The following is a 105673-nucleotide window of genomic DNA, read 5'->3' as shown; positions in this document are numbered from 1 at the left end:
GAGCGAAAACCCATCGGCATACGCCCCCGGCGCACCCCCTCACCTTGATCGGCTACACCACGTCAAGGGACGCCATCCGACCAATCGATCCAGGCCGGCAGCCAGGCCCTCGCCCTGGCTCGAGAGGCGAGACACCTGCGCACCGAAGCGGACAGCATCCTGGGGCTCTCCCTCACACACATGCGATTGGGCCAGCCCGACGAGGCCCGCCGCCATGCCGAGCAGGCGCTGAGCCTTGCACGCGATCATTCATTCGGCGTGGTGGAGGGCCAGGCTCTGACAGCCATGTGTGAGCTGGCGGAGTCCGAAGCGGCGTACGCCACGGCCGTCGTACTCGGCGAGGAGGCCCTGGCCATCCATCGCCGGACCGGCCACCGCCTCGGCGAAGCCCGCACCCTCGTGGCCCTCAGCCGCACCCTCCAGAAGACTGACGGCGCTGCCGCTGGAATCATGAGGCAGCAGGCGTCGGACATCTTCTCGGACGTGGGCGTGCCAGCCGAGGGGTGCGAAGACCTGGTGACGTCTGTGGACCCGTGACCGGAAACCTGCGGTGAAGGAGCCCGGTTCTTCTGAAGGGAACCCAGCAGACGCCCTGCCCAGCAGCACAGCAGCACGATTCTGATGCCGATGGTGTGTGCGCTGCCGGGCGTGACGATCGGCGATCATGTGATCGTGCGGCCGCACACCATGGGGGCAGCCGATGTCCTGATCCGCGAATACGGCACCGTCGCGGCCAAGGTGTTCCTCGGGCGGCATGCTGTGGTGGCGGAGGACGCGTACGTCGGTCCGGGGACGAAGGTCAGGGAGTACGCCTCAGTGGGGCCGTGGTCCGTCGTCGGCATGGGGCCGCTCGTCCTCGGTCGTGTTCCCCGGGCGGAGATCTGGGCGGGAAACCCCCTCAGACGCCTCGCCCCGGCCTCCCGGCTCACAGGCCGCGGTCCGACATTACCTTCTGCTCGGCCTGTTCCACGGCGAACCGGCCGGCCGGGTCACCGTCGGCGCGCTCCACGGCACCGCGTACCAGGGCGAGATAGAAGAGGGCCGGCGCGCAGGGTGTCCACCGCTCCTCCGGCTCGTCCGCGATGAAGCCGAGCACCGACTCCGGGTCCGCGTCCACGAACTCGAACCGGTCGTGCTCCCATTTGTCGATGACACCTCGCGTCCAGCGAAGACGCAGCGCCGGCTCGTCGAGCTCGGGCACCACCGCGCGGAAGAACGCCGCCCACTGGTGGTTGACCAGGTCCAGCCCGAACCCGAGCAACTCCACCCTGGTCTGGTCCCCGTCGTGCACGGCGAGTTCCTCGAAGAGGGCGCGGCGCGCCACCGCGTGCAGGCTGACCGGGCTGCCATCCCGGGGCAGGTCGTGCTGCTGGGCCAGGCCCTCGTTGGCGGAGGAGTTCCACCGCGCGCTGTTCGGCCCGGCGACCTGGGCGCTCCGCCGAGAGAACAGCATCTTGCCGTCCTTGCCGGTCTCCAGGGCCACGTTGATGCCGAAGCTGCAGTTCATCCAGGAGGGCGCGTCGGCCGGGTCGCCGCCCTCCAGATACTGCTCGCGGAGCGTGAGGCTGTTCTTCTGCCGCCGGTCCAGGTTGAGCGAGGTGGTGAGGAAGTCGAAGTAGTCTGCGTCCCGCATGGTGAGGGACACCACGGGCTCCTCGGCCAGATGCGTGCGGGTCACCACGACCCGCTCGACCGCGAAACGCGCGTTGTTCCACCGGTGCGGCAGCCCGCTGGCCTCCTTGCGCTCCTCCTCCGTCTCGATGGACCGCCGCCAGGCGGCGATCTCCTCCGGGAACTGCACACGCTTCGGCGTGTACTTGACGTGGACGTTCTCCTCGTCGATGGCCCGGGTCCCGTCACCCTCGAAGAGATGACAGCCCGTTGCCCGGCCAACCACGGTGAACCTGTCACGCATCTTCAACTCCACTGGTAAATAAGCTGAGGTGGACACTGTCGGGGGGGCTGTCGATCTCATGGTACGAAGCGACACGGACAACCGGCTGGCGTTACTGAAAGCCGAGCGGCGATCCTCTTCCCTGGTGGGCACTATCGCCGTACCGGAGTACCTCCACCCGGACCCGGAGGAGCGGCAGAGGCTGCGCCGCCCGCAGCTGGATGAGGTCCGTGACCGCTTCACCGAGACCGCGCGGGAGAAGTTGGGGTTCGGGGAGCCCCTCCGGGCGGACCGGGGCGGGGCGACCCGGCGGCAACTGTGGGCCGGGCTGGGGGAGTTCCTGGCCGCTGGTGCCCAGCGCAAGATCCTGTACTGGACGGGGCACGGCGTCCAGCGGGGTGACGAGGGCTATTTCCTCGCCTGCGCCGACTCCTGGCAGTCGGGCGAGTTCGACCCCTCCCGGGCCGTCTCCCTGCTCGAGCTGGTGGGTTTCCTGCTGCGGCCGGAGTACGAGACGGACACCCTGCTGATCATCGACGCCTGCTCCTCCCAGAGCTACAACTCCCTGGGCGAGGCGGTGCGGCACGCCGTGGAGCTGGAGCGGGACCCCGCGGTCATCCGGGCGCGGGAGAACCGGCGGAAGGGCTTCGCCGTCATCGGGACCTCGGGGGCGGACGCTCAGGTGCCGGCGGGTCGCTGGGTGACGTGGCTGGAGGAGGCGCTGGCGAAGCCGGACTTCGTAGCTGACGATCAGGCCCGCCCGTTCGAGCCGTCCGCGCTGTATCTGCCGCTGCCGTATCTCTGCCGTGCCGTGGACGCGCGGGCGGCGGACGACGGTCTCGACGACCCGGCACAGCGGCCGGACTGCCGGGAGGTCCAGGCACTTCCCAACAACTTCCTCGACAACCCCTACTACCGCCAGTCCGACCGGCCGGTGTACACGCCGGCCGTGCTGACTCGGCGGAAGCCGTGGATCGAGGCCGAGCAGTTCGGGCTCGAGGAAAACAGCCATCTCAGCCGCCACTTCGCGGGCCGGCGGGATGTGCTGAGCCGGATCGTGCGCTGGATGGACACCCACCCGAAGGGGCTGCTCGCGGTGACGGGCCTGGCGGGCACGGGGAAGACCGCGCTGCTCGGCCGGCTGGCCCATACCTCCCTGCCGAGCTGGCGGGAGACCCTCGGTCCGGACCTCGACCCCGCGACGCTGCCCCGGGCGGGGACCGTGCATGCGGCGCTGAGCTGCCGGGGGCAGTCCGCCCATTCGCTGGCCGCGCATCTGCGGGAGGTGCTGGCGGACGTCGACGGAGCACCGCCGCTGCCGGAGGAGCCGGTGACGTCGGAGAAGTTCCCCGACGCCTTCGAGGAGCTGGTCGGCCGGGCGGGTTCGGTGAACCTGCTCTTCGACGCACTCGACGAGGCCCTCCCGGACCAGGCCTACGCGATCGCCCGGCACGTCCTGAACCCCCTGGCGGCCACGCCCGGTGTCCGGGTGATCGTCGGTACCCGGACGCAGCCCCGCCGGCGTACCACCGCGCCCGCGGAAGAGGAGTCGCTCCTGGACACCCTGGAGCTCAGCGTCGAGCCCGTGGTCCTCGGGGACGACGAGGAGGCGCGCGCGAGCATCACCGGCATGGTGCTGTCCGTACTGGACACCGAGCACTCCCCGTACCGGGGTGACGCGCGGCGGGAGGACCGCGACTGGACGGCCGAGATCGTCGCGGCGCAGAGTCACGGCTCGTTCCTGGTGGCCCGGTTGGTCGCGACCGGGCTCGCCCGGCGGACCACGGTCGCCGCCGAGGCCGAACTGCTGGCGTGGCTGCGTGACGGCGGCATGGACCTGCGCACCCGCCTCGCGGAGGAGACGCGCTACCTGAGCGAGCAGCCCGGGGCACAGCGTGCCCACGAGGTGCTACGGGTGCTGGCGGTGATCCAGGGGCCCGGGCTGACCCCGGACGCGGCCTGGCTGACGCTCGCCAACGCGCTGCGCGAGGCCGGCTCGCCGGAGCTCACACCGGAGGATCTGCGACAGGTGTGCCGGAGCGCCGACGGCGGCATCGTCGCCACCCAGAAGGACGGCGCGCGGCAGACGGCCGGACGGATCCGCCATCAGCTGGCCCATCCGAGTTACGGCGAGTTCTTCCTCTCCGACGCCGGACTGACCACCCGGGAGGCGCACCGCAGGGTGCTCGACGCGCTGCGCGCACGCGCCGGCTGCGACTGGAGCCGCGCCGACGAGTACGCCCTCGAATACCAGGGCGCCCACGCCGCCCAGGTGGGGCCGGACGCCCTGCGGGAGCTCTTCGAGGACGTGGGCTTCCTGCTGCGTACGAACCCCGATGTCATGCTGCCGCTCGCGGCGGGCCTGGCCCGGGACTGTGACGGCGCCGCGTTGTACGGCAGGGTCGCGGGCTCGTTCCCCCGTGCGTCCGGCCCGCTGCCGGCGTCGGTTCTGCTGGAGCGCAAGGCCCTGTTCAGCGCCACCGCCTTCGTCAGCCACCGCGACGCGACGTACCGGACGCTGCGACGCACCGACGGCTTCCTACCCTGGCAGGAGTACTGGACCGATGTCCCGCCGGACCCCCCGGAGTGGCGGCGCGCGGCGCCTTCGGGCGGCGCGCGGGCGCTGAGCTGGCGCGCCGGGACCGGGGCGGGGCTGACCCACGCGGGCACCTTGACCGCCGGCGGACTGGGGGAGATCCAGGTCCTGCACCCGGAGTCGGGCGCCCGGCTGCTGACCCGTCGGCTGCCCCGGACCGGCGGGGAGCGCGGACGCCCGCTCAGCGAGATGCGTGAGGTGGGCTCGGGAGCCCGCTGGGCGACCGTCGCCCGGAACGACCAGGCCGTGTACTTCTGGCGCGCGGATGCCCGGATACCCGATCAGGAGTACCGGTGGGGCGGCAGTGTGCGCGCCCTGTCGGTGGCCGAGGTGGAGGGCGAGAGCGTGGCCCTGGCGGCGGACGGGAACCGGGTGTGGGTGTGGTCCTGGAAGATCGGCACGCATCTGGACACGCAGCTGAAGGAGGTCCGTACGGCCGATGTGCGGCAGCTCGCGGCCCTCACCCTGGGCCCGCGGATGTTCGTCCTGGCGGCGGGCGCGGAGCGGTTGGAGCTGTTCGAAGTGAGCCGCACCCGCAACGGGGTCGACGGTCTGCACGCCTGCCGGACCGATCTCGGTGTGACCCTGGCTGCACCCGCGATGGCCGCCGCGGCGTTCGCGGTCTCGCCCCGGGAGGGCCTCCTCGCCGTGGCCGACGGGACCGCTGTGTACGTCTGGCGGTGCGGGGCCGTAGCCGGCCCCATGCCGGTCGTGGAACGGGCGGCGACGTACCCCTCGAACGCACGCGGCCTGGCCTTCGGGTGGTACGGCGATGAACCGCTGCTCGCCGGATACGAGGAAGTGGCCGTCCGGATCTGGTCCGTCGGGCGGTCCGGACGCGAGGCCACGCTCGTTCTGAACGCCCCCCGCGAGGGCGCCATAGCGTTCGAACCGGGCGGTCAGGGACTGCTCGCGGTCGCCGACGGCCCGTACATCCGGGTGGTCGACGTGGTCCCCGCGCTGGAGGCCCGCTACGGAATCCAGCGGCGGCCGAGCAACGAGCGCCCGGTCCTTGACCTGGCCGGCGCACCGGAAGGTCCGCCGCTGCTGTGCCGCGCCTGGCACGACCGGATCCGGATCTCCCGGCCGAAGCAGGGGGATCCGGCCGCCCTTCCGGCTACGGAACTCGCCCACGAGGGGCGCACGGTGACGGCGGTGGCCGCGGTGCGGGCGGCGGACGGCTGGACGGTGGCCGCCGCGGCGGGCCGGATCGTACGGCTGTGGCGGCTCGACGACAGCCTGTCGGTCGTTGCCCACCGGGACATCCCGCTCGGCGGGGACGCCGGCCAGCCGGCCCGGGCGCTGAGCCTGGTCGGCGACCTGGACGTCGGCACGCTGCGGCTGAGCGTGGCCGACGGCCGGCGGCTGATACGCCACGAGATCCCGGCCGATGTCTCGTCCGCCGGGATCGCGGTGCGCGAGATCCGGACCGACCGCGGATTCTGCGGGATCGACACGAGGGTCCTGCGGGACGGTTCGTTCTGGATGGCCGGTGACATGAGTGACCAGCTGCGGGTCTGGACCGAGGGTGAGCACGGCGTCGAGCAGCGCGTCCTGCTCATGGCCGCCCCCGCCTGCCTCGCCCTCGGAGAGCTGTACGACGACGAGGACGACGCCTCGATGCCCATGCTGGCCTGGGCGGACCACGGCAGCGTGTACGTGAAGGACTGCTCCGGCGACGGGAGCATTCACCCCCCGGAGCGACTGCCGGGGGACTTCCCCGACGTGACGTCCCTGGTGTTCGCCGGTCCCGTGGAGCGGCCCGTGCTGCTGCTCTGTACGCCCGAGACGGTGTCACGCGCATGGGACGTCTGGTCCCGGGAATGGCTGGACGGGCCGGGGATTCCCACGCGGGGGTACGACGTGCACGCGGTCCGTACCGCGATGGACCCGGAGGGTCTGGTGATGGCGTTACAGGGGGAGGACCGTTGCGATCTGATCCGGCTGCCGCACACGTTCCTCGGCGCCGGGACATGGGGAGAGTGAATGGAACACGATCTGGTGGTGTTCGTCCCGGGGTTTCTGGGCACGCGGCTGTGCCGGAACGGCCAGGACGTCTGGGCACGATGCGGTGAGCAGCTGATCGGCTCGGCGGCTGCGGCGCTCACCGAGGTGGCCCTCCCGCCGGGGCTGCGGGACGCGCCACCCGAGGGCCCCTTCCGGCTGGACGCCGACACGCTGTTGCAGGTCCCGGACTCCGTGCCCGGGCTGCTGTCCTGCATGGGCTATCCCGATGTCCGTGCCGCCCTCGGCGACCCGCTCGACGCGCAGTTCGTGCCGTTCGGTTACGACTGGCGCCTGTCCCACCGGCTGGTGGCCCGGCAGCTGAAGGCGCGGGTGGCGTGCGAGCTCGACCGGTGGCGTGCGGAGGTCGATGCGTACTACCCGGACCGGACCGATGATCCGCGCGTCATTCTGGTCTGCCATGCGACGGGCGGTCTGATCGGGCGGCACTATCTGGAGTGCGAGGACGGCCGGGAGACCGCCCGGACCCTGGTGACCCTCGGCACCCCGCAGCAGGGGCTGGTCCAAGCCGCCCGGCTGCTGGCCGGTCATGCGGTCCCCGGCGACGCGGGCCCCGGCGCTGACGTGGCCGCCCGGCTGAACGAGGCGCTGCGTGACTGGGCGCTCACCCTGCCGGCGGTCGCCGAGATGCTGCCGGGGTACCCCGCCGTGCGGGTCGAGGGAAAGAGCCGCGAGCGGCAGATCACCGACAATCGCTACCCGGTCCCCGGGCTACCGGGCGACGCCGTCCGCGAGGCGGCGGCCTTCCGGGAGGAGTTCCGCTCGGCGTGCGACGAGCACCGGCGCGTCGGCCCGCTCCCGTACACCGTGCACTGCCTCGGCAGCGTCGACTTCCCGAGCCCCGAGGCGCTCGTGCTCTCCTCCGACGGGTCGCGGATCACCGACAGCCTGCCGGGGATCGGCGACGGGACGGTGCCGCGCCGGTCGGCCATCGCGGACTGGACCGGTACGGAGCCCATGCTGTGGACCGGGTTCCGGAACGCGGACCTGGCGAGCGGTCCCGCGCTCCGGGATGCGATGCTCGCGATCCGCGCGGGACGCCCGCCCGGCGGCACGCTCGCCGGTGTGGAGGGCATCGTCCTGCACTTCCCCCGGGACCCGGTCGCTGCCGGCCGTCCGTTCGTGATCGAGCTGATGGGGCACGACCTGCCACGGCGCAATCTGCGGACGTTCATGTGGCGTTCGGGCCGTCCCGACAAACAACCCGTCGTCTTCCGGCGGTACGAGCCCGACCGCTATCGGGCGGAACTGGAAGCCACCCCCGGACGCTGGGTGATCGAGGCGTTGGTCGACCGCCCGAAGGGGCATGACCGGAGGGACCTGACGGTCATGGCGCTATGAGAGGGGAGTTGGGATGACCGTAACCGACGCCCCCTCGTGGCCGCAGTGCGGACACCTCGACGCCGGGGAACGCTGCCGGGGGCGCAGAGTGGGCTCGTACACGGCCTGTCTGGCGCATCTGGACAGCGCCGAACGGGCCGCCCATCTGGCCTCGCTGGCCCCCGGCGCCGACCTCGACCACCGGGGCACACCCTTCACCCAGAGTCTGCTCGACGAACTCCTCGCACCGTTCAGGGATCCGGGGAGCGGGCGGGCGCGGGTGGGTGAGGCGTCGTTCGACGAGGTGCGGTTCACCGGTGACGCGGAGTTCGAGGGGATCGACTTCGGCGGCTTCTGCTCCTTCGCGTCGGCCGTGTTCGGCGGGGGTGTGTACGTCCGTGACGTGCAGGTGGGGGGCGATATCCGCCTCGGTGCGGCGCAGGTAGCGGGAGATGTATGGCTCGATGACACCGAAGTGGGCCGTGATGCCTGGTTCTACGAGGCGGGGATCAAGGGCACGCTGCGGTTCTGTGTCCGCGAGGTCGGCCGCGTTGCGATGTTCAAGGGCATGACATGCGGAGATGCCTACTTCTCGGGTGTCCGGGTGTGTGGCGTCGCCTCCTTCGACGGCGCGGTCATCGACGGGGAAGCCGCCTTCGACGGCGCGGTCTTCGAGGACGGTGCCAACTTCGAGAAGGTCCGGATCGCCGGCCGGGCCTGCTTCGACGGTACGCAAGTCCACCAGGGCAGAGCCTGCTTCAACGGGGCGGACATCGGCGGGGACATGCCGTTCGCCGAGGCTCTCTTCGCGGTAGAGGCCACATTCGACGGGGCCACGATCGGCGGTGACCTGTCGTTCTCCGGGGCACGGCTGGAGGCCGGCGTGGATTTCCGGCGGGCTGTGTTCCGGCGTACGGCCCGGATCGGCCCACTGGTGTGCCCGGGGACGGTGGACTTCTCCGATGCCGTGTTCGAGGCCGCGGTGACGTTGGAGGCCGCCGCGCGCAAGGTGCGCTTCCAGCGGACACGGTGGGCGTCCACCGCGGCACTGCGGTTGCGGCACGCCGAGGTGGATCTGACCGACGCCGTGGTGGAGTTCCCGGTGACCGTCGTCTGCCGGCCCCGCCAGTTCGTCTCGCCGGAGGGCGAGGTGATCGCCGAACCGGGGCTCACCGATGCCCGGGTGCGTGTCACCTCGGTCAAAGGCGTGGACGCTGCGTATTTGGTACTGGCCGACGTCGACCTGACCGACTGTCTCTTCGTGGAGACGGTCCACCTGGACCAGTTGCGGCTCGAAGGCCGCTGCGTCCTGTCGCCACCACCCGTCGGGCTGCGCTGGATACGCCGCCGGACCCTCGCCGAGGAGCACCACTGGCGGGCGACCCGGTACGGCGACGGCTGGACACCCGCGCCACCGGGCGTCGAGACGCATGAACCCGCCGTGCTCGCGCCGGTCTACCGGCAGCTCCGCAAGGCGCTCGAGGACGGCCGGAACGAGCCGGGCGCGGCCGACTTCTACTACGGCGAAATGGAAATGCGCCGCCACGACGCCACGGCGTCCCGTGGTGAGCGGGCGCTGCTGCGGCTGTACTGGGCACTCTCCGGATACGGCCTGCGCGCCACGCGTGCTCTGGCCTGGTTGGTCCTGGCGATGACGGCCACCGTGCTCGCGATGATGCTGTGGGGGCTGCCGCAGGCGGACCCGGACCCGGTCAGTGCGGGGACCACCGACGGCCGCCGAGTAACCCTGACGACCAGGAAGCCGGCACCCGTCAACCCGGAAGGGCCGTACACAAGGCGTCTGTCTACCGCGCGGTTTGAGAAGTCCGTGAGGGTGGTGGCCAACTCGGTGATCTTCCGGGCCTCCGGACAGGACCTGACCACTACCGGAACGTACGTCGAGATGACTGCCCGCCTCGTCGAGCCGGGCCTGCTCGGGCTTGCCATCCTCGCCGTGCGCAGCCGCGTGAAGCGATGACGTTCCCCGGCCCCGCCGGGCACTCCGTTGCGCCGGATCAGTGTGCGATCACCGCCTCGATGCCCATCCCCTGGCTCGGAGCTTGGTCATGGTCCGTGGTCCGTGGTCCGCTGAGCTGATGAGGCTTGGGCGGTGGCAGGCAGGACAGTGGTACAGGCTGCCGATCATGGAGGTCTTCAGGAGGGCCGGGACGCGGTCGACGCTGAGGCTGTGGCCTCGCCGCGTTAGGTGCAACCTTCATCGTCGCCAAGGCCCAGTGCTTGTTCCCTCCTGTCGGACCAGTACACGTCCGGACGGGACCGCCGAGAACGCTCCTCCGCAATTCAGGACGCTGCTGGACCCGAACCGAACCCCCGGATGAAGACTTGGAAAAGCATGTTGGGGCAACGCCTCACGAGTTCGAATCTCGTATCCTCCTCAGCCTCATGAACAAGCGAAACGAGGACCCCGGACGGCTGAGCGGCCGGGGTCTTCGGCGTTCCTGGGTCTATAGGGGCATGTTTTTATGGAGCCGTACTTCTATATCCAGCACGCGACGCAGGCGCGTCCCTCGGCGTGGTCTCCGGACGTCGCCGCCAGGGCAAGACGTTCTTGAGATTGATGGCGGCCGCCTCGGTGGCGCTGAAGCGGGTCACGATGCGGCCGTAGAGGTGCTGGCCGCGTACCGCCACCGGGCGGAGCTGCCACACCCTCTCGGCGGCCTTTCGTTCCACTCGCGGTCGCATACGCCGGGCAAAGGAACGGACGGTCACGTTCTGAGCTCCTCTACACGAACCCTCAGACATCCCTGCGCCAACCAGACACACGTACGGGACGGAAGGTTGTAGAAGAGTTCTCCGGGAGTTAACAAAGCATTTCTGATCTTGAAATGCGCGCGGGTTATTTCGGCGGCTTCGTCTCCGTCTCCCCCTGCGCGGCCTTCAGGTCGGCGAGCAGCTCTGCCTGGCCGGCCAGTACGCCGGAGAGGATGCTGCGGGCGACTCGCAGGAGCTCGGCCACGTGCGGGCTGGTCAGTGAGTAGTAGACGTTCGAGCCCTCCTTGCGGGTCGTGACCAGGTTGGCCCGTCGCAGGACCGCGAGCTGCTGGGAGAGGTGGGCGGGCTCGATGCCCACCTCGGGCAGCATCTCGGCGACCGCGTGCTCGCGCTCGCTCAGCAGTTCCAGGACCCGGATGCGGGCCGGGTGGCCGAGCGTCTTGAAGAACTCGGCCTTCAGTTGGTACAGCGGCGTGCTCATCGTGCCGTCCCCTCCGCGACACAACGGCACGGCCTCGCCGACCGCGCCTCGGCGCATCGCGTCCACCCACTCGTCGACAACATGTGGACCATCCTCGCCCGCGGCCCCGACAGCACCGAACCCGCGTCCGGCGGCACCGACGCGGACGTCGACGCCTTCGCCTTCGCCTGCGGTGATCCGGCGGGGGCGGTCGGCCGTCCGGCCTCGGTCAGCCATCCGGCCCCGGGCAGCCGTCAGGCCTCGGTCGGCTATCCGGCCTCGGTCGGCCATCTGACCCACGATCGACCGTCCGATGGTGGGCCGAGATCGGCGCGCCGTCTCAGGCCGGGGACATGGGGCCGTCGGCCGGGACTAGGGAGCCGGGGACCGGAATAGGGAGCCTGCGGCGTCCGTCGGCAGGGACGGGGGGCCAGGGAGCCATCGGCGAGGCCAGGGAGCCGGGGACGGAAATAGGGAGCCTGCGGCGTCCGTCGGCGGGAACGTGGGCTAGGGAGCCATCGGCGTCCGCCGGCCGGGGACCAGGGAGCTACCGGCGGGGATCGGCGGCCCGGCGAGGATGGCGACCGACTCCGGTCCGCGGCCCACCTCCGCCAATCCACGGCCACCCCACCAGTCAGCGGCCCAACCCCGCCACGGCCCGCCCCCACCAGTCCACGGCCCAACCCCACCACCGCCCGCCCCCACCAGTCCACGCCCCGCCCCCACCCATCGACGGCCCGTCCCCACCAGTCCACGGCCGCCTCAACCAATCCACGGCCCATCACCGGCAGTCCGCGCGCGACCTCAGTAATCGCCACCCGCCCCCGCTCGGCCGACCGCGCACCCCTCGAGCCCCGGGCAACCGCACCGCCGCCCCACCTGCCGGGGCGGCGCGCTCACACCAGTTCGGCTTGGGGTTCCGGGTGGGCGGTGGACGTGGGCTTCGGGTCCCACAGTCTCGTGGTGCGTATGTAGGCGTAGATGACCGAGAGCATCGCCAGGATCAGCAGCGGGCCGGCTATCCATGGACGCTGCGCCATCTCCTGGGGCAGGTAGCGGTACGACGCCAGCAGGGCGGCGAAGATCGCGGTGCCGTAGGCCACCAGTCGGGTCGCCGAGTGGTCCCAGCCACGGGCCTGTGCGCGCAGGGCCGTTTCTATCGTCAGGGTGAAGACCACGCCGGCCACGAGGTCGACGCCGTAGTGGTAGCCGAAGCCCAGGGTCGCAGCGAGGGTGGCGATCAGCCAGAACGTGCCTGCGTAGCGCAGGAGGCGCGGGCCCTTGCGGGAGTGGATGAAGATCGCGGTGGCCCATGCCGTGTGCAGGCTGGGCATGCAGTTCCGTGGGGTCCATTCGTCGAAGGGCATGGGGCGCGGAGGCGTCAGCTGTGGCGCCGTATGCGGCCAGATGTCGGGCGTCCCCCAGTGGAAGGCGCCCGGGGCGCCGTAGGCGAAGACCGGGCCGACCACCGGGAAGATCATGTAGATGCCGGGGCCGAGGAGGCCGATCACCAGGAAGGTGCGGACCAGGTGGTGGCTCGGGAAGCGGCGTTCGGCCGCGACGTGGCGCAGCTGGTAGAACGAGACGATGGCCGCGAACACGGCGAGTTGGACGTAGACGTAGTCGAGGATGTGGAGGCCGACCGGGCCGGTGGCCCCGACGAGTCGGCCTACCAGCCACGCCGGGTCGCCCAGGGCGTGGTCGGCGGTCGCCACGTACTGGTCGAGAACCTCCGGGCGGGTCCGCGCCGTTATCAGCAGCCAGGCATCGCCCGTCTTGCGGCCGGCCACCAGCAGCAGGCCCAGCCCGACGCCCTTCAGCAGCAGGACGCGCTCCCGGCCGGTGCGGCGGGTGAGGGCGATGACCGCGCAGGCCAGAACGACCCAGAGGGCGCCGTTGCCGAATTGGTGGCCCTCGTCGTCGAACACCTTCTTGCCGGCCGCTGAGCGCACGAGGTAGACGGCGACGTCGATACCTATCGCGGCGCCGAGCGCGATGAACCGTTGCCGCCAGGTGAGCACCACCATCATCAGCGCCAGGCCGGCGTACAGCAGGAACCCCGACTTCGGGCGGAACATCACCTCTCGCGCCTGGTTGGTGATCGGCCCGGGCTCGCCGTAGCGGCGCGCGGCGATCTCCAGCGCGACGAGGAATCCGAGGCCCACCACACCCGCCGTGATCCACAGCGCTCTGGGTCTTCTGGTTCTTATTCGCGAAGACAGCTCTGAATTTATGGGTATCAATTATTTTGGCCGATTTGTCAGATGTAAGAATGATGATCGTTAATCAGTTCGATCGATCATGTTATCTGAGTGGCGCAAGTGCTTTTCGGTGAAAAGTTGATGAGCCGCGATCGTCCGGGCGCACTCCAGGGACTCCTGGTGCACCACGTCCGCCTGCAGCGCGGCCATCCCCGGGACCCGCGACCGCGCGCTCGCACCTGACGCCGACCCACAGCACGGGCAGTCCGTCGAGAGCCTTCTGCCAGCGCCGCTGTGACGCCGCGCCGCCCAGGAAGACGTCGTCCACGATGACCCGGGCACCCGCGCGGGCCATCGCCGCGATGCCCGCCACCCAGGCCGCGTCCAGCGCCGTGAACTCCGCCCCGACGCTCACCCTGCCGTCCGCCTCGAAGACGATCCCCTCCGCCGACGACCGCATCCTCGCGGGCAGCGCCTCGACGAACGAGTCCACCCCGAACGCCAGCCACGGATCCGGCAGCACGGCCTGCAGGCACCGTACGATCCCGGACTTCCCCGAGCTGGAACCGCCGTTGAGAACGATCACCTGAGTCGACATGCCGGGTCACGGTAGGCCCGCCCCCGCACGGAACCAACCGAATTTCGGCACCCGCGGCACCCACGGCACCCCGACGCCGATCGCTCACGCGCCGCCCCCGCCCTGGCACTCCGGGCACCACACCGTCGTCCGCCCGGACACGCGGGACCGGCGAAGAGGGCCGCGGCAGCGTGGGCAGTGCGGGTCGGGGTCGTCCCGGTGGCCGGTCAGCCAGGAGTCCCGAGGTGGGACGTGGCCGGTGGGGACCGCGGCGCGCAGGGTGCGGCGCATCTGGGTGTGCAGGCCGCGGCGGTCGGACTCGGTCAGGTCGCTCACCCGGCAGGCGGGGCGCAGTCGCGCGCGCCAGAGGATCTCGTCGGCGAGCAGATTGCCGAGGCCGGCGAGCACGGACTGGTTGATGAGTACGCTCTTCACGCTGCCCCGGTGGGTGCGGAGCGCGGCCTCGAACTGCTCACGGTCCACCGTCAGGGCGTCCGGGCCCTGCCCCTCCAGCCGTCGTACGACATCGGATTCGTCGTACGCCAGCCACAGGCCCTGGAGCTTGCGCTGGTCGCGGTAGCGGAGCTGGCGGTCCCGGGCGAAGGTGAACAGGACGCGGTCGTGGGGCTCGGGGGCGTCGTCGGGGTGGGCGCAGAGCAGTTCGCCCGTCATGCCGAAGTGCAGCAGCAGGGTGGGGCCGCCGGTGCGGGCCAGCAGCCACTTGCCGTGCCGCTCGGCCGCGGTGACCCGCCGCCCCTCCAGCGCCTCCCTCAGCCGCCGCGCGCTCACCGCGTGCAGTACGCCCGAGTCGCGCACGTCGACGCGGCGGACGACCCTGCCCTGCGCACAGGACTGGAGCACCGTCCGGAAACCCTCGACATCGGGCAGCTCGGGCACATCTCCCGACTACCCCGATTCGCGCGCCCCATCAACGCGAGTGCTACCGCGGCTCCCGCACCACCGCCGTCTCCCCCGCCGCGACGCTGACCGAGCCCGGTACGGGCTTGCCGCTCAGCAGTTCCGTGGCGTCCGGGGCGACCGCGACATGGGCGGGCCGGTCGCTGTGGTTGATCAGGAAGAGGTAGTCGGCCTCCGCACCGCGCCGCAGGACCGCCTCGACGCCCCGCGGAGTGCTGCGCACCGGCTCCACCCCCGCCTCCTTGCGGATACGGCCCAGCAGCTCGGCCAGCGTCCGCGGATCCGGCAGCGTGGCCAGGTACCAGGCCGCGCCGGTGCCGAGGGCATGACGCGTCACCGCCGGTACACCGGTCAGCGGCCCGGTCGTGTACGACGCGACCGGCTCGGCGCCGGACAGGCGCACCCGCTCCGACCACAGCGTCCCCGTGCCGCCGCCGCTCAGGCCCACCGACTCGCCCGGCAGCAGCGGGAACAGCTCGTCCGTCCGCACCCCGAGCGCCTCCCGGAACGCCCCCGGGTAACCGCCCAGCCGGACATGGCAGTTCTCGTCCACCGCCCCGCTGTGGAAGCCCACCGCCAGGGTGCCGCCGTCCGACGCGAAGGACGCCAGGTTCGCCGCGCCCGCGTCGTCCACCAGGTAGAGCGAGGGAGCCAACACCACCCGGTAGCCCGACAGATCCGCGTCCGGCCGTACGAAGTCCACCGCGACGCCCGACCGCCACAGCGGCTCGTACCAGGCGCGGACCAGGTCCTGGAAGCGCAGCTCGCCGCTCGGCTGGGAGGGCAGTTCCATCGCCCAGCGGGAGTTCCAGTCCCAGACGATGGCGACCTCGGCCGTGCCGACGCTCCCGCGCACCTCCGCGAGAGCCTTCAGATCCGCGCCCAGTCGGACCACGTCACGCCAGATCTGGCTGTCCGTGCCCGCGTGCGGCAGCATTGCCGAGTGCCACTGTTCGGCCCCCGCCTTGGCCGCGCGCCACTGGAAGTACGCGATGCCGTCCGCGCCGCGCGCCACATGGGCGAGGGCGTTGCGCCGCAACTCCCCCGGTCCCTTCGCCCGGTTCACCGGCTGCCAGTTCACCGCGCCGGTCGAGTGCTCCATCAGCAGCCACGGCCCACCCGCCAGCGAACGCACCAGATCGCCGCTCAGCGCGATGTCGATCTCGGACTCGGGGTCGGCCGACTGCAGATAGTGGTCGTTGGAGACGACGTCCAGCTTCGGGGCCCAGCGCCAGTAGTCCAGCGCGTCGAAGTTGTACATCACCATGAAGTTGGTGGTGGCGGGGACGCTCGGGGCCGCCTCCAGCAGGACCTCGCGCTCCGCCTCGTACAGCGACAGCAGCTCGTCGCTGCAGAAGCGGCGCCAGTCCAGTTGGTGGGTGGGGTTCGGGACGGCGCCGGTGGGGCGGGGCGGGAGGATCTCGTCCCAGTCGTAGTACCACTGGCTCCAGAAGCGGGTGCCCCAGGCGTCGTTCAGGGCGGCCAGGTCGTCCGCGTACCGCGCCCGCAGCCAGCGCCGGAAGGCCGCCGCGCTCTCGTCGCAGTAGCACTCGGCGTTGTGGCAGCCGTACTCGTTGTGGACGTGCCACATCGCCACCGCCGGATGGTCCGCGTACCGCCGGGCGATCTCCCCCGCCATCCGCAGGGCCGCCGCACGGTACGCCGGGCTGCTCGGACAGAACGTCTGACGGCTGCCGTACGACAGCCCCCGGCCGCCCTTGTCCACGGGCAGTGCCTCGGGGCGGGCCTTGAAGAACCACGCCGGGGGCGCCGCCGTCGGGGTCGCGAGGTCGGCCGCGATGCCGTGGGCGTGCAGCAGGTCGAGGACCCGGTCCAGGAGGGTGAAGTCGTACCGGCCCTCGCTCGGCTCCAGCAGCGCCCAGGAGAAGATGCCGACGCTGACCATGGTCACCCCGGCCTCGCGCATCAGGCGCATGTCCTCGGCCCAGACCTCCTCGGGCCACTGCTCGGGGTTGTAGTCGCCGCCGTAGGCGATGCCGGGGACGGACAGTTCGCGCTTCATCGTGCGGCTCCGCCGAGGAGTCGGCGGGTGGTCGCCACACCCCACTCGTCGAGGGACAGCAGGCGGTCGCTGGAGGCCATCAGGCCGCCGGTCGCCTCGACGTGCGCGGCCCAGCGCTCACGCGTCTCCACCGCCGGGCGGGCCATCAGGCAGTCGGGGTCGTTGGTCCAGAGCCGGCCGTGCTGCCACTGGCGGCCGACGCCCGTGAACTCGGCGGGATCCTGGCCGGGTTGGCTGTAGTCGTCGGCCTCGGGGCGGCGGTGCGGGGCCGTGTCGGGGCTGACCCGCATCGCGTCGAACAGGCCGATGGAGGGCAGCAGGGGCGCCCCGCAGCCCAGCAGGTAGGCGTCCGCGCCGATCGCCTCGCGGATCAGCCGCACCCCGGAGCGGTACGCCGTCAGCGCGTCCACCGGCTCGTGCCGTACGCCGTCCAGCGCGCCCGCGTACAGGAAGTCGACCTTGAAGTAGTCGTAGCCCTCGGCGCGCAGCGTCCGGAAGACCTCCGTCAGATACGCCGCCGCCCCGGGGTGCGTGGTGTCCAGGACGTACAGGTCGTGGCCCCAGTTGCGGCCGGCGTGCGTGAAACCGCCGTCCGCGTCCCGGACCAGCCACTCGGGGTGCTCGGCGGCCAGGTCGCTCGCCGGGTCGACCAGGAAGGGGGCGGTCCAGATGCCGGCGCGGCGGCCCCTCGCCCTGATCGCGTCGGCGATGCCCGCGCGGGAGCGGAAGCGGCCGGAGAGCGTGAGCCAGTCGCCGAGGGCCTTCTGGTAGCCGTCGTCGATCTGGACGACGTCGATGGGCAGGTCGAGGGTGTCCATCGCACGGAGGTTCTCGTGGATGTCGTCCTCGGTGACGGCGGTGAAGTACTCGTACCAGGAGCACCAGACGGTGGGCGCCGGGCGCGGGGCCTCGCCCCCGAGGGCGGCGGCCCAGTCCGCCAGCACGGTCTGGATGTCCGGGCCCGTCCACTCCTTCACCGGGCCGTCGGCGCTCACCCGCGCCGTGTCGCCGTCGACGGCCAGGCGGATCGACGGCACCGCGCGCGTCGGCTCGGCAGCCGCCCACAGCCGGACCGGTGAGCCGTCCCCGGGGTCCAGGGCCAGCAGCCCCTCGCCCTGGAAGGCGCCGTCGGGCACGGTGACGCCAGGCCGGTAGCAGACCGTCGCCCAGTTGTCGTTCGTCGGGCGGTACGGCTTGTCGCCGAGGGCGTAGGCGCCGCTGGGGCTCCAGGACTGCCAGCCCTCCTCGTGGACGCGGGCGTTGGCCACGTCCACGGGCACGGCGGCGACGGGGGTGAAGGGGTGGTGCACGGGTGTCTCTTTCACGAAAGGGGCCGTCAGCCCTTGTTTGCGCCCAGCGTCAGGCCGCTGACGAACTGCCGCTGGAGCACGAAGTACACGATGAGCGTGGGGATCGCGGTGAGCAGGGCGCCGGCGGCGACCAGGTTGGGGTCGGTGAAGTACGCGCCGGAGAGGTTGTTCAGCGCCGAGGTGATCGGCATGTTCTCGCCGGTCGAGATCAGCACCAGGGCCCAGAAGAAGTCGTTGTAGATCCAGATGGACAGCAGCGTCGCCAGGGCCGCCATCGCCGGCTTGCACAGCGGCAGCACGATCTGCCAGTACTGCCGCCACACCGAGGCGCCGTCCACCAGCGCGGCCTCGGTCAGCTCGTGCGGCAGCGTGCGCATGTAGTTGCTCAGCACAAAGGCACAGAAGCCGGACTGGAAGGCGACGTGGATCAGCACCAGGCCGAGCGCGGAGTCGTAGAGCTTGCCGCTCATGGTGATGCCCGGCAGGTCGATCAGCAGGTACAGCCGGTACAGCGGGGTGATGATGACCTGCTGCGGCAGCAGGTTGCCCGCGGTGAAGACCAGCAGCAGCGCGAGGTTGAGGCGGAAGTCGAAGCGGCTGACGTAGAACGCGACCATCGAGGACAAGAACAGCGTCAACAGCACCGCCGGCACGGCGATGATCATCGTGTTGACGAAGTAGTGGCTCATGTCCGACTGCGTGAACGCGTTGGTGAAGTTGTCGAAGCTCAGCGTGTCCGGCCAGGACACGTATCCCTTCTCGCTCGTCTCGCTGTACGGGCGCAGCGCCGAGTAGATCGCCCAGGCCAGCGGCGCGATCCAGGCCAGCGCCGCGCCGACGAGGAAGAGGTGCAGCAGGATCCGGGCGGGGCGGACGGGCGTACGGGCCTTGGTCATGGCGGTGGTGCTCATGCGCGCCGCTCCTTCCGGAAGGTGGCCACCAGGTAGGGGATGATCACGACGAGGGAGATCAGCAGCAGGACCACCGCGATCGCGGAGCCGTATCCGATGCGGCTGGACTCGCCGATGATGTTGTTGGTGACCAGGATCGACAGCAACTCCGTGCCCTGGGCGCCCTTGTTGAAGACGAAGACCAGGTCGAAGGCGCGCAGGGCCTCGATGATGGTGACGACCAGGACGACGGTGTTGGTCGGGCGCAGGGTGGGGAAGATGACGTTCTTGAACGTCTGCCACTCATTGGCCCCGTCGAGCGCGGAGGCCTCCCGCAGCGAGGGGTCGACGCCCTTCAGGCCGGCCAGGTACAGGATCATCATGTAGCCGGTGTGCCGCCAGGACGCGGCGACGAGGATCGCCCAGAGGTTGAGGTCCGGGTCGCCGATCCAGTCGATGTACTTGCCCGGTTCGTTGGCCCCGATGAGGCTGTTGATCAGGCCGGTGTCGGGGTTGTAGATGAGCTGCCAGACGAAGCCGATGACCGCCATCGACAGCACGACGGGCAGGAAGAACGCCGTCTGGTACACCCTGCTGAAGCGGATCTTCTTGTCGAGCTGCACGGCCAGGAACAGGCCGAGCGGCGTCGGGATCACGATCAGGACGACGAACCAGATGACGTTGTGCTGGAGGGCGGGCCAGAACTGCGGGTTGTCGTTGAAGAGCTGCTTGAAGTTGTCCAGCCCGACCCATTTGATGGCGTCGAAGCCGATGCCGTCCCAGGTGGTGAAGGCCAGCGCGATCGAGGCGAGGGCCGTCACCCAGACGAGGGCGATGTGCAGGATGGTCGGCAGGCCCGCCATCAGACCGAGCGCGAGCCGGTCACGGCGGGTCAGCAGGCGGCGGTGCCCCTGGGGCACCTTGTCGGCGGGGGCAGCGCCCGGAGGCGGCTCGGTGGCCGCCTCCCGGGTCTCCTTGGTGGTCTGTGTGGTCATGGAAATCAGCCGGTTCAGCCGGACGCGAAGATCGTCTTCTTCTGGCGTTCGATCGAGGACAGCACGCTGTCGACGCCCTTGGGGTCACGGATGAACTTCTGCAGCGCGGGCTGCATCACCGTGGAGGTGAAGTCCGGGCGGCTGTCGCGGTCCATGAACTGGGTGAGGGACTTGGCGCCGGCGATCATGTCGTACGCCTTCTTCTGCAGGGGGGTGTACGACGAGGTGTCGGCGCCGGTGGCGGCGTGGACCACGCTCGGGTCGGACTTGAGGTAGATGTCCTCGGCCTCGGTGGTGCCGAGGTACTCAAGGAGCTTGACGGCCTCGGCCTTGTTCTTCGGGCTCTTGCTCATCATGAAGCCGTCGGTGGGCGCCTCGACGGTGTCCTGGCCGTACGCCGGGTCGATCTCCGGGAAGGCGAAGAAGTCGAGGTCCTCCAGCGCGGCCTTGTCGGTGAACTGCTGGGCCACGAAGGTGCCGAGGAGATACATGCCGGCCTTCTTGGAGGCCAGCGTCTGGGCCGCGTCCTGCCAGGTGCGGCCCATCGAGCCCTCCTGGTGGTACGGGAGGATCTCGGTCCACAGGTCGAAGACCTTGCGCACCTTGGCGTCGGTCCAGGAGGCCTTGCCCGCCATCAGCTCGACGTGGAAGTCGTAGCCGTTCTGGCGGAAGTTGATCTGGTCGAAGGTGCCGAGCGCGGGCCAGGCGTCCTTGTCCCCGAAGGCGATCGGGACGATGCCGTCCTTCTTCATCTGCTTGCACAGGGCGACGAAGTCGTCCCAGTTGGCGGGGACTTCGTACCCCTTCTCTTCAAAGACGCTCTTCCGGTAGAAGATCGCCCACGGGTAGGAGTACAGCGGCACGAAGTAGTACTTGCCGTCCTCGCCCTTGCTCAGCTTGTGCATCGCCTCGGGGAAGTTGCCCCCGATGGTCTTCCACACGTCGTCGATCGGCGTGGCCAGCCCCTTGGCCGCGAAGAACTGCATCCGGTAGCCGGCGAACCAGGTGAACACGTCGTCCGGCGTGCCCTGGAGGTAGGAGTTGATCTGCTCCTGGAAGGTGTTGGAGTCCTTGGTGTTCACGTCGACCGTGATGCCGGACTTCTTCTTGTAGGCCGCGTAGATGTCGGCGAACGCCTTCTTCGGCACGGCGTCGGACGCCTTGGAGCCGAGGGTGACGGTCTTCGGGTCGCTCGCGGTGCCGCTGCCGCCGCAGGCGCTCAGCAGCGGGATGCCGGCGCCGAGTACGGCGGCGCCACCTATGCCGCGCAGCATCGTGCGGCGGCTGGGTGAGGGCAGTGAGAGACCGGAGGGGGAGAAGTGCTGCATCTACGGCTCCTGGTGGCAGGGTTCGATCGTGAGGGTGGACGCGTCGAAGTCCGTCGTAACCGATCAGAAATCAACTTGACCGAACACGGTGGCGCAATAACAGCGGTATGTCAGGTCATGCGTCAAGAGATGACGAACGCCGTTTCGGAAACGTGACCGATATCTCGAACCCCATGGTCACCGCGTTGATGATCGAATCCGGGAACGTTCACGGCGCTGCCGGGCCCCGGCCGCGACGCGCACAGTCGCCTGACCTGCTATCGCACGACCACGGTCCTGGTCTCGCTCACCTGATCGACCTCCGACGTCCGCACGGTCACCTTCATCTCCCACTTGCCGGCGATGGGCAGATTGAGGAAGCCGTTGCCCCAGTAGCCGCCCTTGTCGGTGAGCTCGGCGTCGATGGGGCCGATGTCCTTGGCCGGAAGCGTGAAGGAGATCCGCAGCTCCGGGACGATCGACACACCGCCGTCGGGCCCGTAGACGAGGGCCTCGATCGAGTTGTCGCCGACCCGTCCAGGATCGATGGTGATCTGCACCTTGCCCTGGCCGCCGGGGGTGCCGACGTCGAAGGGCACGTTGGTGACGGAGGCGCCGACGACCGCGGGCGTCCCGGCCGCCGCCTCGGCTTCCGCCCGGCCGGGGAGCGTGCTGGTGAGCAGCGTGGTGATCGCCAGGACCGCCGCGCCGACGGCGACCTCGGCCAGGACGGAGCGGCGCAGGGCGCGGCGGTGCGGATCGGTGGGCGGCGGTACGTCGGCCTGCGGCGACTTGGGCGGTGGCGGTACGTCGGCCTGCGGCGACTTGGGCGGTGGCGGTACGTCGGCCTGCGGCGACTTGGGCGGTGGCGGCCCTCCGACCGTCTCCGGCGGCTCGGGCAGCGGCGGCGACCCGCCGACCGCCTGCGACACCTTCTCCCGTACGACCGCTTCCGCCTCCACCTTCGCCACCGCGCCCGCCGCCTCCGCGATTTCCGTCTCCGCGACTTCCGCCTCCGTGCCCTTCGCCGGCGCGCCCTCCGCCTCCGCCGCCACGTCGGCCGTGGCCAGCCGGGCCGTCCAGCGCCGGGAGAGGGCCGCCGCCGCGAGGAGCAGCACGACCGCGGCCAGCTTGAGGGTCAGGAGCCTGCCGTACGTCGTGCCGGTGAGCGCGTCCCAGGAGTCGAGGCCGCGCCAGGACTGGTAGACGCCGGTGACGACCAGGACGGTCACCGATGCGAAGGCGAGGCGCGAGAAGCGGGTGACCGCGGCCGGTGTCAGGTGGGCGCGGTACAGCGTGCCGAGCAGGGCCGTGAGGCCGCCCAGCCAGACCGCCGTGGCCAGCAGGTGCAGCGCCGAGGACAGCATCGCGACCGGCACCTGGATACCGGCGGAGGCGTGCTCACCGGCGGCCCAGGTCACCGCGAGGCCGACGGCGAGGGCGGCGCCCGCCCACCCGAGGGGCCTGCGGCTCCTGACCAGCCGTACGAGATACCCGGCGGCCACCGCCAGCAGGCCCAGCCGGGCCACCAGCACCAGCCCCGTCCGGCTGCCCAGCGTGCGGGGGAGGGAGTCGGCGCTCAGGGCCCCCAGCGGACCTTCGCCGGTCTCGTACGGGGCGCGCAGCACCAGCAGCGCGAGAGTGGCCCCCACCAGGGTCCACCAGGACGTCCTCAGCAGCCTGTGCAGGAAGGGGGCGTCGGGCGGACGGCAGACCGCCATGAACGTCGCCGTGCCGATGAGCAGGGCGACGGCGAGGTAGGCCAGATAGCGGGCGAGGTTGTAGAGGCTCTTGGTCGCCGGGTCCTCGGTGGGGCCGGTGTCGACGGTCGCCTTGGTGAGGGAGGGTTTGCCGACGGAGAAGGTGAAGGCACCGGAGACCGGGTGGCTGTCGGCCGACACCACCCGCCAGGCGACGGTGTACGTCCCCTGGTCCAGCTTCGCGGGCAACGTCACCCGGGCGGTGTCGCTGCCGTCCGGGGCGTGCTCCGGTTCGCCCGTGCGAAGCCGGCGCCCGTCCGGATCAAGGATGCGGAAGGAGTCGTCGAGCAGAGCGACGGACTCCGAGAAGGTCAGGGTGATGTCACGGGGCGCCGACTTGAGGACGGCTCCGTCCTCGGGGTCGGCGGCACGGAGGGTGGCATGGGCGGACGCCGGTCCCGTGCCGCCGAGGAGGAACAGGACCAGCAGGGGGCCCAGCAGCACCAGCCGTTGAAGTCGTCGCCGGTCGTTAACCCGGCGCGCCGGTCGTCGTCGGTCATCGCACCCCACGTGTGTCACATCTCCGTCGTCGGACTTGAGGCCTCGGGGGTAGGTACGGACGGGAAGGCCGCCGCGCTCACGGCCGGGGGCTCCGCCCCAGACCCACAGAACAGCAGCACCGCCCCGGCATGCCCGATCAGCCTCTTCCTGTCAGCCACCACCGACGGTTGGCGGACTACGGCTCCAGAGCCTTGGTGTCCCACACCAGCCGGAAGCGGGGGCACCTCTCGGTACCGCCGTCCCAGTCGGCGCCGACCACGACGGTGTCCAGGTCCTCGTCCGTGGAGTACTCGGTGGGGATCAGGTACACCCGATCCCCCTGGAAAGTACCGGCACCGGCCTCCCGCCCGTTGACGGTGATCCGCCACCGGATCGCACGGTCCTCGCAGCCCGCCGGGGCGTACGCGATCAGCGCGCCCGACACGTCGTCGATGTGACGGAAGTGGGGCACGGAGAACCGGCGCCGGACGCTCAGGGTGCTCTCGAGGCTGTCGCGCACCCGCCAGGTGAAGGTGTAGCGCTCGTTGTCGGTGAGACCGGCGCCCACGTGACGGTAGCTGTACTCGGTGTCCGGGGCGGGGCCTGCCGTGTGGACGAGTTTGACGTTCGTCGTGGCCAGCATCTGGAAGATCACTCCGCCCAACGCCACCGGGACAACCAGCATGACGCACAGGAGAACAACACACCCCAAAGCCTGCCGAAGCCCAGACTCTTCCGGCTTCGTCGGCTCCTTGCGGGCCCTCTCGTCCTTGTCCATGCTCCAAGCTAGGCCCGACACGTCGGGAGCCCTCCCGTATCGCCGCCAGGGCTCGCTCACCTGCCCGTCTCGAACCAGAGCAGCTTTCCGGCGCGACGGTCCAAGACGCCGTCGCCCAGGGACACACCGCCCCAGAAGTCGGCGTATTCCTGTACGAGGCGCAGGCCGCGACCACCGTCCGCGTCCGGCAGGGCAAGCGGGACGTGGTCGTGGGGCGGACGCCCGAAGGGTGCGGGAATGCAGGGGTGAGTGTCCCAGACCCCTACGCGCAGACGCCCGTCGGCGAGGGCGGTCAGGCGGAGTGATGCGGGGCCGCTCGTGTGCCGGTAGGTGTTGGTGACCAGTTCGGAGGTCAACAGCTCGACAGCGTCGCGGACTTCATGCCTGTCGTGGCTGTCCAGCACGGACCGTACGGTCATACGTGCGACGCGTGCGGCGCGGGGGTCGTGGGGCAGACGGAGGGCGTACGCCCAGGTGTCCGACAGGGATACGGTGCGCATGAACGACTCCTACGGTGGAGGGACTTGGTTGGCTCGACATCCCGGTCGGGCGGTGGCAGTGCCGCGTGGGCAGGGGGCGCGGTGCGCTTCCGGCTTGTCGGCCGGGGGAGTTGAGCGGCTTGGGTTCCACCGTAGGCCCAATTACTGAAGGTTTTGCTCCATTCTGCAAAGCCTTCAGTAACCCCCTTCGTATGGGCGACCACTACGTCAGGTGTACGAAACGGAGTGAGGGCATGGCACCGAGGCCCTTCCCCACGGCCCGCCGCCTCCGCATCGGCGTGGAACTGCGTCGGCTACGGGATCGCGCCGGCATGACCGCCGCCGAGGCCGCCAGGTCCCTGGGTACGACCCAGGCCCAGATCAGCAACATCGAGGCAAACCGCTTCGGCATCAGCGCGGACCGCGTGCACACGCTCGCCCGGATCTACGGCTGCACGGACCGGCCCCTGGTCGATGCCCTCGCCGCCATGGCAGCGGACCGTACGCGTGGCTGGTGGGAGGAGTACCGCGACACCCTGCCGGCCCGTCTCCTCGACCTGGCCGAGCTGGAACACCACGCCACGGCCCTGCGCGTGACCCAGGTCATCAACATCCCCGGCCTGCTCCAGACACCGGAACATGCCCGCGCACTGTTCCGCGAAGCGGTTCCGGCCCTGCGCCCGCACGAGATCGAATACCGCGTCTCTCACCGCATCAAGCGTCAGGCCATCCTCTACCGTGAGCAGCCTCCGCCGTACACAGCGATCGTCCACGAGGCCGCCCTGCGCATGCAGTTCGGCGGTCGCGAAGTGGCCAGGACCCAGTTGCACCACCTCACCGAGATGAGTGAGCACCCCGCCGTCAGCCTGCGCGTGATCCCCTTCGACGGCACCTCATTCCCCACGACCGGCCACGCCATCGACTACTTCCACGGCCCGGTGCCCACCCTCGACACTGTCGAGGTGGACACCGCACACGGCAGCGAACTCGTCGATGCTGCTGGACGATTGGAGTTGTACCGGCTCGTCCTGGACCGTATGGAGGCCGTCGCCCTGAAACCCGCCCCCTCTCTCGACCTCGTCCACCGCATCGCCCAAGAAACCTGAGAGACGAACCGTGACCGAACCGACCTGGCAGAAGTCGACCTACAGCGAACAAGGTTCCGCCTGCGTCGAGATAGCCACGACCTCCACCACCATCCGCATCCGCGACTCCAAGAACTCCACGGGCCCCCGCCTCACCCTCCAGCTCACCACCTGGGCGGACTTCGTGTCGTACGCGGCGAAGGAAGGGCGCCGAGAACGAAAGCCCCGGTAATCCGCATGCAAGTTCCCGCACGTTCCTGGCCTGTCCCCCCTCATAGCTGCACCCCCTTCGTGGCCCCTCTTGGTCATGCATTGGTCACGTGACCAGACATCAGTCAGCCCATCTCAGAGGGCATCTCCCCGTGACTCACGCCCACCGCTCTATGCGACTTCGTGACTAGACGGAGGGCCGCCCTTGTAGCTCGGGTACAACGGTCCGTAACTTGCTCATGACTGGAAGGGGTCTCAGTGGACGGACTGAGGGTCATCGCTGGTGGGCCGTGCCGGAGCGGCGAAGATGACAAGTGCGGGAATGGGGACTGTCCGACCGTGTACGCCACGCCGGAGCCCGGCGTGCTGGCCGTCCAGGGCTACGACATGGCCCACCCGACGCCGGACGGCGAATCGGTCGTACTGATCCCGGAGGACATCCTGAAGGAGGCGGCACGTGCCCGAGGTTGGCTCTGAACCCGTGTACTTGGACGGCGACGAATGGAAGGCGTACTTCCGCAACTTCAAGCGCTCCGCGTTCCGGCTCGAAGTGCACCAGACGTACACGATGCCCGGCGAGGCTGAGACCTTCCGCGCTTTCCTGGCCGGAGAGCCGATTCCAGAGGACTTCAATGGGTCCTGGCACCAGACCATCCGGGATCACGCGACGGCGGGACGGACAATGACCCGCGCCAAGATCGTTCATCGGCCGCTCACGCCGTACAGCCGCTATCTGTTCGCGTGGGCCATCCCCGGAAATGTCGCAGCCGGGGAGGACTACCAAATCGTCGATGTGACCGAAAGGCCAAATCCCGGACTGCCGGAACAGGACTTCTGGATGTTCGACGAGACGACTGTCGTGCACCTCAACTACCGCCCCGACGGAACGCAGATCAATCGAGAGTTGATCAAGGACCCGGAAATCGAAAAGTATCTCGCCTGGCGGGATCTCGCTCTGGAAAGAGCCGTACCGTTCAGTGCCTATCGAACCTGAATCGCAAGGACGGGACCGGAAGGACCTGGCGGAGACTCTACGGAGTCTCCGCCACGCTTCCGGACTCAGCGGTGAACGTCTGGCACTCCGCTGCAACATGAGCCAGACGAAGATCAGCCGCATTGAAACCGGCAGGACACTCCCGTCGGTCATTGACGTTGAGCGCATCCTCAAGGCACTTGCGGTCCCTGACGAAGTTGCCGATGAGCTTCTCAGCCTGGCGCGGCGCCAACGTCGACTATGCGTCTTGGCGTGCCTACGCACGCGTTGGCCTTCACCACAAGCAGGCCGAGCTGAAGGCCCTTGAGTCTTCCTCGCACATGATGCGGCACTTTCTTCCAGCGATTCCCACCGGGCTCTTGCATGTCCGCGAGTACGCCATCGAGACGCTGTCCCCCACCCTGGCCGGCGACCCGTCCAGGGATGTGGCACGGGCGGTTCAGGCCCGCATGGACCGACAGGCCATCTTGGACGACAGGTCACGCTCTTTCTGGTTCCTTATGACCGAGCAGGCTGTCAGATGGCAGCGTGCGAGTACCGGGGCCATGGCTGCGCAGTGTACGCACATGGCGGAGGTCAACGGGAAACCGAACGTCGAAATCGGCATAGTCCCGCAGGGTGTACGCGCGCCCGGCACCCCTATGAATATCTTTGTAGTCTACGACGAGCGCCTTGTGACCGTCGAACTGTTCTCCGGAGAAGTCGTGTTGCGCGACCCCAGAGACATAGATCAGCATCTGAACCTGTTCAATCTGTTCTGGTCGAACGCACTCACCGGGGATGACGCTTCCGCCTTCCTGGATGAAGTCGCAAACGGGTTTATGCGGCAACGTAACTAGCGCTCCACAAGCTCCGCTTGAGGCGCGATGATAAATCCATGGAGAGCGAACAGCGCGATTCAATTCCCCGAACCTCTTCCACGAACTTGGATTACCCGACAGAGCAGCCACGCGAGCCATCGGCAATTCCAAGCTGTTCTACATGCTTGAGCTATTCGGTAGCCAGAGAGAACGCGCGTTCCAGGCAAGACTACAGCGCCGTATCCGACGCCAACGTACGAATGCGCCAGCACAACGCAGAGGCACACGCGCCGTGAGCGATGCAAAGGATCCCGGGCTTTTCACCGACCGTCCCCTGCTGACTATGCGCGTCTCTCGTGACTCCGGGCGGACGTGGGGGCCTGAGCGGACCGCGTTCACGACGGATCACCTTCCGCCCCTGATCGCGGCCGAATGGCCTCCATGTCAGTGCCGACGCTGCACTGGGCGCGGTATGGGCTCCGGTCGCTGAGGCTTCCGCCTCTCCTCCCATGAACTCCCGGCCGCCATGGGCGGCGGCGGTCAGCCACGGCCGCGATCAGTTGAGCAGGAAGGTGCAGTGATGCTGGACGGAAGTGACCTGTACGCGCTCGACATCAGCGGGGCCTCGTTCGTGAAGGCGTGCGGCGGACCTTGCACCGAGGGGTGCGTGACCCTGGCCCGGATCGGCGACGACGCCTGGGCCCTCGGTGACAGCAAGCGGCCTGACGCACAGCCGCTGCGCTTCACAACGGCGGAACTGGACGCGGCCGGCATCAACCCGGCCCGGTTCGGCGTGCCCGTCTGACCCCTCCCCCCTCCGGTCGGCCCCACCCCTGCCATCCCCAAGGAGTGGGGCCGACCGGCCTTCCCTTCACCTCCCCACACCCCGAACGGGAACGACTCGTGCACCATCACGGCTATTTGTGGACCGGGGCGAAAGAGCGCTTCGATCAGGAGGCCCTACGGCGGCCCCCGCACCCTGCGCCGCCCCCGACCGGAAGCAGGCCGGAACTGATCCAGCGCTACCGGGAAGTGGCAACGGAGTTCCCGACCGTTGATCTGCCACCGCTGGAAACCGCGTACTGGCTCATCAAGCCGCGTTCACTGGTGCGCGGCACGTGGGACGAGGCGAAGGAAGCAGCCGTCTGGCTCGGGGAGAGGCTGGCCGAGTACGCGCACCGGTTCACCTGCGCGTACGACCGTGACGCCGCCCGGCTGACCAGTCTGGTCGACCATGCCTCTGAACGACTCTCTACTGGGGCCGACGTGTCGCACGGCTTCTACCTCGAACGCCCCGCGTACCTGTCACTGGCTGTGGTGACCTGCTCCCCGAACCGCTCGATGCCCACCCTGTCGTGTCCCCTCGGGTGACGCCGCGCCAGTGGCCCGAGGTCAGTCCTCGCGGATGCTGAGCAGGTCGCCGGGCTGGCAGTTCAGTTCGCGGCAGATCGCGGTGAGGGTGGAGAAGCGGATCGCCTTCGCCCGGTCGTTCTTCAGAACGGAGAGGTTGACCACCGTCACCCCGACCCTGGCTGCCAGTTCGGACAGGGTCATGCCGCGCTCGGCCAGCAGCCGGTCCAGGTGGACTTGAACCCGGTGTTCCTCCTCCGGTGGCATCAGACCAGCCCCTCGGTGTCGGCGCGCAGCTTCGTACCGCGCCGGAAGACCTCACCCAGGGCCAGGATGAGGAAGGCGAGCAGGACGTACTCGCCGGTGAAGGTGGCCGAGAAGGGGATCTGGTCGGCCGTGGGGGTGCCGCTCACCAGTGCCTCCGTGGTGAGCGCCGACAACACCGGAGAGAGGACGGCCTGCACCAGCACCGTGAGCCCGATGACGCTCAGGCGCCGGGCGTTCATAGGTACGAAGACATCGCCGCCGCGCAGGGTCCTGGCCATCTGAAGCAGGAGGGCCAGGATGAGGAGCAGAAGCAGGCTTCCGATGATCTCCGGCAGGGCGAGCAACAGGCGCTGCCCCACGGCGGGCTCGGCGAAGACGAGGCCGGCCTGGTGGGTGCCGACGAGGGTCATGCCGTGGCCTGCCACCGCGCCCGTGACGCTGCCCGGTACCCGGGTCGTGGTCTCGGCCTCGACCTCACGGGTGTCCATCGGATCGATGAGGCCGGCCACGCCGAGGGCCGGGATCAGCACCCCGAAGACGCCGACCAGCAGAGCAGCCAGGCCCAGAGCGGCCTCCAGCAGCCGGTTGTCGGTCCGGCTCCACCAGGACTTCGTACCCACGGGTCCCCCCTGCCATTCGCAGCACACTTATCGCTTATCGATACTATCGATAAGCGATAAGTGTCGGTCAAGCCCCCTCCCGTTCAAGGAACGCGAGTTGGGCCTTCTTCTCCGGAACGTGCACGTCCGGCAGGTCCACCTCCGGCAGTACGACCACCGGCCCGGCCCTAAAGCCCTGCCTGAGGAAGCGGGCTATGGCCTTCTCGTTGCGCACGTCCGGGTCGACGACCACGCGTCGGCGGCCCAGGGTCCGAAAGACGTACGACGTGACGACCGTCACCAGCGCCGAGGTCCAGCCGCGCCGCCCGCCCCCGGGGCCGGCGGGGGCCAGCAGCAGGTGGACGCCGATGTCGCCGGGGAGGACGTCGTAGACCTCGCTGACGCGGTCCGCCTCCGGCTCGTACGTCTGGAGGAGCGCGACCGGGTCGGCGTCCCGCAGGACCAGGAAGGCATGGTGGGTGTCGAGGGTGGCCATGTGGGCGTAGATCTCGGACACCTGGTCCCGCGTCAGGCCGTTCATGCCCCAGAACAAGGCCCGTTCCTGGCTGACCCAGCCGTGAACGACCTCGGCGTCGGCCCGCGGGTCGAGGGCGCGGATCCGGACCGTGCCGAAGCCGTCGACGACCTCCTCGTGGACGGGTTCGCGGACCGTGGTGGCCGGGACCGGGGCGGGCTGCTCAGACATCGGATTCCTTCTCCAGCTCGGTGAAATCGGTGACGACCGGGGCCAGTTCTCCCCCGAGCCACAGGGGGAGCTGGTCGCGGTGGTGAGGTGAGCCGGGGATGCCGGAGGCGCCCAGCGGGACCACCCAGAGGCTGGCCTCGCGGTCCGCCAGGTCCCAGACGTAGCGGGCGGAGGGGCCGCGCGCACTCAGGTCGGTCAGGCCCGGGACGGCCGAGGTGGACAGCACGCAGTCGTGGTCGCCGGAGAGGCCGGGTTCGTCGTACGCCGTGCCGGCCAGCGCCCGCCAGGGAGCGAGGCGGTGGGTGTCGCCCCAGGTGCCGTGCCGTGGCCCGGCGGACCGCTCGGCGGCCACCTCCTCGACCGCCGCGCGCACCGTCCCGGCGCGGTCGATGCCGTACAACTCCTCGGCGCGCAGCAGGTGTTCCAGGGCGAAGCCGATGCGCGGGAGCAGGGCCAGCCAGGGGAGCAGGACCTCGGGGTAGGCGGGCGGGGCGGACAGCGCGGCGAAGGCCGGGTGCGCCGCGAGTCGGCGTACGACCGCGCCGCGCACCGCCGAGTACACGGCGGCGGCCTCGCTGTCCGCGTCCATACGGCGGTCCCAGTCCAGGAGGGTCCGGCGGACGCGGGCCGCCTCGGGGGTGCGGGTGTCCAGGGAGCGCAGCAGGTCCAGGAGGGGGGCCGCGGAGGCCAGGTGGGTGTCCATGTGGATCGCCGGCATGTCGGCGGCCGACCAGTGGGCCTTCTCCGCCAGCAGGGCCGTGATGCGGTCGGCGCGATGCGGCGGGGCGAACTCGACGCCGAGCGGGGCGGCGACACCGCGCTGGTTGGCCATGGCGGCCACGCCGTCGGTGAGCCCGCCGCGGGGCGTCTCGTGCCAGCCGCGCCAGTCGTGGCCCGGCTCCCAGGCGGGCACCGGCCGGATGCCGTTGGCCGCGGAGCGCACCGGCACCTTTCCTGCGACCCGGTGCAGCAGGCCGCCCTCGGTGTCGGCGGCCTGGACGACGTTGACGGGCTCGGCCCAGAGCTCCACGGCACGGTCGACGTCGGCCACGCTGCGGGCGCGCAGGAGGGGCAGGAGGGCACTGAAGCCGAGGTCGGCGGTGACGCGGGGCGGGTAGCGGAGGGCCACGGCAAGGGGGAGCTCCTCGAAGGAACCTTCCTGCGGAACATGCGGGACATTCGGAACATGCGGAACGTGCAGATCGGCGACGCCATCGGGCAGCCCCTCCGGCCCCCCGATGATCACCGGCCCCCGCTCCGTCTCGATCACCTCGACCTCGACCGGCTCCTCCCCCGCGATCTCCACCACCTCGGTGTGCCGTACGGCCCGCCGCCAGACCCCGTCCGGGCCCAGCGCCTCCACACCCGCCCCGGTGCGCCGCAGCCGCTCCCGGTACAGGTCCTGGTAGTCGGCCATGGCGTTGGTGATGGCCCAGGCGACCGTGCCGGTGTGGCCGAAGTGGGCGATGCCGGGGATGCCCGGGACGGCGAGGCCGACGACGTCGAACTCGGGGCAGGAGAGGTGGATCTGCTGGTAGACGCCGGGCTCTTCGATGAAGCGGTGCGGGTCGCCGGCGATGACCGCCTGCCCGGTGACCGTCCGCTCGCCGCTCACCAGCCAGCCGTTGCTGCCGGAGGTGCCCGGCCCGTCGGCGGCGAACAGCCCGACCGCGTCGGCGCCGAGATGCCGTACGACCTGCTCACGCCAGAGCTTGGCCGGGAATCCCGCGAACAGGATGTGGATGCCGAGCCAGACGCCGAACGGGGTCCAGGGCTCCCAAGGGCCGGGAGTGAGTCCGGTCCTCGCGAATTCCGGCGTGCGCTGAGCACCCTCACCCAGGCCCTCGTTGACCCCGTCGACGTACGCCCGTATCCACCCGGCCGTCTCCGGGTCCCGTCTCTCCAGCTCGGCGAAGCAGCGTCTGGCCGTGTCGTCGAGGCGGGCACGTCTGACGAACCGGTCCCAGGGCAGGGCGTCGGCGCCGAGGAAGGACGCGGAGGTGCCCTGGGACCGGTGCCGCTCCACCTCCAGTTGCCAGGCCCGGTCGAGGGCGGTGACACGGCCCTGGACGCGGGCGAGTTCACGCACCCCGTCCGCGCGGAGATGCGGTATGCCCCAGGCATCGCGGAAGATCTCGCCGGTCACCTGTGTCCCTTCTTTGCTTTAGGTTAGGCTTCCCTAAGTTATTACTGGTGGTGCGGGAATCGTACGCGAAAGGTGAAGACTCCATGGGGCAGGGGCACGGCTGGGAGGGCGCGGTCCTGAAGCTGCTGCGCGCGAAGGACTTCGTGTTCACGGTGACGGGCGCCGAGGACGTCACCGAGCACTACCGCCGCGTGCACCTCACCGACGGCGGCATGCTGGCGGCGACCGGCGTCCACCCCACCATGTGGGTCCGCCTCTGGTTCGACAACGCGGGCAAGCCCCACCAGCGCGCCTACACCCTGGTCGACCCCGACCCGGAGGCCGGCACCTTCAGCCTGGAGTTCGCCCTGCACGAGGGGTGCGCGAGCGACTGGGCGCGGGCGGCGAAGCCCGGCGACACCATCGAGGCGACGATCCACGGCACCGGCTTCGAGCACCCCGCCCCCGCCCCCTCCCACGTGTTCGCGATCGCCGACCCGGCCTCGCTGCCCGCCCTCAACTCCCTCCTGACCGCCCTGGACCCGGCCCCGGCGACGGTGTGGTTCGAGGGCGAGCGCGACGGCCTGCCCTTCCGCACCGCCGAGTCCCGCCACGACGTACGGACCCTGCCCAGGCGCGATGCCGGGGCGCACCTCGTCTCCCAAGTGAAGGACGCCCTGCCGGACCTGCTCAAGGGCGCCCCCGACCCGTACGTCTGGATCGCCTGCGACACGGCGACGACCCGCGCCCTGACCTCGTACGTCCGCAAGGAGCTGGGCCTGCCGAAGCAGCGGGTGAACGCGCTGGGCTACTGGCGCGCCTGACCCGGCGCAGGGCTGCGGGGCTCGGGCCCAAGGGGCATGATCGGAGCCATGGACGTCACCCTTCACCTCGCCCAGGACCCCGAGGCCGACGCGCTCCTCGGCCGCAGCCCGCTCGCCGCGCTGGTCGGCATGCTGCTGGACCAGCAGGTGCCGATGGAGTGGGCGTTCAAGGGGCCGCGCACGATCGCGGACCGGCTCGGCGCCGACGACCTGGACGCGCACGACATCGCCGCCCTGGACCCGGACGCCTTCGTGGCACTGCTCTCCGAGAAGCCGGCCGTGCACCGCTACCCCGGGTCCATGGCCAAGCGGATCCAGCAGCTCTGCCAGTACCTCGTCGAGCGCTACGACGGTGACGCCGAGCTGGTCTGGAAGGGCGTCGACGACGGCCGCGAGCTGCTGCGCCGCCTGGAGGACCTGCCCGGCTTCGGCAAGCAGAAGGCCCAGATCTTCCTCGCCCTGCTCGGCAAGCAGCTCGGCGTACGCCCCGAGGGCTGGCAGGAGGCCGCGGGCGCCTACGGCGAGCAGCGCTCCTTCCGCTCGGTCGCCGACATCACGGGCCCGGAGTCCCTGGCCAAGGTGCGTGCGCACAAGCAGGAGCTGAAGGCGGCGGCGAAGGCGGCGAAGGCCGCGCGGAAGTAGCGGGTAGGGGTAGAAGACACCGGCGGAGACACGACGCCGCGCCGCCCTCGGGCCCCCGCGCCCCGCCGTCATTCGAGTGGCCCGTCCCGAATGGCGGTCCCCGCCGGGTCGTTCACAGCATGGAGCATGACCGAGGCGCCGAGTGGATCCCCGTGGGAGCGGGACTACGACGACCGTCGCGTGCACTCCGGGCATGTGCCAGGGCCTCCTGGGCCACCGGGGGCGCCCCATGAGCCCGAGCCGCCCCTCGAGGGGCCGCTGCACTCCCTCTCCCGCGCCGCCTGGCAGATCGTGCTGGCCACCGGCGTCGGCTCGCTGCTCCTGGGGGTCCTGGTCCTGGCCTGGCCCGGCGCCACGCTCCTCGCCTCCGGCATCCTCTTCGGGCTCTACCTCCTGATCAGCGGCGTGTTCCAGCTCGTCGCCGCCTTCGGCACGCACCGGACGACCTCGCTGCGGGTGCTGGCCTTCGTCAGCGGCGCCCTGTCGATCCTGCTCGGCCTGTTCTGCTTCCGCGCCCCCATGCGGTCGGTGCTGCTGCTCGCCCTGTGGATCGGCATCGGCTGGCTCGTGCGCGGCATCACCCACACCCTGGCCGCCGCCTCCGACGAGTCCATGCCGGCCCGCGGCTGGCAGATCCTCCTCGGCCTCGTCACCTTCGCCGGCGGCATCGTGCTGATCGTCTCCCCGGTCGAGTCGGTCACCGTGCTGACGCTGCTCGGCGGCTGCTGGCTGATCGCGGTCGGCGGCGTCGAGATCGTCACCGCCCTGCGCATCCGGAGGCGGGTCCGTCCAATCCCGCGGACGTTGTGATAAGCGCCGCCCATCCCTACGCCGTGCGGGCGGATCTCACCCCGTACCGGATGAAGGCCGTACGGCCGCCGGGGAGATGACCTTCCGTGAGTACCGCACGACGCCGCTCGCGCAGCCACACCTGGCTGCGGGTGCTCGTGCTGCTGCTCGCCCTGCTGGTCCCGGGCGCACACACCCAGGCGCACGCCCTGCCCGTGGCGGCCGGCGCCTTGGAGGTCGCCGAGCACGACGTCCTCGACACCGCGCTGCGGCCACCGGCCCGCGCCGACCGGCGCAGCACCGTACGACGGCGTCCCGCGGGCCCGCCGCGAAGACCGGCCCCGGCCGGCACACCGACGCGCCCTTCTCACTGCGCGCCGCCCCCGCCGTACGTCCCGCACCTGCTGCGCACCGTGGTCCTGCGCTGCTGACAGACCCCGCGACGAGGTCCGTCAGTACGACACAAGGAGCACAGTCATGCCCAGCGACCCCTACGCCGTGCTGCGCGCCCTGGTGCGCGCCGAGGCCGTACGCAACGCGCCGAAACCGCAGGTGAAGAAGAGCGAGCCGCAGCCGTCCCCGAAGGAAGGGCGGCGCGGCTGACGCGCCCGCGGCGGAGGCGGGCTCTGACCGGGGCACCGCCTCCGCCGCACCGCACCGCACCGAACACCGCCCGTCTGACTTCCCACCACACCGCCCGTCTGACTTCCCACCCGACCTGCGCCCCACCCGACCTGCCGCACCGGCACCCTCACCGTCGCCCTGAGCACCTTCTGCTCGTCCGGCGTGAAGGCGCGCAGCGCCTTCGATTCGGCCGATGGCCGGACACCTCGGCTTCCGTTCGAGCCCGTTCCGGCTTCCGTTCCTGCTTCGAATCCGGCCGTCATTCCCTGGACGTTTGCCGGTTCGTCCAGGTTTGACGGATCTTTTCCAGCGTCGCACTCCGCCGCCATGGCTGCGCCCGGAAGGTCTTGACCGGTAGGCTTTCCGTGTGATCTTCAAGCGCATCGGAAACGGCCGGCCGTACCCCGACCACGGCCGGGAAAGCACCCGGCAGTGGGCGGACGTCGCGCCGCGCCCGGTCCGCCTCGATCAGCTCGTGACGACCAAGGGCCAGCTCGATCTGGAAACCCTGCTCGCCGAGGACTCGACGTTCTACGGCGACCTCTTCGCGCATGTCGTGAAGTGGCAGGGCGACCTGTATCTGGAGGACGGCCTCCACCGCGCGGTGCGCGCGGCGCTCCAGCAGCGCCAAGTGCTCCACGCGAGAGTCCTGGAACTGGACTGACCCGGGCCCGACGCGACCGGCGTCGGTGGTTGCCCCTTTCGGGTTGGTCCTCTCATCCTCGAATGATCATCTAGTAGGCATTGCCGCCCGGGCGCACTACGCTGCGCTCATGAGCATGCTGACTCCCTCCGGCATGGGCGGCCAGTACCGGATCAAGGGGGACAAGTACCCGCGAATGCGGCCGCGTCGGCGGCGCGGCAGGCTCGCCGCCCTCGGCGTCGTCTCCCTGGGCGCACTCGGCATGCTCGGCTGGGGCACGCTGCAGCTCATCGACGTCTTCACGGGCGGCGGCGGAGAGGCCTCGGCAGCCGGCGCCAAGTCCGACTGCGGGACCAGGGCGACCCCGTCGCCCAGCGCGACCGCGCCCCTGCCCAAGCCGGGCGGCATCACCGTCAACGTGCTCAACGCGACGACCCGCAGCGGGCTCGCCAAGAAGACCGCGGACGAACTGAAGAAGCGCGGCTTCAAGATCGGCGAGGTGGGCAACGCGACCGAGGAGTACGACAAGAAGATCAAGGGCACCGGCATACTGCTCGGCCCGGCCTCGTCCCTGAACACCTCACTGCCGGTCCTGGCCACCCAGCTCACCTCGGCCGAACGCCGTACCGAGGCCACCCGCAAGGGCGCATCGGTCGACCTGATCATCGGCGACGCCTTCAAGGACCTCACGAAGAAGCCAGCGGCCGACAAGGCGCTGGCCGCGCTGTCTGAGCCGAAGCCGACGCCGACTTCAGAGAAGGGTTGCTGAAACCCCCTCAGGGGCGCGGGGCTGTGTCGATTTGCGGCTCCGCCGCGTGGGCGCGACCAGCCACAAACGAACCCGGCAGCCGCAAATACACCCGCACCCCTACGGCGAATAGGCGAACAAACCCGCCCTACTCAGCCGCCCCGTAAAGGCGATCCCCCGCATCCCCGAGCCCCGGCACGATGTACCCCATCTCATTCAGATGGTCATCCACCGCGGCCGTCACCACCGTCACCGGCGTCCCCGCCAACTCCCGCTCCATCAGCTCCACACCCTCCGGCGCGGCGAGCAGCACCACCGCGGTCACATCGTCGGCGCCCCGCTTGATCAGCTCCTGGATCGCCGCGACCAGCGTGCCACCCGTGGCCAGCATCGGGTCCAGGACGTACACCTGCCGCCCGGAGAGGTCCTCCGGCATCCGCGTGGCGTAGGTGGACGCCTGCAGCGTCTCCTCGTTGCGGATCATGCCCAGGAAGCCCACCTCGGCGGTCGGCAGCAGCCGGACCATGCCGTCCAGCATGCCCAGCCCGGCGCGCAGGATCGGCACCACCAGCGGGCGGGGGCGGGAGAGCTTGACGCCGGTCGTCCCGGCGACCGGCGTCCGGATGTCGATCGCCTCGGTGCGCACGTCCCGCGTGGCCTCGTAGGCGAGCAGGGTGACCAGTTCGTCGGCCAGCCGACGGAAGGTCGCGGAGTCGGTGCGCTGGTCGCGCAGCGTGGTGAGCTTGTGGGCGACCAGGGGGTGGTCGACGACGTGGAGACGCATGTCCACAACAGTAACCGGGCTCGCATCCCTCTTGCGCTGGCATCAAACCCCCCATCGGAGGGAAAGTGGGAAGGACGTACCGGGGGTGGTGAGCCTATGCCGAATCCTGAGTCGCCGGCGGATCCCATACAGGACGCGGACGCACAGGAGGACACCGACGCCGCGCGCCGTCGCCGCCGCGCCCAGTTCCTGCGGGAGCTCGCCGAGGCCCGCGAACTGCGGGACCGCGTCCAGCCGCGCCGCGCCAAGGCCGCCCGCCTGCGGCACGCGATGCGCATGCGAACGTTCCGCTGGTAGAGCGAGTCGCGGGGAAGATCCCTCCCTTCGGACGCGTTGGAGCCACGGGGGTGCGTGGCCACCCGGAAAAGCCGCGTACGATCCGCACGTGGCGATCAAAACTGCCGGACACAGGGAGCCGAAGACGTCCCCTGAAGGCCTTGTTTCTGCCACGATTCCGAGTGGGTGGGGCTCGGACCCCAAGCCGTCCCACCCCCAACCTCCGCCGGGGGGACCCCCAACCGGCACGCCTATGACCAGTGGGAGAGTCACGGTGTACTTCGCCGCACTGCTCGCGCGCACCGAAGACGGGTGGGAAGCGAGCGACACAGAGCTCGACGATGTGGAGACCCTGTCGGACCTCGCCGACCTGGCCCGGGAGGCCTCGGGTGACGAGGACACGGTTCTCGTACTGATCGAGCAGGAGGACGCGTGGTTCGGCGTCGTCCGCGTCGACGGCGAGGACGACCCTCGTATCTACGTCTCGGACGCCGCCGCAGCCGCCCGCAGCAGCTACGGCGAGATCCTCCTGACCGACGAACTGCTCGGAAGGGAGCCCGGCGACGACGGCGCCGACCTGGACTCCCTGGACCTCGACGGCACGGAGGAGCCGGACGGCGACTCCGACGAGGACGAGGACGGCGCCGCCGAGGCGGTCCCGCACAGCCCCGTCGGCGACAGCGAGATCCTCGACGACCTCGGCGTCAGCGAGAAGGAGCTGAAGGCCCTGGACGCCGAGGACGCCCTCAGCTCGATCGCCGAGGCGCTGGGTGCCTCGGAGGTGCTGGAGACCGTCCGCTGACCTCGTTCGAACAGGGGTCGACGCCCGAGGTGCCCCCGGTACCCCCGGCACCCTCGGCGCCCGACCCCGTACGCGACCGCTGGCGGGCTGCGATGCGGCTCGCCCTGGACGAGGCCGAACTGGCCGTCCGGGGCGGGGACGTCCCCGTCGGCGCCGTCGTGCTGTCCCCGGACGGTACGACCGTGCTCGGCGCCGGCCACAACGAGCGCGAGGCGACCGGCGATCCGACCGCGCACGCCGAGGTGCTGGCGATCCGCAGGGCCGCCGCCGAGGTCGGCGAATGGCGGCTGTCGGGCTGCACGCTCGTCGTCACGCTGGAGCCCTGCACGATGTGCGCGGGCGCGCTCGTGCAGTCCCGGGTGGACCGGGTCGTCTACGGCGCCCGGGACGAGAAGGCCGGCGCGGCGGGCTCCCTCTGGGACGTCGTGCGCGACCGGCGGCTCAACCACCGGCCCGAGGTGATCGAGGGCGTGCTCGCCGAGGACTGCGCCCGGATCCTGACGGACTTCTTCCGGTCCCGCTGAGCCGGCCGCCGCGCGAATACCGATTTCAAAGCAGGGCCCGGCGTGCTGTAAGGTCTCCCTCGGTAGCGTGTCCGAGCGGCCGAAGGAGCTCGCCTCGAAAGCGAGTGTGGCGCAAGTCACCGAGGGTTCAAATCCCTCCGCTACCGCTGACAACACCCCCCGAACTGTGGAAACGCGGTTCAGGGGGTGTTTCGCATGTGCGCACGCGACCGGGAACGGCACAGGAGGTGAACGGGAAGGGGCGGCGGGATCTTTGCGGCGTTCGTGTCGGATCGGCAGAGAGAGAAGCCGTGGCGAGCGTTGCGGAACGGATGCTGTTGGCGATGCCCGATGACGAACTCGTGCGGGCGGCCGTGACCGCCGGATTCGACCTGTGGGTGGTACAGCATCCCCACGGGTGGCTGCCTCAGGGCATGCGCACAGAACGGGTGCTCGTCGGGAACCCGGCAGCGGCGGCGGACGGTGAGCTGTACCGCCTGGTGACGCTCCTGGTACGGCGGTACGGCATCGGGCAGATCCTCTGCGGACCGGGTGCCGACGGCGCCGTACGGGCCGTCGTACGGCGGGTGCGGCGGGAGCGGCCGGAATTGTGGTGGCGTGACCCCGTCGAGGACCGGCTGACGGGCCCCGCGTCGCTGCGGCGGCTGCTGCGCGAGGGGATGCACCCGCCGGTACGCGCCGAGGAGGCCGGCTCTGTCGCGGCGGTCTGCACCGTGGCCGAACGGTTCGGGCTGCCCGTCGCCATCAAGCCCGGCGGTTCGCGGGCGCGTCGGGCGGACACGGCCGTCGTACGAGACCGTGCGGAGCTCGCCGCCTGGACACGGCAGGCCGGAAGCGGCACGCATGTGGTCGAGGAACTGCTCGTGGGACCGCTGTTCCGGGTGGAGACCCTGTCGCTGGGCGGCATGCACCACGTGGTGGGTGTGGAACGCCGGGAAACGCCGGGCGCGGTGCGCCGAGAGGACCACCGGCAAAGGGAGCACTCCCCGGCGGACGAGATCCCGGGGATCCGTTCCTGCGTGCGCGAGTTGCTCGATCTGGCGGGGTTCATGACCGGTGTGCTGCGCATCGACACCGTGCTCACCCGCGACGGGCCGCGGATCGCCGGCTGTGCCGACGGCTGGGTCTGACGGCGTTCCCGGTCCCCTCCCAGCCCCCTGCGTCGCACGCGGTAACGAGAAGGGACCGTTCCGGGAACCGCCCCCACGAGCATCGCCGATGTCGAGAGCGGACAGCACGGCCGCCACCGCACTACCAACAGGGGACGGGATTATGCGCAGCAAGGCAGCGAGACTGATCGGGACCTGCGCGGCACTGGCTCTCGTGCTCGGGCTGGGGGCGATCGTCGAGGCCCGGGCCGGAGCAGGAGCGGCCTCGCACCAGGTGCTCGCCGACGAGGCCAGCCCGCACTCCCCGCAGCCCTGACGTCTCCCGCCGGACGACACGTGCCCCGCCCGAAGCCCGGGCGGGGCACGTGTCGTTCCACGGGTCGCGCTTCCCTGTCGCTTTCCGGGTCGTCACCGGCGCCGCTCAGCGCTTCCGTGGCGGACGGGCCATGGCCAGGTGAGTGAGCAACTCCTCGGCGGCCTCGCGGTGGGCGGCCGTCGCCGCGTCACCGAGCGCCAGTGCCGCGTCGGCGAGCCCGGACAGCGCATGCCACTCCTCCACCGGCAGACAGACCGCCGCCGCGCTCCCGCGGGCCCGCTCGTGCAGGGCGCGCGCCGTCTCGTACTCCCCGGCGTGGAAGTGGAAGCGGGCGACGATGTTCTGCGTCTTGGCCCGGCGCAGGGGGGCGTCGGTCTCGGCGGCCAGGTCGAGTGCGCGGCGGGCGAAATCGTGTCCGGCGGCGGTGTCGCCGAGTTCCTGGGCGACCCGGGAGGACAGGGCGAGCAGCAGGGCGACGTCCCCGGCCGGGGAGGTCTCGTCGCACATGGCCCGGGCCCGCGCGAGGGTGTCATCGGCGGCGGTGTGGTCGTCCAGGCCGACCTGGGCGAAGGCGAGGTCCGTCAGGGACACGACTTCGTTGTTGAGGTAACCGAGCCGCCGGGAGATCTCGGCGGCCTCCTGCGCGGCCGCTGCCGCCTCGGTGTAGCGGCCCAGCGCCTCGTAGGCCGTGCTGAGAGTGCACAGGATGTCGGCCTGGTTGCGCATGGTGCCGAGTTCGCCGGCGAGGGCGAGTGAGCGCCGCAGGTGGGGCAGCGCCAGCTCATGGCGGGCGCGCGTCGCGTGCAGCGTGCCGAGTACGCTCTCGGCGTGCGCCTCCGTGGCCCGGTTGCCGACCTGGACGGCGAGGTCGCGGGCCTCGGTCACCGCCTCGATGCCCTCCTCGAAAAGGCCGAGCTTCCAGCACGCCACACCCAGGTTGGACAGGGCGTTGCTGAGCAGCCAGGGGTCACCGGTGCGCCGGGCGGCCTCGGCCGCGGTCCGCGCGACGTCCCCGTACTCGGCCAGATCGCCCATGGCGTTGAGATAGAAGATCAAATTCCGGGCCAGTACGGTCGCATGCCGGTCCAGGCCGTGGCGGAAGGCCAGGGCCGTCGCCGTGAGCAGCCCGTCGCGCTCCCGGGCGAACCAGCGCCGTGCCGCGTCCCGGTCGTCCAGCGGCGGCAGTCCGCCCTCGTACTCGGCGAGCCCTGTGGTGCGCTGCCCCCGGCCCGGGAAGAGGGCCTGGCAGGCGGCATCGGTGGCGGCGACGTAGTACCCGAGCAGCCGCTCCGTGACGGCAGCGGTCTCCTCCTGCGAGGTGGTCAGCTCCCGAGCGAAACTGCGGACCAGGTCATGGAAGGTGTACAAGCCTATGTCGGGCTGCTGAAGCAGGTGCACGTCCAGGAGATGCTCCAGGACGTCCTCCGCCTCGAAGGGGTCCAGGCCGAGAAGGGCCGCCGCGGCGTGCGTGTCGATCCTTCCGCCCGGGTGGACGGCCAGCAGCCGGAACGCGGTCCGGTGCCGCCCGGACATGGCCAGGTACGACAGGCGCAACGTGGCCGCCACCCCGCGCTCGCCGGACGTCAGCTCGACCATCCGGCGGGTCTCGTCGCGCAGCCGGTCGACCAGGTAGGACAGCGTCCAGCGGGGCCGGTTGCGCAGCCGGGCGGTGGCGATGCGCAGGGCGAGCGGCAGATGGCCGCAGCGTTCGGCGAGTTCGGCGGCCGCCTCGGGCTCGGCGGCGACCCGGTCTGCGCCGAGTGTCGCGGCCACGAGCTCCGCACTGTCGTCGGAGGGCAGCAGGCCGAGCGAGAGCCACGCGGCCCCGTCCAGGTCCACCAGCCGGGCCCTGCTGGTGATCAGTACCAGACAGCCGGGCGCCGGGGCGAGCAGCGGACGCAACTGGGCGACGTCGGCGGCGTTGTCGAGCAGCAGCAGGATCCGCCGCCCCGCAAGCGAGGAGCGCCACAAGGCGGCACGGCTCTGCAGATCCTGTGGGATGGACTCGCCCGGGGTGCCGAGCATCCGCAGCAGCACATCGAGCGCGTTCTCCGGCTGTATGGGCTCCTCGCCGGGTGTGAAGCCCCGTAGATCGAAGTGGAACTGACCGTCCGGATAGTCTGCGGCGAGCTGATGTGCGGCCCGCACGGCCAGCGAGGTCTTGCCCGCGCCGCCCATGCCGTCGACGGCGACGATCCTGGCCCCGTGTTCCCCGCCCGGCGCCGTGGCCAGCTCGATGATCCTGGCGAGTTCCTCGCGGCGGCCCGTGAAGTCGGCCAGGTCGTACGGCAGGGTGCAGGGCGGCTCCGGGCGGGCGGGCGAAGCGGCGGGCGAGGTCATGGGGTCGGAGGATCCGGCGCGGGGCGGGGCGGTCGGGACGGCGAAGCCGGGCGAGGTCTTGGCGGCGGGCCCCACGGGGCCCGCCGCCGGCGTGGACCCGTCAGCAGCCGTGGTGGGCGCCTCCCTGCCCCCGGCGGGTGATACGGCCGCCTGCCCGGTGGGGCCGACTGCGTGCGTGACGGCTTCCTGCCCGGACGTCCCGGTCGGCGCCCGCGTCACCTGCAGGGACGGTTCTGCGGGGGCCGGGTACAGATTCGGGCTGTCGCGCAGGATGTCCTCGTACAGTTGTGCCAGGCGCGGACCCGGGTCGACCCCCAACTCCTCCACGAGCAGGGTGCGGACCCGGCCGTACTCCTCCAGCGCCTCGGCCTGGCGGCCCGAGCGGTACAGGGCGAGCATCAACTGGCCGCGCAAGGTCTCCCTCAGCGGATGTGCCGCGACCAGGTCGCGCAGATCGGCGACAAGACCGGTGGCCTCGCCGAGGGCGAGCCGTATCTCCAAGAGCTGCTCCGCGGCGATGAGCCGGCGTTCCTCCAGGACCTCGGCGGCCGCCTCGATCACGGGCCCGCCGGTGCCGGACAGGATGCTTCCGCGCCACAGGGCGAGCGCCGCGCCCAGTTCCCGTACGGCGTCGGCGCGGCGGTCCTCGGCCACGGCCCGGCGGGCCGTGGCCAGATGAGCGCCGAACTCCAGCAGGTCGAGCCGGGCACCGGCGAGCACGGCCCGGTAGCCGGGGCCGTCGGTGACGATCACTTCGCTGCCGCCGGGAATGCGGCGGCGCAGATCGGTCACCGCCTTGCGGACCTGATGGCAGGCGGTGGCCGGCGGATCCTCGTCCCAGGCCGCCTCCACCAGCCGGGAGACCGGAACGACCCGGTCGGGTTCGAGCAGCAGCATGGCGAGGACACGTTCCTTGATGGCCCCGCCGAACCGCAGCCGGCGCCCGTCCGACCAGCCCTCGAGCGGGCCGAGCAGCAGGAAGGACAGGCCGGTCGGCGAGGGGGCGGGGTGCTCCCGGGCGCCGTTGGTGCCCGGCGCCCAGCGAGCCGTCCCCGTCTGATGGGGGTCGCCGACGGCGCCCCCCGAACGATCGCTCCTGTCCTTCTCCGCGTCGGTCATTGCCATGCGGTCCCCCAACCCCGTGTTGCCGAACGCCCCGTCACGTCTCGGCCAGCGAGAGCATAAACGCACAGCCGTACGAACGGTACGCGGCGCAACGAAACGGGGCGGCGGACGTGGTACCGCAGCGGGACGGGATCGGTAACGGGCCACCGGACGCTGCGGGGGCAGGAAGGAGACGGCGGTGCACGGCAGGGCCGAGGCACACCGCCACCGACCCCCGAGGAGCATGACCGTGGGCAGACCGGAGAAACCCCTGGCACCGGACGCCGGACCGGCCACCGTCTTCGCCCGGGAGCTGCGCCGACTCCGGGTCATGGCGGGCTCCCCCAGTTACCGCGAGCTGGCGAAGCGGGCCTTGTTCTCCGCGTCGGTGCTTTCGGACGCGGCGGCCGGCCATCGGCTTCCGACCCTCCAAGTGGCACTCGCCTTCGCCGAGGCCTGCGGCGGGGACCGGGCCACCTGGGAGCGGCGCTGGCGCGAGGCGGCACGCCACCACGACGACGGCCGCCGCCCGGCCGCCCAGCCCGTGCACCGGGTGCGGGAGACTCGATTGCGGGCCGTGGCGCGCGCGGTGCTGCCGACGCCCGCCCAGTTGCCGATGGAACGACGACCGCTGGCCGGGCGGGACGAGCGGCTCCGGCAGGCGCGGGTGCTGACCGCGCTCGGCACCGCCACCGCCGCGCCGCTGGTGATCCACGGGCAGGTCGGCGTGGGCAAGTCGGCGTTCGCGCTGCGACTCGCCCGCGAACTGGCGGTCGGCCTGTCGGACGGACAGCTGTACGTCAATCTCGAACCGGCCGCCGACGGGCGCAAGGACGCGGCGGGAATCGCCGGCGGCGTGCTGCGCGCCCTCGGAGTCGCGCAGGAGCACGTCCCGGACGATCCCGTCCAGCGCGTCGGGCTGTACCGCTCGCTGTTGCACGAGCGGCGCCTGCTCGTGGTGTTCGACGGTGTACGCCACGAACGCCAGGTGCGCGAGTTGCTCGCCGCCACGCCCCACAGCAGGATCGTCCTCACCGCCCGGGGGCGGCTGCTCGGCCTGGACGGCGTGCGTCGGCTGAGACTGCCCGTGCTCGACCGGGACGGGTCGATGGCACTGCTCGCCGACGTGATCGGCGGCGAGCGGCTCCGCGCCGCCCCCCGCGCCGGCCTCGCGCTCGCCGAGGCCTGCGGCGATCTGCCGCTCGCGCTCAACCTCGCGGGACGGAAGCTGGCTGCGCGGCCCGAGGCCCGGCTGGACGAGGCCGTCGCCGAACTGATCGACGGGGACGGACCGTTGGCACGGCTGCGCGTCGGGGACGAGAGCCTGACCGAGCGACTCGAGGACGTCTACCGGCGCCTCACCCCGTGGGCCCGGCTCGTGCTGCGCCAGTTCGCGGGGGCAAAGCTTCGGCCGTCGGTGGACACGGTGGCGTACGAGTCCGTGACCGCGCTCGCACGCTCCCTCGAACCTGTGGCGGAGCCGGTCGAGGACCTGCTCGAGTCCCTGGTCGACAGCGGCGTGCTGGAGCGGACCGACGTACCCGGCCAGTACGGACTACCGCCCCTGGTACGCGAGTTCGTCCTGTCCCAGTCGGACCCGATGGCGAGCGCGTCCCTCACCGAGCCGGCCCGAACAGCGTGAGGCGCGTGCGTCTCCTCCCACGCCGAGCCAACCCAACCGGCCCCGGCGGCTACGCCGGCCCACCCCACGACAGGAGACCCCGAGCATGACCCTGCCCCCCGCCACCACGTCCGCCCGCGAGCCGGCATCGGCCTCACCCGTCGGAGCTCTCGCCGAGGAGGCCGTGGGCGTCATCGCCGCCGAGGACCCGCTCGACGACGCGCTCGACGGCTGCCCCGAGACCCTCGGACGGCTCGCGGACCCCTCCGAGGAGGCGCGGGTCGCCCTGCGGGAGCGGGCGCTGCGGCTCGCCGAGCAGGCCCAGCGCGCGCCGGTCGCGGATGCCACCGAGGAGATCACCCGGGCGGTGGTGGTCCAGCAGGCGGGCGCGGTCGCCGACCGGCTCGGCACCAGGCTGATCGAGCACACCGTCGCCGACTACCAGAACTCACCGCTCGGCCGGCTGCTCGGCTCCCTGCCCGAAGTGCGCCCGGCCGGCGAGGAGCAGGAGCGCGGTCACCTCGACCGGCTCGCGGCCGTCCCCGCCTATCTGACCGAGGCCGCCCGGCGTCACCGGGACGGCCTGCGCGCGGGCAGGCTGCCCGTCGCCGAGCGGGTCCGCACCGCCGTCGCCCGGCTCGATGCCTACCTCGCGGACCCCGCGGGCGATCCGCTGCGCGCGGTGCCGCTGGCCGCGGGCCGTCATGCCGAGCGGGACAGGCTGATCGACGAGCTGGTGCGTCCGGCGTTCGCCGCCTACCGCGATGTACTGGACACCGAACTCGCCCCGCGCGGACGCCCGCAGGAGCGCCCGGGTCTGTGCCATCTGCCCGACGGCGAGGAGCACTACGCCACCCTCGCCCGCGTCCACACCACCACCGACCGCTCCCCGAAGGAGCTGCACGACACCGGGCTGGACCTCCTCGCCCACCTGGAGGAGGAGTACGCGCGCGTCGGCGGCCAGGCCTTCGGTGGTGCGCCCACCGCGGCGGAGGTACGCGAACGCCTGAGCGGGGACGCCGCGTTGCGCTGGAGCGGCGCGGCCGAGATGCTTGCCGCCGCCCGTAAGTCGATCACGCTCGCCGAGCTGGCCGCGCCACGGCGGTTCGGGCGACTGCCCGCGGCCCCTTGCGTCCTGGACGGCAAGGAGGTGCCGGGCGCGCCGCAGGCCTGGTACATGCCGGCCGCCCTGGATGGTTCGCGGCCGGGAACCTACCATGCGAACACGGACCGGGCGACGGAGCGTTCCAGGGTGCTCGCCGAGGCGACCGCCTTCCACGAGGCCGTGCCCGGGCACCACGTCCAGCTCTCCCTGGCCCAGGAACTGACCTGGCTGCCGCGCCTGCGCCGCATCGCGTGGATCAACGCCTACATCGAGGGCTGGGGTCTGTACGCGGAACGGCTCGCCGACGAGATGGGCCTGTACTCCGGGCCGCTCGCCCAGTTGGGCATGCTCGCGATGGACTCGCTCCGGGCCGCGCGCCTCGTCGTCGACACCGGGCTGCACCACTTCGGCTGGAGCCGGGAGCGAGCCGTGGCGTTTCTGCAGGCGCACACCATCCTCGCCGAAGTGGAGATCCAGAACGAGACGGACCGCTACATCGAGTGGCCCGGGCAGGCCCTCTCCTACATGACGGGCCGCTTGGAGATCCAGCGGCTGCGGACGCGGGCGGCGCGGGAGCTGGGTTCCGCATTCGACCTGCGCGCTTTCCACGACCTGGTGCTCGGCGGCGGCGCCCTGCCGCTCGACGTCCTGGACCAGGTGGTCGCGCGCTGGACGGCCGCGCGCTGAACCGCGGTGACCCAGCGGACCGAGCGCGACGCGCCCCGCACCCCTGGGGTCCGGGAGTCCGGTCGGCCGGTGCACGACCCGCACGACCGGACGCGGTGAGGCATCCCGGGCGGCCCCTCGGGCTCAGTCGCTGAACAGGCCGTCCATCTGGAAGAAGTCGAGTGAGCCGTCCAGCTCCTCGTAGGTGCCGGCACCGAGGAGCTCGAGCGTGGCCCGCCGGGCCGCCGTGTACGCGGCCTGGGCGACGCCGGTGCCCACGCTCACCCTGCGCACGCCGGCCTTCGCCAGCTCCGCCACGCTCGGCCCGCCCGGTCCCGCCATGGCGTTCACCGGCAGCGGAGAGCGCCCTGCCAGCTCGCCGAGCACCGCCAGGTCGAGCAGGCCGGGCACGAAGATGCCGTCGGCGCCCGCCTCGGCGTACGCCGCCGCGCGGGCCAGAACGTCCTCCAGGCGTCCGGACTCCTCGCCGATGCCGAACACGTAGACGTCCGTACGGGCGTTGATCACCAGCTCGGGCAGCCCCGCCTCGGTCGCGGCCGCCCGCGCCGCGGCGATCCGGTCCGCCTGCTCCGCAGCAGTGAACAGAGGGCCGCCCACGGCCTTGGAGTCCTCCAGGTTGATGCCGGCCGCGCCGGCCGCGACCACCGCCGTGACGGTCTTGGCGACCTCGGCCGGAGCCGCGCCGTACCCGCCCTCGACATCCACCGTGACCGGTACGTCGACGGTGGCGGCGATCCGCGCGGCGGCCGCGAGCATCTCCTCCCGGCTCGCCTGCTCTCCGTCCCCCTTGCCTAGGGACCACGCGACGCCACCGCTGGTCGTGGCGATGGCCGGGGCGCCCGCGGCCGCGATCACAGCGGCGCTGCCCGCGTCCCAGGCGTTGGGCAGGACGAGCACGGCCTCCGTGCCGAGGCCGCGCAGGCGCTGTGCCTTGTCCTTGGTGCTCTGGTCAACTGACATGGTTCTCGATGCCTTTCGCGAGTGCCTGCTCGCAGCTTTCGCCGCGATTCGGGGGGGATCGGGTGGCTCGGTTCGACGACCGTGGGGATCGTCACACGGGCCACAGACGGACAGTCGGTATTCGGACAACTCGGCCTACCCGGCCGGGCGGTGGGTGATCGTCACGTACAGGTGTTCGTCGAGGACCTTGGGGAGTGTGACGGCGGGGCGGCCGAGCTCCGCGACGAGGGCGTCGGCGTCCTGGCCGCTCTCGGTGAGAACGGCCCGCGCCCAGGCCCGGCCGGTACGCAGATGGCGGGCGAAGGCGGCGGCGTCCCGGGCGCCGTAGAGCTCGGTGGCGATGGCCGCGTCCCAGGGCATGACGGTGTCCGGGCTCAGTGCGTACAGCGCCTTCGCGGCCGCCGTCGGCCCCAGCGTGCGCCCCCGCGGGGGAGCCTTGACCACCAGCGCGGCCAGCTCTCCGTACGCGCGGGCCACGGCGTCGACGCCGGCGTCGTCCAGCTCGGCCAGCGGAGTGCGGGGCAGCGAGTGCCGCTCAGTCCAGGCGGCGAGTGCGTCGCCGAGCAGATACGGCTCGCCCTCGCGTGGGTAGGGAAGCCGGCAGCCCCATGAGTTGAGCCAGCGATGCAGGACGTCGCGGTGGACCGGGTCGGCGAGATCGATGCCGGGCGCGGTCAGCTCACGCAACCGCAGCCAGCCGCGGTCGACTCCCCGGAATCCGTTGAACACCTCGGCCGAGGCGCGCAGCCGGGCCAGGCGCGGGGCCGGGGGCGGCTCCGGGTCGGGGCCGAGGTGGGCGCGGGCGACCTTCGCGGGGACACACATCCGCCACGCCTCGGTGACCAGCTCCGTCAGCTCGGGCAGGTCCAGCGCGGCGAGCGAGGCCTGGGCCCAGTTGTAGCGCAGGTCGCAGGCGCGCGGCAGGGAGAACTTCGCGGGCTCGGCGGCCACCAGGGCCGCGCGCTCCTCCTTGGGGAAGGCGAAGCCCAGCCTGGTCTCGTCACGGGACAGTGCGAGATAGACGGTCCTGCCGATGCGGAACTTCACCCGGTCCCGGATCAGATGCTCCTCGGTGCGCGGCAGTGTCAGCGCCAGTCGCCGCACGTCCTCGACGGTGGCCATGTCCGGCCTCCCCTTCCAGTGATCTCCCCGACCGCGGGCCACGCTACGCGGGCCGCCGGTCCGCCGGACGCACCTTCACATCCACGGTCCGAAGGGCGCGCTCGGCGGTGTCGCGGGCCTCGGGACCGGTGTCCGCCTCGGTCACCACCGAGCCGATCCGGTCCCAGGAGCTGCGCAGCTCGTTCACCTGCGCGCCGGTCTCCACGGTCACCGAGCAGACGGAGACACCGGGCAGTTCGCGGGCCTCCTCGACGCCTGAGACGGATTCGACGACGCCCGATCCGGTGTGCAGGAAACGGATGGCGGCGGCGCCCGGCGCCCGCTCGGGCAGCGGCCCGGGCAGCGGCTCGCCCTTCATGAGGGTCCAGAAGGCACGTACGAGATCGATCCGGTACGCGCGGTCGATCAGGTCCACGATGCCGTCCCCGGGGAAGCGGCCCGCGCACTCGACGAGATGGGGGCGCCCGTCCTCGACGATCCACTCGCAGTGGGTGATGCCCGTCCCGAACCCGACAGCCCGCAGCAGGCGGTCGGTCTCGGCGCGCAGCAGCACGTCGAGCTCGCCGGGGATGTCGGCGGGCACCAGGTGGCCGAGCTCGACCGGACGGTCCCCCGGGTAGAGGTCCTTGCCGGTCACGTTGCCGAACAGCACCCGGCCCCGCTCCACGAGCAGTTCCACGCTGTACTCCGGGCCCCGTACACACCGTTCGACGAGCATCCGCAGCTCGAAGCCGCGGTCGGGCACCATCAGGCCCTCGTCCATCGCGGTGCACTCCGCCCAGGCCTGGTCGATCTCGTCGGCGGAGCCGAGGATCCGGGTGCCGACGGCGGCCTGCCGGTTGGCCGGCTTGAGCACGGCGGGGCCGGGGTGCTCCGCCATGAACGCACGGACCTCGTCCGGCCCTGTCACCTCGACCGACTCGGGGTTGAGGATGCCGGCGGCCCGGCTGACCTTGCGCAGAAGGGCCTTGTCGCGCAGGATCCGCACCGCCCCGAAGCCGCCGCCCGGCAGGCCGTAGCGCTCGGCGAGCCGGGCCGCGAACGGCGTGGCGTACTCCTGCAGCGGGGCGATCGCGACCGGGTCGAGGTCGGGATGTGTGTTGTAGAACTCGTCGGCGGCGCCGGCGAGTTGGTACTCCCAGGCGATCAGCTCCCGTACGACGGGGGCCTCGTCGGCCTTCGGCCGCAGCTCGCGCTTGCGGATCACGTCGGGCTCGTCGACGACGATCACGGAGCCCTCGGGCTGGAACTGGGCGAGCGAGGTCACCGCCACGGGCACGAAGCCCACCATGATCACGGGACGTTCGGTCATGTCACTCTCCTCGGGGTGGCTGGTCGGGCGGGCGTCAGGCGTCCGGGGCGATCAGCTCGGCCTCGATCCGGCCGGCGAGTTCGTTCGCGGTGGACATCGCTTCCTCGAAGGAAGTGCCCGTCACCCCGAGGAAGCCGAGAATGCTGTTGCCCTCCGGCGGGCGGCGCACGAGGTCGCCGGGCTTCGCCGTGACCTTGAGGAAGAACAGGTCGTCGCGGTCGGCGACATCGTCCGGGACACGCAGACGCTCGACGCGTCCGGAGGACGGCGGCAGCAGACACATGGCTGCCGTGTGGACCCCGGTGGGCCGGTAGGGCTCGACCTTGGGGCGGACCCCGCGCGCCACGTCGGCGACCGCGGCGATCGGATCGTAGCCCGCGGAGATGCGCGCCATGTGGTCCAGGCCGCCACCGCCGGGCCGTACGGCGATCTCCACCAGGTGCGGACGGCCCTCGTGGAAGCGCACCTCGGCATGCATGACGCTGCGGGTCAGGCCCTGGGCGCGCGCACCCGCCGCGACCACCGCGTGGACGGCCTCGACCTGCTGCGGGCTGAGCGCGGTCGGCGCGTGGTGCACATCGTCGTCGAAGGTGTCGCCCTCGGCGGTCACCCGGTCCACGATCGAGCCGAGGTAGACGTCGTCGTCCCAGGCCAGTGCCTCGATGAGGAACTCGTCCCCGTCGAGGAAGGATTCGACGAGCAGCCCGTGCGGGCCTAGGTCGAGGCCATCGGCCTCCATGGCATACCAGGTCAGCTCGGTCAGGCCGGCCGCGGCCTGGGTGTAGCGCTCGCGCAGTTCGTCCGCGTCGTCGGCCCGGAAGACGTAGTTGGAGGCGGCGCCCAGGGTCGGCTTGACGATGACGGGGTAGCCGAACTCCTCGGCGGCGGCGAGGGCTTCCGCCTCGTCGATGACGAAGCGGAAAGAGGGATGGGCGGCCCCGCCTCGCTCGTGCGCCTGACGCATCAGCAGCTTGTTGCGGCTCGCCCGGGCGGCCTCCACGCCGATGCCGGGCAGTCCGAGCGCCTCGGCGACCGCGGCGACCGCGAGCACGGCGGACTCGGAGAAGGCGAACACACCCTCGAAGCGTTCCTCGGCATGCCACTGCTTGGCCGCGGCGATCAGGGTGTCGATGGCGCGGGAGCCGACCACGCGGTAGCGGTCAGCGGGCCAGAAGTCCTCGGTGCCCTCGCCGTTGAGGACGTACAGGTCGGCGCCGAGGGCGGCGATCTGCTCGTAGCGGGAGACGTAGTAGGTGGCGTTCTGCCGGGCTTCGATCGCCAGGAGTTTCATGGCATGCGTCCTTTCGGCTGTTCGGGCGTGGCGGGTGACGAGTGGGAGGAGGGTGGGGAGCAGGGTCACCCGGCGGCGTCCAGGGGTGTGTCGTCCAGTGCTGCGAACCCGGTCGGGTCGGGGGTGGCGCCGGTGATCCGCGCGGCCAGGGAACGGGCGATGAGCGGGGCGAACTTGAAGGACGTACCGCCGCAGGCGGCGTACGCGTGGCCCGAGCCGCCGAGGGCGGCCACCAGCGGACCGCCGGTCTCGGTGAACGACAGGTAATAGCAGTCCTTGCTGCCGAGGACCCAGTCCGGGCCGAAGCCCGGCAGCAGGTTGCCGAACTCGTTCTCCAGCTCCCGCTGCCAGTCCTGCGGCGTGAGGTGATCGGTGAGCTCGTCCGCCTCGCGGCAGACGGCAGCCGAGCTCAGCTTGAGCGCGGTCCCCGCCACCGGCGGGACGAGCCAGGCGCCTCGCCGGCTGCCGAGAGCCGGGACGGCGGGGGTGGCCGCCCAGGCCTCGGCCTGCCCGCGGGGCACCCTGCAATACAGCAGCGACTGGCGGTGCAGGGTGAGCAGTTTCCCGACCCGCTCCGGAAGCAGTCGGCGCGACCACGGGCCGACTGCGACCAGCACGCCGTCCCCGTCGAGCACCTGTCCGTCCGCGAGGCGCACCTGCCCGCGCTGCCCGTCCACGGCGACGGCGGGCCGGCGCTCGACGAGCCGGGTGCCGGGCTGCCACTTGAGCCAACCGGCGGAGGCGGCGAGCACCCGATCGGCGAGCAGCACCCCGGCCTCGTCCTCCAGGACGGCGCTGAGGGAGCCGTCGAGCTTCAGGTGCGGATAGCGGTCGGCGAGCGCGCTCGCGGTCACTGTCCGGGCCCGGCCGCCGGCGTCGGTGAGGAGGGCGGCGCCCGTGTCCGCCGCGGCGGGCGGGAGTACGGTGAGCGCGCCGACCCGCTCGTAGAAGCGGGTGGCGAAGAGCTCCTCGAGTTCGATCCAGCGGCGGTGGGCGCGCAGCGCCGCCGCGGTGGCGAGCGGATCGGCCGGGTGCAGGGCCCGGATGATCCGGTGCTGGTCGAAAGAGGTGGCCCGGCTGTGCGGGATGGGCCCCTGGTCGAGGACCGTGACCCGGTGTCCGCCGAGGACGCACTCCACGGCGGTCAGCAGGGCGATCACACCACCGCCCACCACGATGACGCGCATCGCGCATCGCCCTCCCTGGTCGATTCCCTGGTCGTTGTCGTGCGGGGCCGCCGACGCCGCTCAGCTCTCCGCGGCCGCACGGCCGAGCTCCGGGACGATGAACGGCCTGATCGTGGTCTCGTCGGGCACGAGCGTGAAAGTGCCGTCGAACCCGCCCTCCGCCCGCACCCGTTCGGCGAGGTCGATGAGGATCGGCGAGGCCGCCGCGAGCAGCGTGCGCAGCTCGGCGAAGAGATCGCCGAGCGCGGCGGCACAGGCCTCGCGGTCCGCTGGGGCCGGTCCGTCGAGCAGGGCCTCAGCCCGGCCGAGCAGCCGCTCGATGTGCAGCGGGATCAGATCGGCGGTGCGGCTGAGGCTGTACCCGGTGAGCTCGTAACCGGCGGCGAACCTCTCGGCGATCGCGGCCCGGCGGGCGTTCGCCGCCACCGATACGGCCAGCTCTTCGCGCTGCACGCCGAGTTCGGCCACCGCCTTGCCGAGCAACTGCGCCAGCCGGTTCCACGGTTCGACCAGACGCTCGCCGGTGATCTTCTCCAAGGCGGCCCGGGAGAAGTTGGTGCGGGCGTGCTCGGGCGCGGTCAGCGCGAGGTAGAAGCGCACCAAGTCGCGCGGCGCCTCGCGGACCAGGTCGCGGGTCCACACGACGTGGCCCTTGCTGGTGGAGAACTTCTCGTTCTCCAGCTCGTAGAACTCGTTGCAGACGATGGCGTCCGGCACCACATAGCGGCCCTCGTGGGCGAGGAGCAGCGCCAGATGCGTCAGTCCCCAGAAGTAGGCGTTGTCGAAGCCGAGGAAGTACACCAGCCGGATGTCGTTCTCGGCCAGCCACAACTCGTCGTCGCTCGCGGGCTGTTCGCCCCGCGCGCGTTGGGCGACGGCCGTGCAGTACATCGAGGCCGGCATGCCCTCGGCCCAGGCGTTGAGCACCTGGCCCGCGGTCTCCGGGAACGGGGCGGGAATGCCCCAGCCCGCCGGGTAGGTGATCGGGAAGTCGGGCAGCGGGCGGGCGAGCAGCTCGCGCATCAACTGCACGATGTGCGGCCGCCAGGTGGACTGCTTGGCCTCGTGAAACGCGGTCAGCCGCTCCCGGTACTCCTCCAGGGGCAGCACCAGGATCTCGGTCTCGCGGTAGGTCACATCGGCCGTCGGGTCGACCGTGGAGCGCGGGTCGGTCAGCTCGGCGAAGTTGTTGGGGTGACCGCAGCTCTCGCACAGCCCGCCGCGGCTGACCGCGAGACAGACCGGGCAGCCGCCGCTGACCAGGCCCTCCATCAGGAACTCACCGGTGGCCTCGACGTACGGCAGCTTCACCCTGCGCAGACGCAGCTTGCCCGCGCGGTGCAGTCGCATGACGAAGTCCAGGACCATGGCGCGGTAGCCGTCGTCGAAGGGGGCGAAGCCGTCGACGGAGATGCCCATCAGACCGAGTGTCGCCCGGATGTCGTGCCAGGACTTCTCGGCGAGCGCCTCGGGCGTGGTGCCCAGCTTGGCGGCGCTGGAGACGACGTAGGTCTGGCTGTCGTCCGTGCCGGTGGTGTAGAGCACCGGCCGGCCGGTCGCGCGCAGGAAGCGGGTGTGCACGTCGGCTGCCATGTACGGCCCCGCTATGTGACCCACGTGCAGGTCGCCGTTGGGGGTGGGGGGCGGGCCGATGATGACGGTGCGCCGCTGCTCGGTGCGCTCGGTCATGGCTCAGGCCTCCTCGGTGTGGCGGGCGGTGAAGCGCTCGGCCATGTCGGCGTCCCACCAGACGCTGTACATCTCGAAGTCGGCGTCGGACTCGTTGACGACGCGATGCTCGTGTTGCGGCGGGAAGTGCACGATGTCGCCGGCGTTGAACGGAACCCGCTCGCCGCGCGACTCCAGGAACGCCTCGCCCCGCAGGGCGATGAAGATCTCGTACTCGTGGTGGGCGTGGGCGGTGGAGGCGGTACCCGGGCGTATGACGCACCAGGAGCCCTCGAAGGGGGCGTTCAGCGCTCCCCAGGGCAGCAGCCGCTGGGCGTCCAGGCCGTTCTCGTGGGTGAGGCCGTCTCGGTCGAGGTGCTTGATGAGCATGGCTGGCTGTCGTCTCTCTGCGTGGTCCGGTGAGGTGGTCGTGCCTGCGGGCGGCTCAGACGGCGGCGAGGAGGGACCGGTACCGGCCGGCCGGACTGCCGGCGCGGTGTTCGAGGATGTCCTTGGTGATCTCCGCGGAGCGGGCGGCGAGGACGCTGAGCAGGGAGTCGGCGATGCCGTGGGTGCTCTCGTTCACGCCCTGCACATAGCAGGCACCGGTGGCCGGACGGCCCAGCTCCAGGCGGTAGTTGCGGGTCACGTCCACGCGCTCCAGGCCGAGCGAGTCGCCGAGCATCCTGACCATGCGCGGCATCTCCCGGCTGAAGCCGGTGCCGAGCAGGACCAGGTCGGTGCGCAGTTCCCTGCTGGTACCCGACTTGCGGTCGGTGAGGGTGAGCACGATCTCGTCACCGTCCTGCTCGGCCCCGGTGACGTCGGTCATGGTGATCATGCCGAGCCTGTCCTGTCCGCTGCGCCGGTCCTGGTAGAACTGCCGGTACAGCGACTCCAGGGTGGCGGGGGCGAGACCGCCGTAGTTGGTGCGGTGCATCTCCGCCAGGAGCTGGTGTCGGGCCTCGGGCGAGGCCCCGTAGAACTCGTCGACGAACGAGGAGTAGAAGAGCTCGTTGGTGAACTTGCTGCTCTCGTAGCCGTTCAAGCCGATCGAACGCATGATCATGGTGGGCCGGCACCCGGGCAGGTCCCGCAGTGCCGCGCCGAACAGTTCGGCGGCGCTCTGCGCCCCGCCGACGACGGTGACCCGCGGCGAGCCGTGCGTGGGTACGCAGCCGATGCGCTGGGTGTACTCGGTGGAGTGGATGACTCGCTCGGCCGGCAGCCCGTCGAAGACGGCGGGCACATGGGCGTCGCGGCCGGCGCCGATCACCAGATAGCGGCAGCCGATGGTGTCGCCGTCGGCCAGCGTGACCGTCCAGCCGGTGAGTTCACCGTCCGCGCTGTGCACATCCGCGATGGCCGTGGCCTCGTGGCCGTACTCGACCCGCACGTTCTGCAGCGAATCGGCGACCCACTGCAGGTACTCGGATATCTCGCTGCGATAGGGCACGAAGCTGCCGAGGTTGACGAAGGCGTCGAGGCGATCGCGTGTGTGCAGGAAGTTGATGAAGGAGAACTCGCTGCGGGGATTGCGCATCGTGACCAGGTCCTTGAGGAAGGAGACCTGGCTCAGGGCGTCGGGCAGCAGCATGCCGCGCTGCCATACGACGTTCTTCTCCCGCTCGAGAACGAGGGTCTGCTCCGCGAGCTCGGGGGCGAGTTCCTCGAGCGCGACGGCGAGTGCGAGGTTGGCCGGGCCGGCGCCTATGGCGAGCAGTTCGACTGTGCGGTGTGCCATGAAGTGACTCCAGAGACGGTGGGACGGCGGTCTGAGTCCGGGAGAGCCGGGCACGGGCCGCGGCCGGCCCCGGGCCTGTCGGGCGCGGGAGCGGTTCACGGTGTGTACGGGCCGGTGCGGGACGGGTGTGTCGGGCGGCTCTCGAGGGGTGTGGGTCAGGCCGGGACGGGCACGTGCAGCGGCTCCCAGTCGAGCTCGACGAGGTCCGCGGCCGCGTCCAGGCGGCCGGCGGTCTCCTCCGGGTCCGCTCCCGCGCAGATGACGTACGCGTGGCGGGCGATGTAGCCGTTCGGGGGCAGCCGTAGCTCGGTGCCGGGCTCGGCCATCGCCTCGGCGGCGAGCAGGCCCTCGGCCGTGGACGGCGGGGTGACCGAGCGCACCCGGCAGTCCTCGGGTGGATAGCCGAAGCGGATACCGACCGTACGGTGCTCGGTGTCGCTGAACTCGGGGTGCTCGCCGAGCGCGGCCAGGACGGCGGCCTCGGCCGGGTCGATCCCGGTGGCCAACTGGCCCAGGCGTGGGATCAGGTCGCCGCCGAGTCGGCCGTTGATCTCGACGACGACCGGGCCGCGGGCGGTGAGCTTGACCTCGGTGTGGGTGATGCCGAAGCCGTAGCCGATGGCGTGGTGGGCGGCACGCAGCATGTCCAGCAGGACGGGGTCGGTGCGCAGCGGGTCGTCGGCGGCGACGTGGTGGCCGATCTCCTCGAAGTACGGGAAGAGGCCGACCTGCTTGCGGGCCACGAACATCGGGTGGTACCCGCCGTTCACGACGGCCGCGTCGATGCTGATCTCGGGGCCTTCCAGGTACTCCTCGACGAGCGCGCCGCCCCGGTAGGGCACCGCGCCGATCCGGCTGGCCTCCTCGGCGGTGCGGAAGGCCTCTGCGACCTCAGCGGCGTCGGCGGCGAGCACGACACCGATGCTGGCACCCATGCCGCGCGGCTTGACGACGACCGGGTAGCCGATCTCCTCCGCCGCCGCGAGAGCTTCCTCGGCGGTATCCACCCAGGCATACCGCGGCTGGTCGATCCCCGCCTCGGTGAGCAGTCGGCGGCTGCGGAACTTGTCCCGGCACCCTTCGACGCCGTCCGGGCCCGCGCCGGGCAGACCGAGCGCGTCGGCGACGTGGGCGGTGGTCACGATCAGGGTCTCGTCCCAGCTCAGCACGCCACGCACGGTATGGCTCGCGGTCAGCTCCCGCGCGGCACGCAGCACGGCCTCCCGGTCGGTGACGTCCACGACGGTATGGCCGGTCAGGTACGGGGACTGCCAGTCGGGTTCGGTACTCGTGAAGAGCCACACGGGGTGCGTCGCGGCCGCGCCGGCGAGCAGGTACTCCCGGTACTTGCGCAGGCCGCAACCGATGAGCAGGATCACGCCGTCCTTGGCGCCGTTCTCGTCCACGCGTTGTTCGCCTCCTGTAACCGAGTGACAGCCCGATTCCACGGGGCACACGGGTTGCCCGAAAGCCATGTCCGGCGTGAACAATCAACTGGGGTGGAAGTGAGGGGGGTGGCGTCCGTCGCGTCCGGTTGATTGTCCGTTGGCCGTGGCCCTTTCGGGCAATGCCGCGCGCCGGTTCCATGGCCGGCGTGATCAATTACGACGGCAAGCGATTCCGGAAGGTTCTGGCCGACCCGGCCGAGGACGCCCCCAGTGCGCTCTACCGGCAGGAGAGCGACCTGGTCTGGGCAGAGTTCGCCGGCGGTGACGTGCGCCGGGGCTCCCTCGCGGGGACCCGCGACACCGACGGCGTGATCAGTTTCTCGTACAGCATGGTCCTGGAGGACGGACGTGTGATCTCCGGCCACAGCGTGAACACCCCGGAGCTCCTGGACGACGGCCGGATCCGGCTGCACGAGCGCTGGGAGCGCTACGGTGCCCACGCCGACAGCGGCGTGTCGTACCTCGAGGAGGTGCGCTGACCGTGGGCGTCGACTACTCCTCGCTGGCCCGCGAGGTCGAGGGCCGCGTCTTCCTGCCGGGCAGCGCCGGCTTCCGCGTCGGCTCCAAGCTGTTCAATACCCGCTACAAGGACCGCACTCCGTCCGCCGTGGTCACCGCGGCGCACACCGCGGACGTCCAGCGGGCCCTGGTGTGGGCACGCGAGCAGGACGTCCCGGTCGTCGCTCGAAACGGCGGCCACAGCTTCGCCGGGTACTCCGTCAACGACGGCCTGGTCATCGACCTGAGCCGACTCACCCAGACCGTCGCCGACGGCTCCACCGGCCTGGTCGTCGCCGGAGGCGGCGCGAAGATCAGCCATGTCTACGACGCCACGCAGCCGTACGAAATGGTCTTCTCCACCGGCACGAGCCCGACCGTCGGTGTCGCGGGCCTCGCTCTCGGCGGTGGCGCCGCGTTCGCCGCCCGCCGCTACGGGCTCACCGCGGACGCCCTGGTGGAGACCACCGTGGTCCTCGCCGACGGCTCCCTGGCCGTCTGCGACGAGCGGGAGAACCCCGACCTGTTCTGGGCCTGCCGGGGCGGCGGTGGCGGCAACTTCGGCATCAACGTCTCGCTCACCTTCCAGGCCCACCCGGTCCCGGACGTCACCACCTTCCACCTGACCTGGAGGTGGGCGGACGCGGCGGCCGTACTGGAGGCGGGCCAGCGCATGGTGCAGCGGGCGCCGGACGACTTCGCGGCCCGGCTCGGTGTGTGGACGCACGGCACCGGACTCGGCGCGATCCGCGACAACGCCGAAGTCACCCTGCAGGGACAGTACTTCGGACCCGCACAGGAGTGTCTGGAGATCCTCGACCCCGTCCTCACCGCAGCCGCCCCGGTGTCCAGGGACGTCACCGAGCGAACGTTCTGGGAGGCCAACAAGTACATGATCCACGCGACGTCGGGCGACCAGTTCGCGCTGCGCTCCAACTACATCCGCGAGCCGCTCACGGCCGAGGGCGTCGCGACCATGCTGTCCTGGGTGGAGCGCTGGCCCGGCAGCCACAACCCCGACGGCGGCGGCGTGGGCCTGTTCTCCTGGGGAGGCGCCATCAACCGGGTGGCTCCCGACGCCACCGCCTTCGTCCACCGGGACACGCTGTTCCTGGTCTCCATGGACACGTCCTGGACCGACGACGACAGCCCCGCACAGATCAACGCGGGCCTCGACTGGCTGAACAGCCTGCACGCCGCCATGGCCCCCCACCTCACCGACTCCGCCTACCAGAACTTCGTCGACCCGGAGCTGACGAACTGGCGCGAGGCCTACTACGGCGCCAACTACGAGCGCCTGGTCCAGATCAAGCGGAAGTACGACCCGGAGGGCGTCTTCTCCTTCGAGCAGGCCATCGGCGCCTGATCCTCCGGTCGCGCGCCGCCCGCAGCGCCCGACGGCCCCACCGCCCACCCCCTCCCTACAAAGGTGACGCAATGAGTGTGCCCAAGTCCAAGGACGACGCCGCGCCCCGTGTCCTCGACGCACTGCGGGCGACGCCGCGCTCGGTCCGCTATCTGCTCGGCGGCGTGCTGCTCAACCAACTCGCCGCCTTCGTCCAGACCTTCCTGGTGCTGTATCTGACGCACCGCGGGTACGGCGTCGACAGGGCCGGTTTCCTGCTCGGCGCGTACGGCGTCGGCGCCGTGGCGGGCACGGTCCTCGGCGGAGAGCTCACTTCCCGGCTCGGCAGTCGCAACACCATCGTCACGGCAATGTGCAGCTCCGCGCTGCTGGTCTTCCTGATCCCGTGGCTGGCCGACCCCGATGCCTATCCGGTCCTGCTGGGGCTGGTCGTGCTGCTCGGCCTGATGACCCAGTCGTACCGCCCGGCGGCCTCGGCACTGCTGAGCGAGCTGATGCCGGACGAGTTCCGGGTGATGGGCTTCTCGATGCTGCGGATCGCCATGAACATCGGCGCCGCCGCGGGACCGCTGCTCGCCGCGGGCCTCATCCAGATCAACTGGAACCTGCTGTTCTGGGTGGACGGAGCGACGGCACTGGCGTACGGCCTGCTCGCCGCCTTCCTGCTGCCCCGGCCGGCCGCATCCGCGGCGAAGGACGACAAGGCCGACAGCGGTTCGCAGGCGCCCTCGCAGCGGTCCGCCTACGGTGTGATGCTCCGCGACCTCCGCTTCCAGCTCTACCTGGGCTCCATGCTGCTGAGCGCCCTGGTCTACGCGCAGTTCTTCGCGGCGCTGCCGGTCGACCTGGAGGACGCGGGCCACCCCACCTCCCTCTACAGCGCCGTGCTCACCGTGTCCTCGGCGATGCTGATCAGCTTCGAACTGGCGGTGACCGCGCGCGTGAGCCGCTGGCGGGCGAGCACGGCGGCGACCGTGGGCACGTTCGTGTACTGCCTCGGCATCGCGGGCTTCGGCCTGCCGGGCAGCGTGCCCGTCCTGATCCTGTTCACCACCGTGGTCAGCGTCTGCGGCCTGATGGTCAGCGGACCGACCCTCTGGGCGCACCCGGCAAAGGCGCCCGAGCACGTACGCGGCCGCTACATCGCCGCCTCCCAGGCCGTGTTCGGTCTCGGCTCGGCCGTCGGACCGGCGCTCGGCATGCTCGTATGGACCCGCTACGGCGACGCCGTCTGGGTGGCCTGCGCCGTCCTCGGCACCGTCGCAGCCGTCCTGGCCCTGGCCGGACTGCGGCCCTCCGACGAGACCGGCACCGACAAGGACGCCGGACCCGAGGAGAGTGCCGTGTCCGAGGAGAGCGCCGTCGCCGGCGGAAACTGACGCACCCCCGGGTCCGGGCCCGCTGCCTGGCCCAGCCCCCACCCGGCCCGTCCCCGCCACCCGGCCCGTCCGCCCACCCCCCGGGCGGGCCGGGCACTCCCTCACCACCCATGAGCCCCTTTCTCGTCCCTCATCACCCATGAGTACCCAAGGAGCATCTGTGCCGGTCACCGACACCATCACCCCCAACGGTTCGACCTACGACGCCCGGCAGTCGTCCCGGGTCGCGACCCGTCGTCGGCTGCTGATGTGCAGGCCACGGCACTACGACGTGACGTACTCGATCAACCCGTGGATGAACCCGAGCCGCGGCACCGACACCGCGCTCGCGCTGCGCCAGTGGGAGCGGCTGCGCGAGCTCTACCTCGAGCTGGGCCACACCGTCGAAGAGATCGACCCCGTCGAGGGCCTGCCCGACATGGTGTTCGCGGCCAACGGCGCGGCGGTCGTCGACGGAAAGGTCTTCGGCGCCCGCTTCCGGCACGTCGAGCGGACTGCCGAAGGGCCCGCCTACCTGCGCTGGTTCGAAGAGCACGGCTACCGCGACCTGCTGTGGCCGGAGCACATCAACGAGGGCGAAGGCGACTTCCTCACCGTCGGCCGGCGGATCCTCGCCGGCACCGGTTTCCGCACCGACGTCCGCGCGCACACCGAGGCCCAGGAGTTCTTCGGCCTCCCGGTCACCTCCCTGAGGCTGGTCAACCCGGAATACTACCACCTGGACACGGCGCTCGCGGTGCTCTCCAACGACGAGGTCATGTACTACCCCGAGGCGTTCTCGCCGGGCAGCCAGGCAGTGCTGCGGGCTCTGTTCCCGAACGCTGTCATCGCCACGGCCGAAGACGCCGCCGTCTTCGGGCTGAACGCCTTCTCGGACGGCCGCCACGTGCTGCTCCCGGCCGCGGCCACCGGCCTCCACACCCAACTGCGCGCCCGCGGCTTCGAGCCGGTCGGCGTGGAGCTCACCGAGCTCCTCAAGGCCGGCGGCAGCGTCAAGTGCTGCACGCTGGAGCTGCGCGAGCGCTGAGCCCCGGAGCACGGGGCCGTCACCCGTCACCACGGCGGCCCCGTCGCCCCTCCTGAAGGAAGGATCGTCATGTCCCCCGCGCCCGCGATCGACGACAGCCGCGCCCGTCTTCTCGACCTGCTCACCAGGGGAGGCGCCCGGTACCGTCTGCTGCGCCATGCGCCACAGGGGCGCACCGACCTGGCCAGCGCACTGCGCGGCCACCGCCTGGAGCAGGCCGCGAAGAGCCTGGTCATCAGGGTGGCGCTGAGCCGCAAGCGACGGCGGTACGTGATCGCGGTGGTCCCTGGGGACCGCCGGGTGGATCTCGCCGCACTCGGTGTCCTGTACGCGGCCGAGGAGGCGTCCTTCGCGGTGCGCGAGGTCGCAGAGCAGTTGACGGGCTGCGTCAGCGGCTCGATCATGCCGCTGAGCTTCGACCCGGAACTCGAGGTGGTCGCCGATCCGGCACTCTTCGACCACGAGGAGATCTTCTTCAACACGGGTCGCCTGGACGAGTCCGTCGCGCTGCGCACCGACTGCTATCGCACCCTCGTGTCCCCCCGCGTGGCCGCGATCGCCACGGCCGCCCGGTCGGCACCGGAGGAATGAGGCGACGCGGGCTTCCCCGGGCAGCCGCGAAGGGACACCATGCGGGCGGTCGGTCCTTAGAGGGTCGCAAAGGTTACACTCACCGCCGGTATCAGGAGGCTCTTTCGGCTCATTCGGCACACCAGCCACAGGGGAGGCCGCGATGGCGGTGAATACGAAGAAGGTCGCCGTCTATCTGCTCGCGGTCTTCGTGCTCTACGTGATCATCACGGACCCGGAAAAGGCGGGGGACTACGTCACGGTAGGGTTCGAGGGCATTTCGGACGCCGCCGGGGCGATCGGCGACTTCATGACATGGATCGCCAACGGAGGCGGCAACTAGGGAGTTCTCATGATCCGCCACCTGGTCCTGTTCAAGCTCGACGAGGGCGTCGAGCGGGACGACCCCCGGGTCGTGGAGGGGGTCGAGGCGTTCCGGTCGCTGGAGGGGAAGATTCCCGAGCTGCGGCACTGGGAGCTCGGCTGGAACATCAGCGACCGCCCCATCGCCTACGACTTCGCCATCAACTCCGCCTTCGAGGACGCCGCCGCCCTGCGCGCGTACGTGGAGCACCCCGAGCACCAGGCGGGCGTCGCCCTGTGGCGGGAGTTCGCCACCTGGGTGATCGCCGACTACGAATTCTGAGCCGCGCCGCCCCCTGACCCACCCGGAGCCCTCCGCCGTAACGGCGGGGGGCTTTCGCGTGTCCTGCGCACCCTTCCATCCCCAACACGGGATTATGCGGTACTTGAACACAATGAACTGTCTTGTGATGCTATGACCGCTTTTGACGGATGAGTTGATGGATCACGAGGTGGAGTTGACCGTGCCGGCCAGTACTGCGCCTCAAGCCCCGGCCCAGGAGGAAACCCCCGCGTCCCCGCCGCCCCGCAGCCGCGGCGCCGACACCCGGGCACTCACCCAGGTCCTGTTCGGGGAGCTGAAGGAGCTGACGCCGGGTACGCCGGAGCACAACCGCGTACGCGGGGCGCTCATCGAGGCGAACCTCCCGCTCGTGCGCTACGCGGCCGCCCGTTTCCGCTCCCGCAACGAGCCGATGGAGGACGTGATCCAGGTCGGCACGATCGGCCTCATCAACGCCATCGACCGCTTCGACCCGGACCGGGGCGTGCAGTTCCCGACGTTCGCGATGCCGACCGTCGTCGGCGAGATCAAGCGGTACTTCCGCGACAACGTCCGCACGGTCCACGTACCGCGCCGGCTGCACGAGCTGTGGGTCCAGGTCAACAGCGCGACCGAGGATCTGACGACCGCCTTCGGGCGCACCCCGACCACCGCCGAGATCGCCGAGCGGCTGCGCATCACCGAGGACGAGGTGCTGTCCTGCATCGAGGCCGGGCGGTCGTACCACGCCACCTCGCTGGAGGCCGCCCAGGAGGGCGACGGGCTGCCCGGGCTGCTGGACCGGCTCGGCTACGAGGACCCGGCCCTGGACGGCGTGGAGCACCGGGACCTCGTACGGCATCTGCTGGTGCAGCTGCCCGAACGCGAACAGAGAATCCTGCTCCTGCGCTACTACAGCAACCTCACCCAGTCGCAAATCAGTGCGGAACTCGGGGTCTCCCAGATGCACGTTTCGAGGCTACTCGCGCGTAGCTTCCAGCGGCTGCGTTCGGCGAACCGGATCGACGCGTAACCGCAAACGGGATCGACCGGTAACCGTCGCGAGCGAATCGCTCACCAGGGAGGATCCCGACAGTTCCGCCCCGAAATACCGTCAGACCCCCTTTATCCAGGGCGGATTCGAGTCTCACATGTCGACATGTCACTACAGCGTGTTGCCGACATGTGACATTCTTCGGGAAGCGCGTTTGCCGAGGCCTCGGCTCCGGTATTCAGGTGAAGGCTGGCGTTCCTCGACCGGAGCGTTCGCCACGACCGTCCCGCGACCCAAAGGGGGTGGCATGTCCGCAGACCAGGGCAGCTCGAAGGTGCTCACGCTCGCGAAGAGCGAGTCCGCGCCCGACGCCGTTCTCGACGACGTCACGGCTCTGGAAGCCGTGTCGGCCCCGGCCCTTCCGACCTCGGAGTCGATCGACACCCGCACCCTGTCCCGCTCCCTGTTCCTGCGGCTCGCCGCACTGGACGAGAACAGCCCCGAGCGTGCGTATGTGCGCGACACCCTGATCGAGCTCAATCTCCCGCTCGTGCGCTACGCGGCGGCCCGCTTCCGCTCGCGCAACGAGCCGATGGAGGACATCGTCCAGGTCGGCACCATCGGCCTGATCAAGGCGATCGACCGCTTCGACTGCGAACGGGGCGTGGAGTTCCCGACGTTCGCGATGCCGACGGTCGTCGGCGAGATCAAGCGGTTCTTCCGCGACACGTCCTGGTCGGTGCGCGTCCCGCGCCGCCTGCAGGAGCTGCGCCTGGCCCTCACCAAGGCCAGCGACGAGCTCTCCCAGAAGCTGGACCGCTCTCCGACGGTCACCGAACTCGCCTCCGTGCTCGGCGTGTCCGAGGAGGACGTCGTCGACGGCCTCGCGGTCGGCAACGCCTACACGGCCTCCTCGCTGGACTCCCCGGCCCCGGAGGACGACGGCGGCGAGGGCTCCCTGGCCGACCGGCTGGGCTACGAGGACAGCGCCCTGGAGGGCGTCGAGTACCGCGAGTCCCTCAAGCCGCTGCTGGCCAAACTCCCGCCCCGCGAGCGGCGGATCATCATGCTGCGCTTCTTCGCCAACATGACCCAGTCGCAGATCGGCGAGGAGGTCGGCATCTCCCAGATGCATGTCTCCCGGCTGCTGACCCGGACCCTGGCGCAGTTGCGCGAGGGCCTCATCTCCGACTGATCCCTCCCGGCCCCTTCATAATTGACGGAGCGTCAGCCACCATGGCCCGATGCTTCGCGCTACCTGGACGATCTCGACACATGGCCGCCGGTGCGCCCTGCTGGGCGCGTCGGCGGCCGTCGTGTGCCTGGGCGGGCTGCTGGCCGCGTGCGGGGGCGGCGGGGGTGGTGACGGGTATGTCGCGACCGGGGCGGCGGGCGGTCCGCCGCGGGTCTCCGGTACGGCCGCCGCGCCGACGGGCGAGGTGACGCTGGTGCCGCTCGACGAGCCGGAGAGCGGCGGCGACAGCGGCACCGGTCCGAGCGACTCCCCCGGGCGCAACGGGGGGAACGGGCGGAACGGACGTGACGAGCGGCACGGAAGCCAGGAACCGCCTTCCGCCGGCCCGGCGGCGACGGAACTCCCTGCCGCCACTCCGAGCGCCGACACTCCGAGCGGCGCCCCTGAACCCGCAGCCCCGCCCGGCAGTTCACCCACCCCCTCGTCACCCCCCGCGTCGCCGGCGACGACCCCGTCCCCCGCGAAACTCACCGTGAGCGACCCCGAACGGGAGCCCACGGACCAGCGCTGGTGCGAGAAGGTGACCCTCGACTTCCACAACTACGGCGGCACGGCCGTGCGTTCGGGCACCGTGACCTTCGGCACCCACATCATCGGCGCGCTCGGCATCGACTGGGCGACGGTCGAGTCGAAGGAGGAACTCCCGGCACCGATCGGGGCCGGGGCGCGGAAGGAGAAGACCTGGACGGTGTGCGTCGACGCCTGGCGCGTGCCGCTGGGCATGCACATCGAGACGCGGGACGTCACCGTCCGGTGGAAATGAACCCGGCGGCGACCGCTAGAGCGCCAGCCAGGCCACCGCCGCCACGATCGCGATCGCGGCGATCACGCCGACGATCACACCGATGCGCGGGCCCGAGGAGGCCTGCTGCTGCCGACCGCCCTGCGGGCCCTCGTCGACGAACGCGCGGAACATCTGGGTGCTGCCTGCGGGGTCGTGGTTGCCCTGGGGGCCCTGGGTGTTAGCCATGGCCTGAGACCCTAGCGAATCCGCCCGTTCGGCCCAAGTGGGGGCCCGGACCACGTGCGGGGGGTCACATGACCCATCCCACCTGGACATTTACGGTCGCAATACTTGTCTTTGCCAAGTTTTTGCGGCGCTGCTCCCTCCGTTTATTTGCCTGTAGCAACCAACATCTCTATGGTTGCTCTGAGCAACAAATAGCGGGAGGTGTGATGGCCGAGCAGGCGCAGTACGAGGAGCTGGTCCGCCAGTTCAGCGCCTTCGGCGCCGTGAAACGGGAGATGGGACGGACGCTGCCGTCCGACTGCCCCGCCGGTTCCGCCGCCGTACTGACGTTGCTGGCCCGCCACGGAGAGATGCGCATGAGCAGGCTCGCGGAGCTGCTCGCCGTGGACATGTCGGTCACCAGCCGCCATGTCGCCCACGTCGCCGAGCGCGGCTGGATCGAGCGCTCCCCCGATCCGGCGGACAGACGAAGCCGCATCCTCCACCTGACCCCGGCCGGCGAGGACCGGGTCCTGGAGATGTCCCGGCGGACCACACAGTTGCTGGCCGAGCGGCTGGGCGACTGGAGCGACGACGAGGTCGCCCAGCTCACCCGACTCATGGCCCGGCTGCGGGCCAGCTTCGACGACTGCCGTACACCCGCGATCACCCAGTAAGAAAAGGAAGCCCATGGCAACGACCACACCAGCCGGTGTGCGGGCCGCCCACGCCAAGCACGGGAGCGGAGCCGCGGCCGGCGCTCCCATGTCGCACCGGCAGATCATGGAAGCGCTGACCGGGCTGCTGCTCGGCATGTTCGTCGCGATCCTGTCGTCGACGATCGTCTCCAACGCCCTGCCCGACATCATCAAGGACCTCGGCGGCGGCCAGAGCGCCTACACCTGGGTGGTCACCGCGTCGCTGCTGGCGATGACCGCGTCCACACCCCTGTGGGGCAAGCTCGCCGACCTCTTCTCCAAGAAGCTGCTGATACAGCTCGCCCTGGTCATCTTCGTGGCCGGCTCCGCGGCGGCCGGTCTGTCCCAGAACCCGGCCATGCTCATCACGTTCCGCGCGGTGCAGGGCATCGGCATGGGCGGTCTGTCCTCGCTGGCCCAGATCATCCTGGCCGCGATGATCTCCCCGCGTGAGCGCGGCCGGTACAACGGCTACCTCGGCGCCACCTTCGCCACCGCCATGGTCGGCGGCCCGCTGATCGGCGGTGTCATCACCGACACCGACTGGCTCGGCTGGCGCTGGTGCTTCTACGTCGGCGTGCCCTTCGCCGTCGTCGCGCTGATCGTGCTCCAGCGCACCCTGCACCTGCCGGTCGTCCGGCGGAAGGTCAAGGTCGACTGGGCCGGCGCCTTCTTCATCACCGCCGCGGTCTGCCTGCTGCTGATCTGGGTGACCTTCGCCGGTGACAAGTACGACTGGCTGTCGTGGCAGACGTACGCGATGACGGGCGGCGCGCTCGCGCTGCTCCTGGTCTTCGTCCTCGTCGAGTCCAGGGCGAGCGAGCCGATCGTCCCGCTGCGCCTGTTCCGCAACCGCACCATCACCCTGGCGTCGCTGGCCTCGCTGTTCGTCGGCATCGCGATGTTCGCGGGCACGATCTTCTTCAGCCAGTACTTCCAGCTCGCCCGCGACAAGTCGCCGACCATGTCCGGCGTCATGACCATCCCGATGATCGTCGGCCTGTTCGTCTCGTCGACCGTCTCCGGGCAGGTCATCACCCGCACCGGCCGCTGGAAGGCGTGGCTGGTCGCGGGTGGTGTGCTGGTGACGGCGGGCCTCGGGCTCCTGGGCACGATCCGCTACGACACCGAGTACTGGCGCGTGGCGATCTTCATGGCCCTGCTCGGCCTCGGCGTCGGCATGATGATGCAGAACCTGGTCCTGGCCACGCAGAACCAGGTCGCCCCGAGCGATCTGGGCGCCGCCAGTTCCGTGGTCAACTTCTTCCGCTCCCTCGGCGGCGCCATGGGCGTCTCGGCCCTGGGCGCGGTCCTCAGCCACCGGATCACCCACTACGCCGAGGAGGGCCTGACCAGGCTCGGCGTGCAGGGCGGCGCCTCCGGCCACGGCGAGATCCCCGACCTCGACGCGCTGCCCGGGCCGGTGCGCACGGTCATCGAGAGCGCGTACGGCCACGGCGTCGCCGACGTCTTCCTGTACGCCACGCCGGTCGCCTTCCTCGCCCTGCTGTTCGCCCTGTTCATCAAGGAGGTCCCGTTGAAGACCAAGGGCGCGCTGGCCCAGGCCGCGGAGGCGGAGACGGAGACCTCTGATCCGGCTCAGGCCGCAGCGGAGGCGCGGGTCCCGAGCTGGGCAGTCACGTCCGACGCGGAGGCCGGCCCCGACGGCACCCGGAAGCTCGCGGCCGTCGCCACGGTGGCCCGCCCCGAGGAGTCGCCCGGCGCGGGCGTCCCGGTCCGCGGCTTCGTACGGGGTGCCGAGAGCGCGCCGGTCCCGCAGGCTGCCGTCACCCTGATCTCGTTGGCCGGACGGCAGCTCGGCCGCTCGGTGGCACATGCCGACGGCTCGTACGCGATCGACGCGCCGGGCGCGGGATCGTACGTCCTGATCGCCTCCGCCGACGGCTTCCAGCCGCAGGCGTCCACGATCGTGGTGAACGGCGACGAGCCGGTGGCGTACGACATCCTGCTCAGCGGCACCAGCGGCCTGAGCGGTGTGGTCCGTACGGCGCACAGCGCGCTGCCGGTCAAGGACGCGATGGTGATCGTGACCGACGTGCGCGGCGACCTGCTGGCCACCGCCGCCACCGGTGAGCAGGGCGAGTTCGGCTTCGCCGAGCTGGTGCCGGGTGCCGTGACCGTCGCGGTGAACGCCGCCGGGTACCGGCCGCGCGCCCTGCCCGTCGAGATCGGCGGCACCGGGGTCACCCGGATCGAGGTCGACCTTGAGGCGGGGGCCCAGGTCCAGGGCGTCGTACGGGCGCCGCACGGCCCACTGGCCGACGCGCGGGTCACCTTGGTCGACGCCGCGGGCAACGTCGTCGGCACCGCCACCACCGGTCCGGACGGGGCGTACGCCTTCACTGACCTGGACGGCGGCGAGTACACGGTCATCGCCACGGGCTACCCGCCGGTGGCCACCGCCCTGACGGTGACCGGCCGCGGCACCGACGACCACGACATCGAACTCGCCCACCCCGGCGAGTAGACGGACCTGGGCCCGTGGCGGGGCGGTTTCGGACGAGGAGCTTGTGAGATGGGACTGACCGCGAGGATCCGTACCCGGGACGGTTGGGCCGTGTCGCACGCGGTCGTCACGGTGACGGACATGACCGGGGCGCAGGTGCTGCGGACAGAGGCGGACGCGGAAGGGGCGGTGCGGGACCCGAATCCGCTGCCTCCGGGGGCGTACACCGTCATCGTCACCGCCGTGGGCTACGCGCCCGCCGCGGCGAGCGCGATCGTCACCGCGAGCGGCCGCGCCGAGGTCGGCACGGTGACCCTGGCCAGGCAGGGCGGCACGGAACTGCCACCGCCGGGCCCGTGGACCGTCGACCCGGCGCACTCCAGCGTCGCCGCGGTGGCCCAGCACCTGGGGATCTCCAGCGTGCGGGGCCGCTTCACGGAGTTCTCGGCCTCGATCGAGGTCGCCCCGGACCATGTCACCAAGTCCCGTGTGGAGGCGGTGATCCGGGCCGACTCGATCGACACGGGGAACGGGATGCGGGACGGGCATCTGAAGTCGCCGGACTTTCTGGATGTGGAGAAGTACCCCGAGATCACGTACCGGTCGACGGGTCTCACGGCGGCCGCGGGTCCCGACCGCTGGACGGTACGCGGCGAGCTGGCCATGCACGGAGTCGTACGGCCGGTGGACCTGGACCTGGCCTACCTCGGCACCGGCGCCGACCCGTGGGGCGGGACGCGGGCGGCGTTCCGGGCGACGACGGAACTGCACCGGGACGACTTCGCCATGGACTACAACCAGGTGGTGCAGGCGGGCATCGCGGCGATCGGGACGACGCTGAGGGTGGAGCTGGACATCCAGGCGGTGCAGGGGGAGTCGCTGCCGCAAGGGTAGGAGAGCGGGCAAGGGTAGGAGGGTAGGCAAGGGTAGAGAGCAGGCAAAGGTAGGAGAGCAGGAGGGTAGGCACGGCAGGGTCAGGCTGAGCGGGGCGGCCGGCCCTAGGCTGAGGCCATGGCACCGAACATCGCGACCAACACCCGCGTCTCGCTCGAAGACCTGCTCGATTTCGTACGGCCCCGTCATCGCGCCGTCCTGCTCACCCGCCGGTCCGACGGCAGCCCCCAGGCCTCGCCGCTGACCTGCGGTGTCGATGACTCTGGGCGGATCGTGGTGTCCACCTACCCCGAGCGGGCCAAGACCCGGAACGCCAAGCGGGATCAGCGGGTCAGCCTGCTCGTCCTGAGCGACGACTGGAACGGACCGTGGGTCCAGATCGACGGAACGGCCGAGGTGATCGACGCACCGGATTCCGTGGAACCGCTCGTGGAGTACTACCGGAACATCGCCGGGGAGCACCCGGACTGGGACGAGTACCGGGCGGCGATGGTGAAGCAGGGGAAGTCGATCATTCGGGTGACGCCGGAGAGGTGGGGCCCGGTGGCTACGGGTGGTTTCCCGGCTCGGCTTGTCCAGGAGGAGCAGGAGGAGGGGTGAGCCCCTTCCGTTCGACCATCGCCTCGATGCCCGCCACCAGCAGATCCAGGGCGAACTCGAAGTCCCGCTCCCACATCTCCTCCACCGTGTCGCCGCCCCTGGCCTCCATGAGCTGGGCGGACTCCTGGACGATGTCGGCGGCCTCGGGGGACTGCGTCACCGTGCTCATGGCGTGCTGGAAGTAGTCGTCCGGGGTCATGCCGAACGCCGCGCTGCGGGCGATGAAATGACCCTCGATCGTGCCGAAGCCGTACACGAACTGGAAGACGGCGGAGATGGCCGCCACCAGTCCGTGCGCGGGCAGGCCCGTCCTGCGGATGATCCGCTGGACCATGCGCGAGAAGGCGAGGCTGTTCGGGCCGATGTTGACGTACGTGCCGATCAGCGGCGACAGCCACGGGTGCCGCACCAGCAGGCCGCGGTACTCCCGGGCCAGCGTGCGCAGCGGGACGCGCCAGTCCTCGTCGGCCTCCGGGTCGGGCAGGGTCAGCTCGCCGAAGGCGGCGTCGAGGGCGAGTTCGAGGAGGTCGTCCTTGGTGTCGACGTACCAGTAGACGGACATCGCGGTCACGTTCAGCTCGGCGGCCAGCCGCCGCATGGAGAACTTCGCCAGCCCTTCGGCGTCCAGCAGCCGGACGGTGGCCGCGGTGATGCGGTCCCGATCCAGCCCGGAGGGCTGTCCCCCACCGCGACCGCCGCGCCGGGTCTTGTCCTCCAACCAGACGCTGGTACGCGTACCCCGCCCGGCCGACCTCACCATGGCGCACCTTCCTCGACTTCGTTCACTTGCCAAGATGCTAGGCGGCAACGTCCCTCAAGGGGCGCGGGGAACTGCGCGATCAACCACAAAGGACCCGCAGTCGCCCAACGACCGCATGACCCGAGCTCTTAGGCGATATCTGCCCTCGCCGCCCGCCGCAACAACGCCCCCGCGACCATCCCTCCGACCAACACAGCCAACGCCCCTACCAGCAAACTGATTTCCAGCCCGGAGGAAAACACGTCGATGACCCGCCCCCTCTCCTCAGCCGACCCCGCCGCGGCCAACGCCTCCGGCAGGGAACTCGCCGCGAACCGCGAGCTCAGCAGCGCCCCCAACACGGCGACCCCCAACCCCGTACCGAACTCCGCCACCGTCCCGTTGATCCCGCCCCCGACCCCCGCCTTCTCCGGAGGAATCGCGCTCATGATCGCGTGAGACATCGCCGGACTCGCCACCGCGGCCCCCGTACCGATGAGCACCAGCCCCAGCAGCGTGCCGGCGTACCCGCCGGAGGACAGCAGGGCGATGGAGGCGAGGCCGCCGGCCATGACCGCCATGCCCAGCCCGATGGCGACCGGATTGCCCAGCCGCATCGCCCACTTCGCCGCCACCCCGGTGAAGTTCAGCGCCACGATCATCAGGGCGAGCGGGGCCGTTCGCAGCCCGGCCTCCAGGGGCTCGTAGCCGAGCACGAACTGCATGTGCTGGGTGAGCAGGAAGAGCGAGCCGCCCATCCCGAACGTGATCAGCACACCACCCGAGACCGCCCCCGTGAACTGCCGGTTCCGGAAGAAGTGCATGTCGATCATGGGGTACGGGATCCTGCTCTCCCAGTACGCGAAGGCGGCCAGCACGAGGACCGCCACGGCCGCCGTCACCAGCACCCGGGCCGACGTCCAGCCGTGCCCGGGCCCGGAGATGATCGCGAACACCAGGGATGCCATGCCGATCGTGGAGAGCAGGGCGCCCAGCAGGTCGGGGCGGTCGCCCTGGGGGTTCTTCGACTCGGGGACGAGCACCACGACGGCCACCAGGGCGAGCGCCGCGACCGGCAGGTTGACCAGGAAGATCGCGCCCCACCAGAAGTGGTCCAGCAGGAAGCCGCCGAGGAGCGGTCCGGCCGCGAAGCCCAGCGAGTTCACCGCGGCCCAGATGCCGATCGCCTTGGGCTGCTCCTCCGGCGTGAAGATCTGGATCGCCACGGCCAGCACGGTGGTCATCAGCAGCGCCCCGCCGACACCCATCCCGGCGCGCGCCGCGATCAACTGCCCTGTGGAGTCGGCGAGTCCGGCCACCAGCGAGCCCGCGCCGAACAGCGCCACGCCCACGGCCAGCATCTTCTTACGGCCGTAGCGGTCGGCCGCGCTGCCCGCCGTGAGCAGCAGACCCGACTGCACGAGCGAGTAGGCGTTGATCATCCACTGGATGTCGGAGGTGGACGCGCCCAGTTCGCGGGTGAGCGAGGGGATGGCCACGTTCAGGACGGTGTTGTCGAGCACCACGGTGAGCACGGCGAGACAGAGGACGCCGAGGATCAGCCAGCGTTGCGGGTGGCCGCCCTCCGGCGAGGACGGGGCCGGGGCCGGGGTCTTCGGGGCTTGCTCCTGGGGGGACGCAGTCATGTTGTACACCGTAAGGCAGTACTTATACACCGTACAACGCACTTTCGGTCGAACGCCGTCGAACGATGAGGGCGACCGACCGACCGTCAGCCGTCGCTCTTCGGCTGCGTCAGGTCGTAGAACGTGGTGCCGTCGACCGTCACCGACTCGAAGTTCTCCTGGACCCAGGAGCTGATCTGCGAGGAGGTGCCGTCGCTGCTGCCGCCCATGCCTCCGCCGCCGCCGCTGCCGCCGGCGATGAAGTAGTGGATCGCGCCGTCCTCGACGTACTTCTTGAACTCGGCCAGGGTCGGGGACGGGTCGGTGCCGTTGAAGCCGCCGATGGCCATGACCGGGTCGCCGGTGGAGAGCTGGTAGCTGGCGGCGTTCTGGGCGCCGATGGCCGCAGCCGACCAGGTGTAGTGGCTCGCGTTCTTCTCCAGCAGCGCCTTGGCCTCGTCGCTGACGCTGGCGCCGTTGAGCAGGCCGCCCATGCCGCCACCGCCGCCGCCCGTGCCGCCGCCGTCACGCATCTGACCGCCGCCGGGCATGCCGCCGCCGGGGAAGCCGTTGCCGTTCTGCTGGTTCTGGCCACCTTGCTGGTTGTTCTGACCCTGCTGGTTCTGGCCGGGCATGCCGCCGCCCCCACCGGGACCGCCCCCCATGCCGCCGCCCCCACCGGGACCGACGCCCCGACCGCCCGCGACCGCGGGACCGGCCGTGACGATCGAGCCGGTGTGGCCCTCGTTCACCGTGGTGAGGGTGTACGCGGTCGGGCCGGCCAGCGCCGCGGCGAGGCCCAACCCGACGACGCCCAGGGCCAGTTGACGGCCGAGCTTCGAGGCGAAGACCAGGCCCAGCGCGGCGGCCAGACCGCCGACCAGGACGAACCACTCCAGCCAGGGCAGGTAGTCCGAGGAGCGGTTGAGCAGGACGTAGCCCCAGGCCGCGGTGGCCGTCATCGCGCCGGCCAGGGTGAGCGACGCCCACGACGCCTTGTCCCGCTTCTGCCACAGCAGCGCGGCGCCCATGCCGATCAGCGGGGCGAGGTAGGGGGCGAGGGCGACGGTGTAGTACTCGTGGAAGATGCCCTGCATGTAGCTGAAGACCAGCATGGTCGTGATCAGCGCGCCGCCCCAGACGAGGAACGATCCACGGGTCACGGACGTACGACGGGCCTTGCGCGTGGCCACAAGACCCGCGACCAGCAGGATCAGCGCGGCCGGGATAAGCCAGGAGATCTGCCCGCCGATGCTGGAGCCGAACAGCCGGTCCCAGCCGGTCTCACCCCAGTTGCCGCCGCGGTTTCCGCCACCGCCGCCACCGCCCACGCTGCCGGTCTCCTCGCCGTTGAGGCGGCCGAGGCCGTTGTAGCCGAAGGTCAGCTCAAGGAAGGAGTTGTTCTGCGAGCCGCCGATGTAGGGGCGGGAGGAGGCGGGCCACAGCTCGACGATCGCGACCCACCAGCCGCCGGAGACGACGATCGCGGCGAGGCCGGCGGCGAGTTGGCCGATCCGCTTCTTCACCGACACCGGCGCGCAGACCGCGTACACGATCGCGAGCGGCGGCAGGATCAGGAAGGCCTGCAGCGTCTTGGCGAGGAACGCGAAGCCGATCGCGACACCCGCCCACACCAGCCACTTGGTACGGCCGTCCTCCAGGCCCCGGATGACGAGATAGCAGGCCACGGCCATCAGCAGGGCCAGCATCGCGTCCGGGTTGTTGAACCGGAACATCAGCGCCGCGACGGGGGTGAGCGCGAGCACCGCCCCCGAGATCAGACCGGCCGCGGGGCTGAACCGGCGCCGTACGGCCGCGTACACCACGGCCACCGTGCCGACGCCCATGAGGACCTCGGGAAGCAGGATCGCCCAGGAGTGAAGGCCGAAGAGGCGGACCGACAGGGCCATCGGCCACAGGGCGGCCGGGGGTTTGTCGACCGTGATGGCGCCCGCCGCGTCCAGCGAGCCGAAGAAGAAGGCCTTCCAGGACTGGCTGCCGGCCTGGACGGCCGCCGAGTAGAAGGAGTTGGCGTAGCCGGAGGCGCTCAGGTTGTAGAGGTAGAGGAGGAGGGTGGCGAGCAGCAGACCGAGGAAGGCCGGGCGTGCCCAGCGCGGGTCCTCGGGGCGACCGCGCCACAGCCGCCGTACGAAGGGCGGCTTGGGCTCACCGGAGCCGGGGGCCGTGTCTCTGCCGTAGGTCTGCTGCGTCTGCTGCGTCTGCTGCGTCTGCCGTGTCTCTTGCGTCCGCTGCGTCTGCTGGTCGTGGTGGATGGTCATCGGTAGTCCCTCGAGTCGGTGTCGCGCCGGTCCGGGAACACCCACGCCCTGAAGAGCAGGAAGCGCAGCACGGTCGCCGCGAGGTTGGCGGCGATCAGGACCGCGAGTTCGGTGGAGTGCGCGGGGTCGCTGCTGGCCGTGTTCAGGGCGGCGAGCGAGCCGCTGGTCAGGGCGAGTCCGATGCCGAAGACGACCAGGCCTTGCGCCTGGTGCCGTACGGCGCCGTCGCGGCCGCGCACCCCGAAGGTGAGGCGCCGGTTGGCCGCCGTGTTGGCGAGGGCGGAGACCAGCAGGGCGAGGGCGTTGGCGACCTGGGAGCCGGTGAAGACCCGGAAGCCGCTGTACAGCAGCAGATAGAAGAGAGTGGACAGACCGCCGACCACGCAGAAGCCGACGAGCTGGCGGGCCAGGCCGGTCGGTATGTCCTTGATCTCGCGGTCGCGCGGGTCGTCGCCGAAGGGCCGGGTGAGCCGGTCCAGCGGCAGCGAGCCGCCGGCCAGGGCCTTGCCCACCCGCCACACGCCCTTGAGGTCCTCGGTCGCCGTCTTGACGATGTGGACGGTCGAGTCCGGGTCGTCGACCCAGTCCACCGGCACCTCGTGGATACGCAGCCCGGCCCGTTCGGCGAGCACCAGCATCTCGGTGTCGAAGAACCAGCCGGTGTCCTCGACGAGGGGCAGCAGCACCTGCGCGACATCGCGCCGTACGGCCTTGAAGCCGCACTGGGCGTCGGAGAAGCGGGCCTGGAGCGAGCCGCGCAGGATGAGGTTGTAGGAGCGGCTGATGAACTCCCGCTTGGCGCCACGCACCACACGCGAGGAGCGGGCGAGCCGGGAGCCGATCGCGAGGTCCGAGTGACCGGAGATCAGCGGCGCGACCAGCGGCAGCAGGGCGTTGAGGTCGGTGGACAGGTCCACGTCCATGTAGGCGAGGATCGGGGCGTCCGAGGCGGACCAGACGGTCCGCAGCGCCCGGCCACGGCCCTTCTGCTCCAGCCGGAAGGACCGGACCTCCGGGATCTCCGCCTCCAGCCGCGCCGCCACCCGGGGGGTAGTGTCCGTCGACGCGTTGTCCGCGATCGTAATGCGGAACGCGTACGGGAAGGTGCGCTTGAGGTGATCACGCAGTCTCAGCACACACGGCTGGAGGTCCTTCTCCTCGTTGTAGACGGGGATCGCTACGTCCAGGACAGGCGTACCGGCGTCTCCGGCCGGGAGGTGCTCCCGCGCCGGCAGGGTGCCGGGAGAAGAGTCGGTTCGCATGGGACCGACTCTCGTCAGGCGCCCTGTTCCACCCATGTGGTGACGCTGTGCTGTGCCTGTGAGTGCTGTTGCCAGCTCATTTCGGGGCTCGGCGGGGTCGCGAGCGCAGGCAGCCGCACGGTGAAAACCGTCCGCCCGGGCGCGCTGTCGACGGTCACGGCACCGCCGTGCGCGGTCGCCACGGCCTGCACGATGGCCAGGCCGAGGCCGGTCGAGCCGGAGGAACGGGAGCGCGAGGAGTCACCGCGCGCGAACCGCTCGAAGACGTGCGGGAGCAGATCGGCCGGAATCCCCTGCCCGTTGTCCTCGACATCCACGCACAGCCATGACCCTCGCCGCTGAACACGCGCGGTGACGGTCGTACCGGGCGGGGTGTGATTACGGGCGTTGCCCAGCAGATTGACCAGCACCTGTTGCAGCCGTGCCGCGTCCGCCGACACGAGGGCCGGCTCGTCGGGCAGGTCGAGGCGCCAGTTGTGGTCCATGCCGGCGGCGCGGGCGTCGCTGATGGTGTCGACGACGAGGGGGACGAGGTCGGTCTGCTCGAACTGCAGGGGCCGCCCGGCGTCGAGACGGGCGAGCAGCAACAGATCCTCGACGAGGAGGGTCATCCGCCCGGCCTCGGACTCGATCCGCCCAAGCGCGTGCCTGGTATCCGGCCCGACGTCTTCTCTCCCTCGTCTGGTCAGCTCGGCGTACCCCCGGATGGAGGCGAGCGGGGTCCGCAACTCATGACTGGCGTCGGCCACGAACTGCCGTACCCGCATCTCGCTCTGCTGGCGGGAGTGCAGGGCACCGTGGACGTGGTCCAGCATCCGGTTGAGCGCGGCCCCGACCTGGCCGACCTCGGTGTGCGGGTCGGTCTCGGACTCCGGGACACGCTCGCTGAGGTTGACCTCGCCGGTGTGGAGGGGGAGTTCGGAGACTCGGGTGGCGGTGGCGGCGACTCGGCGGAGGGGGCGGGTGGCGACGCCGACGAGGACGGAGCCGGCGATGCCTGCGGCTACCAGTCCGGCGCCGGTGACGCTGGCCTCGATGAGGATGAGGGTGTTGAGGGTCTCGGAGACGTCGGCGGTCGGCAGCGCCACGTAGTACGCGCCGTTGTCGCCCTCGCGGTACTGCACGCGGTACTCGCCCAGCCCTGTGATGGTCACGGTGTGGGCCTCGTCGTCCTTGGAGACGGCGTTCAGCTCGGACTTCTGTGTCTCGCTCAGCTCGTACGACGTGGCGTTCGTGACGCCCTTGTCGTCCGTCGTGGCCTTGCTGACCATGCCCTCGGTGATCTCGCCGCTCACGACCTTCGCCGCGATCGTGCCGATCATCTGCTGCGGCCCCTTGGTGACGAACTCCGAGAGGTCGGGCACCCTGGGCGGCTTCTTCTCCGGGTCGCCCTCGGGCTTGGGCTGCTCGCCGGCCGACGGCTCGGGACCGGCGCCCGCCGCACGTCCCACCACCTCGCTGAGCTGGCTGTCCAGTTGCTGGTACAGGCGCGAGTGCATCGCGATCGTCGTCACCGTCCCGATGACGGCACACACCACCGCGATCAACGCCACCGCGGAGACGACGAGGCGCGTGCGCAGCGTCCGTGGCTTGCGAACTCGTCTCTGCTTCTGCCGCTGCGCACCCGTCCGCCGTCCCCCACTCATGACGCCGCGGGCTTGATCAGATAACCGGCACCACGCCGGGTGTGAATCATCGGCTCCCGCCCCGCATCGATCTTCCGACGCAGATAGGAGATGTACAGCTCGACGACATTGGCCTGCCCGCCGAAGTCGTACGACCACACCCGGTCGAGTATCTGCGCCTTGCTGAGCACGCGCCGCGGGTTGCGCATCAGGAAGCGCAGCAGCTCGAACTCGGTGGCGGTGAGGTGGATGTTCTCCCCGCCCCGCGACACCTCGTGACTGTCCTCGTCGAGCGTCAGATCCCCGACGACAAGCATCGAGTCCGACCGCCGGTCGGCGGCACCTGACCGCCGGATGAGCCCACGCAACCGCGCGACGACCTCCTCCAGGCTGAACGGCTTGGTGACGTAGTCGTCCCCACCCGCCGTGAGCCCGGCGATACGGTCCTCGACAGCATCCTTGGCCGTCAGGAAGAGCACCGGCACATCCGGCAACTCCCGCCGCAGCCGCCCGAGAACGGCCAGCCCGTCCATGTCCGGCAGCATCATGTCCAGCACGACGGCGTCGGGCCGGAACTCACGCGCGCTCTGGATGGCACCCGTGCCATCTCCCGCACTCCGGATCTGCCATCCCTCATAGCGAAGAGCCATGGACAGCAGCTCGGTGATCGACATCTCGTCGTCCACCACAAGCACGCGGACGGGGCTCCCGTCCGGCCTCAGCAGTTCGGTGCGCCCCTGGGGCGAGGTCGTGGTCATGCTGAACACGATGTCGGGGCCCTCTGAGAACACGCTTTCTGGAACCTGTGATTTTTCTGAGAAACACACAGTCGGTTCTCAGGGAATGGCTGGGAAGCTCCCCGGCCGACGGCAGGAGCGAGATACGCCGGACGAACCGAGGCTTCGAGATCAGTTCAGGGCCTTACCCACCTCGTAGATCGTGGGCCGATCCTCGGGAGCATGGCTGAGCATCGCGTCGACCAGATCGCCCAGCTCACCAGGCACCCTCACTGGCCGACGCCGACCGTTCGCCACGGCCTCTCGCTGCACAGGGCGCGGAGCGTCGTCGGGATACTCGACCGCCCTCCAGCCCGTGGCTGAGATCAGCAGGGAGGCGCCGAGTGCGTAGATGTCGGCTTCCTGCGTCGGCTCGGCCTCCCCTGTGGCGAGCACGCTGCGGGCGATCTCCGGTGCCTCGTAGTGGACGAGGCAGCCGCGGAACGGGAAGTCGTACCCCTCGGGCACGTGCCCGCCCCGCGCAAGAGCGAGATCGATGAGCTGCGTCCGCTCGGGCCCGATGATGAAGTGGGCGGGCTGTACGTCACCGTGTGCCCAGCCCTTGGCATGAAGTTCGGCCAGCGCCTCGACGCAGCCCAACGCCACGCTGGTCTGCGGTGCGACGGAGGAGTCCGGCCTACGGCAGGGCTCCCACAGTTGGTACAGGTCCGGCCCCTCACGCCACGGCTGGAAGTTCCACGTCCCGTGCTCCCACTCGCCGTACGCGAAGTCAGCGAAGCCGAGGTGATACAGCACGGCACCTTCGCGCGCAGGCGCCAGCGCAGTCCATGGCTGGCCGGGCCAGCCGGCCGTGGCCTCAATCGGATAGCCGACTTTCACGGCGTAGTGGCCCCGACGACTCTCCACCTCCCAGACCATGGAGCCCCGGCGATCGAGGACCAAGCGCTGAGCCATGGGCATGAGTGCGTCGAGCACCACGATCGGCAGTTCAGGGATTGAGCCGGACAACGTCGCTTCTCCTTCCGGGCGAACGCGGCCGACCACGAGTCGGAGGCGGCCGCGTCGCTGATGTCGTGGGCTACGCCTGGCCGTACGGTCGGCCGCAGTCCGAGTCGCACTGCGCGAGGTTCGTGCCGTCCACGGTCCACAGGTCATCGAAGGCCATGAACCCGGCCGCCTTCATGGCGCGTACCGAGGCGGCCACCATCTCTGGGTCACGTCCGCCCCCGCCCGGCTTCGGGTTGTGGTGCAGGAAGCGGCCCGCGTACCGCTCGCACAGCTCCGCGTACTCCTTCGTGTGCAGGATGAGCACGTGCAGGCCGAGGTCCACGTCGTCCGACGGAACCATGGGGACGGTGGCCGTGGTCGCGGCGACCAGGAAGGCGACCGCCTGGTCCGCGATCCGCTCGGCACGCTCGGGCGACTGTCCGTTGTGGACGACCACGAAGTGGGCGAGGCTCTGGAACAGCTCCTCACCAGCCACCGCGCGACCGGTCTTCTGATCGTTCGCCGTTGCCGTCATGCGTCTTCTCCTTGTGTGTCGCGGTGCGTAGGTTGGATGGCCGGCCCCGAACAGGTAAGGGGGGAACCCGGGAAGGGCCCTCGTCCGGGCCGGCCCGTCTACTGGCCCATGGCGAGAGCCATGCCTACCGGCCGATAGCGCGCATCACAGCCCGCCCCGACTGTTGCCGTTCTTGATGGCCAGGCGCGCGCTCAGTTCCTCCCGCGCACTCGGCGGCTCCACGCGGTCCGGAATGGCGTCCCACTCCTTGCCACCGCCGACCGGCCTTATCTGCATCTGCACACGGCCGCCGAGCTTGCCCATGACGACGCCAATGCGTCCCCTGGAGGTGTCCTTCGCCAGTTCACCGATGCCTGGTCTGGTCTGCTGGTTGCTCACCATGCCGCCGAGCATCCTGCCGTTCATCAGGACGTTGGAACCTCCCACAAGCACCACTTCGGGACGTCCCGTGTCGGGTAGAACGTCCCTAGTGCCGTCCCCGAGTGTTGGGAGAGATTGGGATGCCGAACGAGAGGTTACGTGCTGCCATGGCGGCCGGCGGCTGGACGTATGCCGCCCTCGCGGACAAGGTCGAAGTCGATCCCAAGTCCGTTGAACGATGGGTCAATTTGGGGCGTACGCCACGCCGCGCCACGGCCATGCTGGCAGCGGAGACGCTAGGAGAAGACGTGCACGCTCTATGGCCCGCGCTCCGGCAGGCACGCCCTGCCCGCGCCGTCAGCCCGGAACTTGTGGCTCTCTACGACCAGCGGGCGGACGTCCCTGTATCCACCTTCGTGGACATGATTACCCAGGCTCGTGAGCGCATCGACGTGTTGGTGTACGCGGCCGTCTTCCTGCACGAGGCGTACCCGCGACTCAACGACCTGTTGCAGGAGCGAGCTGGCGATGGGTGCGTGGTCCGTATCGCGATCGGGGATCCGGACAGCGCGAATGTCCAACAGCGCGGCACGGAAGAGAAGTTCGGCCACGGGATCGAGTCCCGGTGCCGACTTGCCCTCATGCACTATCGCCCACTTGCGGGGGTAGCCGGCATCGAGGTGAGGACCCACGCCACCACCCTCTACAACTCGATCTATCGTGCGGATGACCAAGCGCTGGTCAATGCCCATGTCTGGGGCGTGAACGCCTACGGTGCTCCCGTGTGGCATCTTCGGCGCAGCGGAGAAGGGGGCATGTTCGACACCTACGCCAGCAGCTTCGACGCGGTGTGGGAGACCGCGACGCCGGTAAGAGAAGGGTGACCATGGCACGGACCGAGTACTACGACGACCCGGCGGCACCGGAACCGAACAGCTTGGTGGTCGCCGCGTCCGCCGTGGTTACCGACGACGAAGGGCGCGTGCTCCTTCAGCGCCGCCGGGACAACGATCTCTGGGCGCTACCTGGCGGCGGCATGGAGATGACCGACTCGCTCCCGGGAACGGCCGTGCGCGAGGTGAAGGAGGAAACAGGGCTGGATGTAGAGATCACCGGGCTTGTGGGCACCTACACCGACCCTCGCCACGTCATCGCCTACTCGGACGGTGAGGTGCGCAGACAGTTCAACGTCTGCTTCACCGCCCGCACGGTCGGCGGACGACTGGCGATCTCGGACGAGTCCACAGAGCTGCGGTTCGTCCAGCCGGATGAGATCGACCAACTGCCGATGCACCACACGCAGCGGCTCCGGATCCGCCACTTCCTGGAGCACCGTGAGCAGCCCTACCTCGGCTGACTTCTTCGGTTGCGGTGAGGGCAATCCTGATCGCAACGGCGGCACACGGAGGTCGTTGGACACGACCATCACCGGTCGGGCGGAGGAAGCCGAGCGTCCCCACAACACGCTTTCCAACTGTGTTGGTGGGATGGTGCGGTGTATGCAGGGGTGTTCACCTGCGTCCATGGGTGACTGCCCGTCGGTATGGGGGCGGCTCCAGGTCTCGCCTGAACGGCAGTGAATGAGACGGATGGGCACGCAGGGAGGCGCCCGACCGGCCAGATTACTGGTCTGACGGCTTCGTCCATACGAGGATGCTGCCATGCGTCGCACCGACGGCGAGGCCGAGCGGGCCAAGTTGATCCGCCGCTACATGGAGACCGTTGATCTCGATCACCAGCAACCAGTCGGAAGGAAGGCGGAGCCCCCGCCCAAGCGCCTCCCCGTTCCTACGGATCAGAAGGTCACCTGTTCGAATCCTGCCGATTTTGCGCAGCTCAACGCGCCCTCAGAACAACCCGTCCTGCACCTCCACCCCCCGCTCCCTGACCCCCCGCACCGGCACCGTCAGTCCCCTTTCCCCACCCACTGCCACCAGCTCCCACCCCAACATCAACCGCGTATCCACCACAACCACCCCTCCACCACCGGCATTCACATGCAAATCCGGCCCCGCAGCCGCCACCAACCGCCCGCTCACCACCCCGCCCGCGACAAGCTCGGTCACCTCCCCGACGGCGGCCGGAAGATCCGCGAGTCCGAACACCCCGGCGTGGTCGACCGGTTGGCAAGGCTCGCGGGTGAGGGAATCCGGCCAGCCGGCGAGGCTCACCGCCCGCGCGTGCAGGTCCTCGATCTCGGCCGCGCGCTCCGACGCCGACGCCGGCAACTCAGAGCGCACCGCCCGCTTGTCGGCGTAAGGAATTCGGTCCGGCACGCGCAGTGCCGCCCGTAGCAGTTCCTCCGTGCGCCGTGCCGCCATCAGTGGGCCGGTGCCGAGCCAGGTGAAGCAGACCGCGCCCTGTTCCAGTAGCCGGGCCGAGCCCCGCTCAAGGGCAGTGATACCGACCTTCACCATTCCTGGCCCGAACCACGCCAGATATACGTGGTACGGCCTCGGGTCGTCCGCGATCGTGTCGGCGGCCACCGAATGCGCCCGGTCCAGCCGCGCGCACTCCTCGCACCGCGCCCCCGTGCTCCGCCCCGGCACGGCCGCCCGCACCGGACACGCATGCCCCCGCGCTCCCACGCATGTCCGCACTCCCCCTTCCGCGACCCCGAAGGCCACCCGTTTCCCCCAGGTCAGCGCGGAGCGCCGGCCGCCGTCCCACGCCAGCTCAGGGCCGTCCGCCGACCATCGCAGCCCCGAGCATCTCCATGCCTGTGCCATCGCTCTTCGAGCCTAGGGGCCACCACTGACAACGCCACGCCCGTTCAGCGACCAACGCGACTGGCTTCAGCAGTCACCGGCTCGGCCTCCCCGGCCACCGGAACCACCCCGGACGACGTCACCACAGCCGCACGCGGTCCCCGTCCCCGCCCCCGCCCCGCCAGCCGGCACCCCCAGCAGTCCGCGTGCCCGCCCCGCGCCGTCAGATCACGCACCCCCAACTCCCACTCACTCCGCGGCCGGACACCCGGAGGCTTGCCCCAGCCGGTGAGGTGCAGGGCCCAGGTGACGAGGACGCTCGCCGCCAGGATTCCCAGTCCACCCCAGATCAGCGCTGCCGAGACCACGCACATGCCCGCTCCCAGCACCGCGGATCCGATGGTCGCGATCGCGGTGCCGGTCCAGCCCGCGACCGTGTGCCCCTCGTCATACTGGCTCACGTGCCCACCTCCCCATAGTCCCTCACTTCCTAAGAAGTTTATGGGCTAAATCTCTCACACGCTAAGGTAATCAGGAAGATGCATGCCACGCCGCGCCGCCCCTCCGCCTCCCCGGCCCAAGCCCTGTCGGCCATGGACCACCTCATCGCCACGTCGATGGTCGGGCAGCAGGAGATCGCTGCGCAGGTCGGCCTCAACGTCACGGACCTCACCTGCTTCGCCTACGTCCTCAAGGCCGGCGAGAACCTGCTCACAGCCGGCGACCTGGCAGCGCGCGCCCACGTCACCACCGGCGCGGTGACCGGCATCCTCAACCGTCTGGAACGCGCCGGCTACGTCACCCGCCGCCCCGACCCGGCGGACCGCCGCCGGGTGCGCGTGGCGGCGCGACCGGACGCGGAGGCCCGTATCCGCGAGATCTACGAGCCGTACTACGCCCGGCTGATGGACCTCTTCGGCGAATACTCCGCCGAGGAGATCGCCGTCCTGACCGACTGGTTCACGCGCGCGAGCGCCCTGGCGGCGGGCTATCTGGAGGAGCACTGCCGCACCGACTGACGCCCCCGGCAGGGATATTCAGCGCCCCCTGCGGCGCCCGGTAGTGCCGCTCTCCCGGGCGTCATACGCCACCCTCGCCCGCTCGACCTCGCCAAGGTTGACCGACCACTCCGACAGCGCGGCGAACAACGGCGCCAGACTGCGGCCCAGTTCGCTGATCTCGTACTCCACGCGCGGCGGGACCTCGGGGTGGTACGTGCGCACGACCAGACCGTCGCGCTCGAGCTGCCGCAGCCGCTGCGTCAGCACCTTCGGCGTGATGGTGGCGATACGGCGCTCCAGCTCGACGAAGCGCTGACGGCCGTACTCGTGGAGAGCCCAGAGGATCGGGGTGGTCCAGCGGCTGAAGACGATGTCGACGACCGGGGCGATCGGGCAGGCGGTCTCCGGATCGGTGCCGGGCGGGACGCTCATCCCTGCATGCCGACCGCGCGTTCCTGTGTCCTCGGTCACAACTACCCCCGTCTGTCAATACTTTCCTCTAGGTACCTACTACCCCCACAACAGTAGCGTCGCCGTACGAGGTCCGAAGAGGTCCGAATCCGAACCACCGGACCTCACCTACGAGTTGTCGACTCGGAACGGAGACCAAAGATGATCGTGGTGACCGGAGCAACGGGCAATGTGGGACGGCCGCTGGTGCGGGCCCTCGTGGCGGCGGGCGAGCAGGTGACCGCGGTCTCGCGGCGGATCTCCGCGCCGGACGTACCGGCCGGGACCCGCCCCCACCAGGCCGACCTCACCGAACCCGACCGGCTACAGCCCGCGCTCGACGGGGCCAAGGCGCTGTTCCTGCTGACCTCCGGCGACTTCATGGCGGCGTGCGGCGACCTCGGTGCCGTCCTGGATGCCGTACGGGGATCAGGCGTCCGGCGCGTCGTCCTGCTGTCGTCCCAGGGCGTCGGCACGGGCGCCCACCCCCCGGTGCTGGAGGACGCCGTCAAGGCATCCGGCCTGGACTGGACGATGCTCCGCGCGGGCGGCTTCCACTCCAACGCCCTCCAGTGGGCCGACATGATCCGCACCCGCCGGGAGGTGGCCGCTCCCTTCGGCGACGTGGCCCTGCCCACCGTCGACCCGGGCGACATCGCGGAGGTCGCCGCGGCGGCCCTGCGCGAGCCGGGACACGAGGGCGAGACCTACGAGCTGACCGGCCCGGCGCCCATCTCGCCCCGCGAGCAGACGACCGCGATCGAGCACGCCCTCGGCGAGGCGGTCGGGTTCGTCGAACTCACCCGCACGCAGGCCCGCGACCACATGCTGCGCACCATGCCCGCCCCCGTCGTCGAGAGCACCCTCGACATGCTGGGCACTCCGCCGGCCGCGCTGCGGAAGGTGAGCCCGGACGTGGAGGACGTCCTCGGGCGACCGGGGCGTACGTTCGCGGACTGGGCGGGGCGGAACGCCGGTGCCTTCAATTAGCTCCCCCGAATCAAGTGGCTCCCCCGGATAGCTCTCCCAACACCGGCCCCCAACGCCCCACGTACTCCCCAATGCTCCCGTCCGTCGCATAACCGCTGTCCCGCAGATACAGCCCGGGCGCCGGCGTGATCGCGCCGAGTTCCACAAGGACCGGCTTGAGCAGCAGGTCGGGGCCGAGGGCGTGGGTCGGGCCCGCGCCCAGCATGAGGGGTTGTGAACAAGTGGCGATGGACGGCGCTTGAGCACGTTCTGGCGCTCATGAGTGAGTCTCCGGGCAGTGGCAGGCACACGTTCCCGGACGGGAACGGGAGTTCTTGGATCGAATGCGTGACCTTCGCCAGTGGTGGTCGTTGGTCGTGGTGACGGATATCTGCGGCACCGGGGTGGGGGCGAAAGAGGTGGGCGGACTGCGGGAGATGGTGGCGCCGTTCGTCGTGCCCAGCCCCTCGGGGGTTGCGATCCGTACCCGCCTCAAGGGCCTGACCGCCGGGGACGAGAAGGTGCTGAGCTTGGTCGGCGACCTGCTCGGTTCGCTCGCCTCCCGTGATCTGAAGGCGCGGTGTTCGGCAGGGCTGGAGCACGACCGTGAACGGTGGGCGCAGCGCAAGCGTGCCCTGACCGAAGAGTCTTCCTCCCGCTGGGCAGGCAGCATCACGAAAGCCACCCACGACCAGTGGGCACTCGCCCGGCGTGGCCAGCTCGCGCATATCCAGAGCCTTCAAGCCGGGATCGAGACGATCGAGTACCGGCTGTCCGTGCCTGTGGGTGAGAAAGGCACTAAGCAGGCGCCGGGCGGCTACCGCAGTAAGCGGGAGTGGTATGCGAAGAGGCGCCGCCTGGGTGTGCTCGAAGACCGGCTTCAGGCGGTGCGGGCGGACCGGGAGACCGGGGTCGTGCGCGTGGTGCGCGGCGGGAAACGGCTGCTGAACACCCGCCACCACCTTCAGGAAGCACAGCTCACCGAGGAGCAGTGGCGCACGCGGTGGCAGGCCGGGCGCCGGTTCCTCGCAGCGGACGGCGAGTCCGGCAAAAGGTTCGGCAACGAGAGCATCCGCGTCACACCCGGCGGCGAGGTCTCCCTCAAGCTGCCCGCGCCGCTGGCGCATCTGGCGAACGCGCCGCACGGCCGGTACGTGTTGGCGGCGAAGGTGGTGTTCGCGCACCGGGGTGAGCAGTGGGCCGACCGCGTGGCAGCGAACCGGGCGGTGGCCTACCGCATCCACGAAGACACAGTCCGCGGGCGCTGGTACCTGACCGCGTCCTGGACGATCCCCCCAGTCCAGACCGTCCCTCTGGAGGCGGCCCGTGCCGGTGGCCTGGTCGGCGTCGACACCAACGCCAACCACTTGGCCGCCTGGCGCCTGGACGAACACGGCAACCCGAGCGGCGAACCCCGCAGGTTCTTTTACGACCTGTCCGGCACCGCCCAGCACCGCGACGCCCAGGTCCGGCACGCCCTGATCCGCCTGCTGCACTGGGCGGCCCGGCACGGACTGTCGATCGCACTCGAAGACCTCGACTTCACCGCCGAGACCACCCGCGAGAAGCACGGCCGCCGCAAACGCTTCCGAAAGCTCATCTCCGGCATGCCCGTCAGCAAGCTGCGGGCCCGGCTCGTGTCCATGGCGGCCGAACTCGGCATCACCATCGTCGCCGTCGACCCGGCCTACACCAGCCGCTGGGGCGCCCAGCACTGGCAGAGACCACTCACCAGCACCACCCGCAGGACCACTCGCCACGACGCAGCCGCCGTGGCGATCGGCAGGCGCGCCCTGGGGCACCCGATCCGGCGACGGACGGCACCACCCCCACACGACCGGAGTGATCGTGTGGGGCATCGGACCGTCCAGGCCCGACCGGGCACCCCAGGGCGTGAGGGAAACCGCCCCCGCATCCCCGGACCACGGCCACGATCCGTGCGCGCCGGACGCGGAGTGAACGCGGTCGACCAGAACGCCCAACACCGCTCGGGGCGTTCGGCTGAGCATGAGTCGTGGCAACAGGACTCACTCCCGCTCAGTCTCTAGGAACGGTACGGCGACCACGTCCCGCAGGCCCTCGCCGGTCGCGAACTGGTCCAGGAACAGCTTGAGCACCCCGGAGTACGTCGCCTTGAAGGTGGGGCTGGCCACGACCACCAGGTCCGCCGCCGCGACGGACCGCACCGCGTCGGACACCGCCTCGTCACCCCAGCCCAGCAGCCCCGGGCCCAGCGTGATCACGTCGAGCACGTCGTCCGGGGGCCGTCCGCCGAGCTGCGTCGCCAGCCGGGTCGCCGCGTCCAGGGTGCGGGAGGCGGGCTTCGGGTTGCCGGCGACCACCGCCGTCCTCACGAGAGGACACCTGTCCCGTATGAACGTCCACCCATCTCATCGAGGTACTCCACGACCCGCCCCATCGGCCACACCTCACCGATCTTGTGACGGATGTCGAACAGGTTCGCCGCGTGCACGTCCGGATCACGGTCGCCCACCGCCTCCTCCACCACGACCGGGACGAACCCGTGCTGCATCGCGTCCAGGGCCGTGGCCCGCACACAGCCGCTCGTGGTCAGGCCGGCGATGAGGAGGGTGTCGACCCGGTTGGGGGTGAGAGAGGCCGCGAGCGATGTGCCGAAGAAGGCGCTCGGGTACTGCTTCGTCACGGTCAATTCGTCCGCCGTAGGAGCCAGTCCGTCGATGAAGTCGCCGTACGGGCTGCCCACGGCGAATGCCCTGAGGGCGGGCACCTTGCGGAAGAACACCCCGCCGTCGTCGCCGTCGGGCCGGAACCGCACCCGGGTGACCACCACCCGGACCCCCGCCCCGCGCGCCGCCGCCAGCAGCGCCCTCATCGCCTCGACGGCCGGCTCAACCCCGGCGTACAGAGGGCAGTCCGGGTCGGCATAGGCGCGGGCGGGGTCCACCAAGAGCAGGGCCGGGGCCGTGCCGGGGATCAGATGACCGTCGAGACCAGCCCGCTCATAGTCCTCGTGGGCCTCGTGCGTCATGCCCGCCGGCACTTCATCAGCGGCTGAATGCGCGTGCCGAAGTCCTCGATGCCCGCCAGGAAGTCGTCGAAGACCAGCATGATCCCCTTGGTGCCGTCGACCTCCGCGACCTCGTCGAGCATCTTCGCCACGCTCTCGTACGACCCCACCAGCGTGCCCATGTTGAAGTTCACCGCGCCCTCGGGCAGCACGATGGTGCGCGCGGTCGAGGAGTCGTCGGCGGTGGTGTCCGAGGCCGATTCGCCCGCCATGTAGGCGAGGGCCGCGCGGTCGGCGTTGTCGTGGTAGTCCCGCCACTTGGCCTGGGCCGCCTCGTCGGTCTCGTCGGCGATGACCATGAAGAGGGACAGCGCACCGACGTCCCGGCCGGTCTCGCGCACCGCGTCGACGAGGGTGGCCGTGGTGCCGGCGAAGGCGAGCGGGGTGTTGACGCCGCTGCCGAGGATGAAGTTGTAGTCGGCGTGCTCGGCGGCGAACCGCATGCCGGTGGTGCTCTGACCTGCGGCGACGAGTTCGATGTGGCCGTTCGCCGGGCGCGGCGACAGCACGCAGTCGTCCATCTCGTAGAACTCGCCCTTGAAGTCGCTGACGCCGTCGCGCCACAGCTCCTTCATCACGGTGACGTACTCGCGGGCCCGGTCGTAGCGGTTGCCGAAGTGCTCGTCGCCGGGCCACAGGCCCATCTGGGAGTACTCGCCGGGCGCCCAGCCGGTGACGATGTTGATGCCGAAGCGGCCGGGGGCGATCGAGTCGACCGTCGTGGCCATGCGGGCGACGATCGCCGGGGGGAGGACCAGGATCGGCGTGGAGGCGTACAGCTTGATGCGCTCCGTCACCGCGGCCAGGCCCGCCATCAGCGTGAACGACTCCAGGCAGTGGTCCCAGAACTCGGTCTCGCCGCCGAAGCCCTTGAGTTTGATCATCGACAGGGCGAAGTCGAGTCCGTGCTCCTCGGCCTTCTGCACGATGGCCTTGTTCAGCTCGAAGGTGGGCAGGTACTGGGGCGAGCTCTTCGATATGAGCCAGCCGTTGTTGCCGATGGGGATGAATACGCCGATGTCCATTCCGCTCCTCAGCGGTCGGGGGGTCGGGGGTCGGGGGATGCCGGGTCCGGGTGAAGCTCAGTCCTGGGCCCAGTCGTGAACCCAGTTGCGAACCCGGTCCTGAAACCGGTCCTGAACCCAGTCGTGAACCCGGTCCTGAACCCAGTCGTGAACCCTGTTGTGAACTCACTCGTGAACTCTGTCGGGGGAACTCGGCCGCGAAACTCGGCCGCGCGCGTCAACTCAACGGTAGATCCTGCCTGTTGAGGTCGCGTCGCCCGACTCGGGGAGAGGCGTGAGGATCTTGCGAACCAGCGATTCGGCCAGGCTCGGAACGGTAAAGTCCGCAACATGAACGCTCGGCTGGCACTGCTCAGCACGGTGGCCCCCGGTGTCGCGGAAAGCGAGATCTTCCGGCTGGCCCTGCAGCATGCGGTGGGCGAGCTGGGCGCGCTGGGCGGCATGATCCATCTGCGGGGCCCGATGTCCGCGCTGCGCCTGGTGTCCACGGCCGGGCTCCCCGACACCCTCACCCGCTCCTGGGAGATCCTCGGCCAGGAGGGTCCCCCAGCCCCGGCCCGCGCGCTGCGCGAGGGCAACGGCGTCTGGGTCCCGCTGAGCCCGGCGGGTACGGCCGGCTCCCCGGACGCCGCCTGGCCCGGCACCGGCCTCGCCGCACTGCCGCTGCGCAGCGGTAACCGCAGCATCGGCGCCCTCAGCATCCTGATGGGCGACCACGGCGAACCGTCCCCCGCGCACTGGGAGTTCCTGCGCGCCGTCGTCTCCTGGGCGGAGGACCGTATGGTCCAGGCGCCGCCGGCGAGCCGCCCCTCGCGGCCCGCCCCGCCGGAGCAGAACAACGAGCGCCTGCGCCAGGCCCTGAAGGAGGTCAGCGTCGGCTCCTGGGACTGGAACATCCAGACCGGCGAGCTGCTCTGGGACGAGGCGGCACTGGAGCTGTACGGCACCCGGCCGGAGGACTACACCGTCCGGGTCGAGAACTGGATGAGATGCGTCCACCCCGACGACCTGGCGCCGACGCTGGCGCTGGTGGACCGGGCGATCCGGGAGCACGGCGTCTTCGAGGCCGAGTACCGGGTGCGCAAGCTGGACGGCACCTGGGGCTGGACCCAGGCCCGCGGCAGGGCGACGTACGACGACGACGGCGAGCCGCTGCGGATGACCGGCGTGGGCTGGGACAGCAACGAGCCCCGCTCCGCCCGCGACGCGCTCGGCCGGGCCCTGCGCCATATGAGCGACGGCTTCCTCGCGATGGACGACGACTGGCGGATCACCTTCGCCAACCTGGAGGCCGAGCGCACCCTGGGCTACTCCGAGGACGAGCTGTTCGGCCGGCTGCTGTGGGACCTGCCGGCCGCCGAGCAGGTGCCGGGCCTGGAGATCCGCTGCCGGCAGGCGGCCGCCGCGGAGAAGTCGGTCAGCTTCGACGTACGGCTGCCGAACGGGCGGCTGTGCCATCTGCGGCTGGTGCCGGGCCCCGACGGGCGCACGATCTACTTCACCGACGTCACCGAGAAGCGGCGGCTGGAGGAGGATCGCCGGTGCGCCGAGCGGGCGGCCGCCGAACGGGCCGCGCGAATAGGGGAGCTGACGGCGGCTCTCGCCAAGGCGACGACCTCGGCGGATGTGGTGGACGCGGTCGCGCGCGGGGTGCTGCCGCCGTTCGAGGCGACCGGTCTGGTGGTGCAGACCGTGGAGGCCGACCGGCTGCACACCGTCGGCTCCGTCGGCTACCCGGACGACGTCCTCGCCGTGCTCGACGGCCGTGAGCGCACGGAGCCCAGCCCGATGTGGGACGCGGTCCTGTCCGGCGCACCCCTGTTCCTGTCCTCCCTGCGGGAGTTCGCCGCCCGCTACCCCGAACTGGCCGACCTGCCCGCCCGCGCCGGAAAGCAGGCCTGGGCGATGCTCCCCCTCACCGCCTCGGGCCACACCTTCGGCATCTGCGCGATCACCTTCGACCACCCGCGCCGCCTCACCGACGAGGAGCGCACCCTGCTGACCGCGACCAGCGCCCTGGTCGCCCAGGCCCTGGAGCGGGCCCGCCTCTTCGACGCCGAGCTCACCCGCTCCCGCGAGCTCCAGCGCAGCCTGCTCCCCCGTGACCTGCCCGCGCTGCCCGCCTGCACGGCCGCGGCCCGCTATCTGCCGGGCGGCCAGGGCATGGACGTGGGGGGCGACTGGTACGACATCATCCCGCTGTCGGGCGGCCAGGTGGCCCTGGTCGTCGGTGACGTCATGGGCCACGGCCTGCCGGAGGCGGCCACCATGGGCCGTCTGCGCACGGCCGTCCACACCCTGGCCGACCTCGAACTGCCGCCCGACGAGATCATGAGCCACCTCAACGACATCGTCGGCGCCATGGGCGAGGAGTCGTATGTGACATGCCTGTACGCGCTGTACGACTCCACGACCCGCGTCTGTTCCATCGCGAGGGCGGGCCACCCGCCGCCGGCCCTGCTCCACCCCGACGGCACGGTCGTCTTCCCGGCCCTGTCGGCCGACCCGCCCCTGGGCGCGGCCGAGCCGCCCTTCGAGACGACGGAGATCCCGGTCCCCGAGGGCAGCGTGCTGGCGCTGTACACCGACGGCCTGGTCGAGTCGTCGAAGCGCGAGATGGACGAGGGCATGGCGGCACTGGCTGCAGTGCTCCGCACCGCCCACACCGACGGCACGGCGACGGACCTGGAGCACCTCTGCGAGCAGGTCACCTCGGCCCTGCTCCCCGCCGGCCACCACGCCGCCGACGACGCGGCCTTCCTCCTGGCCCGCCTGCACGCGCTCCCCGACTCCCGCATGGCCTCCTGGTCCCTGCCCAAGGACCCCCGGGCGGCCGGCCAGGCCCGCAATCTGATCCGGGGGCAGCTCGCGGCCTGGGACCTGGAGGCTCTCACCCCCACCACCGAGCTCCTGGCCAGCGAACTCGTCGGCAACGTCATACGCCACGCCAAGGGCCCGCTGCGCCTACGGCTCCTGCACGGCGCCGCCCTGATCTGCGAGGTCTTCGACGGCAGCCTGACGATGCCGCGCATACGCCGGGCCACGGAGACCGACGAGGGCGGCCGTGGGCTGCAACTGATCACCGCGCTGTCGCAGCGCTGGGGGACCCGGTACACCCCGACGGGCAAGTGCATCTGGACGGAACAGGCCCTCCAGACGCCATCGGACCCGCCCCGGGACGCCAACGGCCACGCGGCGCCCGACCCGCTGGAGCAGATGTTCCTGGTCCTGCCGGGGCTGGGGGAGGACTTCGACGGGGATCTGGACGCGTTGGCGTTCGGGGACCAGGAGTGAGCACGGCGGCCCCCTGGCCCTCCGAAACGCCAGAGGCCCCGGATCTCTCCGGGGCCTCTGCTCTGTGCGCACTCGGCAGGATTCGAACCTGCAACCTTCTGATCCGTAGTCAGATGCTCTATCCGTTAAGCTACGAGTGCTTGTTCTTTTCTGTTTTCCCGCCGCTCCCGGCCCTTCCGGCCCGCTCGCGGCGACAGGAAGAACATTACATGACTGCCGCCGCCATGTGAAATCCGTTTGCGCTACCCCTTGTGACCTGCGGAAACGGCCATCGAAGCCCGCCGTGAACGACGAAGCCCCGGTCCGCGGACCGGGGCTTCGTGATCGAGCGCGGAGGCGGAGGGATTTGAACCCTCGATGGGCTTTAAGGCCCAAACCGCATTAGCAGTGCGGCGCCATAGACCGGACTAGGCGACGCCTCCAGCACAGCCGCTCGCGCGAGCGCGAGTGGTGCGTGCAGATGATGACACAGTCGAGCGTGCTGTCACCAATCGACTCCCACGGTACTAGGCGGAGAGGTCGCAGGGCAAAGCACTTCCCGGCGTGGATCAAGTGGGGCGTGGATCAAGTGGGCCCGTGGATCAAGTGGATCGAAGGGCCGCAACGTCCGGGGGTGTGCGGCGTTAGTCAGGTCATGTTGCAGGTCAACCGTTCCACCCCGGCCGGGCGTCTGCGTCGGGTCCTCCTCGGCGCCGCCGGCTCCCTCGTCGCCGTCGGCCTCACCTCCGTCACCCCCGCCGCCGCGTCCTTCCAGGCCGCGCCCGTCCTCGCGGCCCCGGCCCTCCAGGGCCCCGAACACCACCTCACCGTCACCGTCCGCAACGCCGGCGGCAGCGGTACCGACGGCGCCTTCGAGCTGACCTGCCACCCGACCGGCGGCGACCACCCCGATGCCGCCGGCGCCTGTGCCGTACTCGATCGCGGCACCCGGTGGGGCAAGGACGCCTTCGCGTCCGCGGCGCAGGACACCTTCTGCACCATGCAGTACGGCGGCCCGGCCACCGCGCATGTCACCGGGACCTGGGCCGGGCGCCCCGTCGACGCGCGCTACGACCGCACCAACGGCTGCGAGATCGGGCGGTGGGACCGGCTGGTGCCGCTGCTTCCCGATGTGCGGGCGGCAGGGCGGCGGTCGTAGGGACGGCACAGCGAGCGCCGCGGTCCGTCTCGGACACCCGCCGTCGCCCGTCGCACAGGCTTTCCATACCGGACGTACCGGGTCCGCAAAAGTCCCGCGAAGGTCTCGCGAAGCCCGAATGGACAGCGAGCGGACGGGGGAAGGGCGACGGCACGGGCGGTCATACGTTCTGGGTCACTTCGTCGTGCGACCTCCCTCTCATCCGGCGTCGCGAGCGCAACCCCAGCCCTTAGACTCCCTCGCGTGACACGCCGCGGGCCGGTTGGCAAGATGGCCCGAGCGGTCGGCTAGGTGCGGTAACAGGGAGGAAGCGTCTCGTGAGCAGCAGGCCATCCCGAGGCGCTGCTCGCCTCGCAGCCATACTCGACGCGCTTCCCGATGCGTTGGTGCTGGTCAACGCCAATGGGACGGTCGTCAACGCCAACACCATCGCCCTGGAGGCCTTCGAGGCGCCGGGCACCGCTCTGGTCGGGCGCGGGCTGCTCGATCTGCTGCCCCAGTTCGACTCCAGGCTCATTCCCGGGTCCATGCGGCGGCCCGACCACATGGATCCGCAGGGGCGGACCAAGCCGACCCGGATGATGGCCCGGCGGACCGACGGCAGCGAGTTCCCGGTCGAGGTCACGTCCGCGAATCTCGAGAACGGGCAGCAGGCCTACGACGGCTACGGCTACAGCGGCGACGAGCTGCTGATGCTCGTCGTACGGGATCTGACCGGCACCGTCGACACCGAGGCCGAGCTGGCGCGTTCGCAGCGTCAGACCGAGATGATCCTGCGGGCCGCGGCGGAGGGCGTCGTGGGCACCGACACCGACGGGCGGATCGTCCTCGTCAATCCGGCCGCCGCTCAGATACTGGGTTATCGGGCCAGTGACCTGGGCGGCCGGGAGCTGCACACGCTCGTGCTGCACTCGCGCGCCGACGGCTCCCCCTTCCCGTACGAGGAGTCCCCGCTCGCCGACACCCTGCGCTCGGGGCGCAAGCACCGGGTGCGCGGGCAGGTGCTGTGGTCCAAGGGCGGGGACAAGGTGTCCGTCGACCTGACGACCGCGCCCGTGCGCGACGGCGACCAGCTCGTCGGCGCCGTGATGACCTTCACCGACCGGCGGCCCTACGACGCCGTGGTCGAGGAGCGGGACGCCGCCCAGCAGCGGCACGAGGCGGAACTCGAACGGCTCGCCGAGGAGCACGCCTCCGAGCTGACCGCGCTGCGGCAGAAGCACGTGACCGAGGTCGAGGCGATCGAGGAGCGGCACGCCGAGGAACTCGCCGCCGGCGAGGAGCGTTACGCCGCGCTCGGCGAGCGGGAGAAGGACCGGCACGAGGCGCTCGCCGGGCGGCACGAGCAGCTTCTGACGCTGCTCGCCGGTTCGCTGCGGGGTCCGCTGGACGAGCTGCGCCGGGAGCTGGCCGCGCTCGCCGCCGACGACGCAGGGCAGTTGTGGCCCGAGGCCAACCAGGTCCTGCACCACCTCTCGGCCGGTTACTCGCGCATCACGACGCTCATCGACAACGTCCTCGGGTTCCAGCAACTCGACGCGGGCGGCGGCGGGATCTCCCGTACGAAGGTGATGCTCGACGCGGTCGTCGCCGCGGGTGTCGACGGGGCCGTCGAACTCATCGGGCCGGGGCGGGTGCAGTTCGCCGTGCACGCGCCGCCCATCGAGGCCGAGGTCGACCCGCAGCGCCTGGCCACCGCGCTCGCGCATCTCGTCGCGGATGTCGCCGGGGTCGACGCGACCGGCAACTCGCCCGTGTCGGCGGGCGGTTACATGGACAACACCGTCGTGGTGGCGGCGGCGCAGCGCGGTGAGGTCGTACGGATCGAGGTGCGTGGGCCGTATGCCGGGGGAGACCCGGTGCACGAGCCGATCGTGCGCGGGATCGTGCGGGCTCACGGTGGGGTGCTGCAGACGCACGACGTGCCCGGGATGAGCGGCAGCGCGTACGTCCTCGAGGTGCCCATCGGGGGTGGGGCGGGGGCGGTTTCCGCCGCGCCCGACGCCGCTTCCGAGGCCGCTGTCGCCGCGGTCGGTGGTGACGGGGCCGACGCGAGTGGTGCGGCCGAGGGGGTCGGCAGTGGGCGGCGGCGTGCCCGGCGGTCGTCCGTCGACGCCTTCCTGGAGAGCGATACGCCGGGTGCGGAGGCCGAGGACGTCGGCGCGGAGGCCGCCGCTCCGACGGGGCGGCGGCGCAGGCGTGCGGCCGCGCCGGAGCTGCCCCAGGGGGCGGGCGACAGTGGCGGCGAGGTCTCCGTCTCCGGCGGTACCGGACGGCGCCGTGGCCGGCCCGCCGAGGACGGTGGGGACGGGGTCGCCGAAGGTGCCGTCGTCACCGCCGCCGAGCATGCGGCGGGGGCCGCGGCCGCCGGGAGCGGCCTGGGCGGGACGGTACCGCCGCAGGGCGTGCCCGCCCCCGGTGGTGGACGCCGCGCCCGACGGGACGGCGGGGAGCAGCACGCGCTGCCGCCCGCCCTGCCCGCTCCGGCCGGTGATGCCGCGCGGGCGGGCGCCGGGTCGGGCGACGCCCCTCAGCCGACCGGGCGGCGTCGGCGTGCCCTGGCCGCGGCGGCCGAGCGGGGTGCCGCGCAGGCTCAGTCACAGTCGCAGGAGCCGGGTGCTCGTACGGTGTTCGCGCTGCCGCCCGCCGAGGCGGACCGGGCGCCGGCGGAGGGGGCGCAGGCGCCGGGCGGGATCGAGCCGGTTCCGGGGGCGGCGGCTGCCGCTCCGGCCATGACGCCGGGTTCGCCGGGGGCGCCGGGGGTGCCGGGGGCTTCGGGTCCGGGGCAGGCGGCCTTGGGGCCGGTTCCGGGGCAGGCAGCTTCGGGTCCGGTTCCGGGGCAGGCGGCTCCGGGTCCGGGTCTGGCCGCTCCTGGGGATGTACGCGGTGACGAGGGTCGGCACGATGCCGTGCCGCACGATCAGGCCGAGGACCACACCCCTCCGCAGCCGCATCCGACCAGCGCGCCGACCGGGCGTCGGCGCCGGGCCGTGGCCCCGCCGGCGGAGGCGGCCGGGGCGCCTGGGCAGGGGACGTCTGGGCAGGGGGCGCCTGCGCAGGCCGCTGCTGCCGTCGGCCAGGGCGTTCCGGTGCCGGCCGTGCAGCAGGGGCAGGTCGCCCAGCCCGCTGCGAGCCCCGTCGCCGCAGGTCAGGCTCTCCCTGCCGAGGCGGCGCCCGCGCAGGGCACCCCGGCGCAGGGCGTTGCGGCCCCGCAGCAGTGGCCCGCCGCCGACGACGCCTCCGGCGCCGAGGGTGCCGTACCGGCGAACGGTGCCGCCACTCCCGTACCAGCGCATCCGAACGCACCCCAGCCCACGCCCCAGCCGGCCCAGGGCACCCCGGCTCCGGGCACTGCCCTGCCGCCGCCGGAAGCCGCGGCAGCGACCGCAGCCGCTTCCGGGCAGCAGCGGGCGGCGCAGCCGCTTCCGGCCGAGGCCGGCGCGCCCAGCGGTGCCGGTGCGCCCGGTGCTCCCGTGGACCCCAACTCGACACAGGGTCGGGCCATCAGTGTGCGGACGTTGGGGCAGGGTGTGCCCTTCACACGGCAGGCCGCTCAGGTGCAGCAGCCGGCGCCGCCCGCGCAGTCGAACGCCACGCCTCCCCCGCATCAGAGCAGCGGTGGGCGGCGCCGCAAGCTGGGTACGCCGCCCGATCCCGCCGCGCGGGCCGGTGCCTCGGCGGAGCAGGCCGCGCGGCCGCATCCGCCGGCCGAGCAGCCGGTGCCCGCCGCGCCGGCGCCGCAGCCGTCGCTCGGTGGGCAGCAGGCCCAGCCCCAGCCGACGCCGGCCGGTCAGTCGCGGCTCGCACCGACGGCCGAGGCGGCCGGGCGGTCGTACGCCATAGGCGCGCCGGACGAGAACGCCGCCGAGGGCCCCGAGCCCTTGGACGGTCCGGGCGGGGCCATCGAGGTCGCCGACACTCCGCGTCCGCAGCCGATGGACGACGAGCTGCCACCGGAGCCGCTCGACAACCCGCGGCGGCTGCTGGTGTGGCCGGCGCCCGATGTGACGACGCAGCAGGCGCTGAGCGACCGCGGCTACCGGCCGGTGATCGTGCACTCGCGCGAGGAGGTGGACGCGCAGATCGCGGCGTTCCCGGCCGCGCTGTTCGTCGACCCGCTGACGGGGCCGATCACGCGGACCGCGCTGCAGTCGCTGCGGCAGGCCGCCGTCGCGGCCGAGGTGCCGGTGATGGTGACCGCGGGGCTCGGACAGGCCTCGCGGGAGGCGGCGTACGGCGCCGACCCCGCCGTACTGCTGAAGGCCCTGGCCCCTCGGGACAGTGAGCAGCACCCGCCGCGCGTGCTGTTGATCGAGGAGCACGCGGAGATCGCGCTGGCGCTGACCGCGACGTTGGAGCGGCGTGGGATGCAGGTGGCGCGCGCCGCGAGTGACGCCGACGCGGTGCTGCTGGCGGGTGACTTCCGGCCGAACCTGGTCGTGATGGATCTGATGCAGGTGCACCGGCGACAGGCCGGGATCGTGGACTGGCTGCGGGCGAACAGCCGGCTCAACCGCACCCCACTCGTCGTCTACACGGCCGCCGTCGACCAGGCCGACCTGCCGCGACTGGCCTCCGGCGAGACGGTGCTGTTCCTGGCGGAACGGTCGACCAGCGCCGAGGTGCAGAGCCGGATCGTGGATCTGCTGTCGAGGATCGGCACCAACTGAGGGACGGTGGGCGCGCCCCTTGCCAGGGCACGCCCACTCGCTCGTCGGTGCGTCGGTGCGTCGTCAGATGCTGGTGACGTCCAACTGCCCGTCGGCGTACTGCCTGCGCAGCACCTTCTTGTCGAACTTGCCCACGCTCGTCTTCGGCACCGCCGCGATGACCGTCCAGCGCTCCGGGAGCTGCCACTTGGCGATCTTGCCCTCCTCGGCGAGGAAGGTGCGCAGGGACTGGAAGTCGGCGGTGGAGCCCTCCTTGAGGACGACCGTGGCCAGCGGGCGCTCGCCCCACTTGTCGTCGGGGACGGCGACCACGGCGGCCTCGGCGACGTCCGGGTGGGACATCAGCGCGTTCTCCAGCTCGACCGAGGAGATCCACTCGCCGCCGGACTTGATGACGTCCTTGGCGCGGTCGGTGAGGGTGAGATAGCCGTCGGGGGAGATGGTGCCGACGTCACCGGTCTTCAGCCAGCCGTCCTCACTGAACTTGTCGGCGGGGCGCAGCGGTTCGCCGTCGGGGCCGTTGTAGTAGGCGCCCGCGATCCAGGGGCCGCGCACCTCCAGCTCACCGGCCGACTCGCCGTCCCAGGGCAGGCGCTCGCCGCCGGGGCCGGTGAGGCGGGCCTCGACGCTCGTCGGGAAACGGCCCTGGGTGAGCCGGTACCCGAACTCCTCCTCCGTGCCCACCGCGTGGGCCGGCGGCCGGGCGACCGTGCCGAGCGGGGAGGTCTCCGTCATGCCCCAGGCGTGGCAGACCCGCATGCCCAGCTTGTCGAACGCCTCCATGAGCGAGGGCGGGCAGGCCGAGCCGCCGATGGTGACCTGGCCGAGGGTGGAGACGTCGCGGGGCTTGGCGGTGAGCTCGGCGAGCAGGCCCTGCCAGATGGTGGGCACGGCGGCCGCGTGGGTCGGCTTCTCGCCCTCGATCATCTCGGCGAGCGGCGCGGGCTGCAGGAAGCGGTCCGGCATCAGCATGTTGACGCCGGTCATGAAGGTGGCGTGCGGCAGACCCCAGGCGTTGACGTGGAACTGCGGGACCACGATCAGCGACGTGTCCTGGTCGGTCAGGCCCATGGACTGGGTCATGTTGACCTGCATGGAGTGCAGGTAGACCGAACGGTGGGAGTAGACGACGCCCTTCGGGTCCCCGGTGGTCCCGGAGGTGTAGCACATCGAGGCGGCCTGCCGCTCGTCCAGCTCCGGCCAGTCGTACGTCGTCGGCTTGCCGGCGATCAGTTCCTCGTAGTCGTGCACCTGAACGGACGCGCCCGCCAGCCCGGAACGGTCACCCGGCCCCGACACCACCACGTGCTCGACCGTCTTGAGGTGGGGGAGCAGAGGGACGAGCAGGGGGAGGAGCGAGCCGTTGGCGATGACGACGCGGTCGGCGGCGTGGTTGACGATCCAGGCGAGCTGCTCGGGCGGGAGCCGGAGGTTGAGGGTGTGCAGGATCGCGCCCATGGAGGGGATCGCGAAGTAGGCCTCGACGTGCTCGGCGTTGTTCCACATCAAGGTGGCGATCCGCTGGTCGTCGGTCACGCCCAGGTCCTCGCGCAGGGCGTGCGCAAGCTGGGCCGCACGGGTGCCGACCTCGGCGAAGGAACGGCGGTGCGGCTCGGCCTCGCCGGTCCAGGTGGTCACCTGCGATGTGCCGTGGATCGTCGACCCGTGGGTCAGGATCCTCGAGATCAGCAGCGGTACGTCCTGCATCGTGCTCAGCACGGCGTCCTCCCGGGGCGACATTGCCTACGCGGTAGTAAGGGTTGCGGAGATTCTGCGCGCATACCGCGCGGTATGTCACTAGGTCGAGCCGATCGATCATGTCACGTTGCGTTCACAGGACTCTGCCGCTAGGGCGTGAGGGAACCTCCACCGCCGCCCCGCACTCCCCCCTGCCGGACGAGCGTCAGTTCCGGCTATCGGACGAGCGTCAGCTCCGGGTCCTCCCGCAGCTTCCCGAGCGCCCTCGACACCGCCGACTTCACCGTGCCCACCGAGACCCCGAGCACCTCGGCCGTCTGGACCTCGCTGAGGTCCTCGTAGTACCTCAGGACGACCATCGCCCGCTGCCGCGCCGGCAGCCGCATGATCGCGCGCCACATCGCGTCGTGCAGCGCCTGCTGTTCCGCGGGGTCGGCGTCCTGGCCGGCCACGGGCTCCGGCTCGGGCAGCTCGTCGCAGGCGAACTCGTCGACCTTGCGCTTGCGCCACTGCGACGTCCGCGTGTTCAGCAGCGCCCTGCGCACATAGCCGTCGAGCGCACGATGGTCCTCGATGCGCTCCCAGGCCACATAGGTCTTGGTCAGCGCGGTCTGCAGCAGATCCTCCGCATCGCTCGGGTTCGCGGTCAGCGAGCGGGCGGTACGCAGCAGCACGGGCTGGCGGGCCCGTACGTACGACGTGAAGGAGGGATACGTCGCGTTCGGAAAGGACAGCCCCGCTGATGTAGCGGCCTCGGAAGCGCTGGTGCAGACGGGTGTGGTCATGGCTCCACGCTATGAGCGACCCCTACTTCGGCGGATCGGCCGCAGGTGCCGAAGCAGCGTCCGCCTCAGGTTGTAGGGGTGGGGCTGGCTCCACCTCCTGGAGGTGGACGAGAGGGGGACCTGTACTGCGGGATTACCCCTGAGGGTCACCCGTCGGCAGTAAGGACCAGCCCCGAGGTCGGCACCCCTGTCCCGGCCGTCACCAGCACCCGTTCCGCCCCCGATATCTGGTTCACGGACGTCCCCCGCACCTGTCTCACCCCCTCCGCGATTCCGTTCATCCCGTGCAGATACGCCTCTCCGAGCTGCCCCCCGTGCGTGTTGAGCGGCAGCCGCTCCTCGGCCACGAAGCCCGCGGCCTCCCCCCTTCCACAGAACCCGAACTCCTCGAGCTGCATCAGTACGAAAGGAGTGAAGTGGTCGTACAGGATCCCCACGTCGATCTCCCCCGGCCCCAGCCCCGCTGTCCGCCACAGTTGCCGCGCCACCACGGCCATCTCCGGCAGGCCGGTGAGGTCGTCCCGGTAGAAGCTCGTCATCTGCTCCTGCCCCCGGCCGGCGCCCTGGGCCGCCGCCGCTATGACGGCCGGCGGGCGGGGCAGGTCACGGGCCCGGTCGAGGGAGGTGACGACGAGCGCCTGGCCGCCGTCCGTCTCCTGGCAGCAGTCCAGCAGCCGCAGCGGCTCGACGATCCAGCGCGAGGCCGCGTGATCGGCGAGGGTGATGGGTCTGCCGTGGAAGTACGCGGCCGGGTTGGTCGCCGCGTACTTGCGGTCGGTCACCGCCACATGCCCGAACGCCTCCGGCGTCAGCCCGTAGGTGTGCAGATACCGCTGGGCCGCCATCGCCACCCAGGAGGCCGGGGTGAGCAGCCCGAACGGCAGGGACCAGCCCAGCGCCGCGCCCTCCGCCGAGGGCTCCCGCTGCTGCACGCCGGAGCCGAATCTGCGGCCCGACCGCTCGTTGAACGCCCGGTAGCAGACCACCACCTCCGCGACCCCCGTCGCCACCGCCAGCGCCGCCTGCTGGACGGTCGCGCAGGCCGCGCCGCCGCCGTAGTGGACGCGGGAGAAGAAGGACAGCTCGCCCATCCCGCAGGCCTGGGCCACGGTGATCTCCGGGCTGGTGTCCATCGTGAACGTCACCATCCCGTCCACGTCCGCCGGCGTCAGCCCCGCGTCGTCCAGCGCGGCCCGCACCGCCTCCACGGCCAGCCGCAGCTCACTGCGCCCGGAGTCCTTGGAGAACTCGGTGGCCCCGACTCCCGCGATCGCCGCCCGGCCGCCGAGGGAGTCCCGCTCGCGCACACTCATGCCGACTCCTCGGGCCTTGCGGCAGGGACGGTGACCGTCACCGTGCCGGTCACGTGCCTGCCGATGCCGTTGGCCCCGGTCACGCGTACCGTCGCCGTGTCGCCGTCGACCTCCTCGACCCGGCCCGTCAACACCATGGTGTCCCCCGGGTAGTTGGGCGCCCCGAGTCGTATGGCCACCTTGCGCAGGACGGCCCTGGGTCCGAAGTGGTCGGTGATGTAGCGGCCGACCAGGCCGTTCGTCGTCAGGATGTTCATGAAGATGTCCGGGGAGCCCTTCTGGCGGGCCAACTCAGCGTCGTGGTGCACGTCCTGGTAGTCGCGGGAGGCGATGGCCCCGGCGACGATCAGCGTGCGGGTGATCGGGATCTCCAGCGGGGGCAGTTCGTCACCGGTGTTCATACGTCCCCTCCCGAGCGGTCCCGCCCTGAGCCGTCCCGTCCTGAGCCATCCCGTCCTGAGCCATCCCGTCCTGAGCGCGCCAGACCGGCAGCACCAACTCCTCGTCGTGCTCCTGGAATTCGAGCCGCACCGGCAGCCCTATCCGTACCTTGTCGCACGGCACCCCCAGCACGTTGCCGATCATCCGCACGCCCTCGGCCAGCTCGATCAGGCCGACCGCGTAGGGAGGGTCGAAGGCCGGGAAGGGCGGGTGGTGCATCACGATGTAGGAATAGACCGTCCCCTCGCCGCTCGCCTCGACCGTGTCCCAGTCCGTCCCACCGCAGGCGTTGCAGCCCGGCAGCCAGGGGTGGCGCAGGCCGCCGCAGCCGGTGCAGCGCTGGATGAGCAGCCGGCGCCGCCGGACGCCCTCCCAGAAGCCGGCGTTGTCCCGGTTGACGACGGGGCGAGGGCGAGCGGGCTTGTGTCGCGGGGCCGGCTGCGACGACTTCGCCTCCTGCTCCGGCTGCGACGACGGCCTCTGCTGCCGGCCCGGCGGCGCCCCTGTCCGCCGTATCGGCGCGTACTTGAGGATGCGGAAACGGTGGGTGCCGGCGAGGTCGGGGCCGACTCGGAGGTCCATGCGGGTGGTGACGAAGTGCCCTGTGCCGAGCTTCGTCGTCTTCCGCTCCGACACCGACTCTATGACCGAGTCGAAGGTGATCTCGTCCCCGGGCCGCAGGGGCCGTAGATACTCCTGCTCGCAGTCCGTGGCGACCACCGAGGTGTAGCCCGCCTCGTCGAGCAGGCCGAGCAACTCGTCGTAGGCGTGCGCACGTCCCGTATGGCCGGAGAGGCCGCCCATGGTCCACACCTGGAGCATCGTGGGCGGTGCGATGGCATCCGGGCCCGCGTACGCCGGGTTGGTGTCGTCCATCGCCTCGCACCAGTGGCGGATCATGGGTGCGTTGACCGGGTCCTTGCCCGACCGTGCCACCGCGGCGGGCCGGCCCTCGTAGGCCTTCAGCCGCTTCTCGAACTCCTCGTCCACCGCCACCTCGTGGCTCACCCCCGGCCCGTAGCTCACCGTCGCCCCCTCGTCCGCATCGCCACCGCGCATCGCACTGACACTTCTGGTACACCGCGACCGCCGATCCGGTTCCCACTTGT

General features: G+C 70.9%; 96 protein-coding genes, 3 tRNA genes and 1 pseudogene. 49 read left to right on the top strand and 51 right to left on the bottom strand.

What is annotated here, in order from left to right; genetic code table 11:
- Positions 1-87: 87 nt before the first annotated feature.
- A complete protein-coding gene (locus ACP4J3_RS09545; RefSeq protein WP_426532418.1) occupies positions 88-537 on the top strand; it encodes a tetratricopeptide repeat protein in 450 nt (149 codons plus the stop codon).
- Positions 538-925: 388 nt separating this feature from the next.
- Here ACP4J3_RS09545 and ACP4J3_RS09540 read toward each other — a convergent pair whose 3' ends face one another.
- Complete coding sequence (locus ACP4J3_RS09540) at positions 926-1915, bottom strand: translation initiation factor 2 (RefSeq protein ID WP_426532395.1); 990 nt, start codon at positions 1913-1915, stop codon at positions 926-928.
- Positions 1916-2039: 124 nt separating this feature from the next.
- Between ACP4J3_RS09540 and ACP4J3_RS09535 the strand changes: the two genes are divergently transcribed.
- Genes ACP4J3_RS09535 through ACP4J3_RS09525 form a run of 3 tightly spaced genes read left to right on the top strand, consistent with a single transcriptional unit; the run spans position 2040 to position 9813 of the window.
- Positions 2040-6476, top strand: a complete 4437-nt coding sequence (locus ACP4J3_RS09535; RefSeq protein ID WP_426532393.1) for a peptidase C14 caspase catalytic subunit p20 — start codon at positions 2040-2042, stop codon at positions 6474-6476.
- The gene (locus ACP4J3_RS09530) at positions 6477-7856 is read left to right on the top strand and encodes an esterase/lipase family protein (protein ID WP_426532391.1); all 1380 of its coding nucleotides are present in this window, start codon (positions 6477-6479) and stop codon (positions 7854-7856) included. It begins immediately after the preceding gene.
- A gap of 13 nt (positions 7857-7869) precedes the next feature.
- Complete coding sequence (locus ACP4J3_RS09525) at positions 7870-9813, top strand: pentapeptide repeat-containing protein (RefSeq protein ID WP_426532389.1); 1944 nt, start codon at positions 7870-7872, stop codon at positions 9811-9813.
- Positions 9814-10692: 879 nt separating this feature from the next.
- Here ACP4J3_RS09525 and ACP4J3_RS09520 read toward each other — a convergent pair.
- From ACP4J3_RS09520 to ACP4J3_RS09465, 12 genes and pseudogenes are all read right to left on the bottom strand, one after another.
- Positions 10693-11049 (bottom strand): ArsR/SmtB family transcription factor, encoded by a 357-nt coding sequence (locus tag ACP4J3_RS09520; RefSeq protein WP_426532387.1) that lies wholly within the window; start codon positions 11047-11049, stop codon positions 10693-10695.
- Positions 11050-11924: 875 nt separating this feature from the next.
- Positions 11925-13214 carry a phosphatase PAP2 family protein gene (locus ACP4J3_RS09515; RefSeq protein ID WP_426532416.1) on the bottom strand — a complete coding sequence of 430 codons (1290 nt, stop codon included), beginning with the start codon at positions 13212-13214 and terminating at the stop codon, positions 11925-11927.
- A gap of 96 nt (positions 13215-13310) precedes the next feature.
- A pseudogene (locus tag ACP4J3_RS09510) lies at positions 13311-13827 on the bottom strand (phosphotransferase-like protein).
- 84 nt (positions 13828-13911) lie between these two features.
- Positions 13912-14703, bottom strand: a complete 792-nt coding sequence (locus ACP4J3_RS09505) for an Fpg/Nei family DNA glycosylase (protein WP_426532384.1) — start codon at positions 14701-14703, stop codon at positions 13912-13914.
- A gap of 43 nt (positions 14704-14746) precedes the next feature.
- Positions 14747-16747 (bottom strand): beta-galactosidase, encoded by a 2001-nt coding sequence (locus ACP4J3_RS09500; protein WP_426532382.1) that lies wholly within the window; start codon positions 16745-16747, stop codon positions 14747-14749.
- Positions 16744-18057, bottom strand: a complete 1314-nt coding sequence (locus ACP4J3_RS09495; protein WP_426532414.1) for a glycoside hydrolase family 36 protein — start codon at positions 18055-18057, stop codon at positions 16744-16746. Before ACP4J3_RS09495 ends, ACP4J3_RS09500 begins: the two co-directional genes overlap by 4 nt.
- A 26-nt stretch (positions 18058-18083) precedes the next feature.
- On the bottom strand, positions 18084-18968 hold the full coding sequence (locus ACP4J3_RS09490; protein ID WP_426532380.1) for a carbohydrate ABC transporter permease: 885 nt from the start codon (positions 18966-18968) through the stop codon (positions 18084-18086).
- The gene (locus tag ACP4J3_RS09485) at positions 18965-19942 is read right to left on the bottom strand and encodes a carbohydrate ABC transporter permease (RefSeq protein ID WP_426532378.1); all 978 of its coding nucleotides are present in this window, start codon (positions 19940-19942) and stop codon (positions 18965-18967) included. Before ACP4J3_RS09485 ends, ACP4J3_RS09490 begins: the two co-directional genes overlap by 4 nt.
- Before the next feature lie 14 nt (positions 19943-19956).
- The gene (locus tag ACP4J3_RS09480) at positions 19957-21270 is read right to left on the bottom strand and encodes an ABC transporter substrate-binding protein (RefSeq protein WP_426532376.1); all 1314 of its coding nucleotides are present in this window, start codon (positions 21268-21270) and stop codon (positions 19957-19959) included.
- Between the two features lie 257 nt (positions 21271-21527).
- Positions 21528-23453, bottom strand: coding sequence for a copper resistance protein CopC (locus ACP4J3_RS09475; RefSeq protein ID WP_426532374.1), 1926 nt, complete (start codon positions 23451-23453; stop codon positions 21528-21530).
- A 232-nt stretch (positions 23454-23685) separates the two neighbouring features.
- Positions 23686-24174 carry a hypothetical protein gene (locus ACP4J3_RS09470; protein ID WP_426532372.1) on the bottom strand — a complete coding sequence of 163 codons (489 nt, stop codon included), beginning with the start codon at positions 24172-24174 and terminating at the stop codon, positions 23686-23688.
- A gap of 149 nt (positions 24175-24323) precedes the next feature.
- A complete protein-coding gene (locus tag ACP4J3_RS09465; RefSeq protein ID WP_426532370.1) occupies positions 24324-24767 on the bottom strand; it encodes an ATP-binding protein in 444 nt (147 codons plus the stop codon).
- Between the two features lie 233 nt (positions 24768-25000).
- Between ACP4J3_RS09465 and ACP4J3_RS09460 the strand changes: the two genes are divergently transcribed.
- The 8 genes from ACP4J3_RS09460 to ACP4J3_RS09425 all read left to right on the top strand — a co-directional run bounded on the left by ACP4J3_RS09460 (position 25001) and on the right by ACP4J3_RS09425 (position 29206).
- Positions 25001-25852 carry a helix-turn-helix domain-containing protein gene (locus tag ACP4J3_RS09460; protein ID WP_426532368.1) on the top strand — a complete coding sequence of 284 codons (852 nt, stop codon included), beginning with the start codon at positions 25001-25003 and terminating at the stop codon, positions 25850-25852.
- A 10-nt stretch (positions 25853-25862) separates the two neighbouring features.
- Positions 25863-26063 (top strand): DUF397 domain-containing protein, encoded by a 201-nt coding sequence (locus ACP4J3_RS09455; protein ID WP_426532366.1) that lies wholly within the window; start codon positions 25863-25865, stop codon positions 26061-26063.
- Positions 26064-26380: 317 nt separating this feature from the next.
- Positions 26381-26518 carry a hypothetical protein gene (locus ACP4J3_RS09450; RefSeq protein WP_426532364.1) on the top strand — a complete coding sequence of 46 codons (138 nt, stop codon included), beginning with the start codon at positions 26381-26383 and terminating at the stop codon, positions 26516-26518.
- Positions 26499-27035 carry a DUF6879 family protein gene (locus ACP4J3_RS09445; RefSeq protein ID WP_426532363.1) on the top strand — a complete coding sequence of 179 codons (537 nt, stop codon included), beginning with the start codon at positions 26499-26501 and terminating at the stop codon, positions 27033-27035. Before ACP4J3_RS09450 ends, ACP4J3_RS09445 begins: the two co-directional genes overlap by 20 nt.
- On the top strand, positions 27019-27342 hold the full coding sequence (locus ACP4J3_RS09440) for a helix-turn-helix domain-containing protein (protein WP_426532361.1): 324 nt from the start codon (positions 27019-27021) through the stop codon (positions 27340-27342). The genes ACP4J3_RS09445 and ACP4J3_RS09440 overlap by 17 nt, the downstream gene beginning before the upstream one ends.
- On the top strand, positions 27239-27874 hold the full coding sequence (locus ACP4J3_RS09435; RefSeq protein WP_426532359.1) for a DUF5753 domain-containing protein: 636 nt from the start codon (positions 27239-27241) through the stop codon (positions 27872-27874). The genes ACP4J3_RS09440 and ACP4J3_RS09435 overlap by 104 nt, the downstream gene beginning before the upstream one ends.
- 541 nt (positions 27875-28415) lie before the next feature.
- A complete protein-coding gene (locus tag ACP4J3_RS09430) occupies positions 28416-28640 on the top strand; it encodes a DUF397 domain-containing protein (protein ID WP_426532357.1) in 225 nt (74 codons plus the stop codon).
- A 98-nt stretch (positions 28641-28738) separates the two neighbouring features.
- Positions 28739-29206: a hypothetical protein gene (locus ACP4J3_RS09425; protein WP_426532355.1), complete on the top strand. Its 468-nt coding sequence runs from the start codon at positions 28739-28741 to the stop codon at positions 29204-29206.
- A gap of 21 nt (positions 29207-29227) precedes the next feature.
- Here ACP4J3_RS09425 and ACP4J3_RS09420 read toward each other — a convergent pair whose 3' ends face one another.
- The 4 genes from ACP4J3_RS09420 to ACP4J3_RS09405 form a co-directional block, all read right to left on the bottom strand.
- Entirely contained in the window at positions 29228-29452 is a 225-nt protein-coding gene (locus tag ACP4J3_RS09420) for a helix-turn-helix domain-containing protein (protein ID WP_426532353.1), read from the bottom strand.
- Positions 29452-30072 (bottom strand): DUF2975 domain-containing protein, encoded by a 621-nt coding sequence (locus ACP4J3_RS09415; protein ID WP_426532351.1) that lies wholly within the window; start codon positions 30070-30072, stop codon positions 29452-29454. The genes ACP4J3_RS09420 and ACP4J3_RS09415 overlap by 1 nt, the downstream gene beginning before the upstream one ends.
- Positions 30073-30139: 67 nt before the next feature.
- On the bottom strand, positions 30140-30757 hold the full coding sequence (locus ACP4J3_RS09410; protein WP_426532349.1) for a GNAT family N-acetyltransferase: 618 nt from the start codon (positions 30755-30757) through the stop codon (positions 30140-30142).
- On the bottom strand, positions 30750-32903 hold the full coding sequence (locus ACP4J3_RS09405; protein WP_426532347.1) for a penicillin acylase family protein: 2154 nt from the start codon (positions 32901-32903) through the stop codon (positions 30750-30752). Before ACP4J3_RS09405 ends, ACP4J3_RS09410 begins: the two co-directional genes overlap by 8 nt.
- An 83-nt stretch (positions 32904-32986) precedes the next feature.
- Here ACP4J3_RS09405 and ACP4J3_RS09400 point away from each other — a divergent pair, with 83 nt between their 5' ends.
- The 7 genes from ACP4J3_RS09400 to ACP4J3_RS09370 all read left to right on the top strand — a co-directional run bounded on the left by ACP4J3_RS09400 (position 32987) and on the right by ACP4J3_RS09370 (position 37173).
- A complete protein-coding gene (locus tag ACP4J3_RS09400) occupies positions 32987-33706 on the top strand; it encodes a siderophore-interacting protein (RefSeq protein ID WP_426532345.1) in 720 nt (239 codons plus the stop codon).
- Between the two features lie 48 nt (positions 33707-33754).
- Complete coding sequence (locus ACP4J3_RS09395) at positions 33755-34348, top strand: HhH-GPD-type base excision DNA repair protein (protein ID WP_426532343.1); 594 nt, start codon at positions 33755-33757, stop codon at positions 34346-34348.
- 126 nt (positions 34349-34474) lie between these two features.
- Positions 34475-35158 carry an HdeD family acid-resistance protein gene (locus ACP4J3_RS09390; protein ID WP_426532341.1) on the top strand — a complete coding sequence of 228 codons (684 nt, stop codon included), beginning with the start codon at positions 34475-34477 and terminating at the stop codon, positions 35156-35158.
- Between the two features lie 86 nt (positions 35159-35244).
- Positions 35245-35568, top strand: coding sequence for a hypothetical protein (locus tag ACP4J3_RS09385; protein ID WP_426532339.1), 324 nt, complete (start codon positions 35245-35247; stop codon positions 35566-35568).
- A gap of 46 nt (positions 35569-35614) precedes the next feature.
- The gene (locus tag ACP4J3_RS09380) at positions 35615-35740 is read left to right on the top strand and encodes a hypothetical protein (RefSeq protein WP_426532337.1); all 126 of its coding nucleotides are present in this window, start codon (positions 35615-35617) and stop codon (positions 35738-35740) included.
- Positions 35741-36128: 388 nt separating this feature from the next.
- Positions 36129-36425: a type II toxin-antitoxin system VapB family antitoxin gene (locus ACP4J3_RS09375; protein ID WP_003999914.1), complete on the top strand. Its 297-nt coding sequence runs from the start codon at positions 36129-36131 to the stop codon at positions 36423-36425.
- Between the two features lie 109 nt (positions 36426-36534).
- Positions 36535-37173: a LytR C-terminal domain-containing protein gene (locus tag ACP4J3_RS09370; protein WP_426532335.1), complete on the top strand. Its 639-nt coding sequence runs from the start codon at positions 36535-36537 to the stop codon at positions 37171-37173.
- 127 nt (positions 37174-37300) lie between these two features.
- Here the strand turns inward: ACP4J3_RS09370 and upp are convergent, their stop codons facing one another.
- Entirely contained in the window at positions 37301-37936 is a 636-nt protein-coding gene (gene upp, locus ACP4J3_RS09365) for a uracil phosphoribosyltransferase (protein WP_426532333.1), read from the bottom strand.
- A gap of 96 nt (positions 37937-38032) precedes the next feature.
- Between upp and ACP4J3_RS09360 the strand changes: the two genes are divergently transcribed.
- The 6 genes from ACP4J3_RS09360 (at position 38033) to ACP4J3_RS09335 (ending at position 40963) form a co-directional block, all read left to right on the top strand.
- Positions 38033-38233: a hypothetical protein gene (locus ACP4J3_RS09360; protein ID WP_426532331.1), complete on the top strand. Its 201-nt coding sequence runs from the start codon at positions 38033-38035 to the stop codon at positions 38231-38233.
- Positions 38234-38486: 253 nt separating this feature from the next.
- Positions 38487-39014: a hypothetical protein gene (locus tag ACP4J3_RS09355; RefSeq protein WP_426532412.1), complete on the top strand. Its 528-nt coding sequence runs from the start codon at positions 38487-38489 to the stop codon at positions 39012-39014.
- A gap of 92 nt (positions 39015-39106) precedes the next feature.
- Entirely contained in the window at positions 39107-39538 is a 432-nt protein-coding gene (gene tadA, locus ACP4J3_RS09350) for a tRNA adenosine(34) deaminase TadA (RefSeq protein ID WP_426532411.1), read from the top strand.
- Between the two features lie 61 nt (positions 39539-39599).
- Positions 39600-39684: transfer RNA gene (locus ACP4J3_RS09345), tRNA-Ser, on the top strand.
- A gap of 177 nt (positions 39685-39861) precedes the next feature.
- Positions 39862-40668 carry a hypothetical protein gene (locus tag ACP4J3_RS09340; protein ID WP_426532329.1) on the top strand — a complete coding sequence of 269 codons (807 nt, stop codon included), beginning with the start codon at positions 39862-39864 and terminating at the stop codon, positions 40666-40668.
- Between the two features lie 142 nt (positions 40669-40810).
- Positions 40811-40963: a hypothetical protein gene (locus ACP4J3_RS09335; protein ID WP_426532327.1), complete on the top strand. Its 153-nt coding sequence runs from the start codon at positions 40811-40813 to the stop codon at positions 40961-40963.
- 105 nt (positions 40964-41068) lie between these two features.
- Here ACP4J3_RS09335 and ACP4J3_RS09330 read toward each other — a convergent pair whose 3' ends face one another.
- Positions 41069-44428, bottom strand: a complete 3360-nt coding sequence (locus ACP4J3_RS09330) for an AfsR/SARP family transcriptional regulator (RefSeq protein ID WP_426532325.1) — start codon at positions 44426-44428, stop codon at positions 41069-41071.
- A gap of 229 nt (positions 44429-44657) precedes the next feature.
- Between ACP4J3_RS09330 and ACP4J3_RS09325 the strand changes: the two genes are divergently transcribed.
- Both ACP4J3_RS09325 and ACP4J3_RS09320 read left to right on the top strand, forming a co-directional pair.
- Positions 44658-46049, top strand: a complete 1392-nt coding sequence (locus ACP4J3_RS09325; protein WP_426532323.1) for an NB-ARC domain-containing protein — start codon at positions 44658-44660, stop codon at positions 46047-46049.
- Between the two features lie 85 nt (positions 46050-46134).
- Positions 46135-47820: a DUF885 domain-containing protein gene (locus ACP4J3_RS09320; protein ID WP_426532321.1), complete on the top strand. Its 1686-nt coding sequence runs from the start codon at positions 46135-46137 to the stop codon at positions 47818-47820.
- Between the two features lie 123 nt (positions 47821-47943).
- On the opposite strand, the gene ACP4J3_RS09315 is transcribed toward ACP4J3_RS09320, so the two are convergent.
- From ACP4J3_RS09315 to ACP4J3_RS09275, 9 genes are all read right to left on the bottom strand, one after another.
- Positions 47944-48780 carry an isocitrate lyase/phosphoenolpyruvate mutase family protein gene (locus tag ACP4J3_RS09315; RefSeq protein WP_426532319.1) on the bottom strand — a complete coding sequence of 279 codons (837 nt, stop codon included), beginning with the start codon at positions 48778-48780 and terminating at the stop codon, positions 47944-47946.
- Between the two features lie 135 nt (positions 48781-48915).
- A complete protein-coding gene (locus ACP4J3_RS09310) occupies positions 48916-49902 on the bottom strand; it encodes an MmcQ/YjbR family DNA-binding protein (RefSeq protein ID WP_426532317.1) in 987 nt (328 codons plus the stop codon).
- A gap of 43 nt (positions 49903-49945) precedes the next feature.
- Positions 49946-51214, bottom strand: a complete 1269-nt coding sequence (locus ACP4J3_RS09305) for an ATP-grasp domain-containing protein (protein WP_426532315.1) — start codon at positions 51212-51214, stop codon at positions 49946-49948.
- A gap of 34 nt (positions 51215-51248) precedes the next feature.
- Positions 51249-52505 carry an ATP-grasp domain-containing protein gene (locus tag ACP4J3_RS09300; RefSeq protein ID WP_426532313.1) on the bottom strand — a complete coding sequence of 419 codons (1257 nt, stop codon included), beginning with the start codon at positions 52503-52505 and terminating at the stop codon, positions 51249-51251.
- Between the two features lie 65 nt (positions 52506-52570).
- Positions 52571-53692 (bottom strand): NAD(P)/FAD-dependent oxidoreductase, encoded by a 1122-nt coding sequence (locus tag ACP4J3_RS09295; RefSeq protein ID WP_426532311.1) that lies wholly within the window; start codon positions 53690-53692, stop codon positions 52571-52573.
- Between the two features lie 60 nt (positions 53693-53752).
- Entirely contained in the window at positions 53753-55381 is a 1629-nt protein-coding gene (locus tag ACP4J3_RS09290; protein WP_426532309.1) for a class I tRNA ligase family protein, read from the bottom strand.
- A 3-nt stretch (positions 55382-55384) separates the two neighbouring features.
- Positions 55385-55750 (bottom strand): cupin domain-containing protein, encoded by a 366-nt coding sequence (locus tag ACP4J3_RS09285; RefSeq protein ID WP_426532307.1) that lies wholly within the window; start codon positions 55748-55750, stop codon positions 55385-55387.
- A 55-nt stretch (positions 55751-55805) separates the two neighbouring features.
- Entirely contained in the window at positions 55806-57104 is a 1299-nt protein-coding gene (locus ACP4J3_RS09280) for a lysine N(6)-hydroxylase/L-ornithine N(5)-oxygenase family protein (protein WP_426532305.1), read from the bottom strand.
- 155 nt (positions 57105-57259) lie between these two features.
- Positions 57260-58510, bottom strand: coding sequence for an ATP-grasp domain-containing protein (locus tag ACP4J3_RS09275; RefSeq protein ID WP_426532303.1), 1251 nt, complete (start codon positions 58508-58510; stop codon positions 57260-57262).
- 188 nt (positions 58511-58698) lie between these two features.
- Here ACP4J3_RS09275 and ACP4J3_RS09270 point away from each other — a divergent pair, with 188 nt between their 5' ends.
- The 10 genes from ACP4J3_RS09270 (at position 58699) to ACP4J3_RS09225 (ending at position 67029) form a co-directional block, all read left to right on the top strand.
- Positions 58699-59031, top strand: coding sequence for a hypothetical protein (locus ACP4J3_RS09270; protein ID WP_426532301.1), 333 nt, complete (start codon positions 58699-58701; stop codon positions 59029-59031).
- A 2-nt stretch (positions 59032-59033) separates the two neighbouring features.
- A complete protein-coding gene (locus ACP4J3_RS09265) occupies positions 59034-60416 on the top strand; it encodes an FAD-binding oxidoreductase (protein WP_426532299.1) in 1383 nt (460 codons plus the stop codon).
- Positions 60417-60487: 71 nt separating this feature from the next.
- On the top strand, positions 60488-61795 hold the full coding sequence (locus ACP4J3_RS09260; protein WP_426532297.1) for an MFS transporter: 1308 nt from the start codon (positions 60488-60490) through the stop codon (positions 61793-61795).
- Between the two features lie 160 nt (positions 61796-61955).
- Positions 61956-62822, top strand: coding sequence for a dimethylargininase (gene ddaH, locus ACP4J3_RS09255; protein ID WP_426532295.1), 867 nt, complete (start codon positions 61956-61958; stop codon positions 62820-62822).
- Positions 62823-62891: 69 nt separating this feature from the next.
- Complete coding sequence (locus ACP4J3_RS09250; RefSeq protein WP_426532293.1) at positions 62892-63413, top strand: YbaK/EbsC family protein; 522 nt, start codon at positions 62892-62894, stop codon at positions 63411-63413.
- Between the two features lie 142 nt (positions 63414-63555).
- Positions 63556-63735, top strand: a complete 180-nt coding sequence (locus ACP4J3_RS09245; protein WP_426532291.1) for a hypothetical protein — start codon at positions 63556-63558, stop codon at positions 63733-63735.
- Between the two features lie 9 nt (positions 63736-63744).
- Positions 63745-64038 carry a Dabb family protein gene (locus ACP4J3_RS09240; RefSeq protein WP_426532289.1) on the top strand — a complete coding sequence of 98 codons (294 nt, stop codon included), beginning with the start codon at positions 63745-63747 and terminating at the stop codon, positions 64036-64038.
- Between the two features lie 157 nt (positions 64039-64195).
- Entirely contained in the window at positions 64196-65050 is an 855-nt protein-coding gene (locus tag ACP4J3_RS09235; protein ID WP_426532287.1) for an RNA polymerase sigma factor SigF, read from the top strand.
- A 268-nt stretch (positions 65051-65318) separates the two neighbouring features.
- Entirely contained in the window at positions 65319-66206 is an 888-nt protein-coding gene (locus ACP4J3_RS09230) for an RNA polymerase sigma factor SigF (RefSeq protein WP_426532285.1), read from the top strand.
- A 49-nt stretch (positions 66207-66255) separates the two neighbouring features.
- On the top strand, positions 66256-67029 hold the full coding sequence (locus tag ACP4J3_RS09225; protein WP_426532283.1) for a hypothetical protein: 774 nt from the start codon (positions 66256-66258) through the stop codon (positions 67027-67029).
- A gap of 15 nt (positions 67030-67044) precedes the next feature.
- Here the strand turns inward: ACP4J3_RS09225 and ACP4J3_RS09220 are convergent, their stop codons facing one another.
- On the bottom strand, positions 67045-67236 hold the full coding sequence (locus ACP4J3_RS09220) for a hypothetical protein (RefSeq protein WP_426532281.1): 192 nt from the start codon (positions 67234-67236) through the stop codon (positions 67045-67047).
- A gap of 206 nt (positions 67237-67442) precedes the next feature.
- Between ACP4J3_RS09220 and ACP4J3_RS09215 the strand changes: the two genes are divergently transcribed.
- From ACP4J3_RS09215 to ACP4J3_RS09200, 4 genes are all read left to right on the top strand, one after another.
- Positions 67443-67892, top strand: coding sequence for a MarR family winged helix-turn-helix transcriptional regulator (locus ACP4J3_RS09215; protein WP_426532279.1), 450 nt, complete (start codon positions 67443-67445; stop codon positions 67890-67892).
- A gap of 13 nt (positions 67893-67905) precedes the next feature.
- Positions 67906-70401: an MFS transporter gene (locus ACP4J3_RS09210; RefSeq protein WP_426532277.1), complete on the top strand. Its 2496-nt coding sequence runs from the start codon at positions 67906-67908 to the stop codon at positions 70399-70401.
- Between the two features lie 48 nt (positions 70402-70449).
- Entirely contained in the window at positions 70450-71274 is an 825-nt protein-coding gene (locus ACP4J3_RS09205) for a YceI family protein (RefSeq protein WP_426532275.1), read from the top strand.
- A 117-nt stretch (positions 71275-71391) separates the two neighbouring features.
- Entirely contained in the window at positions 71392-71874 is a 483-nt protein-coding gene (locus ACP4J3_RS09200) for a PPOX class F420-dependent oxidoreductase (RefSeq protein WP_426532273.1), read from the top strand.
- Here ACP4J3_RS09200 and ACP4J3_RS09195 read toward each other — a convergent pair.
- From ACP4J3_RS09195 to ACP4J3_RS09155, 9 genes are all read right to left on the bottom strand, one after another.
- A complete protein-coding gene (locus tag ACP4J3_RS09195; protein WP_426532271.1) occupies positions 71822-72634 on the bottom strand; it encodes a TetR/AcrR family transcriptional regulator in 813 nt (270 codons plus the stop codon). The two genes, ACP4J3_RS09200 and ACP4J3_RS09195, sit on opposite strands and share 53 nt — an antisense overlap.
- Before the next feature lie 128 nt (positions 72635-72762).
- Positions 72763-74259, bottom strand: coding sequence for an MFS transporter (locus ACP4J3_RS09190; protein ID WP_426532269.1), 1497 nt, complete (start codon positions 74257-74259; stop codon positions 72763-72765).
- 86 nt (positions 74260-74345) lie between these two features.
- Positions 74346-76517 carry an ArnT family glycosyltransferase gene (locus ACP4J3_RS09185; RefSeq protein WP_426532267.1) on the bottom strand — a complete coding sequence of 724 codons (2172 nt, stop codon included), beginning with the start codon at positions 76515-76517 and terminating at the stop codon, positions 74346-74348.
- Positions 76514-77779: a glycosyltransferase gene (locus ACP4J3_RS09180; protein ID WP_426532265.1), complete on the bottom strand. Its 1266-nt coding sequence runs from the start codon at positions 77777-77779 to the stop codon at positions 76514-76516. Before ACP4J3_RS09180 ends, ACP4J3_RS09185 begins: the two co-directional genes overlap by 4 nt.
- Positions 77780-77793: 14 nt before the next feature.
- Positions 77794-79425: an ATP-binding protein gene (locus ACP4J3_RS09175; protein ID WP_426532263.1), complete on the bottom strand. Its 1632-nt coding sequence runs from the start codon at positions 79423-79425 to the stop codon at positions 77794-77796.
- A complete protein-coding gene (locus ACP4J3_RS09170) occupies positions 79422-80162 on the bottom strand; it encodes a response regulator transcription factor (RefSeq protein WP_426532261.1) in 741 nt (246 codons plus the stop codon). The genes ACP4J3_RS09175 and ACP4J3_RS09170 overlap by 4 nt, the downstream gene beginning before the upstream one ends.
- Positions 80163-80312: 150 nt before the next feature.
- Complete coding sequence (locus ACP4J3_RS09165; protein ID WP_426532259.1) at positions 80313-81149, bottom strand: protein kinase domain-containing protein; 837 nt, start codon at positions 81147-81149, stop codon at positions 80313-80315.
- Positions 81150-81219: 70 nt separating this feature from the next.
- Positions 81220-81663, bottom strand: a complete 444-nt coding sequence (locus ACP4J3_RS09160) for a glycine-rich domain-containing protein (RefSeq protein ID WP_426532257.1) — start codon at positions 81661-81663, stop codon at positions 81220-81222.
- A 144-nt stretch (positions 81664-81807) separates the two neighbouring features.
- A complete protein-coding gene (locus ACP4J3_RS09155) occupies positions 81808-82056 on the bottom strand; it encodes a hypothetical protein (RefSeq protein WP_426532409.1) in 249 nt (82 codons plus the stop codon).
- Positions 82057-82163: 107 nt separating this feature from the next.
- Between ACP4J3_RS09155 and ACP4J3_RS09150 the strand changes: the two genes are divergently transcribed.
- Both ACP4J3_RS09150 and ACP4J3_RS09145 read left to right on the top strand, forming a co-directional pair.
- On the top strand, positions 82164-82907 hold the full coding sequence (locus ACP4J3_RS09150; RefSeq protein ID WP_426532255.1) for an XRE family transcriptional regulator: 744 nt from the start codon (positions 82164-82166) through the stop codon (positions 82905-82907).
- Between the two features lie 2 nt (positions 82908-82909).
- Positions 82910-83380, top strand: a complete 471-nt coding sequence (locus ACP4J3_RS09145; protein WP_426532253.1) for an NUDIX domain-containing protein — start codon at positions 82910-82912, stop codon at positions 83378-83380.
- A 490-nt stretch (positions 83381-83870) separates the two neighbouring features.
- Here ACP4J3_RS09145 and ACP4J3_RS09140 read toward each other — a convergent pair whose 3' ends face one another.
- Together ACP4J3_RS09140 and ACP4J3_RS09135 are read right to left on the bottom strand one after the other, a co-directional pair.
- Entirely contained in the window at positions 83871-84752 is an 882-nt protein-coding gene (locus ACP4J3_RS09140) for a DUF2797 domain-containing protein (protein WP_426532251.1), read from the bottom strand.
- A gap of 44 nt (positions 84753-84796) precedes the next feature.
- The gene (locus tag ACP4J3_RS09135; protein WP_426532249.1) at positions 84797-85192 is read right to left on the bottom strand and encodes an HGxxPAAW family protein; all 396 of its coding nucleotides are present in this window, start codon (positions 85190-85192) and stop codon (positions 84797-84799) included.
- A gap of 78 nt (positions 85193-85270) precedes the next feature.
- On the opposite strand from ACP4J3_RS09135, the gene ACP4J3_RS09130 reads away from it, so the two are divergent.
- On the top strand, positions 85271-85750 hold the full coding sequence (locus tag ACP4J3_RS09130) for a MarR family winged helix-turn-helix transcriptional regulator (RefSeq protein WP_426532247.1): 480 nt from the start codon (positions 85271-85273) through the stop codon (positions 85748-85750).
- A gap of 18 nt (positions 85751-85768) precedes the next feature.
- On the opposite strand, the gene ACP4J3_RS09125 is transcribed toward ACP4J3_RS09130, so the two are convergent.
- Positions 85769-86164 carry a winged helix-turn-helix transcriptional regulator gene (locus ACP4J3_RS09125; protein WP_426532245.1) on the bottom strand — a complete coding sequence of 132 codons (396 nt, stop codon included), beginning with the start codon at positions 86162-86164 and terminating at the stop codon, positions 85769-85771.
- Positions 86165-86344: 180 nt separating this feature from the next.
- On the opposite strand from ACP4J3_RS09125, the gene ACP4J3_RS09120 reads away from it, so the two are divergent.
- The gene (locus ACP4J3_RS09120; protein WP_426532243.1) at positions 86345-87172 is read left to right on the top strand and encodes an SDR family oxidoreductase; all 828 of its coding nucleotides are present in this window, start codon (positions 86345-86347) and stop codon (positions 87170-87172) included.
- A 398-nt stretch (positions 87173-87570) separates the two neighbouring features.
- Positions 87571-89199: an IS200/IS605 family accessory protein TnpB-related protein gene (locus ACP4J3_RS09115; RefSeq protein ID WP_426532407.1), complete on the top strand. Its 1629-nt coding sequence runs from the start codon at positions 87571-87573 to the stop codon at positions 89197-89199.
- Here ACP4J3_RS09115 and ACP4J3_RS09110 read toward each other — a convergent pair.
- From ACP4J3_RS09110 to rutA, 3 genes are read right to left on the bottom strand one after another with little or no spacing between them, the layout of a single operon-like run.
- Positions 89179-89505, bottom strand: a complete 327-nt coding sequence (locus ACP4J3_RS09110) for an NAD(P)H-dependent oxidoreductase (RefSeq protein ID WP_426532241.1) — start codon at positions 89503-89505, stop codon at positions 89179-89181. The genes ACP4J3_RS09115 and ACP4J3_RS09110 overlap by 21 nt on opposite strands.
- Positions 89502-90161, bottom strand: coding sequence for an isochorismatase family protein (locus ACP4J3_RS09105; RefSeq protein ID WP_426532239.1), 660 nt, complete (start codon positions 90159-90161; stop codon positions 89502-89504). Before ACP4J3_RS09105 ends, ACP4J3_RS09110 begins: the two co-directional genes overlap by 4 nt.
- Complete coding sequence (gene rutA, locus ACP4J3_RS09100) at positions 90158-91225, bottom strand: pyrimidine utilization protein A (RefSeq protein ID WP_426532237.1); 1068 nt, start codon at positions 91223-91225, stop codon at positions 90158-90160. Before rutA ends, ACP4J3_RS09105 begins: the two co-directional genes overlap by 4 nt.
- A gap of 330 nt (positions 91226-91555) precedes the next feature.
- Here rutA and ACP4J3_RS09095 point away from each other — a divergent pair, with 330 nt between their 5' ends.
- Positions 91556-94519, top strand: a complete 2964-nt coding sequence (locus tag ACP4J3_RS09095) for a SpoIIE family protein phosphatase (protein ID WP_426532235.1) — start codon at positions 91556-91558, stop codon at positions 94517-94519.
- A gap of 67 nt (positions 94520-94586) precedes the next feature.
- Here ACP4J3_RS09095 and ACP4J3_RS09090 read toward each other — a convergent pair.
- Together ACP4J3_RS09090 and ACP4J3_RS09085 are read right to left on the bottom strand one after the other, a co-directional pair.
- Positions 94587-94659, bottom strand: a tRNA-Arg gene (locus tag ACP4J3_RS09090).
- A 191-nt stretch (positions 94660-94850) separates the two neighbouring features.
- Positions 94851-94941: transfer RNA gene (locus ACP4J3_RS09085), tRNA-Ser, on the bottom strand.
- 212 nt (positions 94942-95153) lie between these two features.
- On the opposite strand from ACP4J3_RS09085, the gene ACP4J3_RS09080 reads away from it, so the two are divergent.
- Together ACP4J3_RS09080 and ACP4J3_RS09075 are read left to right on the top strand one after the other, a co-directional pair.
- Positions 95154-95657 carry an SSI family serine proteinase inhibitor gene (locus tag ACP4J3_RS09080; RefSeq protein WP_426532233.1) on the top strand — a complete coding sequence of 168 codons (504 nt, stop codon included), beginning with the start codon at positions 95154-95156 and terminating at the stop codon, positions 95655-95657.
- Positions 95658-95974: 317 nt separating this feature from the next.
- Positions 95975-100327 carry a PAS domain-containing protein gene (locus ACP4J3_RS09075; RefSeq protein WP_426532231.1) on the top strand — a complete coding sequence of 1451 codons (4353 nt, stop codon included), beginning with the start codon at positions 95975-95977 and terminating at the stop codon, positions 100325-100327.
- Between the two features lie 63 nt (positions 100328-100390).
- On the opposite strand, the gene ACP4J3_RS09070 is transcribed toward ACP4J3_RS09075, so the two are convergent.
- The 5 genes from ACP4J3_RS09070 to ACP4J3_RS09050 all read right to left on the bottom strand — a co-directional run bounded on the left by ACP4J3_RS09070 (position 100391) and on the right by ACP4J3_RS09050 (position 105560).
- Positions 100391-102067 (bottom strand): long-chain fatty acid--CoA ligase, encoded by a 1677-nt coding sequence (locus tag ACP4J3_RS09070; RefSeq protein ID WP_426532229.1) that lies wholly within the window; start codon positions 102065-102067, stop codon positions 100391-100393.
- 173 nt (positions 102068-102240) lie between these two features.
- On the bottom strand, positions 102241-102810 hold the full coding sequence (locus ACP4J3_RS09065; RefSeq protein ID WP_426532227.1) for a SigE family RNA polymerase sigma factor: 570 nt from the start codon (positions 102808-102810) through the stop codon (positions 102241-102243).
- Between the two features lie 146 nt (positions 102811-102956).
- Positions 102957-104123 carry a lipid-transfer protein gene (locus tag ACP4J3_RS09060; RefSeq protein WP_426532225.1) on the bottom strand — a complete coding sequence of 389 codons (1167 nt, stop codon included), beginning with the start codon at positions 104121-104123 and terminating at the stop codon, positions 102957-102959.
- A complete protein-coding gene (locus ACP4J3_RS09055) occupies positions 104120-104524 on the bottom strand; it encodes a MaoC family dehydratase (protein WP_426532223.1) in 405 nt (134 codons plus the stop codon). Before ACP4J3_RS09055 ends, ACP4J3_RS09060 begins: the two co-directional genes overlap by 4 nt.
- Positions 104511-105560, bottom strand: a complete 1050-nt coding sequence (locus ACP4J3_RS09050) for a bifunctional MaoC family dehydratase N-terminal/OB-fold nucleic acid binding domain-containing protein (RefSeq protein ID WP_426532405.1) — start codon at positions 105558-105560, stop codon at positions 104511-104513. The genes ACP4J3_RS09055 and ACP4J3_RS09050 overlap by 14 nt, the downstream gene beginning before the upstream one ends.
- Between the last annotated feature and the right edge of the window lie 113 nt (positions 105561-105673).

The organism is Streptomyces sp. UG1, from assembly GCF_049974585.1.
GTDB lineage: Bacteria > Actinomycetota > Actinomycetes > Streptomycetales > Streptomycetaceae > Streptomyces.
The sequence above is the reverse complement of the archived record's forward strand: the minus strand, read 5'-3'. Positions and strand labels throughout refer to the sequence as shown.

Excerpts from the sequence above, each read along its gene's own strand:
- ACP4J3_RS09240 (WP_426532289.1), top strand. The coding sequence starts at position 63,745 with ATGATCCGCCACCTGGTCCTGTTCAAGCTCGACGAGGGCGTCGAGCGG.
- ACP4J3_RS09175 (WP_426532263.1), bottom strand. The coding sequence starts at position 79,425 with ATGAGTGGGGGACGGCGGACGGGTGCGCAGCGGCAGAAGCAGAGACGA.
- ACP4J3_RS09310 (WP_426532317.1), bottom strand. The coding sequence starts at position 49,902 with ATGGCCACCGTCGAGGACGTGCGGCGACTGGCGCTGACACTGCCGCGC.
- ACP4J3_RS09540 (WP_426532395.1), bottom strand. The coding sequence starts at position 1,915 with ATGCGTGACAGGTTCACCGTGGTTGGCCGGGCAACGGGCTGTCATCTC.
- ACP4J3_RS09160 (WP_426532257.1), bottom strand. The coding sequence starts at position 81,663 with ATGACGGCAACGGCGAACGATCAGAAGACCGGTCGCGCGGTGGCTGGT.
- ACP4J3_RS09470 (WP_426532372.1), bottom strand. The coding sequence starts at position 24,174 with ATGCTGGTTGTCCCGGTGGCGTTGGGCGGAGTGATCTTCCAGATGCTG.
- ACP4J3_RS09140 (WP_426532251.1), bottom strand. The coding sequence starts at position 84,752 with ATGGCACAGGCATGGAGATGCTCGGGGCTGCGATGGTCGGCGGACGGC.
- ACP4J3_RS09285 (WP_426532307.1), bottom strand. The coding sequence starts at position 55,750 with ATGCTCATCAAGCACCTCGACCGAGACGGCCTCACCCACGAGAACGGC.
- ACP4J3_RS09220 (WP_426532281.1), bottom strand. The coding sequence starts at position 67,236 with ATGGCTAACACCCAGGGCCCCCAGGGCAACCACGACCCCGCAGGCAGC.
- ACP4J3_RS09070 (WP_426532229.1), bottom strand. The coding sequence starts at position 102,067 with ATGTCGCCCCGGGAGGACGCCGTGCTGAGCACGATGCAGGACGTACCG.
- ACP4J3_RS09280 (WP_426532305.1), bottom strand. The coding sequence starts at position 57,104 with ATGGCACACCGCACAGTCGAACTGCTCGCCATAGGCGCCGGCCCGGCC.
- ACP4J3_RS09465 (WP_426532370.1), bottom strand. The coding sequence starts at position 24,767 with ATGCGCACCGTATCCCTGTCGGACACCTGGGCGTACGCCCTCCGTCTG.
- ACP4J3_RS09400 (WP_426532345.1), top strand. The coding sequence starts at position 32,987 with ATGGGGCAGGGGCACGGCTGGGAGGGCGCGGTCCTGAAGCTGCTGCGC.
- ACP4J3_RS09195 (WP_426532271.1), bottom strand. The coding sequence starts at position 72,634 with ATGGTGAGGTCGGCCGGGCGGGGTACGCGTACCAGCGTCTGGTTGGAG.
- ACP4J3_RS09300 (WP_426532313.1), bottom strand. The coding sequence starts at position 52,505 with ATGAAACTCCTGGCGATCGAAGCCCGGCAGAACGCCACCTACTACGTC.
- ACP4J3_RS09120 (WP_426532243.1), top strand. The coding sequence starts at position 86,345 with ATGATCGTGGTGACCGGAGCAACGGGCAATGTGGGACGGCCGCTGGTG.
- ACP4J3_RS09340 (WP_426532329.1), top strand. The coding sequence starts at position 39,862 with ATGCCCGATGACGAACTCGTGCGGGCGGCCGTGACCGCCGGATTCGAC.
- ACP4J3_RS09435 (WP_426532359.1), top strand. The coding sequence starts at position 27,239 with ATGAGCTTCTCAGCCTGGCGCGGCGCCAACGTCGACTATGCGTCTTGG.
- ACP4J3_RS09215 (WP_426532279.1), top strand. The coding sequence starts at position 67,443 with ATGGCCGAGCAGGCGCAGTACGAGGAGCTGGTCCGCCAGTTCAGCGCC.
- ACP4J3_RS09230 (WP_426532285.1), top strand. The coding sequence starts at position 65,319 with ATGTCCGCAGACCAGGGCAGCTCGAAGGTGCTCACGCTCGCGAAGAGC.
- ACP4J3_RS09335 (WP_426532327.1), top strand. The coding sequence starts at position 40,811 with ATGCGCAGCAAGGCAGCGAGACTGATCGGGACCTGCGCGGCACTGGCT.
- ACP4J3_RS09130 (WP_426532247.1), top strand. The coding sequence starts at position 85,271 with ATGCATGCCACGCCGCGCCGCCCCTCCGCCTCCCCGGCCCAAGCCCTG.
- ACP4J3_RS09235 (WP_426532287.1), top strand. The coding sequence starts at position 64,196 with ATGGATCACGAGGTGGAGTTGACCGTGCCGGCCAGTACTGCGCCTCAA.
- ACP4J3_RS09170 (WP_426532261.1), bottom strand. The coding sequence starts at position 80,162 with ATGACCACGACCTCGCCCCAGGGGCGCACCGAACTGCTGAGGCCGGAC.
- upp (WP_426532333.1), bottom strand. The coding sequence starts at position 37,936 with ATGCGTCTCCACGTCGTCGACCACCCCCTGGTCGCCCACAAGCTCACC.
- ACP4J3_RS09105 (WP_426532239.1), bottom strand. The coding sequence starts at position 90,161 with ATGACGCACGAGGCCCACGAGGACTATGAGCGGGCTGGTCTCGACGGT.
- ACP4J3_RS09155 (WP_426532409.1), bottom strand. The coding sequence starts at position 82,056 with ATGCTCGGCGGCATGGTGAGCAACCAGCAGACCAGACCAGGCATCGGT.
- ACP4J3_RS09395 (WP_426532343.1), top strand. The coding sequence starts at position 33,755 with ATGGACGTCACCCTTCACCTCGCCCAGGACCCCGAGGCCGACGCGCTC.
- ACP4J3_RS09225 (WP_426532283.1), top strand. The coding sequence starts at position 66,256 with ATGCTTCGCGCTACCTGGACGATCTCGACACATGGCCGCCGGTGCGCC.
- ACP4J3_RS09315 (WP_426532319.1), bottom strand. The coding sequence starts at position 48,780 with ATGTCAGTTGACCAGAGCACCAAGGACAAGGCACAGCGCCTGCGCGGC.
- ACP4J3_RS09205 (WP_426532275.1), top strand. The coding sequence starts at position 70,450 with ATGGGACTGACCGCGAGGATCCGTACCCGGGACGGTTGGGCCGTGTCG.
- ACP4J3_RS09420 (WP_426532353.1), bottom strand. The coding sequence starts at position 29,452 with ATGCCACCGGAGGAGGAACACCGGGTTCAAGTCCACCTGGACCGGCTG.
- ACP4J3_RS09080 (WP_426532233.1), top strand. The coding sequence starts at position 95,154 with ATGTTGCAGGTCAACCGTTCCACCCCGGCCGGGCGTCTGCGTCGGGTC.
- ACP4J3_RS09320 (WP_426532321.1), top strand. The coding sequence starts at position 46,135 with ATGACCCTGCCCCCCGCCACCACGTCCGCCCGCGAGCCGGCATCGGCC.
- ACP4J3_RS09490 (WP_426532380.1), bottom strand. The coding sequence starts at position 18,968 with ATGAGCACCACCGCCATGACCAAGGCCCGTACGCCCGTCCGCCCCGCC.
- ACP4J3_RS09150 (WP_426532255.1), top strand. The coding sequence starts at position 82,164 with ATGCCGAACGAGAGGTTACGTGCTGCCATGGCGGCCGGCGGCTGGACG.
- ACP4J3_RS09200 (WP_426532273.1), top strand. The coding sequence starts at position 71,392 with ATGGCACCGAACATCGCGACCAACACCCGCGTCTCGCTCGAAGACCTG.
- ACP4J3_RS09305 (WP_426532315.1), bottom strand. The coding sequence starts at position 51,214 with ATGACCGAACGTCCCGTGATCATGGTGGGCTTCGTGCCCGTGGCGGTG.
- tadA (WP_426532411.1), top strand. The coding sequence starts at position 39,107 with ATGCGGCTCGCCCTGGACGAGGCCGAACTGGCCGTCCGGGGCGGGGAC.
- ACP4J3_RS09500 (WP_426532382.1), bottom strand. The coding sequence starts at position 16,747 with ATGAAGCGCGAACTGTCCGTCCCCGGCATCGCCTACGGCGGCGACTAC.
- ACP4J3_RS09245 (WP_426532291.1), top strand. The coding sequence starts at position 63,556 with ATGGCGGTGAATACGAAGAAGGTCGCCGTCTATCTGCTCGCGGTCTTC.
- ACP4J3_RS09180 (WP_426532265.1), bottom strand. The coding sequence starts at position 77,779 with ATGCGAACCGACTCTTCTCCCGGCACCCTGCCGGCGCGGGAGCACCTC.
- rutA (WP_426532237.1), bottom strand. The coding sequence starts at position 91,225 with ATGGACATCGGCGTATTCATCCCCATCGGCAACAACGGCTGGCTCATA.
- ACP4J3_RS09145 (WP_426532253.1), top strand. The coding sequence starts at position 82,910 with ATGGCACGGACCGAGTACTACGACGACCCGGCGGCACCGGAACCGAAC.
- ACP4J3_RS09525 (WP_426532389.1), top strand. The coding sequence starts at position 7,870 with ATGACCGTAACCGACGCCCCCTCGTGGCCGCAGTGCGGACACCTCGAC.
- ACP4J3_RS09260 (WP_426532297.1), top strand. The coding sequence starts at position 60,488 with ATGAGTGTGCCCAAGTCCAAGGACGACGCCGCGCCCCGTGTCCTCGAC.
- ACP4J3_RS09125 (WP_426532245.1), bottom strand. The coding sequence starts at position 86,164 with ATGAGCGTCCCGCCCGGCACCGATCCGGAGACCGCCTGCCCGATCGCC.
- ACP4J3_RS09055 (WP_426532223.1), bottom strand. The coding sequence starts at position 104,524 with ATGAACACCGGTGACGAACTGCCCCCGCTGGAGATCCCGATCACCCGC.
- ACP4J3_RS09390 (WP_426532341.1), top strand. The coding sequence starts at position 34,475 with ATGACCGAGGCGCCGAGTGGATCCCCGTGGGAGCGGGACTACGACGAC.
- ACP4J3_RS09095 (WP_426532235.1), top strand. The coding sequence starts at position 91,556 with ATGAACGCTCGGCTGGCACTGCTCAGCACGGTGGCCCCCGGTGTCGCG.
- ACP4J3_RS09060 (WP_426532225.1), bottom strand. The coding sequence starts at position 104,123 with ATGAGTGTGCGCGAGCGGGACTCCCTCGGCGGCCGGGCGGCGATCGCG.
- ACP4J3_RS09290 (WP_426532309.1), bottom strand. The coding sequence starts at position 55,381 with ATGACCGAGCGCACCGAGCAGCGGCGCACCGTCATCATCGGCCCGCCC.
- ACP4J3_RS09530 (WP_426532391.1), top strand. The coding sequence starts at position 6,477 with ATGGAACACGATCTGGTGGTGTTCGTCCCGGGGTTTCTGGGCACGCGG.
- ACP4J3_RS09360 (WP_426532331.1), top strand. The coding sequence starts at position 38,033 with ATGCCGAATCCTGAGTCGCCGGCGGATCCCATACAGGACGCGGACGCA.
- ACP4J3_RS09185 (WP_426532267.1), bottom strand. The coding sequence starts at position 76,517 with ATGACCATCCACCACGACCAGCAGACGCAGCGGACGCAAGAGACACGG.
- ACP4J3_RS09330 (WP_426532325.1), bottom strand. The coding sequence starts at position 44,428 with ATGGCAATGACCGACGCGGAGAAGGACAGGAGCGATCGTTCGGGGGGC.
- ACP4J3_RS09380 (WP_426532337.1), top strand. The coding sequence starts at position 35,615 with ATGCCCAGCGACCCCTACGCCGTGCTGCGCGCCCTGGTGCGCGCCGAG.
- ACP4J3_RS09520 (WP_426532387.1), bottom strand. The coding sequence starts at position 11,049 with ATGAGCACGCCGCTGTACCAACTGAAGGCCGAGTTCTTCAAGACGCTC.
- ACP4J3_RS09190 (WP_426532269.1), bottom strand. The coding sequence starts at position 74,259 with ATGACTGCGTCCCCCCAGGAGCAAGCCCCGAAGACCCCGGCCCCGGCC.
- ACP4J3_RS09250 (WP_426532293.1), top strand. The coding sequence starts at position 62,892 with ATGTCCCCCGCGCCCGCGATCGACGACAGCCGCGCCCGTCTTCTCGAC.
- ACP4J3_RS09480 (WP_426532376.1), bottom strand. The coding sequence starts at position 21,270 with ATGCAGCACTTCTCCCCCTCCGGTCTCTCACTGCCCTCACCCAGCCGC.
- ACP4J3_RS09210 (WP_426532277.1), top strand. The coding sequence starts at position 67,906 with ATGGCAACGACCACACCAGCCGGTGTGCGGGCCGCCCACGCCAAGCAC.
- ACP4J3_RS09295 (WP_426532311.1), bottom strand. The coding sequence starts at position 53,692 with ATGCGCGTCATCGTGGTGGGCGGTGGTGTGATCGCCCTGCTGACCGCC.
- ACP4J3_RS09460 (WP_426532368.1), top strand. The coding sequence starts at position 25,001 with ATGGCACCGAGGCCCTTCCCCACGGCCCGCCGCCTCCGCATCGGCGTG.
- ACP4J3_RS09485 (WP_426532378.1), bottom strand. The coding sequence starts at position 19,942 with ATGACCACACAGACCACCAAGGAGACCCGGGAGGCGGCCACCGAGCCG.
- ACP4J3_RS09065 (WP_426532227.1), bottom strand. The coding sequence starts at position 102,810 with ATGACCACACCCGTCTGCACCAGCGCTTCCGAGGCCGCTACATCAGCG.
- ACP4J3_RS09370 (WP_426532335.1), top strand. The coding sequence starts at position 36,535 with ATGAGCATGCTGACTCCCTCCGGCATGGGCGGCCAGTACCGGATCAAG.
- ACP4J3_RS09410 (WP_426532349.1), bottom strand. The coding sequence starts at position 30,757 with ATGTCTGAGCAGCCCGCCCCGGTCCCGGCCACCACGGTCCGCGAACCC.
- ACP4J3_RS09430 (WP_426532357.1), top strand. The coding sequence starts at position 28,416 with ATGCTGGACGGAAGTGACCTGTACGCGCTCGACATCAGCGGGGCCTCG.